A 115,343-nucleotide genomic window follows, 5' to 3' on the forward strand; every position below is an offset into this window, starting at 1 on the left:
TGAGCGCCGCCGCGTCGCACTGTGCAAGCTGCTGCTCAGCAAGCCCGACCTGCTGCTGCTCGACGAACCGACCAACCACCTCGACGCCGAGAGCGTGCTGTGGCTCGAGCAGCACCTGGCCTCCTACCAGGGCGCCGTGCTCGCCGTCACGCACGACCGGTACTTCCTCGACAATGTCGCCGAGTGGATCCTCGAACTCGACCGCGGCCGCGCCTACCCCTACGAGGGCAACTACTCCACCTACCTGGAGAAGAAGGCCCAGCGTCTCGAGGTCCAAGGCAAGAAGGATCAGAAGCTGCAGAAGCGGCTCAAGGAAGAGCTGGCCTGGGTGCGTTCCGGCGCCAAGGCCCGCCAGGCCAAGAACAAGGCCCGCCTCGGCCGGTACGAGGAGATGGCTGCCGAGGCCGAGAAGCACAGGAAGTTGGACTTCGAGGAGATCCAGATCCCGGCAGGTCCGCGCCTGGGCAATGTGGTCGTCGAGGTCGAGCATCTGGACAAGGGCTTCGGCGATCGTCAGCTCATCAAGGATCTGTCGTTCACCTTGCCGCGCAACGGCATTGTCGGTGTCATCGGCCCGAACGGTGTTGGTAAGACCACGCTGTTCAAGACGATCGTCGGGCTCGAGTCGCCCGATAGCGGTGAGGTGAAGGTCGGCGATACGGTCAAGCTGAGCTACGTCGACCAGAACCGCGCGGGCATCGACCCGAAGAAGAATGTCTGGCAGGTCGTTTCCGAGGGGCTGGACTTCATCGAGGTCGGCAACCAGGAGATGCCCTCGCGCGCTTACGTCAGCGCGTTCGGCTTCAAGGGGCCGGACCAGCAGAAGCCGGCCGGGGTGCTCTCCGGTGGTGAGCGCAACCGCCTGAACCTCGCGCTCACCCTCAAGCAGGGCGGCAACCTGATCCTGCTCGACGAGCCGACCAACGACCTCGATGTGGAAACGCTGGGTTCGCTGGAGAACGCGCTCGAGCAGTTCCCGGGCTGCGCCGTGGTCATCTCCCACGACCGGTGGTTCCTCGACCGCACCTGCACCCACATCCTGGCGTGGGAGGGCGATACCGACAACGAGGCCAGGTGGTTCTGGTTCGAGGGCAACTTCGAGGCGTACGAGGCCAATAAGATCGAGCGCCTCGGCCTGGAGGCGGCCCGCCCGCATCGGGTGACGCACCGCAAGCTCACCCGCGACTGAGTCCCGGCGTTCGGCGGGGCGGTTGCCGAGTGCACTGCCCCGTCGGATGGCTTTGCGACAGCCCGACGCCCATCCGCGCTGGGCTTTAGGCACTACCTCCGATGTTCACTGCGGCCCCGTCAAGTCCACCGGCCGCGCTGAATTTGCCACCTCCGCCACTCCCGCAGGTGGGCCGCCACATCATGTTTCGGTCGGGGCGAAGTGGCAGATGCATCCGGTTTGGATGAGGTTGGCGGCGTGCATGCGCCTGCGCAGTCCGAGCAATCCACGATCCCTTTTGCCGAAGACCCTTCGGCGCCGAGCCGCCGCACCGGGTTGCGGACCGGGGTGGAGGCGATCACATCTGTGCATGACCACGTCGAAGGGTCGTTCTGCCGAAGGAATTGCGGTGAACACGCACCGCGCAGTGTCTTCATCGAAGGAAATACGGTCGACACACGCCCCTCCAAAGATCTGACTATGGTGGGGAGCGTGCATGCGCAGGCGCAGTCCGGGCATTGGGTCGCTACCACCGCGATTGCGTCTACCTGACGTCGTCGGTCCGATCGGGTGCTGTGCCGGGACCAACCACCTCGGCAATCAAGCGGCGAACGCTACGGTATCGGTGAACACCCTGCATTTAGAAGGGATTTCACCCACGCGTCAGCATGGTACAGCTACTCTCGGACCGGCGTCACTTTGTTGCGGAACCGAATCCGAGGAGTTGGCGAAAAAATGACGGTCTCGTCCGAATTGTCCAGTGCGGCGTGGGCCGCGAGTTTGCCGCAGTCGCTGCGCGGTGAACTCGCTAGCCTCGAGGAGGCGTATTTCCGCCACGTCGACGCGGGCGATGTGGACTGCGCGATCACCGGGATCACTCAGATCTTCCGGCGGCATATGGAACTCGCGATGACCCGCCCCGTCGGGCGGGCGCTGGTGCGGGTCTATCACCCCGATGATGGCTCCGGCCTCGGCGCCGCGGTGCAGTTGGTCACCGACGATATGTCGCTGCTAGTGGAGTCGATCACCTCGTCGCTGAGCCGGATGGGCGTCAGCGTGAGCGAGGTGATCCACCCGATCTTCGAGGTGACGCGCGATCCGGACGGACGGCTGACCAGCGCCGCACCGCACGAGGTCGACAGCAACAGCACCGATGGCCTGCGCGAATCGTGGATGCATCTGCAACTGCACCCGTCGACCAGTGCGGCCCTGCTGGACCGGATCGAGCAATCCATGCCGGATGTGGTCGCGGACGTGCGTCAGGTCATCGGTGATACCGAGGCCATCAAACAGGTGCAGAGCAATCTGGCCGATGAACTGGAGGTCGCGGCGAAAACCGGCCACGCGCCGTTCCCCGATACCGATCTGGTCGATACCGCGAATCTGTTGCGCTGGTTGGCCAGTGGCAATTTCACCGTGCTCGGCTATGCCCGCTACCAACTCAGCGCAGACCAGGGACAGACGATCTCGAACCCGCTGCCCGGCACCTGCCTCGGCGTGCTGCGCCCCGATGTCGGCACCGACTTCCGGGTGCCGATCAACGCCGGCGACGGCCCGCTGCTCATGCTCACCCAAGGCCTGGTGCCCGCCACCGTGCACCGCTCGGTGTACCCGTACTTCATCGGCGTCGCCGACTTCGACGAGTCCGGCACGATCGTCGGCGAACACCTGTTCATCGGTGTCTTCACGGTGACCGCGGTGCACGAGAACGTCCTGGATATCCCGGTGATCGAGCGCCGGGTGCGTTCGGTGATCGAGGAGAGCGGCTTCGATCTGGATTCGTTCTCCGGACAGGCCATGCTCGAGGTCGTCCAGTCGTTCCCGCGCACCGAGCTGTTCTCCTCCGATGTCGAGACCATGCGCCGCACCGCGACCGCCGTGCTGAATGTCGGTCTGCGCCGACAGGTTCGGCTGTTCCTGCGCGCGGACGGCTACGGCCGGTTCGTCGCGTGCCTGGTTTACCTGCCTCGGGATCGTTACACCACGCGGGTGCGGTTGGAGATGCAGGAAATCCTGGTGCGCGAACTGGGCGGTGTCTCCATCGACTACTCCGCGCGGGTCAGCGAAAGTGAGCTGGCCAGTGTGTATTTCACGGTGCGCATGCCGGAATCCGAGCTCGGGGTGCCGCGCGAATCGGTGGCCCAGGCCGACACCTCCGAGGCCAATCGGCTGCGCATCCAGAACCTGCTCGCCGAGGCGACGCACACCTGGGACGACCGCCTCAACGATGCGGTGAGCACCTCGACCGTGCTGGATCCCGGGGTGGTGCAGCGCTACGCCGAGGCTTTTCCGGAGGCGTACAAACAGGATTTCGCCGCCGAGCGCGCACTGGCCGATGTGGTCCGGCTGGAGGGCCTCGCTTCGGGCTCCATCGACCAACACCTGTATCGCCGTGCGGATTCGGTGCCGGGTTCGTGGCGGTTCACGCTCTACATCGGCGGCAGCGGCATCTCGCTGAGCCAGGTGCTGCCGGTGCTGCAGAGTCTCGGTGTCGAGGTGGTCGACGAGCGGCCGTATCAGATTCTCTTGGATCCGGTGCTCGGCGATGACGGCGGGGAACGCTGGATCTATGACTTCGGCTTGCTGGCCAGGCCGGAATTGCTGCGCAGTTCATTGGACCGGGATCTGGACGCGGAACTGTTGGAGTCTTCGGCGAGAGCCGATGCGCTGGAATCGGAGGAGCGTGGGCTGCACGACCGGTTCACCGAGGCCTTCGAAGCGGTCTGGTTCGGGCGTGGCGAAGCCGACGGGCTCAATGAACTCGTGCTGCGCGCCCGGCTGACGTGGCGGGCCGTATCGATCCTGCGGATGTACGCGAAGTACCTGCAGCAGGCCGACTTCCCGTACAGCCAGGCCAATATCACCAGGGTGCTGCTCGCCTACCCGGATATCGCGCGGCTGTTCGTCGATCTGTTCGCGGCGCGGTTCGATCCCGATACCGAATCGGCCGAGCACGCCGCCGAGTTGGAGACCCGGGTCCGCGGCCGCATCGATGAGGTCGTCAGCTTGGACGCCGACCGGATCCTGCGTGCGATCCTCTCGCTGGTCAAGGCGACGCTGCGGACGAACTATTACGTGACCGATGCCCAGGGCAATTCGCGCGGGTACGTCTCGGTGAAGGTGGAACCGCGCGAGATCGCCGAATTGCCCAAGCCGAGGCCGCAATTCGAGATCTTTGTGTATTCGCCGCGGGTCGAGGGTGTGCATCTGCGCTTCGGTCCGGTGGCGCGTGGTGGGTTGCGCTGGTCGGACCGTTTGGAGGATTTCCGCACCGAGATCCTGGGCCTGGTGAAGGCGCAGGCGGTGAAGAACGCGGTGATCGTACCGGTCGGTGCCAAGGGCGGATTCGTGGTGAAGCAGCCGCCCGCCGCCACCGGTGATCCGACCGCGGATCGGCAGGCACTCGGCGCGGAGGGCGTCGAATGCTATCGGACCTTCATCTCCGGACTGCTCGATGTCACCGACAACGTCGACCGCGTGACCGGTGCGGTACTGCCGCCCGCGCGGGTGATCCGCCGCGACGGCGACGACACCTACCTGGTGGTGGCCGCCGATAAGGGCACCGCGACCTTCTCCGATATCGCCAATGATGTGGCTCAGCGCTACGGCTTCTGGCTCGGTGACGCATTCGCCTCCGGTGGTTCAGCGGGTTACGACCACAAGGCGATGGGCATCACCGCCAAAGGTGCATGGGAGAGCGTGAAGCGCCACTTCCAGGAGATGGATATCGACACGCAGACAACCGATTTCACCGTGGTCGGGGTCGGCGATATGAGCGGCGATGTCTTCGGCAACGGCATGCTGCTGTCCGAGCACATCCGGTTGGTCGCGGCCTTCGACCACCGGCACATCTTCCTGGATCCGAATCCCGAAGCGGCGACGTCGTTCCGGGAGCGGCAGCGGATGTTCGCACTGCCGCGCTCGTCGTGGGCCGATTACGACACCTCGCTGATCAGCACCGGCGGTGGCGTCTGGGATCGCACCGTGAAGTCGGTACCGATCAGCCCGCAGGCGCGAAAGGCATTGGGGCTGGCCGATGATGTGGTCGCGCTGTCACCGCCGGAACTGGTGCGGGCGATCCTGCTCGCGCCGGCACAGTTGCTGTGGAACGGCGGCATCGGCACCTACATCAAGGCGAGTACCGAGACCAATGCCGAGGTCGGTGACAAGTCCAATGACGCGGTGCGCGTCAATGGAAATCAGCTGCGGGTCAAGGTGATCGGCGAGGGCGGCAATCTGGGTGCGACCGCACTCGGCCGAATCGAGTTCTGCCGCAACGGCGGCAAGATGAACACCGACGCACTGGACAACTCCGCCGGTGTCGACTGCTCCGACCACGAGGTCAATATCAAGGTGCTGCTCGACGGCGTGGTCAGCGCGGGCGTGCTGCCCGAGGCCGAACGCAATCCGCTGCTCGCCTCGATGACCGATGAGGTCGCCCAGATGGTGTTGCAGGACAACGTCTCCCAGAATTTCTTGATGGGCATCTCCCGGGCCGAGGCGCCCGGGATGCTGAATGTGCACGAGCGGCTCATCGAAGATCTGGAGGCGCGTCGCGGGGTGGATCGCGAGCTCGAGGCGCTGCCCTCGGAGGTGGAGATCAAGCGCAGGCTCGAGGAGGGCACCGGTCTCGCCTCGCCTGAATTGTCCAATCTCATGGCGCACGTGAAGCTTTCGCTCAAGGCCGACTTGCTGGAAACCGATCTGCCGGAGATCGCGTACTTCGCCACCCGGCTGCCGGAGTATTTCCCGACACCGTTGCGCGAGCGTTTCGGCACCGCCATCAAGCGGCACCGACTGCGTCGCGAGATCACCACCACCATGGTGGTGAACGAGATGGTCGACTACGGCGGCATCTCCTATGCCCATCGGCTGACCGAGGAGATCGGCGCCAGCTCGACCGACGCGGTGCGCGCATTCGCGGCGGCCAGCGAGATCTTCGATCTGCACGATATGTGGGCGCGGATCCGGGATACCGACGCCCCGGTATCGGTGCGCGACGAACTCGAACTGGAGACCAAGCGCACGCTGGATCGCGCCTCGCGCTGGTTGCTGACCAACCGTCCGCAGCCGATCGCGGTCGGCGCGGAGATCAACCGGTACAGCCGGGGCGTGCGGGAACTGGCGCCGCAGGTGCCCGGCTGGTTGCGCGGGCATCACGTCTCGACGCTGACCGATCAGTCCGCCGAAGTGATCGCGCGCGGCGCGCCGACCGACCTCGCCACCGAGGTCTTCGGGCTGCTGAATCTGTTCCCGCTGCTCGATGTGTTGGATATCGCAGATATCACCGATCGCAGCGGCGACGAGGTCGGCTCGCTGTACTACGCGCTCAACGATCACCTCAAGATCGATTGGCTGTTGCAGGCGGTCAGCCACCTGGAACGCGGCGATCGCTGGCATGCGCTGGCCCGGCTCGCACTGCGCGACGATATGTACGGATCGCTGCGCTCGCTGACCCTCGATGTGCTCTCCGGCGGCGACCCGGAGGAGACAGCGGACGAGAAGATTGCATACTGGGAGTCGAAAAACCAGTCCCGGCTCGGGCGCGCTCGGGCCGCGCTGTCGGAGTTGTTCGAGTCCGGAACCCACGATCTCGCCACGCTGTCGGTTGCAGCGCGGCAAGTGCGAAGCATGGTGAGCGGGGTGGGCGCCCAATCGGAGGTACCGCGTTGACCAGTTCGCTCGACGGTAATGGGAGCGCGCTTGGTGGCAGCCTGCTGCTGCCCAAGCGCTTCCACGCCAAGGTAGACGTCAGGTGGTCGGATATGGACGTGTTCCAGCACGTCAACCATGCCCGCATGGTGACGCTGCTGGAGGAGGCGCGGATTCCGTGGCTGTTCGAGGACGGACGCCCGACCGCGCCGTTGCGCGAGGGCTGCGTGCTGGCGGACCTTCGGGTCCGCTACCGCGGCCAGCTGCGTCACGACGACACCCCGCTCGATATCGCCATGTGGATCGAGCAGCTGCGTGCGGTCGACTTCACCATCGGCTACGAGGTCCGGGCCAACGGCGCGGCCCCGGACTCGCCGCCCGCGGTGATCGCCTCCACCCAGATCGCGGCCTTCGATATGCGCACGCAGCGCCTGCGTCGGCTCACCGATACCGAACGTGATTACCTCGCCGAGTGGAAAGAGTGAACGCTTGCCCGGCTCGCTCGGGCGGCGGATTCGGATGGCCGGGTGGTAATGGCTGGCTTCGGTCGTCGAGCAGTGGTCGTCGGCATCGTCGGTCGTGTGGTGATGGCTGAATCCGGTCGTACAGCGGTCGTGAAAGGGCGAGGGCTGACCTCGGTTGTCGTGTGGCGACTGGGTCCGGCTGCGATATGGGAGCACTGATGTCGGGACAACGCGTCCTGGATGTTGCCGATCCGGCTGAGCGGGAGAATCTGGCGACATTCTTGAGCCGAGCTGTTCGGCTGGATCCGGCGGCGGTGGTGCGTCTGCGCCGTCGCGGGGAGCGGTACGTATCTGCTTGGGTGGCAACGGGTTTCGAGGCACTCGCGGTACGTACCGTGGTCGCCGAGCTTGGTGTCGACGATGTCACCGTCGGTGCCGATCTGGTGTTGGCCGGTCTGCCGTCCGGCAGTCCGATCGACCTCGGCTACTCGATGGATTCGGCATGGCGCGGTGCGCTGCCGCCGGATGTCGGCTTCGAACATGTCGACGATGTGCCCGCGCGCACCCTCGTCGAACTCGCCGAACAAGGCGCAGCACTGGCCAAGGAACACGGCAGCAACCATGGCCCGCCCGCCTCCCTGCTCGACCAGACGGTGCTTACGGTATCCGCGGCCGCGGCTCAGGTGCAGGTTCCGATGCGCGTCGTATTTGCCCTCACCGCAATGGATTTCATCCCGCACGCCGGTGACAAGGCCGACTCCCGCCGCATCCTGCCCACCGAAATCGTCCGGGTCCGTGCCACCAAAACCTGGCTGCGCCTCGACGCCCGCTACGGTTCCGTCGCCCGGCGCCGTGGCGGCGGCATCCCTCTGACTCCCAGCTGACCCCGCCCGCAGCCGTCGGTGCCGGTCGTGTGAATTCCCGCGCCCCCTGTCGGGATTCGTACTGTCGGCACCGAAACGGGTTGGATCCCGAGAGAGGGTGCGGCTGATCGCATTCGGCATTGCCGATGGTGGTCTCCGGACCAGGCGGTGCTAGTCCGCTCACCCGCTCGGGATTCGGGATCCTCTTGGATGAGGTGGTCCTGAAAGACGTGTCTGCGCACCCTTTGTCGTAAATGCGCACCCGGTGTACCGGGTGTGCACCCGCGACAAGCAGTGTGGCGGGTCAGGTGACGCCGACCAGGCGCAGCAGGGCGGTCGTACCCGCCGCGGCCAGGATGGCCACCAGCATCGGTTGGTTGCGCCACGCCAGCAGGCCGCCGACCAAAACCCCTGCGGGTAAGGCGAATCCGAGGTGGCCGGTGCCCGTGGGCACAGTGGTGATGGCGACCATCGCCGCGAGCAGGACAACCGCGCCGATCTCCAGCAGTTTGGTTGCTCGCTCTGGGAAGCGGATGCGGTTGCGCAGTGCCGGGCCCGATGAACGGAAGGCATATGTTCCGGCGGAGAGTGCGGACATGGCTACCAACAAGATCGGGGTACTCACGCCTGCGCCTCCACGGTCCTCGGTTCGGCCGGACGTGCTCCGCCGATGAATCGCTTGCTCATGCCGCCTGCGTCTCTCCGGGCTCGGCCTCGCTGTCGCCTTTCCTCGAAATAGCGAAGAACAGCCCCGAAAGCGCAACCAGCACAGGCATTCCCGCGGGTAAAAACGGCGCACTCGCCACGGCCGCACTCGCCCCGATCAGGGCCGCGCGCAGCGTGCCGCGGGCTCGCAAGGCGGGCGTGATCAGCGATAACAGCACCGCGGGGAACACCGCGTCCAACCCGATCGCACCGGTATCGGGCACCACCGTGCCGATCAGCGCACCGATCGCCGCGCCACCCGGCCACGCGATGAGCACACCCAACCCGCTCACCCAATACGCGGCCCGCCGACGCGCCACATCGGGCTGGGCGAGTGCCAGCGCGACGGATTCGTCGTTCATCACGTGTACGCCGATGCGCCGCCGCCATCCGGTGCCAACCACATCGGGCACCGACAGTCCGTACGGCAGATGCCTGGCATTGACCAGCAGTCCGGCCAGCACCGCCGCGATCGGGCTGCCACCGGCGGCCATGATTCCGATGAACAGGAACTCCGCGCCGCCCGCGAGCACCACGATCCCGAGCACGATCGGTACCCAGAGTGGAAAACCGGAGGTGACAGCGGTCGCACCGTAGGAAACGCCGATCAGCCCGACCGCGAGCAGTACCGCCGCGATTCCGGAGAGTGTATCCCGATCAAGTGTTCGCCATGTCGAACGCATGTTGCTTATAGTGAACATGGCGGGACGATTCGTCAATATGGTTCTCTGTTTGGCGGTCAGCTGTACTCACCCCCCCGGCCGGCCTGCTATCCACCTAGTCGACGGGAGCGGAAATGGAGCAGAGTCCGACGACGCCACAGGCGGTGATCGCCGCTGCCCTGCGCCGCGAGCGCACCCGCGCCGGGCTATCGCTCACCGAGGTCGCCAACCGCGCGGGAGTGGCGAAATCCACACTGTCCCAACTGGAATCCGGCACCGGCAATCCGAGCTTGGAGACCTTGTGGGCGCTGTGCGTCGCCCTGGATATGCCCTTCTCCCGGCTGCTCGACCCGCCGCGGCCCACCGTTCACGTCATCCGTGCGGGGGAGGGGCCGGTGGTGGCCGCCGCCGAGTCCGAGTACCGCGCAACGCTGCTGGCGGCCGGTCCGGCCAACTCCCGCCGCGATCTGTTCCGCATTACGTCCGAACCCGGTCATGCGCGCAAATCGGAGCCGCATATCCCGGGCGTGGTCGAGCATGTGCTCCTCGCCAGTGGACGCGCGCTCGTCGGCCCGATCGACGCACCGGTCGAACTGACACCCGGCGACTACATCGCCTACCCGGGTGACGCACCGCACATTTTCGAGGCCCTCGAACGCGACACTTGGGCAACGCTGGTCGTCGAATACACGTGATTCCCGGTCGGCTCGTCCGAATCCTGACGATCAACGGGCTGCCGGAATTCCGGCCCGGCGGCTTAGGCCATGTGAAAGCCACTCGGGCCCGCGCATACCTTGAAGCTTCAGGCCGCGCCTTCACCGAGATACTGCAACCACACCGGATCCAGCTCCGCAGTGGTCGAGAGCAGTCGCCAATGCGGCCCCTTCGGCGAAACCAGCGGCGAACGCAACGTCCACCCCAGCTCGCTGAGCAGCTTGTCGGCCTTGCGGTGGTTACACGGCGCGCAGCTGGCGACGCAGTTCTCCCAGGAATGTTCACCGCCGCGGCTGCGCGGGATGACGTGGTCGATGGTCTCCGCCTTCCCGCCGCAATAGCCGCAGCGGTAGCGGTCGCGATGCATGAGGGCGGCACGGGTCATCGGGACGCGCGCGCGATAAGGGACGTGCACATAGCTGCGTAGCCGGATGACGGACGGAATCGTGACGGCGGATTCGGCGGAATGCACCACCGAACCCTCGGGGTCGTGGTGGACGGTATCGGCTTTATCGCAGATGAGAAGTACGACGGCGCGGCGCGCGGACAGTGCGGTGAGCGGCTCGTAGGTGGCATTCAGAAGCAGCACCCGGCGCTTCAACCAGTTGGCGGCCTCGTTCTGGACGGCCGTGAGGTGTGCGATGTGGTGAGCAGGCTCACCGGTGCGATGGGCACCCGGATAGTGGTCGGACAAGATGTGCAGCGGAGTAGCCCCCGACCCACGATTGTGGACGTCGGCGGGCTGGAGTTGTCGGTGCGTCCTGGCCTCATGTGATCGGCCGTGCCGCTGCTTCATGGTGACCCCGGTTTCGTAGTTTTCAAGATCATGTGGTATCTCGGCAGAGACTGCCACCCAGTTGACCATGGAACGCCTGCTATTGCACGGTGATTTCGCACAATGTCGGATGAACTGTGGTTGAAGGGCCGCCCGTTCGTAACGCGGGCACAATGGACGGCGGCACATTGCCCCGATCGAGAGGACCTGATGAGTTCCGGCGAGCAGACAGCCACGTCGTTCTACGAGGCGATCGGTGGGGCGGAGACGTTCCAGCGGATCGTCGCGGCGTTCTATCGCGAGGTGGCGGCCGATGAGGTGCTGCGCCCGCTGTATCCGGAGCAGGACCTCGGACCGGCCGAGCGGCGCCTGCGCATGTTCCTGGAGCAGTACTGGGGCGGGCCGCGCACCTACTCCGACGAACGCGGGCACCCGCGGCTGCGGATGCGGCATATGCCGTTCAAAATCGGTCCGGTGGAGCGCGACGCGTGGCTGCGCTGCATGCGCATCGGCGTGGCGGAAATCGAACCGGAAATTCTGGACGATGAACATCGCAAGGCATTGCTCGACTATTTGGAGATGGCGGCAAATTCGCTGATGAATGCGGCTTGGTGAGATAATTTCGTCCGGTTCCGGGTCAGCGCTGGGGTCTCGGCTCGGGGTATGCAACGCTGAAAATTTGCCGGGTGTCGCAGAACATAGTTGAGCCTGGGCGAATTTACCGAAAATCTTTGGCACTATTGCGGATGTGACTGATACACCTGCCGTGTCGGCGTCGGTGGATCGCACCGCCCAACCTTGGTGGCGGTCGGCCGTGTTCTACCAGGTCTATCCGCGATCCTTCGCGGACTCCGACGGTGACGGGATCGGCGATCTCGGCGGAGTTCGCGAGAAGCTCGGCTACCTCGAACTACTCGGGGTGGACGCGCTGTGGATCTGTCCGGTGATGCGTTCGCCGATGGCCGACGGCGGCTACGACGTCGCCGACCCACGCGATATCGACGCGCTGTTCGGCGGTATGGCGGCGATGGACGAATTGATCGCCGAAGCGCACGACCGCAATCTCAAGGTCACCATGGACCTGGTGCCGAACCACACCAGTGATCAGCATCCGTGGTTCGCCGCGGCGCTGGCCGCCGCACCCGGCAGCCATGAACGCGAGCGCTACATCTTCCGCGACGGCCGCGGACCCGACGGCGCCACGCCGCCGAACAACTGGCCGAGCATCTTCGGCGGACCGGCCTGGACTCGAATCACCGAGGCCGACGGCACCCCCGGTCAGTGGTACCTGCACATCTTCGCGCGTGAGCAACCCGATCTGAACTGGCAGAATCCCGAGGTCGCCGCCGATTTCGAGCAGACGCTGCGGTTCTGGCTCGACCGCGGCGTCGACGGCTTCCGCCTCGATGTCGCGCACGGCATGGCCAAACCGGACGGCCTGCCCGATATGGTGCGCGTCGAGACCAAGATGCTCGTGCACGACGACAGCGATCCGCGCTTCAACAATCCCAATGTGCACGATATCCACCGCCGCATCCGGAAGGTGCTGGACGAGTATCCGAACGCGGTCTCGATCGGCGAGGTGTGGGTCGACGACAACACCCGATTCGGCGAGTACGTCCGACCGGACGAACTGCACCTGGCCTTCAATTTCCGTCTCGCCGAGACGGAATTCGCCGCCGATCCGGTGCGGGCCGCCATCGACAATTCGCTCGCGGCCGTCGCGCCGGTGGGCGCCTCGCCCACTTGGACCCTGTCCAACCACGACATCGAGCGCGAGGTCACCCGCTACGGCGGCGGTCCGGTCGGGGTCGCGCGGGCTCGCGCGATGATCATGGTGGAGTTGGCGCTGCCCGGTGCGGTCTTCATCTACAACGGCGCCGAACTCGGACTGCCGAATGTGGACGATCTGCCCGAGGCGGTGCTGCAGGATCCGGTCTGGGAACGCTCCGGACATACCGAGCGCGGACGCGACGGCTGCCGGGTGCCGATTCCATGGGAGGGCGCTGCGCCGCCGTTCGGCTTCACCACCGCCGAGCAGTCCTGGCTGCCGATACCGCCGGAATGGGCGTCGTCATCGGTCGAGGCGCAGTTGGAGGCGTTGGGCTCCACGCTGTCGCTGTACCGCTTGGCGATCGAACTACGCAGTGTCCGACCGGAATTCGCGGGTCCGCGGATCGAGTGGTACGGCAGTCCGTCGGGTTGCCTGGCCTTCCGGAGACCGGGTGGACTGGTCTGTGTGCTGAACGCATCCCCCGTGCCGATCTCCCTGCCGCCGGGCGATGTACTGCTCGTCAGCGCCCCACCGGTGAACGGACAGTTGCCCGCGAATGCCGCCGCCTGGATGGTGTGAGGGGACAACACGAATTCGACCAGAGCGCGAACTACTACAGAGGATCGTCTACCTTTGATCCTGTGAGTGAGCGAAGCGAGCGAACCATGTGCCAGCGCGCGATGCGCATGACGGAGCCGAGCGTCAGCGAGGCGCAGTCATGAGCATTCTCGAGACAGTGCTGATCTTCCTCGGCATCCCGCTGGTGATCTACGGCGCGATCGCCGGATTGTCGTTTCTCGGCAAGCCACTGCCCGGCGAGAAGCCGGTCCACTTCGATCTCGGTCAGAAGTGGACCCAGCCTCCCGTGCTGTGGAGTGCTACCGACGAGGTGACCGGATCGGGTCACCACGCTGAGTCGTCGCATGGGCACCATGCGGCAATCGAATCCACCGACGTGGAGCTGATCGGAGGCCGGGCAAGTGGCAAGTTCTAATTGGCCCGCGGTAGTCGAATCCGAACTGCCGCACGGTTCGGTGGTCACCAGCAGCGGCCGCGTCTCGGGTGTGCACGAGGCCGGCGCGGTGTTCAAGGAAGCCCCGTTCAGCGATGACGAGCGGCTCGCCATAGACAACGTGCTCACCGAGGCGACCCGCGCGACAAAGGTGCGCTTCAGCATCTACATCGGCGATCTCGGCGCGGATCCGGCCGCCGGTGCGGACGCGGTCTTCCCCGCGACCCCCGAGGCCGCGCGTTCGGTGCTCATCGCGGTTTCGCCCAATGACAAGGCCATCGAGGTGCGCTCCGGCCACGAGGTCGCTGATCGCGCCAACGACCGCGTCTGCCAGCTCGGCGTCACCGCCGCATTGAGCTCGTTCCGGCAGGGCCAGCTCATCGACGGCCTGATCTCCGCGGTTCGCGTGATGGCCGCCGCTATCGGTCGCTGATCGTTCCACATCCGGCGCGTTCACCTCGGTTGAGGTGAACGCGCCGTTTGTTTTCAGTCCTGGGCGTCGAAGGCGCGTGCGCGCAGTGAGCGTTCGGTGCCCGCCTTGCCCTCGCTCACCAGGCGGCGCAGCGCAGGCGGATGGTCATCGGCGAGGAACTTGTCCGCCGTCGCGACGGCTTCCTCGCTGATCGCCCACGCCGGATAGAGCCCGATGACCACGGTCTGCGCGACCTCGCTGGAGCGGCGCTCCCAGACGCCGGGGACCTCGGCGAAATAGCGCTCCACGTACGGCGTCAGCAGCTCACCCTGGCCATTGGGCGCGAAGCCGCCGACGATCGAACGGGCGGTGATATTCGGGACCGAATCGTCGGACATCACCGTCGTCCAGGCCTGCTCCTTCACCTCGGCGATCGGACGAGCCGTCGCCGCGGCCGCGGCTTGCCGCTTACCCGCCGCGGTCGGATCATTGGACAACTCTGTATCGATCGAGGGGGTCGCGAGCCCTTCGGCGTCGATCTCACCGGCGGCGGCGAGTGCGGTGACCAGCCGCCAGCGCAGATCGGTGTCGACGATCAGACCCGGGAGACCGACCTTCGCCGGGTCGCCGTCGAGCAGTTCACGCAGCACCTCGGTGTGCCAGTCCGACAGCTTGGCGCCGGTGAGTGCGTTGACGAAGGCGAGTTGGTGGTCCGAACCCGCCTCGGCCTCGCGAGCGAGCTCCAGCAGCCGGTTGGCGTATTCGGGCCAGCCGGTGGTGGTGGCCCATTCCGGATCGGCGTAGCTGCCGATCGCGGTGTTGGCCTGCATCAGGAGTCGTTGCACCACCCCGATTTCGGATTCGGCGCCGACGCCGCGCTGGACCAGGGCGACGAAATCGCGGGCCCGGAATTCGGCCTGCCTGGTCATCTCCCAGGCGGCCGACCAGGCCAGCGTGCGGGGGAGCGGTTCGGCGATATCGGCGATGCGGTTGACCAGCACGTCGAGCGAATCGGCATCCAGGCGCACCGAGCAGTAGGTGAGGTCGTCATCGTTGACCAGCACGAACTTGCCGCGTGGCACGCCGATCAACTCGGGGACGTCGGTGCGCTCGGCGGCATCGAGATCGAGCTCGACGCGCTTGGTGCGCACCAGCTTTCCGTCCTGGTCGGCATAGACGCCGACGGCGAGGCGATGGACGCGACGTTCGCCCGCACCGGGTGCCGCACCCTCCTGCACCACGGCGAACGAGGTGAACTTGCCCTCGGCGTCGACCTCGAAATCCGGCCGAACGATATTCAAGCCGGTGGTCTTGAGCCACTGCGCGCCCCAGCCGGACAGATCACGGCCCGAGGACTGCTCCAGCGCCGACAGCAGATCGTCGAAAGTGGCATTGCCGTAGGCGTGTTCGGTGAAGTAGGCGCGCAGACCTGCGAGGAACGGCTCCAGACCGACATACGCGACAAGCTGCTTGAGCACGGAAGCGCCCTTGGCATAGGTGATTCCGTCGAAGTTGACCTCAACCGCATGCAGGTCCGGGATATCCGCGGCAATGGGGTGAGTGGAGGGCAGCTGGTCCTGCCGGTAGGCCCAGGACTTCTCCACATTGGCGAAAGTGGTCCAGGCACTTGTGTATTCGGTCGCCTCGGACTGGCACAGCACCGAGGCGAAGGTCGCGAACGATTCGTTCAACCACAGGTCGTCCCACCACTTCATGGTGACCAGATCGCCGAACCACATATGCGCCATCTCGTGCAGAACTGTCTCGGCGCGCCGCTCGTAGGAGGCGCGGGTCACCTTGGACCGGAAGACGTAGTCCTCCAGGAACGTAACGGCACCGGCGTTCTCCATCGCGCCCGCGTTGAACTCCGGGACGAACAGCTGGTCGTACTTGCCGAAGGCGTACGGCACACCGAAGTTGTTGTGGTAGAAGCCGAATCCCTGCTTCGTCTCGGTGAAGAGGCGCTCGGCGTCCATATGTTCGGCGAGCGAGGAGCGGCAGTAGATGCCGAGCGGGATGGTGCCGTGATCGTCGGTGTAGGCGTCGGTCCATTCCGCGTACGGGCCCGCGATGAGCGCGACCAGATAGGTGCTCATCCGCGGGGTGGTGCGGAACAGGTGCTTGCCGGGATCGGCGATGAGCGTATCGACCGCGGCGGCGTTGGAGATGACCTTCCAGCTCGGCGCGGCGGTGACGCTGATATCGAAGCTGGCCTTGAGATCCGGCTGATCGAAGCAGGCGAACATGCGCTTGGCATCGGCGGTTTCGAATTGCGAGTACAGGTAGACCGCGTCATCGGTGGGGTCGACGAAGCGGTGCAGGCCCTCACCGGTATTGGAGTATTCGCAGTCGGCCTCGACGACGAGTTCGTTGCGCTCGGCCAGACCGGTGAGGGTGATGCCCTTGGCTTCGTCGTAGTCGGCGACGTCGATCGGGGTGCCGTTGAGCACGGCGGAGCGGACCCCGCGGGCGACGATATCGATGAACGTGCTCGCGCCCGCGGTCGCGGTGAAAGTGACCGTGCTGCGGGAGAAGAAGGTCTGCTCGCCCGGCTGCCCCGCCCCGTCGGTCAGGTCGAGCTCGATGCGATAGTTCTCGACCTGCACTGTCGAGGCGCGTTCGATCGCCTGGTCGCGAGTCAGGTTCGGTGCGGACATTGGACTCCTTCGTGGTTCGAAGAACATGCACGGGCGGCCCCCGGCGGGCACAGCACTCACCACAATGCCACCTCGGTAAGGTTGCCCGCGCGGGACTTTTTCCCCTGAACCCTATCGACCAGGATCGGAGCTGCGACGTGAAGCACATCCACGCCGGAAAGGTGCGCGACCTCTACGAGGACGGCGATACCCTGCTGCTGGTGGCGTCGGACCGGGTATCGGTCTACGACGTGGTGCTGCCGACGCCGATCCCGGATAAGGGCGCACTGCTGACCCAGCTGTCCAACTGGTGGTTCGAATACTTCACCGAGGTGCCCAACCATGTGGTCTCCGCGACCGATGTGCCCGCGGAATTCGCCGGTCGCGGCATCCGGGTCAAGCCGCTGAAGATGCTGCAGGTCGAATGCATCGCGCGCGGCTATCTGACCGGGTCGGGGCTGAAGGAATACGAGCACACCGGGACGGTTTCCGGCATCGCGCTGCCGCCCGGTCTGCGTGATGGCGACATACTGCCCGAGCCGATCTTCACCCCGACCAGTAAGGCCTCCGAGGGCCACGACGAGCCCATCACCTTCGCGGATGTGGTGAATCAGGAGGGCCGCGAGGTCGCCGAGCAACTGCGCGACCTGACTCTTCGGATCTATACCCGCGGTGCCGCGCACGCCGCCGTGCGCGGCGTCATCGTCGCCGACACCAAGGTCGAATTCGGTTGGGACAGTGACGTTCTCACCCTCGGCGACGAGGTACTGACCTCCGACTCCTCCCGCTTCTGGCCTGGCGCCGAATGGGAACCCGGCCGCCCCCAACGCTCCTTCGACAAGCAGTTCGTCCGCGACTGGTCCACCTCCACGGGCTGGAACAAGGAATATCCGGGCCCGGAGATCCCCGCCGAAATCGTCGATGCCACTCGGCAGAAGTACATCGAGGCATACGAACTCATCACTGGGCAGAGTTGGGGCGCAGCGTCCCGCTGATCATCAGGGCGACTGGGACGGCTCGCAGTGCCTCGTCCAGATAGGTTGCCTCGGTAACGACATGCGCTCCCGCGCGCCTTTTGTCACGCCGCGCACGAAATCGCGGGAAGAAACCAAGCGCGGCGCGCGAATCGGTGTGCGGGACCATCGACCACGTTGGGCCGCGGTCAAGTCCTGGGCCGCATGCGACCGGACTTCAGGAGTCGAGCGGCGATGAGTTTCGTCGTGGTGTCTCGTCTGTATCCACAGACCCGATCAACCGGACTCGAGGAGAGCATCATGACCGTCACCTACACCTTCGACGTCTTTTCCAGCCTCGACGGCTACGGTGGCGTCAGCGGCGGCGACTGGGGCGGCTACTGGGGCAAGCAAGGCCCCGAACTGCTCGACCACCGCCTCGCCTTGTACGAGGCGGAGCAGCGGATGGTCTTCGGGGCCAACACCTATCGGGCGTTCACGCAGATACTGGACTCGGGCAACGAGGAGTCGGTGCGTGACCCATGGGTCACCCGGATGAGGAACCTGCCGGCGACGGTGGTGTCGACCACCCTGGAAGGACCGCTCGACTGGCCGGACGCCACCGTCGTGAGCGGTGACGCCGTCGACGTCGTCGCACGGCTCAAGAAGGAGTCCGAGGTGCCGTTGCGCTCGCACGGCAGCCTGTCGATGAACCGGGCGCTGATGGCCGCCGGCCTGGTCGACCGCGTCCAGGTGACGCTCTTCCCTGTGATCACCGGTCAGACCGGTGATGACCCGATCTTCCAGGGTGCGGCCGACTTCGACCTCGAGCTGATCGAGAGCCGCACGCTCGACGGCAACATCCAAGAGCTCATATACCGGCCCACCCTGCATGTCTGAGTCCATCTATGCCCCCGTCAAGCAGCCGAACCTGCCCACGATCTCGGTGCACACATTCGCTGACTGTCCGAGGGAAGGGTGCTGCCTGGACGCCACATAGGTCAGCAACGCACGCTCATACCGCATATCGGTCGTGCAGGAACGCAGCGTCTTCGGTCAACGGCGCGTTAGCCTGTTCCACTTCTGTTCGGCTGTCGGTGGTCCCACGACTGGCCATGTGGTGCACCGGTGGCAAACGACACCGAGGCCAGGCACCTCCATGCGGATTGCGCCGCGGTGCCCGGTAGCCGTACGGGGTGCCGGGTGCTCGATGGTGCGGGATGTCCGGTTGTTGTGCGGTGCCTAGTGGGTGCCGGTGTTCGGTGGGCACGGGTCGGTCAGGCGAGGTGCTCGGCTAGCCGGTCGAGGTAGGGCCGCTGGCCTGCGCCCAGTTTGTCGTGCGCGGTGGCGAGGTCGAACCATCCGACGCGGTCGATTTCCGGGAAGGTGGCGAGGCGGCCGGATTTGGGCGGCCATTCCATTTCGAAGGTGCCCGGGACAACTGTGGACGGGTCGAGATCGCCCTCGACGGCCCAAACTGTGAGGTTCTTGGCGGATTTGCCACTGCCGTAGCGAACCTCGCCCAACGGCACCCGATCGCCCTCGGGCACCGGCAGCCCGAGTTCCTCGAGGAACTCACGCGCCGCGGCCACCTCGGCGCCCTCGTATTCCGGCTCGTACTCACCCTTCGGAATCGACCACGCCCCCGCATCCTTCCGCGCCCAGAACGGCCCACCCATATGCCCGATCAGCACCTCGGTATCACCGGCGGTCCGACGGAACAACAGAATCCCAGCACTGAATTTGCCTGCCACACCGAGCAGTCTGCCGCCTAGCGCCGCCCTGGCGCGTACAAGACACGGCGGATCCAGCAGTCCCGGGGAACATCGAGCATGGCCAGACAAGCGATCACATGGAGTCCCTTCGGTGCAGACGGATCTTGTGGTGAGCCCCACCTACCAGGGACTCCACAGCCATATCCAGCATCCAATCGGTGTGTCACCCAAGGACTTTCGTCACGGCATGCGAAATCCGTTGCTACATTGCTGAGATCACCTTAGTGCGAGGGTGAATTCTGTCCCGCTTCGCGATGTCGATGCGGCACCGTCAAATCGCATTCCGATGACCGGGACGACAACGCGGGAATCCTTTCCGGGGATCGGGTTTCGCTCGACTTCTTCCGCCTTTCGGACCACCGCCTTCGCTCGCGATTGTCAGCAGTACATTGCCGCGGCACGCACGCAACGTCACTGGCAATGGCGCTTTAGCCAATGCCTTTGGCGGGGCCGTCGTCGCAAACAACAGGGGTCTTCGCGCCCTGCTGCTAGAAGAGGAGAAGAAATGTCCGTAGAAAATCGCGGCCGGTTCCGGGCCGGAGCGGGTGGGCGGAAGCGGTCCGGAATACTGTGCGCCGCTGTGGCGTTCAGTGCGGCGACAATGCTCGGTACCATCGGTATCCCGACCGCCAACGCAGAGTCATCGGGCCCGCTTCCCTCGTGTTATTCGCAACCTGCCGTCTCGGCGCCCGGCATCGAGGCGGTCGAGCAGCTCAAGCAAGACTATTTCCATGCCATCGATACCAAGAACTGGTCCGACCTGAGCACACACCTCGCGCCTGACGTCATAGTGGACACCACGGGCAGCGCCGGCCCCATATTTCCCAACAGGGATTCGTTCATCGCCTTCCTGCAACTCACGCTGGGTGGCGCTAATACACACCACCAAGGCTACGACCCGCAAATCAAAATGACGTCCGCGACGACTGCCGCGGGTGTGTGGACGATGGATGACGTACTTGTCTGGGGCAATACGTTCGGGGTGCACGGTTACGGCCATTACTGGGAGTGCTATACAAACACCGACGGCCACTGGGTGGAAAAGTACTCCAAGCTCACCCGTACCCGCATAGATCTGATCAATCCCGATGGCACGGTGATCGAGGCCGACGCTCCGCTCGATGAGATCGTTCAGAAATTCCACGAAGCTACCGGGCTCTAGTGAGGTGATTTCACCGACTTTCAGTCGGTTCGGCGGTTTTCGAAATAGGTGAGGTCGAATGCGGCTACCTGGACCAGCCACTGTCAGTCTGCCGTCGTGCCGGTGTCCAGACGGAGGTGGGCGGCGCGGAGGGTCAGGTAGTCGCGTTCGGGGGTACTGGTGGTGTGGTTGGCGGCGGAGGTGTAGCAGGTGATGGCGGAGGCGAAATCGCCTGCCATTTCGTGTAAGTGGCCGCGGACTGCGTCGAGGCGGTGGTTGCCTGCCAACTGGTCTTCGAGGGTGTCGGCGAGTTCGAGACCGGCGGCCGGGCCGTGCACCATGGCGGTGGCGACGGCGCGGTTGAGGGTGACCATCGGGTTCTTCGAGATGCGCTCGATCATGTTGTACAGGGCCAGGATTCGACGCCAGTCGGTGTCCTCGGCACGCAGCGCCTGCGCGTGCAGTACGGCGATCGCGGCCTGGATCTGGTACGGGCCGGTGAGGCCCGAGGTGAGTGTGCTGGTCGTCAAGGTCATGCCCTCGGTGATCAGCTTGCGATCCCACAGTGCGCGGTTCTGTTCGGCGAGCGGAATCAATTCGCCGTGCGCTCCGGTGCGGGCGACGCGCCGGGAGTCGGTGAGCAACATGAGCGCGAGCAGCCCGGTTACTTCGGTGTCGTCTGGGAGCAGTCGATGGATCGACCTGGTCAGGCGGATGGCCTCGTTCGAGAGGTCGGTCCGCTGTAGGTCGGGTCCCGCTGTGGTGGTGTGCCCCTCGTTGAAGATCAGGTACAGCACATGCAGTACCGCACCGAGCCGCTCATGCCATTGCGCATCACCGGGCCGGGCGAACGGGCGGTCGAGGGTGGCCAGTTTCTTCTTCGCACGCGTAATCCGTTGCGCCATGGTCGCTTCCGGCAGCAGGAAGGCATTGGCGATCTCCGCCGTGCCGAGCCCGCCGACCGCACGCAATGTCAGCGCGATGGCACTAGCGGACGACAGCGCAGGATGGCAGCAGAGGAAGAACACGGCGAGCGTATCGTCACGATCGACGGCCTCGGCATCGGGCACATCGCGCTCGAAAACCGTTGTCTCCCTATGTCGCCGGGCCACCTCGGCGCGCACCACATCGGCCATCCGCCGCTGCGCGACCTGGATCAACCACGCTCGCGGATTATCCGGCAGCCCATCGTCGGACCATTGGGTCGCCGCCGCGAGCATCGCCTCCTGTAGCGCGTCCTCGGCGGTGTCGAAATCGCCGAATCGGCGTACCAACGTGCCGAGGACCTGTGGCGCGAGTTCGCGCAACAGGTCCTCGATGGGCGGTGCTCCGTGCATGGACAACTATTACTCGGTCGCCGGGGCGCCCATCACCGCGCGCACCTCGATGTACTCGCCGATCGGCTTACCACCGGGGCCGGGGCCCGCCGAAGCCTGTGCGGCGATCTCCAGCGCACGTTCCGGACTTTCCACATCGACAAGCCAATATCCGGCCAGGAATTCCTTGGTCTCCGGGAACGGTCCATCGGTGACAACCGGCGCCGATCGTCCGTCCGAACTGACCAGTCGTGCCTCGTCCGGCCCGGCCAGGCCCTGCGCATCGACCAGTTCACCGGTCTTGGCCAGCTCCGCGCCGAGCGTCCGCTGGAAATCGATATGCGCCTTGATCTCCTCCGGCGTCCACTCGGTGATCGGGACGTCGCAGCCGGCGGCGGGCCCATAGGTCTTGAGCAGCATGTACTTCATTTCCGGTCTCCTAGCCTGCGGTGCGCCCCAGCGGCGCGCTCGCGATGAGGTCGGAGCTGGGTGCGCCGATTCGACGCATCCTCGATAGTGATCTGCATCACAGCGGTGTGGAGGTATCGGCGAGTCGTTCCGGATCGACCTGCTGGCCGATCAACTCCTTGATCCGGTCGGTCACATCCCAGACGTTCACATTCATCCCCGCCAGCACCCGGTTCTCGGCATCGAGCCAGAACGCGACGAACTCGCGCTTAGCCACATCACCGCGCACGACCACCTGCGCGTACTCACCGGTCGCGGCGTATCCGGTGTACTCCATGCCCAGGTCGTATTGGTCGGTGAAGAAATACGGAAGGCGTTCGTAGGAAGCCGACTTGCCGAGCATGGTCTGCGCCGCGACGGCGGGCTGATTGAGCGCATTCGCCCAGTGCTCCACCCGAATTCGACGCCCGAGCACCGGATGCTGTGCGTCGGCGATATCGCCGACCGCCACGATGTCCGGGTCACTGGTGGCCAGGCTCGCGTCGACGAGTATGCCGCCGTCGGTCGCCAGCCCCGCGTTGGCGGCCAGTTCGATATTCGGCCGCGCGCCGATCGCGACGAGTACCGCATCGCCCTCGATCACGGTGCCGTCGGTGAGTCGGACGCCGCTCGCCAGATCCACCCCGCCCTGACCAGCGGTGATTGCCCCGGCCTGATGAGTGGTGATCGCCTCGACCTGGGCTCCGAATCGCAGGTCGACGCCGTGGTCGCGGTGCAGATCCGCGAAGACCTGACCCATCTCTGGGCCGAGCGCCGCCAGCAGCGGCAGTTCGGCGGATTCGATAATGGTGACCTCGACCTGCGCGGCGCGTGCGGCCGAGGCGACCTCGAGCCCGATCCAGCCCGCCCCGATGATGACCAGCCGCCGGGCCGAGCCGAACAGCTCGATCAGACTGTCGGAGTCGCCGATGGTGCGCAGCGTGTACACCTCGCGCGCATCCATGCCCGGAATCGGCAGGCGGCGCGGTGTCGAGCCGGTCGCGAGTGCGAGCTTGTCGTAGCCGAGTGTCGAACCATCCGGCAGCGTCACGGTTTTCGCGCTCGGATCGATCGCGCCGACTTCGGTGCCGAGCCGGACGTCGATATGGTGATCGCGGTACCACTGGCCCGGATCGACGGTGAATTCCTCGAGCGATTTCTTACCGGCCAGATGCTCCTTGGACAGCGGTGGTCGCTCATAGGGCAGGTAATCCTCGGCGCTGATCAGCGTCACGGTTCCGGCGAAATCGTTGTCGCGCAGTGCTTCCGCCAGTTTGGCCGCGGCCAGCCCGCCGCCGACGATGACGAAATGCTGATCAGAGGTCATAACGGACTCCTTTTCGGGAGGGAACCGGACGCCTGCGTGTCACCCTACTGGGACCCCGGGCCGCCTTTTCGGAAAATCGGGCGTCCGGTGCGGGAACGAATCGTGCACCCGCGTGGTTGGCCACGGATAGTGGCGCGGCGAATCCGCGCGTTACGAGCGTGCGATGGAGAGGAACAGCTCTGTGAGCGAGACGACCACCAAGAACGTTGCCGATTTCTGGTTCGACCCGCTGTGCCCCTGGTGTTGGATCACCTCCCGCTGGATTCTCGAGGTCGAGCAGGTCCGCGATATCGAGGCCCGTTTCCACGTGATGAGCCTGTCGGTGCTGAACGAGGGCAAGGAGGGGCTGCCGCCGCAGTACGAGGAGCTGCTCGCCACCGGCTGGGGTCCGGTCCGGGTCGCCATCGCCGCCGCCCAGGAGCACGGTGACAAGGTGCTCTCCCCGCTCTACACCGCGATGGGTACCCGCATCCACAACCGTCGCGAGGAGTACGTGCGCGACTCTCGCAAGGAATCCCTGGCCGCGGTGATCGCTGATTCGCTCGCCGAGGCGGGCCTGCCCGCCGAGCTTGCCGCGGCCGCCGAGAGCACCGAATTCGACGAGGCACTGCGCAAGAGCCATCACGAGGGCATGGACAAGGTCGGTCCGGATGTCGGCACCCCGACCATCCACATCAACGGCAATGCCTTCTTCGGTCCGGTGCTGTCGCGGATCCCGCGCGGCGAGGAGGCCGGGAAGCTGTGGGATGCGGCGGTCACGCTGGCCGACTACCCGCACTTCTTCGAGCTGAAGCGGACCAGGACCGAGGATCCGTCCTTCGACTGACCGCGGACCTACGGCACGGGTTTCGGCGGCAACGTCGGAACCTCGCCGTAGCTGCTCGGGTACGGACCGGCCGGTGGCGCACCGGCCGGTCGGTTCGGTCGCCAGAACAGCTTGCCGTGCCTGCTGCGGTCGCGCAGGGCCCACATCCGCCAGGTCAGCACCGGATGCGAGGACATGGCATTGCTGATCCAGACGAAGAAGCCCTTCTCGACCGTGGCCCGATCGGCCATCTCATCGAAGCCGACCAACTTGTTCAGGTACTTGCCCGCGGCGAGGGTGCCCATGGCGCCGGGTGCGCCGACGTGCCGGTTGCAGTAGCCGTGGTTGTCGGCGGTGTACTCCTGGGACCGGATCAGCGAGCTGCCGATGATCGGCAGCGACGGTGCCACGAACATGCCGAGCTGACGCCAGTACGAGGTGTGCCCGGCCGCGATATGTCCGACCTCGTGACCGATGATGAAGGCGAGAGCCTCGGGTTCGCGTGCGGCGCCGCCGATTTCGAACAGATCGCTGTAGACCGCGACATAGCGCCGGAAACCGTGACCGGAGGCGAAGGCATTGATCTGGCCGTTGCCGAGCACGACGTATGCGTCCGGCACTTTGGCCAGTCCGAATCGGGCCGCCGCCTCGACCACCAGCTGATAGCCCTCCGGAAACTGGGTCGGCGACATCTTGACGCCGTTGACCCGCATGGACGCGTAGCTCATACCGCGCAGGAACCACACGACGATCGGCGCGAAGACCAGGATGATCAGGTAGATATTCGGCTGCTTCCCATCCAGCACGAGGCCGATGCACGCCGCCAGCGCGATCAGCATCGCGAGCGTGGTGATCACACAGACCACGACCAGCAGCGGAATCTCCCACGGGTGCCGTGCTGGCATGCCATATGGGGACAGGCCGCGCGGCTGCCGCTGCGGGGGCATGCCGGGTGGGACCGGAGCCACACCGTAGGGCCCCTGGGCGTACGGCGCCGGACCGTAGTGGGGTGTCGGGTATGGCGAACCGGGATAAGGCTGGGGTGTCGACGGGTACTGGGGTGTCGATGGGTACTGGGGCGAATCGTGCTGGGCGGAAACGTGCCCGGTCGAGATGGCGGTCGCGTCCTGAGCCTGCGCCCATCCGCCGAGAGCGGGATAGGGATCGGCGGGTCCGCCCGGCTGCTGGGGCTGGGAGTCGTGCGGCTGCATGCGAAGAACTCTATTCATTTGCCGGGGACGAGGTTCGGGCTGTTGCCGTGCGGTCGGCACTGGTGGCCGCGAACACCGCTGACATACCTGTCGATTCGCCGTGGCGGCCAGTGGTGTTAATGCCGGGCCCGATGGTGCGACACCCGCGCGGATGCCGGACCGTTTCGACTCAGTGGTTCGGCGGCAAGATCACCGGGTCGGGCAGGCACAGGCTGGCCGAGCGGGTCGTCGGCACCGGTCCTTTACCGGAGTCGAAGCTCCACTGCGAAATCGAACCTGCCGCCTTCCACCGCAGCGCGCCCGTCGCATCGGATACCACCTCATATATTTGCTCGCTGCCACCGATGAGCTGAGTGCCCACGCAGTAGTCGTTGTACTCGGTGCCCGGTTGCAGCGCTCCGGCGCTGAAGTTGCCCGAGGGATCGGCGGTGGCGCCGGGATTCGCGACGGTGCTCGGTGTGTGGACGGCCGCGCCCCGGAGCCACCGGGCTGCGCCGGGCTGATCTGTCGCGCAGGTGAAAGTCGAGCCACCGGCCACTAGTGTCGCGCCTTGCGCATGGCCGGATCCCGCCCACAGGCAATCGACAGCCGGCGCGGCGCTCGCATGTCCGGTTGTCGCACCGAGCAGGCCGACCGTGGCCGCCGCGGCGATCGAGATGGCCAGTCCGCGACGCAGCCGTGGCGTGGTGCGTCCGGACTTGGTGGAGAACAGCGACTTCATGATATTTCCTTCGGCTGGCAGCGGTGTACTTCTGCCATCAACGATCGCGTTGCGGGCCCGTTGCTACGAGGGAGCGCAATCCCGAATCGATGGTGTCGCCAGATGCACCATGACGGTGGTGCCGCCCACCGCGCGGCACGCGAAACACGCCTGACACAATCGCAGCCATGCGCGTATACCTGGGTGCCGACCATGCCGGTTTCGAACTGAAGAATCACGTCAAGGCCCATCTGGAGCAGGCGGGCCACGAGGTCGTCGACTGCGGCGCCCTCGAATACGACGCACTCGACGACTACCCCGCCTTCTGCATCGAGGCGGCCCGCCGCACCGTCGCCGATCCGGGCAGCCTCGGGCTGGTTTTCGGCGGCAGCGGCAACGGTGAGCAGATCGCCGCGAACAAGGTGCCCGGTGCCCGCTGCGCCCTGGCCTGGAGCGTGGAGACCGCCCAGCTGGCCCGTGAGCACAACAATGCCCAGCTGATCGGCATCGGCGGGCGCATGCACTCCACCGAGGAGGCGCTGGCGATCGTGGACGCGTTCGTCTCGACCAAATGGTCCGACGAGCCGCGCCACCAGCGTCGCATCGACATCCTGGCCGAGTACGAGAAGACCGGTGTGGCCCCGGCCGTTCCGGCCTACTGACGCACAACACCGGCGAAATCCGCCGTCGCGCAAGGTAAGCCGAGCGGCGATGCGAGGCGGCGGACCGGAGAGGATCTCTACCTTCGATGCCTGAGGGCGATACGTGCACCGGCTCGCGCGGCTGCGGCAATGGCGCTTCGCGCGCAGTGGGGTGAGCGTTTCGAGCTCGCCGCAGCGGGTCGTCGCCCTTGCCGCGCGCTTCGGCGGACCGGAAAGGATTGCGAGCTTCGATGCCTGAAGGGCACACACTGCATCGGCTCGCGCGACTACATCAGCGGCGCTTCGCTGGGGGAGTGGTGCGTGTTTCCAGCCCGCAGGGAAAGTTCGCCGCCGGGGCCGCGCGTATCGACGGTCAGGTGCTCGTCAAGGCCGAGGCGTGGGGCAAACACCTTCTGCACCACTACGAGTCGGGTCTGGTCGTGCACGTGCACCTCGGGTTGTACGGGGTGTTCACCGAGGTGCCGCTGCCGATGGGTGAGCCGGTCGGACAGGTGCGGATGCGGATCGTCGGTGACGCGTCGGCCGATGATCGCCTGTACGGCACCGATTTACGCGGCCCGACCGCCTGCGAGGTGTACACCCACGCCGAGGTGACGGCGCTGACCGAGCGGCTCGGCCCGGATCCGCTGCGGCGCGGCGCCGATCCCGAACGGGCCTGGCGGCGAATTCATCGCTCGCGCAGGCCGATCGGCGCACTGCTGATGGATCAGCAGGTGCTCGCAGGTGTCGGCAATGTGTATCGCGCGGAACTGTTATTCCGGCACGGCATTTCGCCACACCGACCGGGCACCGCGCTCACCGCCGACGAGTGGGACGCGATGTGGACCGATCTGGTAGCGCTGATGCGGGTGGGCGTGCGGGTCGGCAAGATGGTCGTCGTTCGCCCTGAACACGACCACGGCGAACCGTCCTACGCGGCCGACCGCCCACGCACCTACGTCTACCGCCGCCCCGGCGCACCATGCCGCCTCTGCGGCACCCCCGTCGCACACACCGTGCTGGAGGGCCGAAACCTCTTCTGGTGCCCCACCTGTCAGGCCACCTGAACCTCAGCTCTACCGGAAGTAGCGGTGCACCATCTGGGCGATGCATACCGGTTTGTCGGCGCCTTCGCGTTCCATGACCGCGTCGACGGTGACTTGGACCGCGCCGTCGCCGAGGTCGGTGGCGTCGGCGAGGGTGGCGGTGAGGCGAACCTTGGAGCCGGCGGGGACGGGGGCTGGGAATCGGACCTTGTTGAGGCCGTAATTGATTGCCATGCCGCGGTTTTCGATGACGAGTATTTCCGACCAGAGCGGTATGAGTAGCGACAGGGTCAGGTAGCCGTGGGCGATGGTGCCGCCGAAGGGGCCGGTCTTCGCGCGTTCGACATCGACGTGGATCCACTGCTCGTCGTGGGTGGCTTCGGCGAACATGTCGATATCGCGCTGCGGGATCTCGTGCCAGTCGCTGGTGCCGAGGTCGGTGCCGATGAGGTCGAGTAGGTCGGTGGGTTTGTCGACGGTGGTCGCCATGTGGCGCGCTCCTTCGGTTGCTGTGGATTTACGGTGTCAGCCCGCGCATTTGGCGAGCGTGGTCGCGGAGCAGCAGGCGCTGGAGCTTGCCGAGGGCATTGCGGGGCAGTTGCTCGCGGAAGACGTAGTACTTCGGGATTTTGTATCGGGCGAGATTTGCTTCGAGATGGGTGCGAATCGCGTCTTCATCGATTTCGTGACCGGCGCGGACGACGATGAACGCCAATCCGACCTCACCCCATCGCTCGTCCGGCACGGCGACCACCGCGCAGTCGCCGACGCCGTCCAGGCGAGAGATGGCCGCCTCGACCTCGACGGGGTAGATGTTCTCGCCGCCGGAAATGATCATGTCTTTGACGCGGTCGACGATGTGCGCCCAGCCGTCATCGTCGATGCGGACGATATCGCCGGTGCGGAACCAGCCGTCGATGAACGCCTGTTCGGTGGCATCGGGTCGATTCCAGTATCCGGCAAAGACGTTGGGGCCCTTGACGAGTAGTTCGCCCTGTCCGGGTCCTTCGATGATCTCGCCGGTCGGGGTGAGCAACGCGACGTCGGTGAAGAAGTGCGGAACACCCGCGGATACCGGATGTGCGTCGGCACCGTGGCGCAGTGCCATGAGCACGCCGGGTGCCGCCTCGGTCATGCCGTAGCCCTGTAGGGCCTGGATGCCGCGGGCCAGCCACGCCTTGGCCACGTGTTCGAGGACGGGGGAGCCGCCGAAGGCGACGCAGCGGACGCTCGACAGATCGGTGGTCTCCCACTCGGGCGCCTCGCACAGCATTTTCAGCATGGTCGGGGCGAGCGGGAAAGCCGTGGCCCGTCGGCGCTCGATGGTGGCCAGGAACTCGGCCGGCTCGAATTTCGGTATGACAACGACGGTTCCGCCGGCGTAGAGGGTCGGCAGCGTTATCTGCCCCAGGCCGAGTACGTGGAACAGCGGCGCGGAACACAAGCTGACATCATCGCGGCCGAGACTGAAGTGGGCGAACTGGTTGAGGGTGTTCCAGACGATATTGCCGTGGGTGAGCACGGCCCCCTTGGGGCGGCCGGTGGTGCCGGAGGTGTAGAGGATCAACGCGGGATCGTCGAGTCCGACCGCGTGGGCGGGCGGTGTTCGGCCAGTGTGGTCGGTGATCGCGTTCTCGTACTCCTTGCCCAGGTGCAGCAGCTGGGGAGTGGCGGAGCTTCGCGCGAGCGCATCGATACCGGTGTCGGCACCGACGACGAACACGGTTGGGTCGGCATCGTCGAGTAGACCGGCGATCTCGGGCGCAGCCAGCCGAGTGTTGAGTGCCACGAAGATGGCACCGAGATGCATTGTGGCGAACAGGGTTTCGAAGGTCGCGATATCGTTGTTCCCGAGATAGGCGACCCGGTCGCCCGGCCCGACGCCGAGATCGGCGAGGGCAGCGGCGAGGGCGTCCACGCGATCGGCGAGGGTGGCGTAGTCGACGCGGCGGTCCTGTTGGATCAAAGCGATGGCATCGGGCTCCATCCGGGCCCGCCGACGCGGCCACGAGCCGATTCCCTGATCCATCATGTCGTCCTCAACCCCAATGCGGTGAAGGCGTTTTCACGCAGGATCAGGGGTCGGACCTCGTCCTTGATATCGAGTTGCTCGAAGTCCTTCATCCACCGATCGGGGGATATGAGCGGAAAGTCCGAGCCGAACAACACCTTTCGTTTGAGCAGGCTGTTGGCGTACTTGACCAGTTGCGGCGGAAAGTATTTCGGCGACCACCCGGACAGATCGATATAGACGCTGGGTTTGTGCGTGGCCACGGCCAGCGCTTCGTCCTGCCAGGGAAACGACGGGTGCGCGATGATGATCGTCAGATCCGGAAAGTCGACGGCCACATCGTCGAGCAGCATGGGGTTGGAGTACTTGAGCCGGATGCCGCCGCCACCGGGGAGTCCCGATCCGATTCCGGTCTGACCGGAGTGGAACAGGGCGGGCACCCCGAGCTCGCTGATGGTCTCGTAGAGCGGGTAGACGGCATGATCGTCGGGCCGGAAAGCCTGCACGCTCGGATGGAATTTGAAGCCGCGGACCCCGTGCTCGACGACCAGTCGCCGGGCTTCGGCCAGTCCCGCCTTTCCTCTGGCCGGATCGATACTGGCGAACGGAATGAGGACGTCGCTGTGCGCGGCGGCCGCGGTGGCGATGTCTTCATTGCTGATCCGCCGGTGGCCGAGCGCGGCTTCGGCGTCGACGGTGAATACGACCGCGGCCATGCGGCGTTCCCGGTAGTAGGCGGCCATCTCGTCGATGGTCGGCGGGCCCGATTCGGCGCCGAAGTAGGCGTCGGCACCTGCCCGGAGCTGGTCCGGTAGCGAATAGTGGCCGCAGCCATCGGTTTCGGCGTGCGTGTGCACGTCGATCGCGACGAGTCGGTCCAGGTCCAGACTCATGACAGCTGCTGCGCGGTGGTCGGAATCTTGGGCAGCGGGATGCCGTAGGTTTCGAGCTGCTCACCGATCGAGGAGTCGAACGCCTCGGCGATCGCGTCGGCGGTCCAGCCGCCGTCGAGGAAGGCGCTGCGGGTTTCGCTCGGATGCGACCAGAGCGACAGCCGGTCGCCGCCGATCCCGATGCATTGGCCCGTGATATCGGCGGACGCGTCGGAGGCCAGGAAGACCACCAGTCCGGCGACATCCTCCGGAGTGCCGAACGACGCCGCGCGGCGCACCACCGAGGGGATCGGCTCACCATTCTTCATTCCCTCGACGTAAGGGGCGAGGAAGGGAATGGTCTCGGTCATCGCGGTCGCAGCATTGGGGATGATCGCGTTGACCGTGACTCCGGCCTTCGCGCATTCCATCGCCCACGTGCGCGCCATAGCCGCGATACCGGCTTTGGCTGCCGCGTAGTTGGTTTGACCGAAATTGCCGCGCTGTCCGGCGGGGGATCCGGCGAGCACGACCCGCCCGCCGTGACCGGCCTGACGGAAGTGTTTGACCGCTTCCCGAACGCAGGTGAAGGTGCCGCGCAGATGTACGTGGATGACGGCGTCGAAGTCGTCGTCGGACATATTCCACAGCACCTTGTCGCGCAGGATGCCCGCATTGGTCACCATCGCATCCAGTCGCCCGAACGCGTCGACGGCCGCCGCGACCAGTGTCTGCGCGGCCTCGGTGGTGCCGACGGCGACCGGTACCGCGAGTGCCCGACCGCCGGCTTCGGCGATTTCGGCGGCGGCCTTCTCGGCGCGGTCGGCGGCCACGTCGTTGACCACGACGGCCGCGCCGGCGGTGGCCAAAGTCTTGGCGTATGCGAGGCCGAGCCCCTGGCCGCTGCCGGTGACGATGGCGACTTTGCCGGTGAGATCCATATGCAATGTTCCTTTCGAAAAGGGGGTCAGAAGATGAGGACGGGTTTGATCGCCTTGCCCGAGGTCATATCCGCAACGGCCTGCCCGATATCGTCGAATGGGTACCGGGTGATCAGCTTGTCGATCGGGAGCCGCCCGTTGCGCACCAGCGACACCAAAGCCGGTATGGCGGTGCGGGTTTCGTTATCGCCCAGGGTGAGTCCGACGATCTTGCGGCCCGGCAGCATGGCGTTGACGTCGAGCGCCACCTCGGCGCCGAACGGTGGTGCGCCGACGATGACCAGCGTGCCGCGCGCGGCGAGGACATCCGCGCCGGTGCGCAGCACGGCGGTGCTGCCGGTGGTTTCCACGACGGCGTCGGCGCCACCGGTGATTTCGGTGATCGCGGCGGCGACATCGGTCGTCGTCGCATCGATGATGTGCGTGGCGCCGAGTTCCCAGGCCAGTTCGAGGCGTTCGGCGATCTTGTCGACGGCGATGATCGTCGTGGCCGGTGACAGAGTGGCCGCCATAATCGCGGACAATCCGACCGCACCGGCGCCGAGTACGACAACGCTCGAGCCCGGGCGGGGCTGTACGACATTCCAGATCGCGCCGACACCGGTCTGGACTCCGCACCCGAGCGGGGCAATCGATTCCAGCGGCACATCGGGGTCGACGACGATCATGCTGCGCTCGTCGACGAGCGCGAGTCGACTGAACGACGACTGCCCGAAGAAGTGCCCGCCCACGGGTGCGTTGTCGCGGGTGATGGTGTGGCTGTCATCGGCTCGCGCACCGCCGATCAGGTTGAGCGGCAACCAGGTTGCGCAATAGGCCGGGTGGCCGTCGCGACAATTCGTGCACGTTCCGCACGAGGTGAACGACAGCAGTACATGATCACCGGGTACGACACCGGTGACTTCGGATCCGACGCGTTCGACGATGCCCGCGCCTTCGTGGCCGAGGACGCCGGGAAGTGGGAACGGCAGTCCGCCACTGGCGACGCCGAGGTCGGTGTGGCAGACGCCCGCCGCGACCATGCGCACGATCGCCTCGTGCGGCCGCGGTTCATCGAGTTCGATCGCGGAGAGGGTGAACGGCGCACCGCCGGATTCGACGACGGCTGCCCAAGTGGTGGTGGTCATGCTGGGTGTCCTTGCGGATTCAATCGAGTGCGATGACAACGGATTTGACCTTGGTGTAGGACGCGAGGGCCTCGGGTCCGTATTCACGTCCGAAGCCGGAGTCCTTGACACCGCCGAACGGCATGGCCGGGTCGAGCATCGCCCAGTCGTTGACCCACACGATTCCGGCCTGCAATTTGTCGGCGACGCGGTGTGCGCGGGCGAGATCGGTGGTGTGCAGGCCGGACGCGAGTCCGTAGCGCGTGCCATTGGCCAGCGCGATCGCTTCGTCCTCGGTGTCGAAGGCCTGCACCGTGAGCACCGGTCCGAAGATCTCCTCCTGCACCACGCGGGAGTCGTCGGCGAGGTCCGCGATCACGGTGGGCTGGTAGTAATAGCCGCCGTCGAGATCCAGGCGTTCACCACCGCACACCACTCGGCCGCCCTCCCGGCGGGCCAGCGCGACATATTCTTCGACCTTCGCGACGTGCCGTTGCGCGGCCATCGGTCCGACCACGGTCGCCGGATCGCGAGGGTCGCCGACGCGTACGCCTGCGACGGCTTCGGCGAGGATGCCGACGACGGTCTCGTAGAGCGGCCGAGCGACAAGCAGCCGGGGACCGCCCATGCAGAACTGCCCGGTATTGAAAACGAAACCCTTGATGATCGCGCCGATGGCCTTCTCGACGTCGGCGTCGGCGAATACGATCTGCGCGGCATTGCCGCCGAGTTCCATGGTCACCGGCTTCAACGCCGCACCTGCCGCACTCGCCGCGCGCCGGCCGATCTCGGTGGATCCGGTGAACGCGATCTTGTCCACGCCCGGATGCTCGAGCAGCGCCGCACCCACCACCGGCCCGGAGCCGGTGACGACGTTGACCACACCCGCTGGCACACCGGCTCGTTCGAACAGCGTCGCCATGAACAGTGCGCTGAGCGGTGTTTCTTCGGCAGGCTTGTGGACGATGACATTGCCCGCGGCGAGCGCGGGCGCGATCTTGGAGGTCGACAGGATCAGCGGAAAGTTGAACGGCGTGATGGCGGCGACCACACCGAGTGGATCGCGGCGGGTGTAGGCGAACGCGGGTAGCGGCGTGCGGCGGGTAGCACCGTCGATGGTCTGCGCGAGCGCGGCACAGTACTCGTACTGTTCGATGGTGGTCGAGACGTCCACCGATCGGCACAGGGTGACCGGCTTGCCGACGTCGAGACTCTCCAGCCGGACGAGCTCATCAGCGTTCTCGCGCACCAGATCTGCGATCCGGAGCAGGATGCGGGCTCGTTCCCGACCGCTGCGGCCGCCCCATTCGGCACCGGTGAATGCCGCGCGTGCGGCGGTGACCGCGTCGTCGACGTCGGTGCGGTCGGCCTCGGCGACAGTGCCGATGACCCGACCGGTCGACGGGTCCACCACATCGCTGCGGCTCCCCGATGCGGAGTTCCGCCATTTGCCGTCGATGTACAGCTGTCCGTCGATGTTGTCGTTCGTGCTCATGCTTCCTCGGTCCCGTCCCGACGATTCCGGCCGCTCGGCCGAGATACGCCTGCTCTCATCAACAGGAAACCTGATGGTTTTAGTGATGTCAGCCACTATTCGCTACTGACAGGATTCCTGTCAATGGTCTATTCTCGATTTCGCCGAACATCCGGTTCGGGACCCGCTGCGACACAGAAGTGAGGAGAGTGCTGCTGGTGACGATCTCGGAGGCGAAGCCGACCGCAAGCCGGCTGCCGGGTAGTCAGACCTCGCTGCTGTACGCGGTGAAAAGAGTCGAGCTGGCGGTTCGGGCGCGCCTGGACGAGCTGCTGCGTCCGGTCGGGATCACCACATTGCAGTACACCGCGCTGACCGTGCTGGAGCGTCACGACGGCTTACCGGCAGCGCAGCTGGCGCGGGATTCGTTCGTCACGGCACAGTCCGTCGCCGATGTGGTCCGCGCTCTGGAGAGTCGCGGACTCATTGCGCGCGAACGCAACTCACGCAACCGGCGCGAGCTGCTGATCCATCTCACCGAGGCGGGGCGGCGGTTGCTTGCCGATGTCGCCGACGAGGTCGACGCGGTGGAACAGCAGATGATCAGCGGTATGACGGCCGAGCAGGCCGATGATTTCCGCTCGGCGCTGGTCCGAGCCTGGCATGCGCTGTCCTGACGGGCTTCGGCGATGACCCAGTCGTCGGTCCTGGCCCGCGCACTGGTTCTGCTGGAGGCGTTCGACAACGCCCACCCGGTGTTGAAGCTGTCGGAGTTGGCCGAGCGCACCGGTCTTCCGCAGACAACGGTCTATCGCCACGTTGTCGATCTCGTGCAATGGGGTGCGCTGGATCGGGCCGTCAGCGGCGGGTATCAGATCGGTTTGCGCATGGTGGAGATCGCCGCCTACTGCCCGCGTGCCAGGCCGATCCGTGATGTCGCGCTGCCGTTCATGGAGGATCTGTACGAGGCGACGCACCAGAACGTTCAGCTGGCGGTCCGCGACGGCACCGAAGTGGTCTATGTCGAATTCCTCGCCGGCCGCGACGCCGTATTCGTGCGCACCCGAGTGGGGGCACGCTGGCCGATGCACGCAACCGGCGTCGGGCTGGCCATCCTGGCCTACGCTCCCGCCGAGATCGTGGACAAGATCGCCGACCGGCCGCTGGCGGTATTCACTACGAAGACGATCAGCACGGCCGAGGTGCTGCGGCGGGCACTGGCCGAGGTGCGGCGCACCGGAGTCGCGATCAGCGACGGACAGGTGACCATCGACGGATATTCCGTCGCCGCACCGATTTTCGGTTCGGACGGTCAGGTCGCGGCTGCGCTGTCGATTGTCGTACCGGCCGGCGACTCCCGCCGGGCCATGTGGGCTCCTGCGGTGCGCACCGCGGCTCATGGCATCACCAGGCAGTTGGGTGCCGGGCGCTGACTTCCGTTCGACGGAAGTGTGTCTTGGCTCACGCATCCGCGGCCCACACGATGGACCGCACAGCCCGCCGGGGGATCACATTCAGGAGCATTCCGATGAGCCCGACAACCGCAATTGTCCGCAACCAGTGGTATGTGGCCGCCTACAGCCAGGAGATCGGCCGCGACCTGTTCGCGCGGACCATCTGCAACGAGCCACTGGTGTTCTACCGGACCGAGGACGGCGCGGTGGCGGCACTGTCGGACCGCTGCATCCACCGCCGCTACCCGCTGTCGGAGTCGCGGCTGGTCGGTGACCGCGTCGTCTGCGGTTATCACGGCTTCACCTACGACCGCACCGGCGCCTGTGTCGCGGTGCCCGCGCAGACCCGTATTCCCCGCAGCGCCCGTGTGGCCTCTTACCCTGTGGTGGAACAGGATTCGTTCGTCTGGGTGTGGATCGGCGACCGCGAATCGGCCGACCCGGCCGCGATCCCGCGCGCACCGTGGCTGGTGCAGCAGGGTTGGACCACTATCCGCGGCCTGGAGACCATCCGAGCCAGGCATGCGCTGCTGATGGACAATCTGATGGATCTGTCCCACGAAACCTATTTGCACGGCGGCTATATCGGCACACCCGAGGTCGCGGAGACGCCGATCACCACCGAGGTCGACCAGGCAGCCGGTGTAGTGCGGGTGAGCAGGCATATGGACGATGCCGAATGCCCGCCGTTCTATGCCAATTCGACCGGTATCACCGGGCGCATCACCCGGTGGCAGGACATCGAGTTCCAGCCGCCGTGCCTGTACCGGCTGCACAGTCGCGTGGCGCCACAGGGCAACTATCCGCCCGAGGGCTACCTGCCCGGACACGGCGCCGACACCGATCCCGGCGCGTTCCACACCGAAATCGTATACGCCCTCACTCCGGAAACCGAGCATTCGGTACACGACTTCTGGATGGTGGCAAGGGATTTCGCGATCGACGACCAGGACGTGACCGACTACCTGCACAAGAGCAATCACACCGTGGTCATGCAGGACGTGGTAGCGCTGAACCTGGTCGAGGAGGTCATCGCCGCGGAGGAACGCGCCGGGGGCACCTACCAGGAGCTGTCGATCAATATCGACACCGGCGCGCTGGCGGCACGTCGGTTGATCGCCGAGCTCACCCGGACCGAAGCGACCCGAGCATGACCGCGGCTGCCTGCCACCTCGTGCAGTGGTTTCCGGGCAGCGATCAGCTGCTCGGCCGATGCCATTGCGGCGCAACCCGGATCGCCGATGACCCGATCGAGATCTGGCAGTGGTTGCTCGCCCACCCCGACGGTCACCACGACCGCGCGCCCGATCCGCGGCCCGCGACCCTGATCGGAGCCGGAGCATGACCGCCGAACCGGAATTCACCGTCACCGTCACCGACCGCCGCACCCTCGCCGACGGCATCGTCGAACTCACCCTCGCCGTGACCGACGGACACACCCCGAAATGGCAGCCGGGCGCCCACATCGACCTGATCCTGCGCCCGGACCTGGTGCGCCAGTACTCGTTGTGCGGCGATCCCGACGACCACGACCGATTGACGGTCGCGGTCCTGCGTGACGCGAGCAGCCGTGGCGGATCGGCCTACGTCCACGACCAGCTGACAGTAGGCGAGCGTCTGCGAATCCGAGGTCCCCGCAACAACTTCCCGCTCCGGGACGCGGAACGCTATCTGTTCATCGCCGGTGGTGTCGGCATTACACCGCTGCTGCCGATGATCCACGCCGTCGCCGGTCGCGGCGGCGAGTGGAGCCTGCACTACGGCGGCCGTACCCGCACGAGCATGGCCTACCTATCCGAACTGTCGGCGCTCGGGCCGATCGAGGTGCGTCCGCAGAGCGAGACCGGTCCGCTCGATCTCGACGCCGTCCTCTCCAGGCCGGAACCGGGCACGCTGGTGTACTGCTGCGGTCCGGAGTCGTTGCTGGCAGCCGTCGAAAGCCGCTGCGCGGCGACCTGGCCCGCCGATGCCCTACACCTCGAGCGGTTCGCACCGAAGCCGACCGAAGTGACTGTCGATTCCGCCTTCGACGTCGAATGCGCGCAATCCGGTGTCACCGTGCACATCCCGGCGAATACCTCCGTCCTCGACGCCATCGAACAGGCCGGTATCGCGGTCTTGTCCTCCTGCCGCGAAGGCACCTGCGGCACCTGCGAAACCGTTGTCCTGGACGGTATCCCCGACCATCGCGACAGCATCCTCACCGCACAGGACACCGACGTGATGATGATCTGCCGCTCACGCGCCCACACACCGCGCCTGGTCCTGGATATCTAACCCCCTTATCGAAAGGTTCCCGCTATGCCCGTCGTCCGTGTCTCAGATACCGATGTTCACTACTCCGTCTCCGGTGCCGGACCAGGATTGGTCCTCGTCCACGGCACCAGCATGAGTGCCGAATCCAATTTCGGGCACCTCACCTCCGAGTTCACCGATCGCCACACCGTTGTCGCACCGAACTATGCGGGCAGCGGCGAAACCACCACACCCGACGACCGACTGACCCTGGACCTGCTGGTCGCGCAGATCATCGCGGCCATCGAGGATGCAGCGACCGGACCGGTCGACCTGATGGGGTTCTCCCTCGGCGCGGTCGTCGCGGCGGCGGTCGCGGGGCGGCGTCCCGACCTCGTGCGCAGGCTCGTCCTGGTGGCGGGTTGGTCGGTGACGGAGGATCCCCGGCAACTGCTCACCCTGCACGGGTGGGCGGCCTCATTGGAGGCCGGTCCCGAAATGGCCTCCGCATTCGGCCCGTTGCTGGCGTTCAGCCCGGCATTCCTGAGCGGACTCGGCCATGCGGGTCTGGCGCAATTGCGCGCCACGAAACCCGAACCCGGAACGCTGCGACAGATCGAGGTGAACCTCGAAGTGGACATCCGGGACGAGCTGAGCCGTATCGCCGCACCGACATTGGTGATCGGCTGCACCCAGGACCAGCTGGTACCGGTCACCCACGCCCGTGACCTGCACGCCGCGATCCCGAACAGCCGATACGCCGAAATCGACAGCGGCCATGTGGTGTTCTTCGAGAAGCCGGCCGAACTCGTGTCACTCGTGCAGGACTTCTTGCACACGGCTGAGATCCCCAGTGGCCAACCGGCATAACGTTCTGGCGGCCCAGCTGACCCTCTGGTCGCCCGCACCGATACGGTGCGAGCGACCAGCAGGCCGGTGCCGGATCAGCCTGCTACGGCCTTGATTTCGGGTTTATCGGAGTCGGCGAGGGCGAAGCGGCGTCCGCCCGCGGTCTTCGCCGAATACATCGCGCGATCGGCGCGACGCAGCAGATCGGTGAAATCACAGGAGTCGCCCGGCGGACAGTATGCGGTGCCGACACTGGCCGAGACCGGTACCGGACCGGCCGTCGACCACACCGGGTCCCGCAGCGCGGCGACGATCCGATGCGCGATTTCGCCGAGCGTGTTGTGCAACGGGTTGGTGGCGAGCACGAATTCGTCACCGCCGTAACGGCAGATGACCGTATCCGGCGGGCAGATCTCACGCAGCCTGCGGGCCAGCTCGACGAGCACCTCGTCGCCGACGGCATGCCCGTAGTTGTCGTTGATCTGCTTGAACCGGTCCAGGTCGATCAGCAGCAGGCCGACGCCGCGGTTCGGGTCGGCCGTCATCAGCCGCACCTTGTCCTGCAGCAGTGTCCGGTTGGCCAGATCGGTCAGCGCGTCGTGGGTGGCTTCGTGCCGCAGCCGATGCTGCAGCGCGGCGATCTCCTGCACCCGTAACGACACCGCGGCCGAAATGTGTTGCTCCTGCTGGGCCAGTGCCCGCTCCTGCAGCGCCTGGGCATAGCTGTCGATGGCCTGACTGGCCACCAGCGGCCAGCGCGTGGCGACCAGCGACCCCGGCGCCCCCGCCGGGAAGCCGAGCAGCCAGCGGGTGGCCTGGGCCAGCATTCTGGTCCGTTCGAACGGCGCCTCGACCAGTCGCGCTCCCAGGTTCCGCGCCTCGGGCACCGGAAAGGGCTCGGACCTGGCCAGCGAAAGCAGCCGCTCGATGATCTCGACCAATACCGGCTGCAACTGTTGTGGTGACGCGTGTGATCCCGGTTCCGCGCAGACCGCACGCGCCCACGCGCCTGCCATCTGCGCTACGGGTGGCTCGATATCCGCAGACATCGCACTCACCCGCCACGGGTGATGTCGGTACCCGGGTGCCCTGTTCCCACGCAGGTGCCGGCGTCACCCCGATCGTTCCCACTGCTACGCGGTTGTGTCCACCTCGCTTGGTGCACGCTCACCGCCCCCTTTCCAGATACCCCCGTCCGGCAAAAAGGATCCTAGCAAGCCACTCGGCACTGAAAAACGCTGTTTTATAACGAGTTATCGGTCCCTCGCGAATGGCGATCGGGTATGTCATCGCTGTCGGGCCGCCGGCGTTACACATCAATTTTGTTCGCCGGAAAGTCGCGGACCGACACGCCGACAGCACGCCGAAAAGGGAGGTTTCCGGCTCACTCGCCGGCTCGACGCTATCGGTGATAGCGATTGGCTACTGCTAGCGGTCCGGATCGTGGGCGCGTCGGCCCCGCTGAGCGCTTTGGTGGGGGCTGATTGGCGCATCCGAGGCCCGATTCGGTACAGTCTGTTCGCACACGACATCGTGGCGATCCCATCAGATGTCGTATGCCTGCGGGTGTAGTTCAATGGTAGAACCTCAGCCTTCCAAGCTGATGGTGCGGGTTCGATTCCCGTCACCCGCTCCACGCAGGATTCATCCTCGTCGGCACCGTCTTTCGCCGCGAGGCCACGGGGTGTAGCGCAGCTTGGTAGCGCATCCGCTTTGGGAGCGGAGGGTCGCAGGTTCAAATCCTGTCACCCCGACAGCGTCAGCAGGTCGGAGGACCTTTTCGGGCCTCGCCGGCCTGCCGGGGTTCGACTTCGCCGATATGGTTTCATGCGTCGGCTTGTGCAGGTTCAGCACGTCGGTGCAGTCGGTTGCCTGCTTCGGTGCGTCGATGTAATGGCGGTCGGCGGCGTGGGTGCACTTGTGTCCCAGTTGGTTTCACTGCCTCGGCGCCGTGCTTCTCGGCTACCGCGGTGTCCACCTCGTGCCGGAAGCTGCAGAACGTGACCCAGGCGAGGGTCGGCGGTGAAGCCGGAGCGGTTTGCTGTTAGTCGCACTCGTGGATAGCCAGCGCTTCGCTCGGTGTGTTCCGGTGCCGAGAAACTTCGGTGATGAGGAGACGCGCTGGTTCGGATGTAGCAGTTCGCCTTCCCACAGGTGCGAATACAGGTCGAGCATTCGGGCGCCTGTCTTCGGCAGAATAGCGATCGTGGTCGAGGTTCTGCGGTGCTGCGCCCGTCCGCTTCGGGACCCGAGGCCCTCGAGGATCGGATCCTCCGGCGATCCTGCGGCCGATGCCCTTCCACATCTGCGGCGCGCCCGCACACCTAGGTAATCAACTCGGCTGCTTACCTGGCAGCACCCGATGTCGACACCTCCCCTATCTGGGAATACTGAACCGACGTGCAGACAAGTCGCATGGGAACGGTTGGGGCGGAGGGAGTGTGATGATTCTGTGGGTGACGGTGGAGACGTTGGCCCCGGGGGTCGCTTCGGTGGCTTCGATGGGGGACGCGCCGCGTAATTTCGCCAGTTGCGACCGTGTTGTGCAGCGATTGCTGGCGAAGAGTCCGGCGCTCTATGACACTCTCACGACCCGCGATATCACCGGGATGATCCGCTTGGTGAACCTTCGGGGCGAGGACATGGATCTGACCATCCCGACCGGGGCTGGACCGCACAAACTGATGCTACGGCCGGTGCTCGGTCCGGCCGGCGATGTGCACGCGGTGCGGTTGTGGCTCGGTCCCGCCGCGGCGCCGATCCCCCTATTGCGCCCGGCGGTCGGTCTGATCTGGGAACTCGATACGCAGCAGATCCACCAGCCCATCGGCCTTCGGCGGTTGTGCGGTGTCGAGGCCCAAGAGTATGTGCCGCGACGTTCCATTGCCGAACTGTTCCATCGGATTTCGAGATTCGATCGGCATGTGGAGGTGCTCGATCTGCTCTACGGTCCGGTGCCGGGCGACAAGCTCCAGTTCGACGTGATCGTGACCAGTGGGTCCGCACGACGAGGGCAATGGCGGATCACCATGCGGGCTCGCGATGACGAACGTACCCGCGGCGCCTGGTGGTTGATCGAAGACATGACCTCGGACACCATGCCCTCGCCGGCGCCGACTCTCGATCACGTCGGGCTGCGGGAAGCCCACCGCCGTGCCGGGACTCATCTGGCAATCGTGCAACTCGAGCACGCCACCATCTCCCATTGGCTCACCGAGCCTGCCCCGTGGGTCCGGTGGGATTACCTGTTCCGGCCGGTCGATGTGTTCCATCCCGGTGATCGTGCTCGATTGGTCGACCTCGGCGGCAGGCTCGCATCCGGCGGTGCGGCGGAAGTTACCGTACGCACGTTGAACTACGGCGGCGAATACACACCGACATCATTGTTGCTCTATCCGTATCCCGGATATTCGGTACGCCAGCTCACCATCGCCCAACTCGTCAACATCGGCGACGACCTCCCGATCGCGCAACCGAGTGAACCCGTCGGCTACGACGAACAACTGTGGCGCTGTCGGTCCAACCGAATGGCACATATCCCGGCTCTCTGAGTGATGATTCACCGTTGGGTAGGGGCTGGGCATCGGTAGCGACCGACCGGTGCTCGCTGGGCCGCGGTGCCGAGATGCCAGTGGATCTACCGATGTTCGGGACCTACCTATTGCGCGATCGTTACCGCGACCCACCACTTGCCTGCGCGACATGGCCAGCGTTTGGAGTTTCGCTTTTGACCACGCAACATCCCCCACCCGAGACCGATACTTGTCCGGTTCCGCACCACGTATCGCCCGCCGGGGGCGATGGCGACTTCGTTCCGATGCATTCCCCGGAATTCGCCGCCGATCCACACACCGCTTATCGGGAGATGCGTAGCCGCTACGGCGCGATGGCGCCGGTGGAACTCGCGCCGGGAGTGCCCGCGACCCTGGTACTCGATTACTACACCGCAGTGCGCATCTTGAACGACCCGGACCGTTTCCCCGCTGATCCACGCGGCTGGGAGCAGACGATCCCCGTTGAATGTCCGGTACGGCCGATACTCGAGTGGCGTCCGAACGCAATGCGCAGTGCCGGACACGAACACACTCGCTATCGGCAGGCCATCGCCGCGGCCATCGATGGGACCGATCTCCATGCCCTACACGCCACCGTGGAGTCCATTGCCGTGCCGCTGATCGAGGCCTTCAGCGCGTCCGGTACGGCGGACCTGATCAGCCAATACGCTCTACCGCTCGCATTCGGCGCGATCAACGCGATGCTGGGCTGTCCACCGGAGATCGGGCAGCAGGTCGCGCAAGCGACTGCCGCGATCTTCGAGGGGGTCGACGCAGAACAAGGCAACAAAATGCTCAGCGAGGCTTTGCTGGGCCTGATCGCCTTGAAACGGGCCGAACCCGGCGATGACATCACAACGCGACTACTCGAACATCCCACCCGGCTCGACGATTCGGAGCTGATTCATCAGCTCGCCGTCTTGTATGGCGGCGGAATCGAACCGCAACAGAATCTGATTGTCAATACGCTGCTGCTGATGCTCACCGACGAACGGTTCGCGGGAAATGTGTTGGGCGGTAGCCTATCGACCCGGGACGCACTCGACGAGGTCTTGTTCGCCGACCCGCCGATGGCCAATTTTTGCGTCACCTATCCACGACAACCGATTCTGGTCGGCAATATCTGGTTGCCGGCCAACGAACCGGTCGTCATCAGCATGGCCGCCTGCAATACCGATCCAACGATCAGCGGCGGTGCGCAGCTCGGCAATCGTTCGCACTTGGCTTGGGGCGCTGGACCGCACGCCTGCCCGGCGCGAACGGCGGCCTACCTGATCGCCCAGGATGCCATCGATCAGCTCCTCGACGCCCTTCCCGATCTAACGCTGGCCGTGCCGGTCGATGAACTGAACTGGCGGCCTGGACCGTTCCACCGCGCTCTTGTTTCCCTACCTGCGGAATTCCCGGCGTCGATGACGCGCTGACCGCCATGGTGGGCTCGGCGATCCGCACCGCGCTCAGTGGGGTGCGGTATCGACATAGGCATCGGCGTCCGGGGATTCGGCCGGCGCGGCAGCGGCGAATTTCACCATATTTGCTGGGCGGACGAAGGTTTCGGCGAAGGCGTCGGCCAGCGCGGTGTCATGCTGTGCGGCCTGCATGAGTTCCCGCACGGCTGGCGGCGGGTCGAGTATGGCCATTGTCCAGCGTGCCGCGGGATGGGCGATCGCGGTCAGCCATGGCTGTGCTGCCGAGGTCATCCAGGCCCGGTCGAACGGGCCGGTGGGATTGACCAGAATCGCTGCGCTGTACTGGGCGGCGCAGTGCGCGGCGCTGTTGGCGCCCTGCGCACCGCCGGGATCCATCCGGCACACAACATCGCCGCCGCCCAGGACGAGGGCGCCGGAGGGCAGTGTGCCGATCGGCTCGCGCATGGTCGGCGGGACGGCGCCGACCAGGGTCGCACCACCGTCGGTCAATTCGGCGTTGCGATACCGATCGGCAAGTGCCGCAGGCAGATACTGTCGCAAGAGGTGTTCGGCCCGAGGCAGTCGTTCGGCCGGCACAGTGTGCGCGAAAACATCCAGTCCGCTGCCGGGCAATCCCTCGAAAAGCAGCATTTCGCAACGTCTTTCCTGTCCGGGAGGGCCGGTCAGTCCCGGATAGGAGATGATTTCGCCGTGGCCGGGAAGGGCTGTGTAGTTTCCGAGGCCATCCGGATCGGGCTCGACCCCGTCGAGGTACAGCACCGCCAGTCGACGCATCGGCGCGGTCGGAACCGACCAGCTCGGGTCGGCGGGGAAGCATGCGGCGAGGTCACGCGATGCTCGAGTGACGACGGTCAGATCGTATTCGGCGGTCCGCCGATCCAACTGCGGCACAGACAGTTCGGCGACCTCCAGATCGCCGCCCGTAGCCGCGAAGTCGGCCAGCCAGTGCGCGAAAACCGTCCGCTGGTCGACACTTTGCGCTGGTTCGCTGAGGCGTCCGGCCCACCCGGACACCAAGTTACCGTCGACGACCAAGCTGAACCGGATGCCTTGGACCCGGGGCGCAATCGAGCGCCAGATACCTAGCCCCGCTCGAGATTCGAGGTCCAATGTCGGCTGGAATTTCAGCTGTGTGCTGGTCACCGAGCCGGACAGCACCGCTGCCGCGTCGCGATCGGTCACCAGGGTGACCGGGATGCCGCTGTGCCGCAGTCGTAGTGCCAGCGGTAGGCCACACTCGCCCGCGCCGAGTATCTGAATTCCGCGCACGTGAAATCCTTCCGATGGTGAATTCGCTGGTCTCAGCTTCGCGACATAGGTAGGTCACGTACATCGGGTGCAACCACGAATGTTTCAGATATCGCGTGGCGACGGTCGGACTCTGGCTGCTGGGCGACGACCGGCTGACTACTGTGCTCACCATGACCGGGCGATATTCATCGAGCCTCGGATCACTGCCGACGGCCGTCAGTGATTTCGTCGGACGCGAACGGGAGCTGGACAAGATCGCGAAGCTGCTGCTGGATTCGACGCGCCTGATCACCTTGATCGGTTCGGGTGGTATCGGCAAGACTCGCCTTGCCACCGAGGCGGTGCACCGCTATCACAAGGCTCGTCGGGTTCCCGTCCATTGGGTTCGGCTGGCCCGGCTGGCCGGCGGGGCCGATAAATCGGCGGTCGAGGACGAGGTCGCGCAGGCGATCGTCGATGCCGACTTCTCTGATCGCTCGGTATGGGCCGCTCTGGTCGACACCCTCACTCGTTCCGACGCCGTGGGCCATCGGCTGCAGACGATCCTGGTGATGGACAATTGCGAGCACGTTTTGGACGGGGCCGGGCGATTGATCGCCGAACTACTCGACGCGGTGCCGGGGTTGACGGTGCTGGCCACCAGCCGCGAGGCGGTCAGCTGGGTCGATGAGCAATTGGTGCCGATCGGTCCCTTGTCTCGGGAACAGGCGCTCGGACTGTTCCGCAAGCGAGCGGAGCTCACCGGGCGTGCCATCGCCGATGATCAACTCGCGCTGGCCGATTCGATCTGCCGGCATGTGGACAACCATCCGCTCTACATCCGGCTGGCCGCCGCCCGCCTGCGGCACCAACCGTTGCCGATGATTCTGCGCGATCTCAGCGGCGAGCACAGCGATCGGCGGCTGCGGTGGTCGCGCGGTCCGCGCGTCGGCACCGAGGAACGGCATCAGGGCATCCGGGATGTCATCGCATGGTCCTACGACCTGTGCACGGACCAGGAACGCCTGCTCTTCGATCGGATGTCGGTCTTCGCCGCGGGCTACGACGTGGATCCGGACGATGAATCCGATACGTCCGTTCACGATGTCGGTGCGGAGTTGGACGCGATCGAGGGTGTCTGCGCCGATCTCGACATCGCTGGCGGCGACCCGCGAGTCAGCATCGCGACCGACGAGATCGAGGGTCTCTTGGAGCGTTTGGCGGATCAGTCTCTGGTCTCGGTCCACCTGACTTCCGATACCGTCCGTTACTCGCTGTTGGAGAGCTTCCGGGTATTCGCTCAGCAGCGATTGCGCGAGCGCTCGGCTGGCGCTGAATGGGAGCGACTGACCGCTCGGCATCGACGCTACTACCGCGACAAAGTCATGCGGGCCTGCGCCGAATGGTTCAGCCCGGCGGAGCAGGATCTGCTCGATTGGGCGCGGGCGGCCTGGGACAACTTGCTCTGCGCGATCGATGGCAGTCTCACCACCCCGGGGGAATCGGTGATCGGACTGGAAATCGCCGTCGGCTTGATCTCGTTGCGTGTTCCCTTCATCAAGGGGTCGCTGCGCGAGTCTCGGCGTTGGGCCGAGCGAACTCTGGCGGCGACGCGCGAACTCGACCCACAACCCGTCGAACTCCAGATATCGGCAATTGCCCTGATCGGCTGGATCAGTATGTGCCAGGGTTTGCACGACGACGCAGAGCGGATGCTCGAGGAGTGCGTCGCCGCATGCGTGACAGATCCAACGGCACAGGCGAACTGGCGTCATGCCCCCGAGCGTGATCGCGGTCTGCCCGCACCCGTCGAGTTCACGCGCGGTAGCGAACTGATGCTGGTGCAGAGTGACGCGCGTGCGGTAGCGGTGCTGGGGTGCGCTCGCGAGAAGTTCACCGCTCGTGGCGATCTCGGTGGTGCGGCCATGAGCGAGCTGTTCGAGGCACTGGCCGCCGGTTTTTGTGGCACCGCGGCGCAGGCCATCGACATTGCCCGGCGCCATCTCGACAACGCCACCGCGGCGGGGGCAGGCTGGGCGAAATCCTGGGCTGAATTGGCGTGGGCGATTGCCCTGACGAAATATGGCGATCCTGAGGAAGCGCTCGCGGTTGGGCGCTCCGCGTTGGCGGATCAGGTCGCGATGCGCGACCAATGGGGTGCCCTCTGGGCGGTGCACGTCCGGATGTGGACGCTTGCGCGCATGTCGGCCGATGCGCGGCCGATGGACGGCGCTGCCTCGGAGCAGGTGATTGCGCGGGCCGCCGAAATCGCCCTGCTGGGCGGTGGAGTCGCTACCTGGCGGCAGCGCTTGGGCGTGAACATGGCGAACCTGGGGCCATTCGAAACCGAAACCGACAACGCTATCGATATCGCACGGGAGGTGCTCGGACACAAGCTGTTCGAAGCCACTCAGCGCGAGGGGGCCATGCTGCGGCCGGAGCAGGGTGAGGTGGCGCGGCTGGCGTTGGGCACGTTGTCGATGGACAAGCTGGAGGTGGACCATCCCATCCGGCGCGACCGCCCGTCACCCTGGCAGGAATTGTCGACCGCTGAACAGGAGGTGGCCACGCTCGCGGCGGCGGGCTGGACCAATACGGCGATCGCGGCCAGTCGCGGCAGTTCGTTCAAAACCATAGACGCACAGATGGTCTCGATCTTCCAGAAGCTGACGATCACATCGCGAGCCGACATCATCACGTTCGTGCCTGCCGATCGGCAAAGCGACGTCACGAATGCGGCCGCGCGTCGACCGAAACGTGCGCAACGCGGCCGCTAACCGGCGAAAGCGGTATGGGCGATGCCCGGTGGACGGTGCGGCATAGGGTGTAGACGTGCCCGACCGTGACACGTCACCGGCCGCGACCGTTCTCGTGGTCGACGATGAGCCCAACATTCTGGACCTGCTCTCCGCCGCGCTGCGGATGAGCGGATTCGACGTGCATACCGCCGCGAGTGGGTACGCGGCGCTGGCCGAGGCGGCGGCGCATCCGCCGGACATTGTGGTGCTCGACGTGATGCTGCCGGATCTCGACGGCTATGCGGTGGCGCGGCGGCTGCGGGAGTCCGACAGTCAGGTGCCGGTGTTGTTCCTGACGTCCCGGGACGCGGTCGAGGATCGGATCGCGGGGCTGGCCGCCGGTGGCGACGACTATGTGACCAAGCCGTTCAGCATCGAGGAGGTCCTGCTGCGGCTGCGCGCGATTCTGCGGCGCACCCTCGGACCGGAGTCCGGCGACGATCGGGTGCTCGAGTACGCGGATCTGAAACTGGATGTCGACGCGCATGCGGCATACCGGGCGGGCGCCGAGATCTGGCTGTCGGCCACCGAATTCAGCCTGCTGCAGTATCTGGTGGTCAACGCCGAGAAGGTGGTCAGCAAGCAACAGATCATCGATCGGGTGTGGAGTGTGGAGACCGGGCGCGACGGGCGGGTCGTGGAGACCTTCATCAGCCAGCTCCGGCGCAAGGTCGATGCCCGGAATCCGCCGCTGATCCACACGATTCGCGGTGTCGGCTACACCCTGCGGCTCGGCGGCGGGCGTTCGTGAGCGAGCGCGGCGAGCGAACAATCAACACAACCGGGCATCGCTCGGTCATGGCGGAGCCGAGCGCCGGCGAGGCGGAGTCATGAACGGGCGCCGGGTGTGGAATCGGGCTCGCCGGTTGACCTTACGCACCCGGCTGCTGCTGGCCCTCGTCGCGATTGCCGGTATCGGAATGGCCGCCTTCGGGCTGCTCAGCGTGAGCATGTTGGATCGTGCGCTGCTCGATCGGGTGGACGACCAGTTGAATCACGTTGCCAGCGATATGACTTCGACCAAGCGGCCGCCGCCGCCCCCGCCCTCCGGCCCGCCGGAGTACGAGCAGTTGCCTTCGGATTTCCGGCTCATGTTCTTCGATGTCGACGGGCATCAGATCGGCAAGCTCGGCGCACCTGCCCAGGTGAGCACCGTGCCCGCGTTGCCCGCGATGGACGCGGCATCGGTGCGCGCCCGCGCGAATACCGCGTTCACGGTCGGCGACCAGAAGAGTGATATCAGTTGGCGGGTGCGCACTGTCGTGCAGCCGGCGACCGAATGGCAGCCCGATGGCGGTACCGTCGCGATCGCGATGTCGCTGGCGACCACCGAGGCGACGACCGGCAACCTTCGTACGATCGAGTTGGTGGCGGGTGCGACGCTGCTGCTCGCCATCTGCGTGATCGCGGCGGTCCTGGTGCGAATCGGCCTGCGACCGCTGACCCGAATCGAGCACACGGCCGAGGCGATCGCCGCCGGGGATCTGGATCGCCGTGTCGCACAGACGGATCCGCATACCGAGGCCGGTCGGCTCGGCACCGCGTTCAATGTGATGGTCACCCGGCTGTCCACGGCACTGCGCCAGCTCGCCGATTCCGAGCAGCGGATGCGGGCGTTCATCGCCGACGCCTCCCATGAACTGCGCACCCCGCTGACCTCCGTGCGCGGCTACGCCGAGCTGTATCGGCGCGGTGGTGCGTCCGACGAGGTGGGCGTGCGCGAGATGATGAGCCGGATCGAGGGCGAGGCGATCCGGATGGGGGTGCTCGTCGACGACCTGTTGCTGTTGGCCAAATCCGATCAGGAACGGGCGCTGGATCTGGCGGAGGTCGATCTGGTGGTGCTCGCGATGGACGTGGTGCGCGACGCCGCCACCCGAGCTCCGGATCGTGACATCGGTCTGGAGAGTTCGGATGATCCGGTTCGGGTGGTCGGTGACAAAAATCGATTGCGGCAGGTCGTGACCAATCTGGTCAATAACGCGCTGGTGCATACGCCATCCGAGGCGTCGATCACCGTCACCGTCGGGATCAGAGCCGCGGCCGCGTTGACCGATCCGGTCGCCGCCGAAGCGGGTGCGGTACTGCCCGACGTGTCCGAATTCGCCGTACTCGATGTGCACGACGACGGACCCGGCATCGCGCCGGAGAACGCCCCGCGCATCTTCGATCGCTTCTACCGGGCCGCGGAATCGCGGTCCCGCACCGGCGGTTCGGGACTCGGACTCGCCATTGCCGATGCGATCTTGGGCGCGCACGGTGCCCGGATCCAGCTGTTGCGCACGCCCGGTGCGGGTGCGACCTTCCGGATCCTTTTCGCCGTCTCCTGATCATCGGCGGATTGGGCACGCAAGTGGCGCGAGTGAGTTGAGTTAATGACCGTTCTGGTTCTGCGGTAGGAGACCGATGTCGTTGCCACTCGCCGAGCGCACGACACTCGGCCTCATCAGATGGCTGTAGCGCGAAGGCAACCCTGCTCGAGCTGTAGGAGTTGGCGCGTCTGGTTCATGCCCGTCATGGCCGGTGCCGAATATGATTCTGACGCAGATTGTTTCACTGTTCACGACCTGACTTGTTAATGTGTGAGGCATGGGGGAGAGCTTGGTGAAGCGGGCGTACAAGTACCGCTTCTATCCGACTGAGCAGCAGGAGCGGGAGCTTGTGCGCACGTTCGGATGTGTCCGCCTGGTCTACAACAAGGCGCTGGAAGCCAGGACCGTCGCGTGGTTCGCCGAGCAGCGGCGGGTGAACTACAACGAGACCTCCGCGATGCTGACTGCGTGGAAGAAAACCGATGATCTGAAGTTCTTGGGTGAGGTGTCGTCGGTGCCGTTGCAGCAGGCATTGCGGCATCTGCAGGGCGCGTTCGCGAGTTTCTTCGACAAGCGGGCGCGCTATCCGCGTTTCAAGTCGAGGAAGAAGTCTCGCTCCTCGGCGGAATACACGCGGTCGGCATTCACATTCCGTGACGGGCAACTCACCCTCGCGAAGATGGTCGACCCATTGAATATCGTGTGGTCTCGGCCGTTGCTGGAGGGCGCGGAACCGTCCACGGTCACGGTGTCTCGTGACAGTGCGGGCCGCTGGTTCGTGTCGGTGCTCACCGAGACCGCGGTAACTCACCACCCGCGCACCGATAGCGTCGTCGGCGTCGATGCCGGGATCACCTCGCTGCTGGCGTTGTCGACCGGTGAGAAGATCACCAATCCCAGACATCAGCGGCGAGAACACGCGCGGCTGGTGAAAGCTCAACGCGCCCTTGCCCGCAAGACCAAGGGATCGGTCAACCGGGATAAAGCTCGCCGGAAGGTTGCGCGTATCCACGCCCGCATCACCGACCGCCGCACAGACCATCTGCACAAACTCAGTACTCGCCTCGTTCGTGAGAACCAAACGATCGTGATCGAGGATCTGAACGTGGCCGGGATGCTGCGCAATCACAGTCTGGCGCGCGCGATCTCCGATGCCTCGTGGTCGCAGTTGCGTTCGATGCTGGAATACAAAGCCGCCTGGTACGGGCGTGAGCTGATCGCGGTGGACCGATGGTTCCCGTCGAGCAAAACCTGCTCGGTGTGTGGGTCGGTGCACGATGGTATGGCGTTGCATGTGCGGGAATGGGTGTGCCGGTGCTGCAGTGTGACCCATGATCGCGATATCAATGCCGCGCGGAATATTTTGGCCGCCGGGCTGGCGGTCGCTGCCTGTGGAGGCGGTGTAAGACCAACCCGGCAGTCGTCGGCGCGGCAGTCGCCGGTGAAGCAGGAAACCCGACCTGCGAAGGTCGGAATCCCCCACCTGTAGATGCGGGAAGAAGTCAAATGAACGCGTCACGTCTGCGGCGGCTGTCGGTCAGTCGGCGATGAGGTGGTTCAGCGAGCGGCCGAGGCGTTGGGTGCCGCGTTCGCGTTGGCGGCGAATCACATAGCGCCCCGGGGCGATTGCGCTGGCACCGTGTTCGGGATGGATGAGGTAGGCGACCACGCGGGTGTCGAGCATGCCGAGGGCGAGATCGGTGGTGTCGCGGATGCCGGTGGTCCAGGTGCAGATGCCCGGGTCGGCGACCAGGCTGTGCGGATTGCCGCCCGCACCGCTGCGCAGCAATTCCATGCCGGTGGTCGGAATGTCGCGCCATCGGGCGAAAGGCCCTTCGGTGATGGCATTTCGGACGAGCGCGTGTGGAATCACGATCAGATCGCCCTGGGCTTGGATGCCGTCGGTGATCGGGATGGTCATTTCGAGTTCGAGATGGTCGAGCACCTCGAATCCGGTGCGGGCAGTGAGGTCGGCGAGTGTCATGGTCATAGGAATCACCTTGGGGGAGAGTTAGGTTCGGCGGACGAGTTGGGCGTATTGGTCGCCACTGAGTCCGTAGGTCCAACCGGCGGCGGCCACCGGGTCATCGATCCACTCCGGCACATTGAGTCCGTAGCGGCGGCGGTGTCCGTCACGTTCGAGTGAGCCGTTCACCGCGAGCAGCACGCGCAGCCGTCTGCCCCATTCGGAGGGAGCATCGTAGAGCCGCAGTTTTGATCCTGGATTGCCCGGATCATCTTGTTCCGCAATGAGTTCCAGTTGCGCACGTGCTACGTACACATCCCAGCCGATCCGCTCGATCGCGCAGCGGCGCACCTCGATATTGCGTTCGTCGCGAATGCGTTCGGGTGTCGGATCGAGCACCACCCAGTCCGGGACGACGGCGCCGTGCTGGACGTAGACGTGGTTGCCATCGGCGAAGCTGATCGCGGGCAGGTCCCGATGGTGCAGTCTGCGTTCGTTGTGGTCGGCGTTTGGTGTCGGCTCGGAGTGAATGGCGGTCGGTCGCTCGGCCATGACACACACCGGACCCAATGACCACCACCAGCCGGTGGACCGGGCCAACGCCACCTGAATATCGAGTAATGCCAGGTCATCACCACGAAAGACAGTCAACTCGGCCTGCCGGATCGCATCGTAGTAACCGACCCGATAGGCATCCTGCTGGCCGTACCAGGCGAGACCGAGCACCTCGCGCGCATTGTCGGGTATCAGTGTGCGAATCGCGGCCGCCACCCCGTCGGATAGTGAGGTGCGCAACGAATCCTGTACGGCCAGTGTGAGAATCAGCTCGACCGGCACACCTGCCTGCGCGGCCTCGTCCGGCGGCAAAGTCCAGATAGCTTCCCGCTGTGCCGGATTCAGCCACGGTCGCTGCCGCCCGTTGCGCAGCCGCCCGTCCATGCGATGCCGGGATGCCGACAGCAGGGTCGCAATCCGCCCCGTCGGCGGTAGTTTCTCGTTTTGCCGAGGCTGCCATGCCCCGGGATCGAGCCCGCTCGCCGCGGCTACCTCGACTGCCGCGACCGGTGAGTGGACCCACACGAATTCCGGTTCCGGTTCGCCGATGAGCCGATACAGCTCAGTGACGGCCGCCTGCGCGGTGGGTCGATCGGAGGGTTCGGCGCGCAATCCGTGCTCCAGCCACTCGTCGCGCAGCAGACATGCCGACGCAACGCGTTCCGGGACAGGGATTTTGGGACCGAGAAAGGAAGTGCGGCGACGAGCCGCTGGTGAATTTGCCACGGCGCTCACCCGATGGTGGCGACGTCGGCCTTTCCGCTAGTCATGGTCACCGATGTTGGCAGGTGTGCGGCGTTCCCGCAAGGCCTTCTCACAATATTCGAGCAGATCATCGCCAACAATCGCGCGGGCGGCTGGCGCAAGCTGAAACGCGAAAGCTGAACTCCCGCACCGGACATCGGTGCGGGAGCATCCGGTCAATATCCGATTGTGAAGCGGCGCTGGATGAATTGCGGCAGTTCGGCCTCGTCGAGTAGCGCGACCGCGGCGTCCTCGATGGAGATGCGGCTGTGGCCGTCGGTATCGCGGACCGGCTGGTCGCCGCCGACGCGGTAGCGGCCGGTGCGTTCGCCGGGGGCGATCAGTTCAGCTGGGCTGAGGTAGGTCCAGAGCCGATTCGAGGTGCGCAGGATATCGAGGGCGGCGCGGTGACCGCGTACCGCGGCGGCGTACTCGCGGGGGAGGCCGAGTTCTTCGAGGGTATCGGCGAGGCGTTGGTCGTCATCGGCGGTGACTCGGCCGGGCTCGTACTCCAGACTTCCCGCGCCGCCGACGACGATCAGCCGCGTGCGCGGGTGCGTGTGGAGTGCATCGAGCATAGAGCGAGCGGCACTCGCGTAGACCGTCGGATCGGCGATGGAGCGCGCGACGGTGTCATTGAAATCCGCTGCCGCATTTCCCGGTTGGTAACAGCTGATCAGGACGTCCATGCCGGGGAGGGCCGCGGCAATGGCCGCGCTGTCGAAGATATCGAGGCTGCGCCAGGTGACGTTCGGCTGGCTGGTGGTGATCTGGCCGGCGTCCCTGGTGAACGCCGTGACGTGGTGGCCGCGGGTGACGGCCTCGGTGAGTACCCGCTGGCCGATATTGCCGGTCGCGCCGACGATTCCGATGAACATGGTTCTCCTCGAACTGGTTGATACGGCGTGTAGAAACTATACGCTGTGAAGTATTTGAGCAATGTCAGGTTTTCTCACACCGCTGTAGAGTTGCCGCCGTGGGCACTGCGACGCCGAGCCGGCGGGAGTTACGACGCTCCGAGACGACAGCGGAGATCAAGCAGGTCGCGCTCCGGTTGATGGCCGAGGGCGGACCGGGCGCCATCACGCTGCGCGCGATCGCGCGCGAAATGGGCATGACCGCGAACGCCGTCTACAGCTACTTCCCGACCCGAGACGATCTGGTCACCGCGCTGATCAACGATGTGTATTCCGAACTCGCCGATGCGGTCGAGGCTGCCCGCGATGCCCGTCCCGCAACAGATGCCTCCGGTCGAATCCTCGCGTGGTCCTGCGCATTTCGTGATTGGGCGGTGGCGAATCCGGCCGGGTTCCGCCTCATCTACGGCGATCCGGTGCCCAACTACCAGCCTCCCGAAGGCGGCGCGGCCCCGGACGCGGAGCACCGAGTGTGCGCCGGTCTGACCGGTTTGGCCGCAGGCGCGTGGCCGCATGCCGAAAACCTCTACGCAGACAACGGGTTCGAGTGGTCGGACTTCGAGCCGAAACTCGTCGAGGAGGTCAAGGCGGAGTTCCCCGGCCTACCGCCCGCCGCGGTCGCGATCGCCCTGCGCATCTGGGGTCACCTGCACGGCCTGGTCTCCCTGGAAATCCTCGGCCACCTGCGCTCCCAGACCACAGATCCGGAAAAGCTGTACCGCAACGAAATCCGCCACCTCATCCGTTCGCTGGGGTTGGAGCCGCCAGAGCGCTGAGTCCGCGGGCTGATCCCCTCGCCCGACGGTGCAATATCAGCTGGCAGCGCGGGTGCTTTCCAGTGTGTCGGCGGACTGACCGCCGATGGCCGTGCGGGCGGCGCGTTCGGTGAGGGCGGCGAGGAAGGGAAGGCGGGCGTCGCCGAGGGACATGGCGTGGTTGCCGAGATGGTTGGTGACGAAGCCGATGCCGAGACCGAGTCCGGGATTGGCGATACCGCCGGAACCGCCGATGCCGAAGTGACCGAGGGCCTGGCGGGTGAGGCGGGTGCCGACGATGGCGCGGTGGTAGCCGAGTGCGAAATGCGGTGGGGCGCCGAGGACGTAGTCGTAGCGGCTGTTCGGCGGCATCTCCGCGATCCGCCGCGTGGTTTCGGGACGGAGCAGGCGGCGGTGGCCGACCAAGCCGTCGTTGCCGATTGCGCCGTACATCTTGGCGATGGCACGGGCAGTGAAAACGCCGTTCCATCCGGGCATCATCGCATCGTAGGGGCGCATGCCGAGGGTCATATCGGCCCAACCGTCGTAGACCGCGCTGCGGGCGGAGTTCATCACCTTCACCGAGGCGAACGGTGCGATGAGCGCGTCGAACGGGACCTTGGCTATGCCGAGGCGAGGCGCGAGCCGAGCCAGCCGCTGCCGCTGGTTTTCGGGTACGCCGAACCAGAAATCGTTGTCGCCCAGTGGCTCTCGGAGTTCACTGCGAACGAGGTCGGTGAAGTCGCGGCCGGTGGCGCGCTGTGCGATCTCCGCGACCAGAGTGCCGAAGGTCAGGCCGTGATATCCGGAAGCCCGCAGCCGCAATGGATCCGGCGCGGATGCGGCCATCGCCGCCGCCACGGCATCGTGGTCGAGCAGATCGTCCGAATCGGCGACCAGATCGCGGGTGCGCTGCAATCCGGCGCGGTGATTCAGTACCTCGCGAATCGTGATGCCGCCCTTGCCCTGCGCGGCGAATTCCGGCCAGTAGTCCGCCACCGGCGCGTCCAACTCGAGTACGCCGCGCTCGATCAGTCGATGCGCGACCGTCGCCGTGACGCCCTTACCGGTCGAATAGGACAGTGCCATGGAATCGGCTCGCCACCGCCGGTCACTATCTACCCACCCTGCCCAGATATCGAGCACCGGCTCTCCGTCGAGGTACACCGCCAGCGCGCCACCGCCCTGGCTCTTACGCCGGAACATCGAAAAGAACTTGGCCGCGACGGCGGTGAATCGATCGTCGACCAGCATGTGGCCGGGCATGCCCGCGCCATCGGTGCTCGCAGCTGGCATGGTCAGACTCCTTTGTCTGTCAGATAACGCCGCACAGGCTGCTGCTAACAGTTGCAAGCAGTCTGCTAACTTACTGTAACCAGCGTTACGCGATAGACGCAATGGCACGTACCGGTGGGCGGAATAGCGCGCGGCCCGACGAGGTTGGGCTGACCCGTGAAGATTGTTGTGATCGGTGCTACCGGAACCATCGGCTCGGCCCTCGTCGACGCACTCGAGGCGAACCCGGATCATCAGGTTGTTCGCGCTTCGCGGCGCGGACCGGTCCAGGTCGACCTGGCCGATCCCGGGTCGATCGCCGCGTTGTTCGATGCGGTGGACAATATCGACGCGGTCGTCGCCGTAGCCGCCAGCGGTCAACTCGCAGAACTCGCCGACTCGACCGACAACGAGTACTTCCTCGGTCTGGAAGGCAAATTCCTAGGCCAAATTCACCTGGTCCGCCAGGCTATCCGGCACCTCAATGACGCCGGATCCATCACGCTCACCAATGGCATCTCGACCTTCTCCGAGCCGGGCCTGTCCTTCGCGGCCGCGGTCAATGCGGGGCTCGGCGGCTTCGTGCCCGCGGCGGCGCTCGAGCTGCCGCGCGGAATCCGCTTGAATTCGGTGAGTCCGGGCTGGATCTCGGAGACTCTCACCGCGCTCGGGCGTGACGGTTCTGCGGGCACTCCGGTGGCCGATGTTGTCCGGACCTATGTAGAGCTGATCGAGGGATCTGCCCACGGCCGGGTGGTCGAGCCATGACCAGGTACCGGCCGCGGGGGTGATCCTTCACAGGCGTGGGTCGACCGGCTCCGATTCGAGGGCGAGGACCGCGAACACCGCTTCGTGCACGCGCCACAGCGGTTCGCCTGCGACGAAACGGTCCAGCGCTTCCAGGCCCAGTGCGTACTCGCGCAGCGCCATCGAGCGCTTGCGGCCCAGACCGCGCGTGCGCAACCTGTGTAGGTTGTTGTCGCGCAGGTACTCCGGGCCATAAATGATCCGGAGGTATTCGGGGCCGCGGCATTTCACGCCCGGCTGTACCAGATGGTCGCCTTCGTTGCGGACCATCGCGTAGTACGGCTTCACCACCATGCCCTCGCCGCCCGCCGTGGTCAGCTCGGTCCACCAGCTGGTGGCGGCGGCTTCGCTGTCCGGATCGGTCAAATCGACGATTGTTCGGCCGGTCGGGGTGAACAGGTCGGCATCGGCGGCGACCAGCCGGTCGACCGTCGACAGATGCCAATCATGGTCGCGCACTGCGTAATTGATGCCCGCACCGGCCAGGATCTGGAACGGTGCGATGCGCAGACCAGCCAAGCCGTCGACCGGCCAGCAGTAACGGCCGTAGGCGGTGGTGAAGGCTGCCGCGTCGGTCTTGCGCGCGGCGGTGCGGTTCGCGAGATCGGCTACATCCAAGCCGCGGGCCGCGACCTCGGCAAGCAGATCGGTCGCGATGCCGAGTGCGGCACGGGCGGCCGCACCGACGGCGGCATACTGATTGCGCAGCAGGCCAACGGCTTTGGCCGACCACGGCATCAGCTCGGCATCGAGCAGCAGCCATTCGGTGTTCAATTCCTCGAACAGGCCCGCTGTTTCGGCAGCGGTACGCACCCGGGCGAGTATCTCCTCGGTCTGCGCGGTGTCGTCGAAGAACGGACGCCCGGTGCGGGTGTAGAGCGCACCGGTACTGCCGTCGTCGGCGCCGAACCGATCGGCCGCGACCTGCGCCGATCGCGTCACGAGCACGATTGCGCGCGACCCCATGTGCTTCTCCTCGCACACCACGCGTCGCACACCCTCGGACCGGTAGTAGTCGAAGGCCTCGGCGGGATGTTCGAGGTAGCCGTCCAGATGGGTGGTCGCACACGGCGCCATGGTCGGCGGCAGGTACACCAGCCAGCGCGGATCGATGGCGAAGCGGCTCATCACTTCCAATGCGGCCCCGGCGTTTTCCTCCTGCACGCCGACGCGGCCGTGCTGACGGGTCTCCACTACACGGCGGCCCATCACATCGTCCAGATCGAGCACACCGGGATCGCGGTGCGTTACACCGCTGGGCGTCGCCATGGTGGTGGCCTGCAGCGGACGCACCGGCTCGTACCAAACCCGTTCGGCCGGAACTGAAAGCGGTACGCGCTCCGGATAGCGCAGGGCTGAGAGCTTGCCGCCGAAGACGACGCCGGTGTCCAGGCAGAGTGTGTTGTTCACCCAGCGCAGATCGGTCACCGGCGTGTGGCCGTACAGTACGGTGGCGCGCCCGCGGTAATCCTCGGCCCACGGATAACGCACCGGCAGACCGTATTCGTCTGTCTCCCCGGTCGATTCGCCGTACATCGCGAATGCGCGCACCCGGCCCGACGCACGCCCGTGGTACTCCTCCTTGAGCCCGGCGTGCGCGACTACGAGACGGCCGCCGTCGAGCAAGTAGTGGCTGATCAGGCCGCGGCAGAAGTCCAGCGCCGACTTGCGGAAATCCTCGTCCTCGGTCTCCAACTGGGCCAGCGATTCCGCAAGGCCGTGCGCGATACGCACCTTCTGGCCGTCGAGTGCGCGCACCAGCTTGTTCTCGTGATTTCCGGTGACGCACAATGCCGTTCCCGCGCGCGTCATCCCCATGACGAGTCGGAGCACACCCGGGGTATCCGGTCCGCGATCGACCAGATCGCCGACGAATACCGCGGTGCGCCCGGCGGGGTGACTCGCGCCGACAGCCCGGCCCGCATCGTCACGGGCGAGGTCGTAGCCGAGTTCGCCGAGCAGCGTCTCCAATTCGGTGCGGCAGCCGTGCACATCGCCGATCACATCGAAAGGTCCGGTGAGTTCACGCTTATCGTTCCAGGCCCTTTCGTCGACAATGGTCGCCGACTCGATCTCCTCGACACCGCGCAGGATGTACACCTTCCGGAAGCCCTCGCGTTCCAGACCGCGCAGGCCCCGGCGCAGTTCACGCTGCTGCCGGGACACCACGTGCCTGGCCAGGTGCGCCCGGTCGGGGCGTTGCTTATTGCGTTCGAAGCACACGTCATCGGACACGTCGAGCACGATTGCCACCGGCAGCACGTCGTGTGCCCGCGCCACCGCGATCAGCTCCTGACGCGCCTTGGGCTGCACATTGGTGGCGTCGATGATGGTGCGCAGGCCGCGCCGCAGCCGGATACCGGCGATGTGGTGCAGCAGTGCGAAAGCGTCCGGCGTCGACGACTGATCGTTCTCGTCATCGCTGACAATGCCGCGACAGGCATCCGAGGAAACGATCGCGGTCTGCGGAAAGTGCTTGCGCGCGAACGTCGATTTGCCGGAACCGGTACTGCCGATCAGCACGACGAGGGAGAGCTCCGGGACGGATAGCTCGGTCATCACGACGCTCCTCTCGTACTGCTGTCGGTTGTGGCCTTGGTGAACATGGCTAGTTGCGTTGGTGGGCCGAATTCGGGATGTTCGACACCGACGGGCACGAAGCGCACCGCGTAGCCATACTGTTCGGCTACGCGAGAGGCCCAATCCGCGAATTCCGCGCGGGTCCATTCGAAGCGGTGATCGGAATGCCGGAACTTGCCCGCCGGAAGTGTCTCGTACACCACGTTGTGCTCGGCGTTCGGCGTCGTCACTACCACGGAATCCGGTGCGGCCGAGCCGAATACGGAATATTCGAGCGCTCCCAACCGCGGCTCGTCGATATGTTCGACGACCTCCATCAGCACGGCGGCGTCGTATCCGCGCAACCGTGCATCGGTGTACGTCAAGGCTCCCTGCAGCAACGTCAATCGCCGCGCCACCCGTTCCGGCATCCGATCGAGTCGCAACCGCCGCTTGGTGATGTTCAACGCTCGCATCGATACGTCGATACCGACTACCTCGGTAAAAACCTTGTCCGCCAGCAATTCCCGCAACAACGCCCCCTCCCCGCAGCCGAGGTCGAGCACCCGATGTGCCCCGACCCCCCCGCAGCGCGGCCAAGACCGCAGCCCGTCGCATAACCGCCAACGACGGCGCGCGCTCATCACCGTCGGTCGCCGTTACCTCCACCTCCGCTGCCTGCGCAGCTGTGGCCTCTGCGGTCGCGGCCTGTGCAACCGGGACCTCGGTCGACGCGGCCGCGGCCGGTACCCCGGGCCCGGCATTATCGATCACGACCTCGGGTCCGCTGCTCGACTGATCGGCCGCTACCGCGAAAACTCCAGGCGCGGTATCGGTTTCAGCATATTCGCCGGGCTGTTCGGGCGAGGCGGCGTCATTGTTCGCAGGGTCGGACAAGGCCACGTCGCCAGCCGCTTCCAACGCCTCGTCGCCCCCTTCCTCGACCGCATCGAGCTCCTCGGCCTCCACATCGTCCACCTCGGCCAGTCGGGCCAGCGCGGTCCGCACCAGCGACTGACGTCGCGCGAGATATCGCCGCGTGATCCAGCCTCGTTCCGGATGCTCGGCCAGCCACCCGGCCCCCGCGCGGATGAGCTTGTCGACCTCGTCGGCGGCCAACCAGTAGTGCTTGGCACCGTCGAGCACCGGCAGCAGGACGTACAGGTGCGCGAGCGCGTCGGCAAGGCGGATGGTTCCGGCGAGTTCCAGTCGCACATAATGCGAATCGCCCCACTCCGGAAAGGCCGGATCGAGGGGTAGTGGTTCGGCGATCACGGTCCAGCCCAGCGGCGCGAAGACCCGCTCGGCCGCCTCCGGACCGCCCTTGCACGGCACGGCAGGCAACGCGATCCGCAAAGGCAGCGCCGTCTGCGCCAACTCGGGCCGCTGATCGCAGCGTCCGTGCAGTGCCGTGCGGAATACCGCGCCGAGTGCCACCGACAGCAGCGATGACGCCGCATACGGCCGATCGTTGACATACTGCCCGAGACTGAAATCCGGTGTGCTGCGCGATCGCCCGCGCACCAACCGGATCGGATCCACCTCCAATAGCAGCGCCGCCGTACACCGCGCCGCGGCCGCCTCCGGGTACACCACATGCGCGGTGCCGTAGGACTGCTCGAACGCCTGCACCCGGTCGGGGTTCTTGTGCAGCAAGAAGCCCAGATCGGTCGCGGGCCAGGCCGCGCCCTCCGGCGGTGTGCAGGTGATCGTCAACAGCATCTTGCGATCGTCGCCGAGCCGCACACCGCACGCAAGGAAGTTTCGTGGGGGCTTGTCAGAGACTGAGGTTCGGCCAGGTCCAGTTGGCGACCGCCGGAAGGTCCTCGCCGTGTTCGCGAGTCCAGGCGCGGGCGTTCCACCGGGCGTCGACCATCTCCTGTCGCAGTCCCGCCGCCTTCTCCCGCAAGGTCGGAACCCGGTCGATCACATCCATAACCAGGTGGTATCGATCCAGATCGTTGAGCATCACCATATCGAAAGGTGTTGTCGTGGTGCCCTTTTCCTTGTATCCGCGCACGTGCAGCTCGCTGTGGTTGGTGCGCTGGTAGGTGAGTCGGTGGATCAGCCACGGGTACCCGTGGAATGCGAAGATCACCGGACGGTCCCGGGTGAACAGCGTGTCGAACTCGCTATCGGACAGGCCATGTGGATGTTCGTCCGATGGTTGCAGCCGCATCAGATCGACCACATTCACCACCCGCAGACGCAGTTCCGGCAGGCGCGCACGCAGAATCGCCGCTGCCGCAAGCGTTTCCAGCGTCGGTACGTCCCCTGCGCACGCGAGTACAACGTCCGGCGCGGTACCCGGATCGTCGTTCTGCCCGGCCCAGCCCCAGATTCCGGCACCGCGCGCGCAGTGCACCGCGGCATCGGAAACCGAAAGCCAGTCCGCCTGCGGCTGTTTCCCGGCGACCACCACATTGACGTAATGCCGTGAACGCAGACAGTGATCGTAGGTCGACAGCAGTGTATTAGCGTCCGGTGGCAGATACACCCGCACGATCGATGGCTTCTTGTTCAGCACCACATCGAGGAATCCGGGATCCTGATGGGTGAAGCCATTGTGGTCCTGTCGCCAAACATGTGATGACAGAAGATAATTCAGGCTCGCAATGGGTCGCCGCCACGGCACCGCCGCGCTCGCATCCAGCCATTTGGCGTGCTGATTGAACATCGCGTCGATGATGTGGATGAATGCCTCGTAGCAGGTGAACACCCCGTGCCTGCCGGTCAGCAGATAACCTTCGAGCAGCCCCTGGCACATATGCTCGGACAGCACCTCGATCACCCGTCCGGTGCGGTCGAGATCCACATCGAATTCGCCGATTTCGGCCTGCCAGTCACGACCGGTGACCTGCAGAATGTCCTGCAGTCGATTGCTCGCCAACTCGTCGGGGGCGAAGGTCAGGAAGTTGTCCGCATTGCGCGCGGTGACATCGCGCAGCCAAGCGCCGAGCACCCGGGTCGCCTCGTGCTGTGTCGCGCCCGGCTCACGCACCTCGACGCCGTAGGACCGCCAATCGGGCAGCCGCAGATCCCGAACGAGCATGCCCCCGTTGGCAATTGGATTCGCGCTCATCCGCCGATCGCCGTCGGGCACCAGGTCGAGCAGTGCCGCTGACGGCCTGCCCGACTCGTCGAAGAGCTCCTCCGGCCGATAGGACCGCAACCACTGTTCGAGCACCGCCCGATGCTCGCCGTCGGTACGCGCGGCCGGCAATGGCACCTGATGCGCTCGGAAGGTGCCTTCAACAGGATCACCGTCCACTACCGGCGGGCAGGTCCATCCCTTCGGCGTGCGCAGCACGATCATCGGCCAACTCGGGCGCACCCCATCGGTCCCCGCGCGTGCGGTCGACTGAATCTCCGCGATGCGATCCAGGGCGGTGTCGACCGCAATGGCCATTTCCTGGTGCACGTTCGCGGGATCGCTGCCCGCGACGACGATCGGCTCATAGCCGTATCCGCGCATCAGCGTCAGCAATTCGGATTCCGGAATGCGCGCCAGGATGGTCGGATTGGCGATCTTGTACTGATTCAACGCGAGAATCGGCAGCACCGCACCGTCGCGCACCGGGCTGAGGAATTTATTGGCATGCCAGCTGGTGGCCAGCGGCCCGGTCTCCGCCTCACCGTCGCCGACCACGCAGAACACCGTCAGATCCGGATTATCCAGCGCCGCCCCGAACGCGTGCAGCAGCGAATAGCCCAGCTCACCGCCCTCATGGAAGGAACCAGGCGTCTCCGGCGCACAATGACTCGGCACACCACCGGGAAAGGAGAATTGCGCGAACAGCGCACCCATCCCGTCGGCGTCCCGCGGAATATGGCTGTAGAGCTCGGAATACGTGCCCTCGAGCCAGGCGCAGGCGTTCGGGCCCGGTCCGCCGTGCCCGGGTCCGGCGACGAAGACCGCATTCAAGTCGCGCTGCCGGATCGCCCGATTGGCATGCGCCCATACCAGATTCAGGCCGGGTACGGTCCCGAAATGTCCGAGCAGCCGCGGTTTGATGTGCTCGGGCTCCAGCGGTTCACGCAGCAGCGGATTGCTCATGAGATAGATCTGGCCGACCGCGAGATAGTTCGCGGCGCGCCACCACGCGTCGATTGCTTCCAGTTCCGCGCGCTCGAGCGGGCCGGGGGCCTCCGCGAGCCGATACGCGCGCGGCGCGATGGTCGCACCGCCACCGCTCTCGACGTTGTCGGCCGAGGTATCGCCACCCAGACTGGCCATCTGCGTCATACGCCGACTCTCCTCACACTCGGGCATCGGAAGCGGCACCTGGCGGGACCGCTGTCGGGTCTGCACGGTTGTCGATAGCAATCGACAACGCCGGTTGGAGAATTCATCGTCAGCCTACCCACCGCTCGCGCCGGTAAATCGGTCTTCACGATCTCGCGGCCACCGTCGGTCCGTCTGGTGCCGAATGTCACCGCGCTGAGGTCATCGGTCCTCGCTCGACCGCACGACGGTCTCCGGGGCCCAGCCGCAGGGTGGCTGGGACGACCGCGGCGCGGTGTATTACGGTCCGCCGCATGCAAACACTGCGCAGGATCATCGGTATCGGCACCATCGCCGCCGCGACATTCGCGCTGGCCGCCTGTGGCTCGGACGATGACAAGGGCTCGTCCGCCACCACGTCCGCCACCACGTCATCGGCCGCCGCGGCATCGGCGCAGCCCACCTTCGGTCAGCTGCCCGCGCAGAACACCGGCGCCGAATGCACCGCCGACGACATCGTGGTGGTCGGCGGCTTCGGCGCGACGCCGAAGATCACCATCCCGGACACCTGCACCCCGCCGACCCAGCTCCTCGTCAAGGATCTCGTTCCGGGCAGCGGTCCCGGTGCGGTCGCCGGTCAGCCGCTCACCATGAACTACACGCTGATCACCTGGTCGGATAAGAAGAAGCTGGACAGCTCGTTCGACCGAGGCAAGCCCTTCCAGCTGACGCTCGGTGCCGGACAGGTCATTCCGGGTTGGGAGCAGGGTCTGGTCGGCGTGCAGGCGGGTGCGCGGCGGCTGCTGATCATCCCGCCGAACCTCGGGTACGGCGCGGGTGGCAACGGCATCAAGCCCAACGAAACGCTGGTCTTCGTCACCGACGCGGTCGCCGTCGGCAAGTAATCGCAACGCGTAGTCCGCGGCGGTGGTGCTGCCTGCAGCCCGCCGCGACGGGTCAACTAACCTGGTCGAGATACGCACGTTGAGCCGTGCGGCGATTTCGCTCGTGATTACCCCAGCAAGTCGGCCACAAGCAAGTCGACCAGAACCAACGAACAAGGAGCATGTCCGTGAAGAGCACCGTCGAGCAGCTGAGCCCGACCCGGGTCCGGATCAACGTCGAGGTGCCTTTCGAGGAGCTGAAGCCGGACTTCGACAAGGCCTACAAGGCGCTGGCCAACCAGGTCCGCATCCCCGGCTTCCGTCCGGGCAAGGCCCCGGCCAAGCTGATCGAGGCCCGCCTGGGCCGCGGCGCGATCCTCGAGCAGGTCGTCAACGACGTGCTGCCCGGCCGCTACAGCGAGGCCGTCACCACCTCCGAGGTCAAGGTCATCGGCCAGCCCGAGATCGAGATCACCAAGATCGAGGACGGCCAGGAGCTGGCGTTCACGGCCGAGGTCGACGTGCGCCCGGAGATCGCCCTGCCCGCCTACGACGGCATCGAGGTGACCGTCGACTCGTTCAGCATCGGTGACGAGGACATCGAGGAGCAGCTGCAGTCCCTGCGCCAGCGCTTCGGCACCCTGACCGGTGTCGAGCGTCCGGTCCAGGACGGCGACTTCGTCTCCATCGATCTCTCGGCCACCGTCGACGGCGAGGACGTGCCGGAGGCGGCCACCACCGGCCTGTCCCACGAGGTCGGCTCCGGCCAGCTGATCGAGGGCCTGGACGAGGCGCTCATCGGCCTTTCGGTCGACGAGTCCAAGGAGTTCACCTCGACCCTGGTCGCCGGTGAGCACGCGGGCAAGGAAGCGGTCATCACCGCCACCGTGCGCTCGGTCAAGGAGCGCGAGCTGCCCGAGGCCGATGACGACTTCGCCCAGCTGGCCAGCGAATTCGACACCCTCGACGAGCTGAAGGAAGACCTGCGCAACCGGGTCGAGCGCGTCAAGAAGGTCGAGCAGGCCGGTCAGATCCGCGACAAGGTGCTCGAGACCCTGCTCGAGCAGGTCGAGGTGCCGCTGCCGGAGGCGGTCGTGCAGGCCGAGATCGACGCCGTGGTGCACGATGCGGTGCACGGCTTCGACCACGACGAGGCCAAGCTCGCCGAGGCGCTCGAGGCCCAGGGCTCCAGCCGCGAGGAATTCGACAAGGACACCAAGGAGTCCGCCGAGAAGTCGGTGAAGACCCAGCTGCTGCTGGATGCCATCGCCGAGGCGGACAACACCCAGGTCGGCCAGGAGGAGCTCACCGAGCGGATCCTGTTCCAGGCGCAGCGCTACGGCCTCTCGCCCGAGCAGTTCATCCAGCAGGTGCAGCAGGCGGGCCAGCTCGGCGCGGTCTTCGCGGACGTGCGTCGCGGTAAGGCGCTGGCCGGTGTGGTCGGCAAGGTGAAGGTCACCGACTCCGACGGCAACAGCGTGGACACCGCCGAAATGTTCGGTGCCCCTGAGGGTTCCGAGCCGGACGGCACCGACGAGACCGCCGCCGCGAGCGCCGAATAATTCCATGGAGGAGCAGCGTGATCTGGACACATGTGGTTTGGTGATTGCGCTGTGAGCGAGCGTAGCGAGTGAACCAAAAGCACAGTGCGCTCTCGCGCACAGTGCGATCGAGCGTCAGCGAGATTGCGCTGTGAGCGAAGACGGGCGGTACCGGGAGTTCGGTGCCGCCCGGCTTCGTTAATGTTTGTGACAAGCGAACCAGAGATGGCTGTTCGGTATCAGCAACGAGCCGGTAAGAGAAGGCAGGTATCCGTGACAATGAACAAGGCAGGGGTCGTCATGACATCCGCGACTGCTGGTCTGAACCTCAGTGATTCGGTGTACGAGCGCCTGCTGCGTGAGCGCATCATCTTCCTCGGCACTCAGGTCGACGACGACATCGCCAACAAACTGTGCGCGCAGATCCTGTTGCTCTCGGCGGAGGACCCCACCCGCGACATCTCGCTCTACATCAACTCGCCCGGTGGTTCGGTGACCGCGGGTATGGCCATCTACGACACCATGCAGTTCGCCGAGTGCGATATCGCCACCTTCGGGATGGGTCTGGCCGCGTCGATGGGCCAGTTCCTGCTCACCGCGGGCACCAAGGGCAAGCGCAGCGCGCTGCCGCACGCGCGGATCATGATGCACCAGCCCTCGGCCGGCATCGGAGGTTCCGCGGCCGATATCGCGATCATGGCCGAGCAGTTCGCGCACACCAAGCGCGAGCTCAACGAGCTGCAGGCGCTGCACACCGGCAAGTCGATCGAGCAGGTCACCGTCGACGCCGACCGTGACCGCTGGTTCACCGCGACGCAGGCCCTCGAGTACGGCTTCATCGACCGTGTGATCACCCACGCGGCGCAGGCGAACGGCGCGGGCGATTAGTTACGGGCGCTGACCCGCGTTCCCCCTCAACGACTTTGGAGACGAAGATGGCCAATCTGTTCGACCCGCGCGCCGGCCTCGGCGGAACCGCCCCGGCTAGCCCGCAGTCGCGCTACATCCTGCCCTCGTTCATCGAGCACTCGAGCTTCGGTGTCAAGGAGTCCAACCCGTACAACAAGCTGTTCGAGGAGCGCATCATCTTCCTCGGCGTGCAGGTCGACGACGCCTCGGCCAACGACATCATGGCGCAGCTGCTGGTGCTGGAGTCGCTGGATCCCGATCGTGACATCACCATGTACATCAACTCGCCCGGTGGTTCGTTCACCTCGCTGATGGCGATCTACGACACCATGCAGTACGTGCGTGCCGATGTGGCCACCGTCTGCCTGGGTCAGGCCGCTTCCGCCGCGGCCGTGCTGCTCGCCGCCGGTACCCCCGGCAAGCGCGCCTGCCTGCCCAACGCCCGCGTGCTGATCCACCAGCCGTCGCTGGAGGGTGGCATCCAGGGGCAGGTTTCGGACCTGGAGATCCAGGCCGCCGAGATCGAGCGCATGCGTCGCCTGATGGAGACCACGCTGGCGCGCCACACCGGTAAGGATGCGGACACCATCCGCAAGGACACCGACCGCGACAAGATCCTGACGGCCGAGGCCGCCAAGGAATACGGGATCATCGACACGGTCTTCGATTACCGCAAGCTCAGCGCCCAGAAGTAGGGCGGACGCGCCGGACGTGGCGCGCCGATCGCTCGTAAGTTGCTCTATGTCAGGAAATTCCGGCCGGGCCACATGCCGCTCGGCATGTGCCCCGGCCGGACTGCTTCAGGGAAGCCGACCGGCCGGAAGGGTGTCGGGCGGAAGGGTTTCCGAGGCGGGCGGCCAGGAGTGTCGGATGGCCGTCGATCGGGGTGAACGTGTTCCATAGTGGTAAGAACTCGGACGACCCCCGTGAGAAACATGCTCGAGTTGTCGACCTCCGTCGCGCACACCGGGTACGGTCGACCTAGGGACCTTTGCTCCCGGTTGACGGCAGTGCTCGAACCGTCGGAATCGCTCGAGGTGTTCGTGATTACACCCGAGGGTGGCGGATTGCTGGCAACCTGGATAGACGGTTGCACGCGGACAAGGAAGTAGGGACCCACGAGATGGCGCGCATCGGAGATGGCGGCGATCTGCTGAAGTGCTCGTTCTGCGGAAAGAGCCAGAAGCAGGTCAAGAAGCTCATTGCGGGACCAGGGGTGTACATCTGCGACGAGTGCATCGATCTATGCAACGAGATCATCGAGGAAGAGCTGGCCGAGTCCAGCGAGGTCAAACTCGATGAGCTGCCCAAGCCCGCCGAGATCCGGGACTTCCTGGAGAACTACGTGATCGGGCAGGATACCGCCAAGCGCACCCTCGCGGTGGCCGTCTACAACCACTACAAGCGCATCCAGGCGGGCGATAAGGGTCGCGACAGCCGCGGCGAGACCGTCGAACTGGCCAAGTCCAATATCCTCATGCTCGGTCCCACCGGCTGCGGTAAGACCTACCTGGCGCAGACGCTGGCAAAGATGCTCAACGTGCCGTTCGCCATCGCCGACGCGACGGCGCTGACCGAGGCCGGATACGTCGGTGAGGATGTGGAGAACATCCTGCTGAAGCTGATTCAGGCTGCGGACTACGACGTCAAGCGAGCCGAGACCGGGATCATCTACATCGATGAGGTCGACAAGATCGCCCGCAAGAGCGAGAACCCGTCGATCACCCGCGATGTCTCCGGTGAGGGTGTGCAGCAGGCGCTGCTGAAGATCCTGGAGGGTACGCAGGCGAGTGTGCCGCCGCAGGGCGGGCGTAAGCATCCGCACCAGGAATTCATCCAGATCGACACCACCAACGTGCTTTTCATCGTTGCGGGTGCGTTCGCGGGGCTGGAGAAGATCATCTCCGATCGCACCGGACACCGCGGCATCGGCTTCGGCGCCGAGGTGCGGTCCAAGGCCGAGATCGATACCGATGACCACTTCGCCGAGGTGATGCCGGAAGATCTGATCAAATTCGGTCTGATCCCGGAATTCATCGGCCGCCTCCCGGTCGTCGCCTCGGTGACGAACCTGGACAAGGAATCGTTGGTCAAGATCCTCTCCGAGCCGAAGAACGCACTGGTGAAGCAGTACGTGCGGCTGTTCGAGATGGACGGCGTTGACCTGGAGTTCACCGATGACGCGCTGGAGGCGATCGCCGATCAGGCGATCCTGCGCGGCACCGGCGCCCGCGGTCTGCGCGCCATCATGGAGGAGGTCCTGCAGCTGGCGATGTTCGACATCCCCAGCCGCGACGACGTCGCCAAGGTGGTCGTGAACGCCGACACCGTCAACGACAATGTGCTGCCGACCATCGTGCCGCGCAAGGCACAGCGCGCCGAGCGCCGGGAGAAGTCGGCGTAAGCAATTCGCGGACCGGGTCAGACGAATGCAACCGCCACCTCCGTTGCTTCCGGCTGGCCCGGGCGCGCTGCTGGATGCTGCCGCGATTCTCAACGGCACCGTCGATATGCGCACGTACCAGCGCAAGTATCTAGTGGTTTATGTTGCCGCGCCGCCGCCCAGGGGATTCGGAACGGTCTCAGAACTGGTGAACCCCGATTACCGGGGGGCACTCTCGCTGGTGACGACCTGTGTCGAGTGGCTGGATGAGCATTTCGGGTGGGACCTTGTGAATGTTTTCACGCGGGAGTACCAGGAGTGGCACTGCTACTACGCGATGCTGCGGCGATCGCGCTCGGACTAGTTCGATGTGTACCGGCCTGCCGTTCGGGGTACTCCATCGTCACGGTTGAGTAACCAGCCCAGTCCTGGTCCCTAGGTGATCGGGGCGAAAAGTTCCCGCCGACAAGGTTTCTCCGGCGGATGCGACGGACCGAGGTCCTCATGTCGACAGTTCTAATTTCCTCAGATCAACGTATCGCTGCCGCGGACCGATCCGGACCTGAGCGGTCCGCCGATCGTCTGTGCGTAGTCATATCGCCGCCGGTGGATTCGGTCACCTTGTGTGCCGTCGGCGGCGAGATGGACTACCTGACGGCCGACGCCTTTCGGCAGTCCCTGCTAGAGGCACTGCCGACGGCGGGCGCGGTGGTGGTTGTCGACCTATCGCAGGTGACGTTCTTCGGCGTCGCCGGGCTGCGGGCGTTGATGGAGGCCCGATCCTGGTTCGGCCACAGCGGCCGTCGACTCCAGTTGATCACGGGCCCGCGTTGCGTGGATCGGCTACTCGAGGTCGCGGGTCATGCCGCGGTCTTCGATGTCATCCCGAGCCTCGCCGCGGTCGCGCGGCCGAAACCGCTCGACTTGGCTCGCGCGAGCGCCTGAAAATCGAAAACGCAGGTGCGGCAGTCGAACTCGGCTGCCGCACCCGCGGTCTGGGTGGACTCAGGACGCTTCGTTGCGCATATCGTCCTGGCTCCAGTAGGCGCGCATGGCAACGATCTTGCCCTCGTCGTCGAAGTCCATCGCATCGATGGGCGAGAGGGTGAAGCGCTGATCGCCGAACTTGGTGACGAGCGTGAACATAAAGGCGGCGTGGTTGCCTGCGATTCGAACCGCGTCCGCGTGCAGCTCGGTTTCCCGATCGAGGTTTCCGAGTACCTCGTAAAACTCGCGAATCGCGTCGTGGCCGCGCTTGGGTTCGGTGCCGATCGGATCCTCCACCACCGCATCGGGTGCGTAGAGGTCGACGATCGCCTCGGTCGGGCCGGAACCGACCAACTTCACGTACTGCTCGATCACATCGCGGATCTTGGCTGCCATGGAAACCTCTCACGAATTGAAACGTGTTCTAATTCGGAGCGTAGCAGTGTCCGGTGATCGCGTGCTATGGAATCCCGTTGGCCGGGGCAGACGTACTGGCGCAGATGCCCCCCGCGCCAGTACTCGTCGAACTGTATTGCGCACCGAACGGGCGATCGTCGCCCCCTCGGGTATCTTGTTGGCGCGCTAGTGCTTCTGGATACGGTGACGACCGCTTGTCACATCACTGTGCCGCCCGATCGCGCCCGGACTCGGAATCGCCATTGACTCCCTGGTTCGCCGTTGAACCTTCTGTCCCGCACTTGTGCGTCTGCTTTTGGTGTCGCCTTAAACCCTCCATGTGTTACCGACCCCGCAGCTTTTCCATGGCTCGGCGGGTTCGGCTGCCGTGTGTGAAGCCGTCGCCGAGGCCGCCGTCGCCCTGGTACGCCATCGAGAGGGATGGCCTGGGGCGTGACAGGTTCAGGGCGGAATTCCTTTTGTCCTTTTCGCCTGATCCGCACGGGTCTCCAGCCCGGTGGGACGAGGGTGGTTCAGAAAACTTGTCGCTATTTCTCGCTATTCGAATCCGGTGTGTCGAGCTTGTGTGGTGCTCATCGTGCTGTTTACTCGGTCCGGTCAACCAGATGTTCGAGTGACGAGTGAAAGCGGAGGAGACATGGCACTGCCTACCATGACCGCGGAACAGCGCACTGAGGCGTTGGCCAAGGCGGCTGCGGTCCGCAAGGCGCGCTCCGAACTGATCGGCAAGGTGAAGGCCGGCAAGGTTTCGGTCGCCGACCTGTTGAAGAAGGCGGACAGCGATGACCTGGTCAAGAAGACCAAGGTCGCTGCCGTGATCAAGGCGCTGCCCGGTGTCGGACCGGTCAAGGCGGCCAAGCTGATGGACCAGGCGGAGATTCCCGAGGACCGCCGCATCGGTGGACTCGGCGCCCGCCAGCGTGCGGCGTTGCTCGATGCACTGAAGGACTGACAGGTCGGCCGTAGCGATTGCTTGCAGGTCGCTCGAAAGGGTCAGCAGCGATTGCTTGCAGGTCGCTCGAAAGGGTCGGCAGCGATTGCTTGCAGGTCGCTCGAAAGGGTCAGCTCGGACCATGATCGGGGAACAAACGCTCACGTCGGTGGCGTGGCTGTGCGTCGAGAACGGCCGCTTACTCGCGGTCCGGACCGAGGGACGTGACGCCTTCTATCTGCCGGGCGGCAAGCCCGAACCCGGAGAAACCCTGGCGGGAGCGCTCGTTCGGGAGGTTCGCGAGGAAGTCGGCGTCGAATTGGAGGCGCACCGGATCACGCCCGTGGTGACCATCACTGCCCCCGCCCACGGGCGTCCCGGAACGTTGGTCGAGATGCACTGCTTCCGCGCACCCGGTCACGGCACGCCGGCTCCGGCGGCGGAGATCGCCGAGATGGCGTGGCTCGGGCCGGACGACGGACACCTGTGTGCGCCGGCCGTTGTGCAGGCTCTCGACCATTTGACCGAGGTCGGAGGTTGGCACGCGTCCTGAACACGCTCACTTCGCACGGAGAACGCCCCACAGCATGCGCGGCTGTGGGGCGTTACTGTTTCGGCGGTCTAGCGGTTCGTACGGCGGCGTGGGCGTTGGAAGGTGATCGGGGCGGGATCGCGCAGCTGCGGCCCACGCGGGGTGACCAGGATCAGGGCCAAGCCGAGGGCGACGATCAATGCCGCACCGATGACGCTGAGGGTGAAGCTGGCCCCGCCCATATCTGCGGGTTTGTGGAAGGCGTGATAGATCAGGTGCGGGAGGCCGAAGACCAGCCAGCCGAGGCCCGCGACTTGGGCGAGTGCGCTGCCGCCGAGGAATAGCGCGGCCAGTGTCACCGCGGTCAGCGCCAGGAAGAACGAGCCGACATCGGAGGCCAGATGGTGGTTGTACGGACCGTCCGCGGAGATCCACTGCATGCCCAAGCCCGGAAAGCTGGTGTACCAGGAGTGCGGCGCGAAGACCGCCCACAGTCCGACGACTGCGCCCTGGAATGCCAATACCCCCAACATGATTCGCACCGCGAGCCAGCGATTGCGCTGCTGTTCGAACCGCATCCGCACGCGTAGCCCGCCGGATTTGCCATCTACCGTGATCCGCATCGGTCTCTCCGTTCATCGCCGAACCAGGGATCTGGTGCTGCAACCGTAAGTCGGACCTCGGTCACGATCAATAGGCGGCGACCTCGGCGGTGACGGTCAGCCGGTCCGAGCGGGAGTAGATGTTCATGGTGTCCCCGCGCAGGAAGCCGACCAGGGTGAGGCCGGATTCGGCGGCCAGATCGATGGCCAACGAGCTGGGGGCCGAGACGGCGCCGAGCATCGGGATGCCCGCCATGACGGCCTTCTGGACCAGTTCGAAGGAGGCCCGGCCGCTGACGATGAGCACGAGATCGTTTGCGGGGATACGGTTTTCGAGCACGGCCCAGCCGAGCACCTTGTCGACGGCGTTGTGTCTGCCGATATCTTCGCGCACGGCGAGGGCGGTGCCGTCGGCGGTGAACAGTCCTGCGGCGTGCAGGCCACCGGTGGCCTCGAAAACTGTTTGGTGGGTGCGCAATTGGTCCGGCATGTCGGCGAGGGTTTCGGTGTGGACGGTGATCGAGGTGGTCGGCAGCGGGAATCTGGTGCGGGTGCGGACCTCCTCGAGTGCGGTTTTCCCGCAGAGACCGCATGCGCCGGTGGTGAGGAAGTTGCGGCCGTGCACCGGGATCGGGGTGCGCAGGTGGACATCGAGGACGTTGTAGGTGTTCTGCCCGTTCGCGTCGGTGCCCGCGCAGTAGCGGGCGCTCACCACATCCTCGGCGGTTTGAATGATGCCTTCGCCCAAGAGGAATCCGTGTACCAGTTCGATATCGCTGCCCGGGGTGCGCATGGTGACGGTGAGCGATTGGCCGTCGAGGCGCAGCTCCAGCGGTTCCTCTACCGCGACGGAATCCGGGCGTTCGATCACGCCGTTGGGTGAGATGCGGCGCGTCTTGCGGCGCGCGGTCACTCTACTCACGATGGCTGCTCCACATGTACGTGCGGCTCCACCCGGATGGTCACGGCCTTGGATACCGGCGTATTCGACCGTGCCGCAACATGGTCCAGCGGAACCAGAGGATTGGTCTCGGGATAGTAGGCGGCGGCATTGCCGCGCGGGGTCGAGTATTCGACGATGCGGAAGCCGGTCACCTTGCGCTCGGTGCCGTCGGTCCATTCGGAGACCAGATCCACCAGATCACCGTCCACGAAACCGAATTCGGTGATGTCGTCGATATTCATCAGGACCACCTTTCGGCCACCGTGCACACCGCGATATCGGTCGTCCAGGCCGTAGATGGTGGTGTTGTACTGGTCGTGGCTGCGCAAGGTCTGCAGGATCAACCGGCCTTCGGGGACCGGGACCCAGGTCAATTCGTTCACCGCGAAATTGGCTTTGCCGGTGGTGGTGCGGAATTCGCGGGAGTCGCGCGGCGGATGCGGCAGCACGAAGCCGTCGCGGTCGCGCACCCGCTTGTTGTAGTCGTCGCAGCCGGGCACGACACGGGCGATCGCATCGCGGATCTTGTCGTAGTCCTGCTGATACTGCGCCCATGGCACCGGGTGATCGGCCCCGAACAGTGTCTGTGCGAGTTCGCACACGATGGCGACCTCACTGCGCAGGTGCTCGCTGACCGGCTTCAGCCGACCGGTGGACAGATGCACCATCGACATCGAATCCTCCACCGACACTTGCTGTTTCGTGCCGTTCTGCAGGTCGAGATCGGTGCGGCCGAGGGTGGGCAGGATGAGTGCGGTCGCGCCGTGCACGACGTGGCTGCGGTTGAGTTTGGTGGAGACGTGCACGGTCAGCGCGCAACTGCGCAGCGCCGCCTCGGTCACCCCGGTATCCGGGGTGGCGGACACGAAATTGCCGCCCATGCCGAAGAACACCTGCGCCGTACCCGCGCGCATGGCGCGGATGGCATCGACGGTGTCGTAGCCGTGTTTGCGCGGGCTGGTGATGCCGAATTCGCGGTCGAGTGCGTCGAGGAAGTCCTCGGGCATCTTCTCCCAGATGCCCATGGTGCGGTCGCCCTGCACGTTGGAGTGGCCGCGCACCGGGCAGACGCCCGCGCCGGGCTTGCCGATCATGCCGCGCAGCAACAGCAGATTGGTCGCCTCCTCGATGGTGGCGACGCCGTGCTTCTGTTGGGTCAGGCCCATTGCCCAGCAGATGATGATGTTCTTCGATTCGGCCAAAAGTGTTGCGGTGCGGTGCAAATCGTCGTCGGTGAGTCCGGTTGCCGCCCGCACCGTGCCGAGATCGACTGCGCGCATACTCTTTTCGTATTCGGCGAAGCCCGCACAATGCGCATCGACGAACGCGCGGTCGACCACCGTGCCCGGTGTGCGGTCCTCGGCCTCGAACAGCAGTTTGCCCAGGCCCTGGAACAGCGCCATATCGCCGCCGAGCCGGATCTGCAGGAAGTCGTCGGCAATGGCGACGCCGCTGGTGAAACCCTTGACCGTCTGTGGGTCGCGGAAGCCGAGCAGTCCGGTCTCCGGCAGCGGATTGACCGCGATGACCTTGGCGCCATTGGCCTTCGCGCCCGCCAGCGCGCTGAGCATGCGCGGATGATTGGTACCCGGATTCTGGCCCGCGACGATGATCAGATCGGCCTTGCCGAAGTCGTCGATCGAGACCGAACCCTTGCCGATGCCGATCGAACTGGTCAGCGCGGCGCCGGAGGATTCGTGGCACATATTCGAACAGTCCGGCAGGTTGTTCGTGCCGAAGCTGCGGACCAGCAGTTGGTAGAGGAATGCGGTCTCGTTGGCGGTGCGGCCGGAGGTATAGAAGAGGGCCTCGTCGGGGGAGCTCAGCGCGCGCAGGTGCTCGACTATGAGTTGGTAGGCGTCGTCCCACTCGATGGGCGTGTAATGGGTCGCGCCGGGGCGTAGCACCATCGGATGGGTGAGGCGGCCCTGCTGGCCGAGCCAGTAACCGGATTTGCTCGCCAGTTCCTCGATCGAATGCTGAGCGAAGAATTCGGGGGTGACGGTGCGCAGCGTCGCCTCCTCGGCGACGGCCTTGGCGCCGTTCTCACAGAACTCCGCCGGGCGGCGATGACCGGTCGGCTCCGGCCAGGCGCAGCCGGGGCAGTCGAAGCCGTGCACCTGGTTGAGGCGGGCCAACGTGCGCGCGGTGCGGAGCACCCCCATCTCCTCGACCCCGCGTTTGAGCGCAACAGCCACAGCCGTCACACCCGCCGCCTGCTCCTTCGGCTGGGTGACGGTCAATTCGGACTCGTCGATGTCCTGTTTCGGCCCATTGCGGTGCATGCCCGATATTGTCCTCTCCCCGCGAAGTTTGTCGCGGACCCACCCTTTGTCCTGATCCCGGGTGCTCGCGTTGCGGTTGTCGGCTCCTGCCCGACGGGTACCACCTGGTTCGGATCGTATGCATTCATGGCTGGTTCGGCAGGTCGGTTACTTCGGTGACGCTACCTGGTAGCCAGCGGTTTTCGCCTGGTTGAGCTCGGCGAGAAGTCTCCGCGTCGGCGAATGCGGGCTTACCATTGCTACTGATCAAATCGCTGATCTGAGGCATGGGCGATGGGGACGCTGGCGGCAATTCCGACGCGTGCCGGCGGGGAGCGTCGGCACGCGGCGTCTCGGCGCGCGAAATTCGGTGTTCGGTGGGGGGTCCTCTGTTCTGCCGCACTGTTGGTCGCACTGGCGCCGGTCGGGTTCGCCGGGGTACCGGCCTTCGGTGTTCCGGCATCGGAAGAGCCGACTTCGCCGGTGGTTTCGCCATCGCCGACGCCCGGACACCACGGGGAGACGCGGGATGGGTCGGCGGCACAGTCCAGCACGGCGGTGCCGGATGACAATTCGGACGGCGGCGGAACCCGCGACGGTACCGGGACACGCGACGGAACCGGGACGCAGACGACGACCAGTCGGGTGCCCACTGATCCGTGCGCCGGACAGACGTCGGATGGGTGCTCCGGACCGACTTCCAATCCCGAACAACCGCGGCTGCCCGATACTGTGCTGCCCCCGATCACCATCACTCTCCCGCCGCCTCCGCAGCCACCGACTACGCCGGATCCGCCCGTGAATTCGTCCACTACGGTGCCGCCGCAGCAGCAGATCCCGGAGAATCCACGGCCGCCGGAATATCCGTCGAACAGGCAGCCCGAGGTGGTTGTGCCAACCGCTCGCCCTGCGGATCCGTGGCTGCCGACGACTGTGGCACCGCGGCCTCCGATTGCGCCCCCACCCGCCGCGCTCGAGCTCACCCCCACGGCCATCGGGCTCGGTGGCGATGTCACCGCGGCCGGATCTGGGTGCGATCCGCAGTCGCAGGTCAGCTTGCTGGTCGGGGAGACGCCGGTGGGTAATGCCGTCGCGGGGGTGGACGGTGGATTCCGGGCACCGCTGGCGCTGACGTCGATCGAAGTCGGGCGATACGAGGTGACGGCGCGCTGCGGTCGCACGCTCACCGCGCCGCTGGATGTGGTGCTGGTCAGCCGGGTCAGCTCCGCCACTTCGACATTGACGGTGATTCTGTTCTTCTTGTTGATCGGTGCCTGGTTCTACGGGCATCGGCTCGTCTCGCACCTACCCGCGCGGAGGGAACCATGATGCGAGCCCGCATCTCGGCGGCGACCCGAACTATCCTGCTGCCCAGTGTGTTCGCCCTCGTGCTCGTCGGGTTGTTCGCGGCGCCGGTCGCGGCCAAGCCGCAGGGCGTCGACATGTCGGCGACCATCGACGATCGCGATATCGCCGAAACCTCCGCCACCGAACCGCTACGGCTGCAACCGAACAGCACCATCCGGGTGGCTATCGCGTTGACCAACAACAGCGATGGAGCGTTGCATATTCGGCGGGTCGATCTGGCCGGTCATGTGCTCGGGCTGACGTTCTTCTCGTACTCGACTGCCGTCGAATTGACCATCGCACCGGGAAGATCCGAGGCGCTGAAGTATCGGCTCGATCTGACCGGACTCGAGGGGCAGGCGACCGGACTGATCGTCGCGGATTTGGCGGTGATCGGCGAGGACGGCGCACCGATCGCCTCGATACCGCTGGACACTGATGTGCGCGGCTCGCTGTATTCGGTATACGGGCTGTTCGGAATCGCGCTGGCGGTGCTGACCGCGCTCGCCATTGCCGATGCGGCGCTGGCGATTGCCCGGCACCGGCTGTCCACCAACCGGTGGCAGCGCGGGTTGCGGTTACTCGCGCCGGGTATCGGCATCGGATTGATATTCGGGTTCACCGCGTCGGTGTTGCGGTGGTGGGTTCCGGATACCGGATTGTGGCTCGCGGTTGCCGGTGTGGCGGCTTCGGTCGGCTTCCTGCTCGGATACTGTTCGCCGACACCGGAAGTCGAGGATCTCGCGCCGACCGAGGAGAGCGACGAAACCGCCGATGTGGAAACCGCGCGCTTGCCGGATGGGGCGACATCTTGACATCTGATACCGACCGATTGCGGGCCGTGCTGCCCGCATATGACATCGGTGCGCAGGTCGGCAGGGGCGGATGCGGTGTGGTGCTCGCTGGTACGCATCGTCGGTTGGGGCGACCGGTTGCCATCAAGCAGATTCCACCGCAGTTCGCGCACGACGAGCAGGTACGGCGCCGGTTCGTCGCCGAGGCGCGCTTGCTTGCGGCCGTCGATCATCCGCATGTGGTGCGGGTTTTCGACTACATCGAGGCCGATGAGCTGTGCCTGTTGGTTATGGAGTATCTGCCCGGCGGGACCGTCGGCAGTCGGTTCGCGACCGAGGGATTCGACGCGGCTACCGCGGTCGCGGTCGGGCTGGCCTGTGCCGCGGGGTTGGAAGCGGCACACCGCCACAAGATTCTGCACCGCGACGTCAAGCCGTCGAATCTCATGTTCGGTACCGGCGGTGCGATAAAGCTGACCGATTTCGGGATCGCCAAGATCGTCGGTGGCGATGAGACATTGGTGACCAGGACCGGTGAGATCGTCGGGACCCCGGCCTATATCGCACCGGAACAGGCACGCGGCCAGCCGCTTTCGCCCGCCACCGATGTCTACGCGCTGGCGACGATGCTGTATCAGCTGCTGTCCGGAGTGCTGCCGTTTCCGCCGAACGAAGACCATCTGGCAACGCTTTTCGCACACGCCTTCGGGCACCCGATACCGCTCATCGAGGTCGCCCCGGGCGTGCCGGAGCCGATCGCCGATGTGGTGATGCGCGGCCTCGCAACCGATCCCGCCGATCGTTTCGACACCGCCGAACTCTTCGGGATCGCTCTCGCCGAACTTGCCGCCGTGTGCTGGGGTGACGATTGGCTTACGCCCGTGGGCATTCCGGTCATCGGTGCGGACACCATTGTCGCCGCCGCGACCGGGAGTGGTCGCGCCGCCGGGCGATCCGGTATTCAGACGCCGAGAGCGCAAGGCGGGCTTGGGCAGGCCGCAGTCACGCAGCGGACAGGCGTGCCGTCTGCGGGTTTCGAACCCCATGCGCCGGTAACCGCCGACCCCGCCCTGCCTCCGACCGGCGCCGCGCCGCCACGGCCTGGGCTGTCCGCCGCGGTGCCACCGGCTTCGTCGGCTCCGACCGAAATCTCGCCGACGCCGCGACCGCGGCCAGATGGTTCGGATTCCGGTCCAGGTGGGCCGATATCGCCGGTGCCACCAGCGCACGGTGACGTCACGGGTGGTTTCGAGCAGTTCGGGGCGACACCGTCCATGCCGGGAGATGCGCCACCAGGACCACCTTCGTATGGAGTTGGTCCGGGGTCGCAGGAGCATGGCAAGTCGGCGCGAGCGGTGCCGCCGTCGTTCGGAAGTCCGGAGACTGGTGGGATCGGGCAGTCGGGGTCGACGCCCTTCCGGCCGCCGATGGTTCGGGTGCGCCCGGTGCAAGGGTTGCAGGACAAGGGTGTTCGGTTGGCTGATGTCGATCGTCGGGATCTGGTGCCGATCCGCGATGTCGTCAGCTTTGCCTCGCCGTGGCCGTTGTTCTTGGTGGGCGCGTTGCTTGCGGTGGCTGCTTGTACGGCTGCGGTGATGGGGGTGGGTGCGCCGACCGCCGGAGGGGATCTGGTAGCGGGCAATGTCACCATCGCCGGCGTCGATCCGACGGGGCCGAATCCGATCGAAGTCGATCTGTCGGAACCGATTCCATTGCGAGTCAACGGAATTGATGTCGACTCTGCTGTGCTCACGGTCGAGGTATTCGGCGTGCGGTTGGGTGGGGATCCGGTGCGGCTGCAGCCTGGCGGCGTGGCCGACCTGCCCGATCCGGTCAACTCACATGTGCTTGCCGGAAACCTCGACGGCGAGCTCACGCTCCTGCGCAGTGGAAATGAAATCGCCACGCAGCGAATCGAATTCCGCACCGACCAGAGTCCGACACGCACCGCTGCGGCGGCGGCAATCGTCGTCCTCGCCCTGTTCGCCGTCGCCTACCTGGAGTCCAACACCCGCACCTTACGCCGCGGCCACGGCGGCCTCGCCAACATCATCGGGCTGTCCGTGAGTTCGGCCATCCTGTCCGCCGCCGTTGCCGGTGGCGCCTGGATTCTCCGCGACACCCCGCCCACCAGCACCACCCTCGCCGTCGCCGCCGCACTCGCCGCCGGAGCTGGGGTAGCCGCCGCACTAGGAGCACGACGAATCGGCAAGCGCCACCGCCTCCTTCGCCGCGCACGACGCGACAACCGTTGAGGGCGGTAGCCCTGGAACGCACTGCTTTTCCGCGAAACTCGGTCGCCGGTGACCTTTGGATTCTCCGCGATACCCGCGTTCGCACGACCCGGGCCGTGGGCGGTGCTCGCCGCTGTTCGCCTCGCAGTCGCAGTCGGCGTGCGACGGATCCGCAGCTTCCTTCGCCGCGCGGCGCTATCACCGCTGACTGCGCCAGTTCCCGAATAGGCCTGCGCAGACTTGTGTGCGGTGAGTTATGTGAACATCGGCAGCTCGACGAAGCGGCCGCTCACCACTCAGGAGCGGCGGCGTTTGCTCGTAGCCTCGGTTGGGTGTTTCGGGTGGGCCTCGGTGCGGTAGGTGAGGATGCGCTGGCCTATGCGGAGGCTCCAACCGGGGTGTAGTTCGGTGGGGGTGGTGCCGATGCGGGTCCATTCGTCGGCGCCGGGGGCGGCGATGAAAGTGCCTGCGGGGGTTGCGGCGTCGCGGACGTAGACCTTGCCGCGGTCGACCGAGACGTAGGCGTGCACCCGCGAGACGTGGCGGTCGCGCGGGACCGCAAGGGGCGTCGCAGTGGCGGCACGCACCGTCTCGTCGATCATCGGGCTGCGGCCGACGACGTACGGCCGGTCCAGCGGAAACGCCGAGCCATCCGCGAGAACCAGCGCGCCGACGAGCTGCCCCGCCCCCGAATTGTCCGGGTTTTTCGCGCTGCCAACCGGTCGCAATGGCCGCGGTCGTAACCCCTGCAACGCCGGAATCTTGTGCAGTGCAATCGGTTCCGGCCGCGCTGCCACTCCCGACCGCGTTCCGGCGGCCTCCTCGCGTTCCCCGGCGGACATGGCCTGAGTACTGATCTCCTCCGGCGCGCCTACCTGCCCGGATCCACCGGACGGTGCCGAACCACTCGGCCGCGCTTCCGATGATGCTGAGCCCGGCCGGGCATCGGCCGTCGATCCGGCGGGCCCGGCTTTATCGCTCGCCTCACCGAATCCCACGGCCTGCCCGGCCGATCGTTGCGTGGACCGGCCAGAGTCCGTCGATCCGGTGGGGCCTGCCTTTTCGGTTGGTTCGTCGTCGGCGGAGTCGGCATCGGATTGTTGCGCGGGCCGGCCGGAGTGTATCGATCCGGTGGGGTGTGCCTTTTCGGTTGGTTCGTCGTCGGCGGAGTCGGCATCGGATTGCTGCGCGGGCCAGCCGGAGTGCGTCGATTCGGTGGGGCCTGCTTTTTCGGTCGGCCCGTCGTAATCGGCGGCGGATCGTTGCGGAGATCGGGGAGAGTGCGCCGATCTTGCGGGGCGCGCCTTCCCGGCGGACGGATCGGCTTCGGCTGACCGCGCCGCGGGCTTCTGTAGTGATCCAGTTGGGTGGGCGGATCCAGTGGCTTGCGCTGTGCCGGTGGGCTGGTCAGTTGTGTTGGGTCGGGCGGAATTTCCGGCCGACGCCGAATCTGGTCGCTGCCCCTGCGGGGCGGACCGTGCGGCGGAGCGTCGCATTGATTCGGATGAGCGCACGGACTCGGCGGTTTGCGATGAGGCACGGGGCTGAGCCGATGTGGCCGGTTGTGGCGACCCTGCCAGCTGTCCCCGCGCGGCGGAATGCTGCATTGATTCGGATGAGCGCACGGACTCGGCGGCTTGCGCTGAGGCGCTGAGCTGGGCAGATCTGGCGGGTCGGGGTGTGCCGACGCGTTGGCCGGTCGGGGTGGGCTCGGATTTCGCGGTCGGCTCGCGCAGGGCTTCCAATCCGGCCGGAGCGGTGGACGGAGGCTCGGCGGTGGGAGTGCCGCTGATGCGGGCTCGGGTGGCTGCGGATGTTCCGGTTCGGCGGGCGGCTATGCGCAGGACGAAGCCGCTGCCGGGGACAATGCCGGCGCGCAGGTCGGTGCGTGGGAGTTCGTGTATCGGGAAGGCGGCATCGGCGCCAACCGTGATCCGGCGCACCGGCTCTCGCACGATTTCGTCTACCCAGGTGAACGCGCGGGCTCCGGACAGTCGCCGGGTTCCCTCCGCGCCTTGGATCTCCGCGCTGACCTGCCCGCGCAGCAGAATGACGGTGCCGTCGGCCGTCGGTGCGATGACGCCGAACGGTGGCGGTTCGGAATTGCCGGCGAAAATAACCGAGGCCAGCCGCTGCGCGATCGCTGCCCCGGGATGGCGTGTATCGGCCACGGCCTCGATCGCACCGAGTATCCGGTCCGTGGAAGGGGTTTCGCCCGCGAGATACACGACAACCGCACCGAAGCGTGCGATCAGACCATCGCCCGGCGCAATCCCCACCGTCGACGCGTCATTCCGCACTCGCGCCTCCTTCCCGGACCACTACCGGCGTCCAGCATAGAACGTGCCCAGCACCCGACACCGGCCCTCGACGAACGGCAAGCGCGCACCCGCAGTGATCCTTACCCGCCTTGATCGCTGGCGTGTCGTGCATCACTCGATGCCGAGAAGTCGAGTTCCCTCGGTGCTGCCCGCTGCGAGCCGGCAAACCGTTGCGTGTGAGCTCGTGCGCCAGCAGGTGAACTTCGGTGTGCTGAGCGATCGGCGGGGGAATCCCGTTGAGCTGCATCCTGGCGGTGCGTGAGCCCGCACGAACAGCGAGGTCAACTCGCAGGGTCAGCCGGTGAACTCGGACGCGTGGTCTGTGAGCCAGGTGGTGAAGGGCCTGGCCTGGCCGGTGGTGAGGGTGGTGACGGTATCGGTGATCGGGGTGGGGACACCGTCGCAACGGCGCCAGTAGTCGAGGAGGCCGTCGACGTAGTGGGCGGGGATGAATTCGGCCATCTCCTGTTTCCACGCGTCGGGGGTGACGTGGGCGATGGTTGCGGTGCGGCCGGTGATCTTGCCGATCAGATCGATCTGGGCGGTGAACGTCAAGGTCTGCGGACCGGTGAGGGTGTATACACCACCACGGTGGTCCGGTTTCGTGAGTAGCGCATGGGCGCACTCGGCGACGTCGAGTTCGTGGATCGGATCGGTGTAGGCATTCGGGTAAGGGAGGCTGACCGGGCGGTCGGCCTTGATCGCGAACGACCAGCCGCGGGCATTGCCCGCGAAGGCGCCGGGGCGCAGCACGGAGACGGTCATCGGTGCGTCGGCGAGCCCGAGTTCGGCGTCGAGATGGGATTTCGCGACCGGATTGGTGGCGGCATCGGGATCGAGCACCGCGGACGAGGACAGCAGCACGATGTGATCGACTCCGGCTTCGGTTGCGGCGGAGACGAATTCGGTGATGCACTGGGGTTCGGCATACAAGAATACCGAAGTGACGCCGTCGAGTGCGGCGGCGAAGGTGGCCGGGTTGCGGAGGTCGCAGCCGACGGCGGGCACTCCCGCGGGAAGCTGCTCGGGTCGACCGGAACCAACGCGGACGGCGTGGCCGTCGGCGCGTAGCAGGGACAGGAGATTGGTGGCGACCGCGCCGCGGCCTCCGGTAATGAGAATCATGAGAAGTCCTCGGGTCGAAGGTGATTCAGTGCTGCGGGTCGGCCTGGGCATGTCGCGGTAGCAGTCGCACCAGACCGAGGCTGATCAGCGTGATGGCGGTGACGAATACGAGACTGGCCGTGAGCGCGTGCGCCGCACCGGAGCCGACCGTGTGGAAGTACACCGTGGTGATGGTGGCGGCGCCGATCGCATTGGCGAGCTGCTGTACGGCGGAAAGGGATCCGCTACCACTGCCGGTCTCGGACGGTTCGATATCGCCGATGGTGACAACGAAGATGCTGCCGAAGCAAGTGCCCATACCGAGGCCGAGCACGAGGATCGCTACGGCGAGAGCCCAAGGTGCAATACCGATTCCGGTGGTGAGTGCGAGAATCAGTAGCAGGCCGGTGCCGAAAAGGGTGATCAATAGGCCGATCAGGATGAGATTGCGACCGAGTTCGGCCAATAATCGGTGCGCGGCTATCGACGCGATGATGATGCCGACGGCCAGCGGCGCCAGGCCGAGCGCGGCTTCGGTCGGGCGATAACCGAGGCCGTTCTGCATGAACAGCGACAGCACGTACAACAGCCCGGAGACCGCGGCGAAGAAGACGAGTCCGAGGATCAGACCCGAGGTGAAGCCCCGGTTCCGCAGCAACGTCGGCTCGATCAGCGGAGCGACCGCGGTGACCTGCCGACGGGCGAACAGCGCGAAGGCCGCGGCTCCCGCCGCTATGGACGCGAACGATGAAGCGGTCCAGCTGTGGGCCGAGCCGTCGATCAGACCGAATAGTGTGCCGAGCATCGCCGCGGCGAGCAGAACAGCGCCGAGTACATCGATGGTGACGGTGCGATCGCCCTGTTCGGTTGGCAGCAGGCGATAGGCGGCGGCGAATGCGAGCCCGCCGAGCCCGATATTGATCAGGAACATGGTGCGCCAGCCGAGACCGAATAGATCGGCATCGACGAGAAATCCGGCCAGGATCGGTCCGCATACTCCGGACAGGCCGAGGGCCGGGCCGAAAACGCTGAATGCCTTGCCGAGCTGTTCACGGGGAAAGACACTGGTCAGGATGCCGAAACCCTGCGGGATCAGCATCGCGCCGAAGGCACCCTGTACGAGCCGCGCGGAGATCAGCGTGGTCGGATCGACGGCGAGGCCGCAGGCGATCGAGGCGAGGGTGAAACCGGCCAAGCCGATCAGGAACAACCGGCGTTTGCCGAAGCGGTCGCCGAGTCTGCCGCCGACGACGAGCAGAACGCCGAGGGAGAGGGCGTATCCGGCGCCGAGCCACTGGATCAGCGCTGGTCCGCCGTGTAGTTCCCGTGCGATGGTCGGCGCGGCGATATTGGTGATGGTCGAGTCGAGTAGGTCGAGGATGTCGGCCGCCAGAATTACGGACAATATCGCCCATGTCCGGGCGCTGACCTTGGTATCTGGTGGTGCTGCTTGCTGTGTTGGGGTGGTCATGTCCAGCTCTCGAGGAAGAAGTATCGGAAGCGAACATCGATCGTTACGAACCCTGTTCGATCCAATCGAACCATATGGGCCGAACAACGTTCGTGTCAAACGCTGTTCGTCGAGGCGTATGCTCCGGGATATGAGCGCCACACCCGTCAGCCGCCGGGCCCGTCCCGCGAAGGCACCCCTCAGTCGTGACGTCATCATCGAAACCGGTCTGCGCATCCTCGACCGCGACGGCTTGGCCGCCCTCACCATGCGACGCGTCGCACAGGACCTCGATACCGGTGCGGCCTCGCTCTACGTCTACGTCGCCAACCGCGACGACCTGATGGCCGCCATGCTCGACCAAGTGCTCGGCACGGTGCCCGAGCCGACCGGCGACACCTGGCGCGACCGCCTCACGACACTGGTCGAGACGACCGTGGAGGCGATGTCCAAACACGAGGGGCTCGCACTGGTCGCGCTCGGCTCGATACCGACGAGCCCGAACGCCCTGCTGATCGTGGAGCGGCTACTTGCCCTGCTCGCCGAGGGGGGAGTGGACCCGCAGACCAATTCCTGGGCCGTCGACCTGATCTACCTGCACATATCCGCGCAGGCCGTGGAGCAGAGCGCGTACAACACCAAGGACACCAACGAGCAGGACTACATCGCCGAGGTCGCCCAGCACTTCGCCGAATTACCCGCCGACCGATATCCGACGCTCGTGGCCATGCGCGAACAGATGCTGGCGGGCGGCGGCGACGATCGATCCCGCTGGGCGCTGCGTGCGCTGGTCAATGGCATCCTGGCGACTCCGGTCGAATGAATGCCGTGGGAGAATCACCCATGCGGATGATTCGACCGGCGGTCGAGGACGACCTGCCGACACTGCAAGATATCGAGCGTGTGGCGGGCAAACCATTCGCCGACATCGGCATGATGGCCGTTGCCGATGACGACCCGCCGTCACTGGATACGCTCCGGGAATTCCAGCGGGCGGGCCGCGCCTGGATCTATCCCGATGACGCGGGCCGCCCGATCGGCTATCTGATCCTCGGAATCGTCGACGGTAACGCCCACATCGACCAGGTCTCGGTGGATCCGGATCATGCGGGCAAGCGGATCGGCAAACGGCTTATCGACTATGCCGTGCGCTGGGCGAAAGCCCAGGGGATGCAGGCGATCACGCTGACCACCTTCATCGATGTGGCCTGGAACGGACCGTACTACGAACGCCTCGGCTTCCGCTTCCTGGCCCCCGCCGAGGAGACCGCGGAACTACGCGAAATTCGAGCCGCCGAGGCCGCGCACGGCCTCGACCTCTGGCCGCGCGCCTCCATGCGAGCCGAACTCGACGCCTGGCAACTGGACTGACGGAGCTAATGCTGCCGCGCGAAGGCGGCCTCCGCTGCGGGCAGTGCCGCCGCGCGGTCCTCGGGGACGAGTCCGATCCGGGTGCGACGGTCCAACAGATCGTCGGTGTCGAGGGCGCCTTCGTGGGTGATCGCGAAGGCGAATTCGGCTGCTGTGACGTCGATTCCTGGTGCGACCTGGTCGGCGAGAACAGGGTTGCGGTCGACTAGTCGGAGTACGGACGCGGATTCGCTGCCGTAGCGCTCGACCAGCACGGTCGGCGCGGTGATGCGGTCGCGAGCGGCGCCGGAGACCGCGCCCACCAACGGAAGTCGCCTGGTAAGGCACGGCCCAGCGGTGAGGTTGGCGTGCGCGACCGCCGCATCGACGGCGTCCTCGGCCATCTGGCGGTAGGTGGTGAGTTTGCCGCCGACAATGGTGATGACGCCGGTGGGTGAGCGCAGGACCGCATGTCGACGGGAGATGTCGGCGGTGCTGTTATCGGCCGTCCTCAGCAGCGGGCGCAGTCCGGCGTAGGTGCCGCGAATATCGCTGCGGGTCAATGGCTCCCGGAGTGCGGTGTTGATGGTGTCGAGCAGGAAATCGATTTCGGCTTCGGTGGGCTGCGGTTCGTCGGGGACCGGGCCGGGGGCATCCTCATCGGTGAGGCCGACGTAGACCCGGCCGTGCGCGGCGGGAAAGGCAAAGACGAAACGGCTGGTGCTTCCGGGTACCGGCACGGTCAGCGAGGCGGTCAGACCGCCGAATGATTCGGCATCGAAGACCAGGTGGGTGCCGCGACTCGGACGGAGTTCGATGCTCGGGTCGACTTGGTCGGCCCAGACGCCGGTGGCATTGATGACGGTGCGCGTCCGGATGGACATCGTGTCGCCGGTCAGGGTGTCACGTAGGGAGGCCGAATCTCCGGTCACGTCAAGGGCTTCCACGCGGGTAAGGACTGTCGCGCCCTGTGCGGCCGCAGTACGAGCCAGCGCCACTACCAGCCGCGCGTCGTCCACCAGCTGTCCATCCCAGGCCTGCAGTCCGCCACGCAACCCGTCGCGACGCACGGTCGGCGCCAACCGCAGCGCTTCGGCGGTGGCGACTTGACGCGAACGCGGCAGTGTCGCAGGCGAAGTGCCCGCACTGCGGCGCAGCACGTCTCCGGCGACGAAGCCCGCACGGATCAAAGTCTGTTGTGCGATACCGATTTCCGGAAGCAGCGGCACCAGCTGCGGCAGGGGGCGAACGAGATGCGGTGCGGTGGTGGTGATCAGAATTCCACGTTCGACCGCACTTTCGTGTGCGATGCCGACCTGCCCGCTGGCCAGATACCGGAGTCCGCCGTGCACCAGCTTCGAACTCCACCGGCTCGTGCCGAACGCCAGATCGTGCCGCTCCACCAGCACGGTTCGCAGCCCGCGCGCGGCGGCGTCGAGCGCCGCACCGGCACCGGTCACGCCGCCGCCGATCACCAGCACATCGATTTCTCCGCCGTCGCCGAGCAACTGCAGCTCACGGTTGCGGCGTCCGGCATTCAGCGCAGAATTGCCGTGGGTATCAGCCGAATTCGCAGTCATTACAATCCTTTTCGATGGCGTACCGATGGCCGAAGCATTCGGTCATTGCAATGGGCTTCGTCATTGCGCCTTCTCGACGGGAGCCAGGTAACCGTCGATCGCACGGGCCAACTCGGTATCCAGCGCCGGCCCGGCCAGCAGCGGCGCGACGGTACCGGCCGACTGCACCGCCGACTGCGCGATGAGCAGCAGCATCGTCGCCATCTCTTCCGGATCACCCGCGCGAATCGTGCCGTCCCGGTGGCCTTCCCGGATACCCGCGCTGAACAGCTCGATCAGCGCGCGCTGGTTGCGTCCGAGGCGGCCGAAGACATAGGTCAGCATCAGATCGGTATCGGTGCGAAAGATCTTGCCGAACAACGGATTCGAGCGAATCGTCGCCGCACCCGCGACCACGCCCTCGACCAGCCGGGTGCGCGCATCGCCCGCGGCCGGCATGGTATCGGCGACGATCGCGCGCAGTTCGCGCACCAGCAGTTCGGCCACCAGCGATCCGGTATCGGGCCAGCGCCGGTAGACGGTCGGCCTGCTGACACCGGCGCGGCGGGCCACCTCGGTGAGAGTGGTGCGGCGCACCCCGAACTCCTCCACGCAGGCCCTGGCCGCGTCGAGGATCGCGAGATCGGTCGCCGAAAGCGCGTCATCGGGGGTGGACGCTGCGGAGGTCATCGGGTATCACCACCGGGTGTCGGCGGCACCGAAGTGCCGGGAAAACGAGTGCCTATGCGTTACTGCTTGACAGTATATGTCAAACTGTAACGCATGGTCGAGACGCAACAGCACACCGACGAAATCGGATCGTCCGCGACCGGGGCGCCCGCCGCAAACCCGGGCGCGTCGACGTACGCGGCGAGTATGGTTTGGGACGCCTGGGGCATCCCCGCCGGACACAAGCCGCTTTCGGCTTCGATTCGGAACCTGTTGACGCAAGTATTCGGAGTGTCCGGTGACCCGGTGGCGCGCCGCGATGAGGGCGATGTGCCGCTACGCGAGTCGACGCTGACGCCGACTCAATGGGACGGGTTGGTCGCGGTGGTCGGCGTGGGCAGCATTTCGGTCGACCACCACGATCGTCTGCTGCATGCGGGCGGTAAGAGCACCCCCGACCTGCTGCGCCGTCGCGCCGCTGATCCGCAGGACGCCCCCGATGCCGTCGTCTTCCCCGCCGATCACGAGCAGGTGCTCGCGGTGCTCGGTTACTGCGCCGACAATGCCATCGCGGTCGTTCCCTTCGGTGGCGGTACCAGCGTGGTGGGCGGCGTCGATCCGGTCCGCGGTCGCTTCGACACCGTCATCGCGCTGGATCTGCGCCGCCTGGACGGTATCTCGGAGATCGACCCGGTCAGCGGCACCGCCACCCTCGGCGCGGGACTCACCGGTCCCAAGGCCGAGGAACTGCTTGCCGCCCATGGACTTTCGCTCGGTCATTTCCCGCAGAGCTTCGAATTCGCCAGCATCGGCGGATTCGCCGCAACCCGGTCCTCCGGTCAGGCATCGGCGGGCTACGGCCGCTTCGACGACATGGTCCAGCGCCTCGAGATCGCAACACCCAGCGGCACCATCGAACTCGGCCGCGCACCCGCCTCCGCCGCGGGGCCGGACCTACGTGAACTGTTCGTCGGGTCCGAGGGGGCGCTCGGCGTGATCACCGGGGTCACGCTGCGGGTGCATCCGGCGCCGGAGACCATCGGCTACCAGGCCTGGTCGTTTCCGGACTTCGAAACCGGCGCCGCCGCACTGCGTTCGGTGGTGCAGGCAGGTGCCGCGCCCACGGTGTTGCGGTTGTCCGATGAGGTCGAAACCGGCGTCAACCTGGCGCGCTCCGCCGATATCGGCGGCGAGGCGGTGGCCGGTTGTCTGGCCATCACCACCTTCGAAGGCACCGAGGCGCATGTAGCGGCCCGCAGCGCGGAGGCGGGCGCATTGCTCGCGGCGGCCGGCGGGAATGCGCTGGGACAGACCCCGGCCGAGGAATGGGAGCACGGGCGTTTCGCCGCGCCCTATATGCGCGATGCGCTGCTCGATCTCGGCGTGTTGTGCGAAACCCTGGAAACCGCGACCACTTGGTCGAATCTGACCGAGCTAAAGGCGAAGGTGACTGCGGCACTGACGGATTCGCTTGCCGAGCAGGGCACCCCGCCGCTGGTGATGTGCCACATCTCGCACACCTATCCGACCGGAGCGTCGCTGTATTTCACCGTCATCGCCAAGCAGTTGGACGATCCGATCGCCCAATGGCACATCGCGAAACGTGCGGTCGGTGACGCGATCGTAGCCGCGGGCGGCACCATCACCCACCATCACGCGGTCGGCACCGACCACCGCCCCTGGATTCCGGGGGAGATCGGCGATCTGGGCGTGCGCGTACTGCGCGCGGTGAAGCGGGAATTGGACCCCGCGGGCATCCTCAACCCTGGAAAGCTGATCCCGTGATACAGGATTCGCGCCTGGTGCGTGCGGTCACCGTGGTGACCAACCCACAGTCCGGTGTCGGCAGAGGGCACGAGGTGGCCGCGGCCGCGCTTGCGCGCTTCGTCGCACAGGGCGTCGAGGTCACCGAGGTGCGGGCACCTTCGCCCGCCGAATCCGTACGTCAGGTGCGGGATTCGATCACCGGCAGCACCAAGCCGGACGCGGTGGTCTGCATCGGCGGCGACGGGTTGATGAATGTCGTACTGGAAGCCATCGCGCAGACCGGCGTGCCGCTCGGTCTGATTCCCGCTGGCACCGGCAACGATCTCGCGCGCGAAATCGGCGTGCCCACCGACGACCCCGTCGCGGCCGCGGACCTGATCCTGGGCGGTCGCACCCGCACCATCGACCTCGGCCGCATCGAATCGCCCGCGCCCGGATTCACCCCCAAGTGGTTCGCCACCGTGACCGGCACCGGCTTCGATGCGCGAGTCACCCTGCGCGCCAACGATATGCGCTGGCCCAAGGGTCCGCTACGCTACACCTTCGCCGCACTGGCCGAGATATCCGGCCGCTTCACCGTGCCGTACCGAATCGAGCTGTCCGGTGTCGTGCCCGGCGCACTCGACAATCCCGACGCCGACAACGTCATCGAGACCGATGCCGTCATGGTGGCCATCGGCAATACCCGCACCTACGGGGGCGGCATGCTGGTCTGCCCGGACGCGGTAATGGACGACGGGCTACTGGATCTGACTGTCGTAGGAGCGGTTTCGCGTCTGGACATGCTCCGCCTGCTGCCCGCACTGTCGTCGGGTAAACGAATCGATCACCCGAAATCCAAGCAGTATCGCGTCGCCCAGGTGACCCTCACCGCGCCCGGCGCGCCCGCCACCGCCGACGGCGAACCGGCAGGCACCCTCCCCGTCTCCCTCCGCGCGGTCCCCGGCGCGCTTACCGTGCTGGTTCCATGATTGCTACTGGTCAAGATGCGAAACTGACCCGGCTCATGCGGTCGATGGTGGTCCGGTCGAGGACGACCGTCGACACGGGCTCGGGCGGTGGTGGACGGCCGGAGTCCACGGCGCGGATGAGGCGATCCCAGCGTCGGCAATGCAGGGTGAAGAAGACCGGATTGATCCGGCGTCCGCGGGCGTGCTGACCGGCGCGCGCGACACCGGCGGGCACATCGAGCAGGATCAGGTGTAACTCCCGGCCGTAGCGCGTCGCCCAGCGGCCGATCATTCGTCTGGCCCACCCGAAGGTGGCGCAATCATGGATAACCACCGGTCCGGTACCGTCCCGCAGCGCGGCCCGGATTCCGGCGTAATGCGCCACATGCACCACCGGCCGCCACAGCGGATACGGGAGCCGACCGAGCTTGTGCCGCCATCGATTTCGGGAATGGTGCGAATCCAGCACCACCGAGCCCCCGGGACCCCGATGCGGCCCCTCGGCATCGGCCTGCGCGCCGAAGAACAATCGCAACGCCGTACTCTTGCCCGCCCCCGGAATACCGGCCACGAGCAGTGCAGACCTCGCTGGATACCGCAGTTCCTCGATCGTGCGGCCGCGCAGATCGTGCACGGAATCCGGTGTTACGACGCGGATATCGGGGAGCCGCGGTTGCGAACCGGGATAAGGCGAATCAAGCGGAGGGTTCACCTCTTCCAGGCTCCCTAGCCAGATTGGATTCGGCAACAGGGAAAGCCCTGATTCTTGCTGGGTATTTCTCCGGGCATCGGACGCGCCGTCAGGGCGGGAGAAAGTGCCGTTCCGGTGACCGCGTAGTGAACGCGCCACGAAGCTGAGAATTAGTTGTGGATTCGGGGCTCGGGCTGGTTTCGGCGGTAGGCTCTCGAGGTGTAGGCGGAGTCTTCGGTGTCCCTCATCCACCGAAGACCCCGCCGCTTTTATGCCCCGGCCCTTTTATGAGCTCAGCGGGTATCCCACTAGAATGCCGGGGTGACCAGCGCAGCCCCTGACAACCCGCGTAATCGTGCCGATGCCCTCCCCAAGAGCTGGGTTCCCAGCGAGGTGGAGGCCGAGATGTACGAGCGCTGGGTAGCGGCTGGCTACTTCGCCGCCGATCCTGCCAGCGACAAGCCCGGTTACTCGATCGTGCTGCCCCCGCCGAACGTCACCGGCAGCCTGCACATGGGCCACGCGCTCGACCACACCCTGATGGACACCCTCTCGCGCCGCAAGCGCATGCAGGGTTACCAGGTGCTGTGGCTGCCGGGCATGGACCACGCGGGCATCGCCACCCAGACCATCGTGGAGAAGCAGCTCGCGGTCGACGGCAAGACCAAGGAAGACTTCGGCCGCGAACTGTTCATCGACAAGGTCTGGGACTGGAAGCGCGAATCCGGCGGACAGATCCAGTGGCAGATGCGCGCGCTCGGCGACGGCGTCGACTGGAGCCGCGACCGCTTCACCATGGACGACGGGCTCTCGCGGGCCGTGCAGACCATCTTCAAGCGCCTATACGACGCGGGTCTGATCTACCGGGCCGAGCGTCTGGTCAACTGGTCGCCGGAACTGCGCACCGCCATCTCCGATATCGAGGTCAAATTCGAGGATGTCGAGGGCGAGCTGGTTTCGCTGCGCTACGGCTCGCTGAAAGACGATGAGCCGCATGTGATCGTGGCCACGACCCGGGTGGAGACCATGCTCGGCGATACCGCGGTGGCGGTGCATCCGGAGGATCCGCGTTATAAGGATCTGATCGGCAGCACCCTCGAGCATCCGATCACCGGACGTCAGATCCCGATCATCGCCGATGACTACGTCGATCCCGAATTCGGAACCGGCGCAGTGAAAATCACGCCCGCGCACGACCCCAACGACTTCGAGATGGGCCTGCGGCACAATCTGCCCATGCCGAACATCATGGACGAGCGTGCCCGGATTATCGGCACCGGAACCGAATTCGACGGTATGGACCGGTTCGAGGCGCGGGTCAAGGTGCGCGAGCGGCTCGCGGCCGAGGGCCGGATCGTCGCCGAGAAGCGGCCGTACCTGCACAGCGTCGGACATTCCGAGCGCAGCGGCGAGGCGATCGAACCGCGGCTCTCGATGCAGTGGTGGGTCAAGGTGGAGTCGCTGGCCAAGGCCGCCGGTGACGCGGTTCGCAACGGCGACACCGTGATTCACCCGGCCAGCCAGGAGCCGCGCTGGTTCGAATGGGTCGACAACATGCACGACTGGTGCATCTCGCGGCAGCTGTGGTGGGGCCACCGCATCCCGATCTGGTACGGCCCCGATGGCGAGGTGGTCTGCGTCGGTCCGGACGAGACCGCCCCCGAGGGCTGGGTGCAGGACCCGGATGTGCTCGACACCTGGTTCTCCTCCGGCCTGTGGCCCTTCTCCACCATGGGCTGGCCCGATTCCACCGAGGAGCTCCAGAAGTTCTATCCGACAAGCGTTCTCGTCACCGGCTACGACATCCTGTTCTTCTGGGTGGCCCGGATGATGATGTTCGGCACCTTCGTCTCCGACGATCACGTGCTCACCGCGGGCAAGGGCGGCGCGAAGCAGGTGCCGTTCAAGGATGTGTTCCTGCACGGCCTGATTCGCGATCAGTACGGCAAGAAGATGTCCAAATCGCGTGGCAACGGCATCGACCCGCTGGACTGGATCAACTCCTACGGCGCGGACGCGCTGCGCTTCACGCTGGCGCGCGGTGCACAGCCCGGCGGTGACCTCTCGGTCGGCGAATCGCACGCCCTCGCCTCGCGCAGCTTCGTGACCAAGCTGTTCAACGCCACCAAGTTCGCGCTCATGAACGGCGCGCAACCGGGCACGCTGCTCGATCGCGCCGAACTCACCGACGCCGACCGCTGGATCATCGATCGGCTCGAACAGGTTCGCGCCGAGGTGGATTCGGCTTTCGACGTCTACGAATTCGGCAAGGCGTGCGAGGCGCTGTACCACTTCGCCTGGGACGAGCTGTGCGACTGGTATCTGGAACTGTCCAAGGTGCAGTTCGCCGCCGGTGGTTCGCGCGCCGAGTCGACCAGCATTGTGCTCGGCAATGTGCTCGATGCGGTGCTGCGGCTGCTGCATCCGGTCATCCCGTTCGTCACCGAATCGCTGTGGCGGGCGCTGACCGGCGGCGAATCCGTCGTCGTCGCCACCTGGCCGGAGGCCACCGGTGTGGCCACGGATGTGACCGCCGCACAACGGATTTCGGATGCACAGCGCTTGATCACCGAGATCCGTCGCTTCCGCAGCGATCAGGGGCTGGCCGATAAGCAGAAGGTGGCGGCCAAGCTGATCGGCCTGGATAACGCCGGCCTCACCGAACTGCACGATTCGGTGACCAACCTGGCCCGGCTCACCCAGCCCGGTACCGAATTCGCGGCGACCGCCTCGGTTGAGGTGCGCCTGAGCGGGTCCACCGTGACGGTCGAGCTCGACACCTCCGGCGCGGTCGACCTCGATGCCGAACGCCGCCGCCTGGAGAAGGATCTCGCCGCGGCCGAGAAGGAATTGGCGACCACCACAGCCAAACTCGGTAACGAGGCGTTCCTGGCCAAGGCGCCCGATCAGGTGGTCGACAAGATCAAGGGACGTCGCGATGTCGCCGAGGGCGAAGTCGCGCGCATCGGTGCCCGGCTCGCGGAACTGAGCGGCAAATGAACGACGAACCAGAACCGCAGTACGCCGACGACGAGCATCGCAAGCGGCGGCTGGGATCCGGGCCGTCCCCGGTGGACCTGGCCGAAATGGCGTTGGTCGAGGCGGAATTGGACCGGCGCTGGCCGGAGACCAAGATCGAGCCCTCGCTCACCCGCATCACGACGCTGATGGACCTGCTCGGCTCGCCCCAGCAGAACTATCCGGCCATCCACATCGCGGGCACCAATGGTAAGACCTCGGTGACCAGGATGATCGATGCGCTGCTGACCGCGCTGCATCGGCGCACCGGCCGGATCACCAGCCCGCATCTGCAGCTGGCCACGGAGCGGATCAGCATCGACAACGCGCCGATCACCCCGGCCGAGTACGTGGCGACCTATCGCGAACTGCTGCCCTATATCGAGATGATCGACAAGCAGTCCGCCGCCGCGGACGGTCCGGCCATGAGCAAGTTCGAGGTGCTCACCGGCATGGCCTATGCCGCCTTCGCGGAGGCGCCGGTGGATGTCGCGGTCGTCGAGACCGGTATGGGCGGCCGTTGGGACGCGACCAATGTCATCGACGGACAGGTCGCGGTGATCACCCCGATCGGCCTGGACCACACCGATTTCCTCGGCGACGATCTCGCATCCATCGCGGGGGAGAAGGCCGGGATCATCAAACGTGCCCCGGAGAGCCTGGTGCCGCGCGATACCGTCGCCGTCATCGCCGAACAGGAACCCGAGGCCATGGATGTGCTGCTGCGCCGGGCCGTCGAGGTCGATGCCGCAGTGGCGCGCGAGGGTTCGGAGTTCCGGGTACTGGCCCGCCAGATCGCGGTCGGCGGCCAGCAGCTCGAATTACAGGGTCTCGGAGGGGTTTACGACGAGATCTTCCTGCCGCTGCACGGTGAGCACCAGGCCCGCAATGCGGTGCTCGCGCTGGCCGCGGTCGAGGCGTTCTTCGGCGCGGGTGCGGATCGGCAGCTCGATATCGAGGCGGTGCGGGCGGGGTTCGCGAGTGTCACCAGCCCTGGCCGGATGGAGCGGATGCGCAATGCCCCGACCATCTTCATCGACGCCGCGCACAATCCGGCGGGTGCGCAGGCCCTGGCCGCGGCGCTGACCGCCGAATTCGACTTCCGCAAGCTGGTCGGCGTCGTCGCGGTGCTCGGCGACAAGGACGTGGCGGGCATGTTGGACGCGCTGGAGCCGGTACTCGACGAGATCGTCGTCACCAACAATGGTTCGCCGCGCGCCATGGATGTCGAACGCCTCGCCGACCTCGCGGTGCAGCGCTTCGGTGACGAAAGAGTGGTCACCGCCGAGACCCTGCCCGATGCCCTGGAAACGGCCATTGCCATTGCCGAGGAGGTCGGCGATTCGGGCGAGATGGTTTCCGGCGCGGGCGTCGTGGTAACCGGATCTGTGGTCACTGCCGGTGCTGCGCGCGCCCTGTTCGGGAAGGACCCGGCATGAGCGAACGCAGTGAGCGAATCATGTGCCAGCGCGCATCGGCGCATGCCGGAGCCGAGCGCCAGCGAGGCGCAGGCATGAGCTGCGCGGTTCGGATGCGGCAGCATGCGTAAGCACGTGGGGCCCGCGAATGCCGAGAAGGAGACAGCGTGACCGAATCGACCGGCGACGCCGCCGAGCCCGAGCGGGCCGACGGCGAGCCGCAGGCCCCCCCGCCCGCCGCAGACCCGTGGAAGGGTCTGCGCGGCGTCATGGCGGGCACGCTGATCCTCGAGGCGATCACGGTGCTGCTCGCATTGCCCGTGGTCGGGTCGGTCGGCGGCGGTATCGGCTGGTTCTCCGGCAGCTACCTTGTCGTCCTCGCGCTGGTGATGATCCTCGGCGCCGGACTACAACGCCGCCCATGGGCCATCCCGTTCAATCTAGGACTGCAGGTCCTGCTGATCCTCGGTGTCTTCGTGCACATCTCCATCGGCGTCATGGGTGTCTTCTTCGCCGTCGTCTGGGGCTTCATCCTGGTGCTGCGCGCCGACGTCAAGCGCCGGATGGAACTCGGTCTGCTGCCCAGTCAACGCTAGCGACTGCTTGCAGGTCGCTCGAAAAGGTCAGCATCCAGGGCTCTTCATAGCCGCCGGTTCGGTAACCGGGGGCAGTGCCGATTAGGCTGTGCGCCGTGACTGAGCAGACGTTGGTACTCATCAAGCCGGACGGTGTGGCCCGTGGCCTCGTCGGTGAGGTGCTGGCCCGGATCGAGCGCAAGGGGCTGAAGATCGCCGCCCTGGAGCTGAAGCAGGTATCCGACGAGTTGGCGCGCGGCCACTACGCCGAACATGCCGAGAAGCCGTTCTTCGGTTCCTTGATCGAGTTCATCACCTCCGGCCCGGTCGTCGCGGCCATCTTGGAGGGCCCGCGCGCCATTGCGGCGTTCCGTCAGATCGCCGGCGGCACCGATCCGGTCGAGAAGGCCGTCCCCGGCAGCATTCGCGGCGACCTCGCGCTGGAGACCCAGGAGAACCTGGTGCACGGCTCCGATTCGCCGGAATCGGCCAAGCGGGAAATCGCTCTCTGGTTTCCCGAGTTCCCGGCCTGATAGAGCCCTGAGGCGTGAGCTGCGCGAACGGGCAATACGGCCGGCGTCGCCGCGGGACGGTGCCGAGCGCCAGCGAGGCCAAGTCGTGCGGCGATGGCGAGACGTCGCCGCACTATGTGGGATACTGACAGTGGTTGCTGACGATACCGACTGTTCGCGCAGGTACGCGGACGATCGGTGCCGGCCGGTAACCGGATGACACTGCGGTTCGATGCCGATCATCGCTGCTACGAACAGCTGGCCCGTTGCTGGGGCCGGGGGTTCGCGCCGGCACGCTGGATGAGCGCTCGCGCCGTGGAGTTCAGCCAACAGCCAGGCGCCGCGTGACCAGTTAGCCCGACCGACGTAAACCATGGGTGTTAACCGGACACGCGGGGCGAGACCACTTGACCTTGCGCCAACCGCGTGAGGTGAACGGACAGTGCCCCCGCGTCGGCCGCGTCACTCCTGCCAGGAGGGACGCGCCCGGGGACCCGAGGAGACTTCGTGGCCGATCAAGAGCCGCTGACAACAACATCACAGGATGCCGAACAATTGCCGGAGCGAATCCGAGTTCACGCGCTTGCCAAGCGGCTGGGGGTAACCAGCAAACGCATCTTGGCCAAGCTCGCCGAGTTGGGTGCCGACGCACGTAGTGCGCAATCGAATGTCGATCGCGCGGTAGCGGAATCTGTCCGCGAAGCGCTCGGCACGGTGGAATCGGAGGTCGTCGAACCCGTGGCGCCCGAGACCGCCGCGCGAGAGCCGGTTGCGGCCGAGCCCGAGCCGGTAGCGCCGGAGCCGATTGCGACCAAGCCCGAGCGGGGGCCCATTTTTTCCGCACCGGACCAGGCGATCGACCAGTCCGAATCGCTGCCGTCGGGGGAGCAGCCTGCGGCGCATCAGCCGTCGGTGCAGCTGTTCACCCATTTGGTTCCGCAAGAGTCGCACGTAGCGACGCCGGTCGTCTTCGAGGCCGCAGCCTCGGTCGCCGCACCGCTGTTCCTACCGCCGGACGCCACGGCCGCCGAGGCAGCGCGTCGGCAGCGTCGGGCCGAGCGCGACAGCCGTCGCGCCGAGGAAGCCGCGGTCGAAACCGTCGAGGAAGAGCCCGAAACCACCGAGGACGAGTCGGCCGAACAGCAGGGCGAGGCGGACCAGCCGCGTCGTCGTCGGCGGGGCCGTCGTGGTCGGGGTCGGGGCCGGGGTGAACAGCACGCCGACGCCGAATCCGAGGGCGACGACACCGAAGCCACAGACGAGAGTGCCGAGGACGAGCAGGCGGCGGTCAAGAGCGAGACCGAAGCCGAGCCCGGCGACGACACCGAGACCGAGGACGACGAATCCGGTGTGCCGGAGGGTTCGAGCCGCCGTCGCCGTCGCCGTCGTCGCCGCAAGGTGGCGGGGGACGGTGCCGACAGCGAGGGCGTCTCCGAGGACGATCCGCCGAATACCGTCGTGCACGAGCGTGAGCCGCGCAATAAGAGCCGCAGCCGCGCCACCGTCGACGAGGTGCAGGGCATCACCGGTTCGACCCGGCTCGAGGCCAAGCGGCAGCGTCGGCGTGACGGTCGCGAGGCCGGTCGCCGTCGCCCGCCGATCCTGACCGAGTCGGAGTTCCTGGCCCGCCGCGAGGCGGTGGACCGGGTCATGGTCGTGCGCGAGAAGACCTTCTCGGAGCACCCGACCGCGACCCAGGTCGCGGTGCTCGAGGACAATACCCTGGTCGAGCACTTCGTCACCAATACCGGCTCGGCGTCGATGGTCGGCAATGTCTACCTCGGCAAGGTGCAGAATGTGTTGCCCTCGATGGAGGCGGCATTCGTCGATATCGGCCGCGGCCGCAACGGTGTGCTCTACGCCGGTGAGGTGAACTGGGAGGCCGCCGGTCTCGGCGGTAAGGAGCGCAAGATCGAACAGGCGCTCAAGCCCGGCGATCAGGTGCTGGTCCAGGTCTCCAAGGATCCGGTCGGGCACAAGGGCGCCCGGCTGACCACCCAGATCAGCCTGGCCGGACGCTTCCTGGTGTACGTGCCCGGCGGTTCGTCCACCGGTATCAGCCGCAAGCTGCCCGATACCGAGCGCAAACGGCTCAAGGAGATCCTGCGCGATATCGTGCCCGCCGACGCCGGAGTGATCATCCGCACCGCGTCGGAGGGTGTCAGCGAGGCCGAACTGGCCCGCGACGTCGAGCGGCTGCAGGCGACCTGGCGCACCATCGAGAAGGCCGCCGAGGCCAAGGACAACGGCGCGCCCAAGACGCTGTACGAAGAGCCGGACCTGTTGGTCAAGGTCATCCGTGATCTGTTCAACGAGGACTTCTCCAAGCTGGTCATCGAGGGCGAGCGGTCCTGGAGCACCGTCGAGAACTACATCCGCACGGTCGCGCCGGATATGCTCGCCCGGGTCTCCCGGCACGAGAACAACGGTGTCGACGTCTTCGAGACCTATCGGATCGATGAACAGCTCGCCAAGGCGCTCGATCGCAAGGTGTGGCTGCCCTCGGGCGGCACCCTGGTAATCGACCGGACCGAGGCGATGACCGTCATCGACGTCAATACCGGCAAGTTCACCGGTGCGGGCGGCAGCAATCTGGAAGAGACGGTCACCAGGAACAACCTGGAGGCGGCCGAGGAGATCGTGCGCCAGATGCGGCTGCGCGATATCGGCGGCATGATCGTCGTCGACTTCATCGATATGGTGCTGGAGTCGAACCGGGATCTGGTGCTGCGCAGGCTGACCGAGGCATTGGGCCGCGACCGCACCCGCCACCAGGTCTCCGAGGTGACCTCGCTCGGCCTGGTGCAGATGACCCGCAAGAAGCTCGGCACCGGTCTGGTCGAGGCGTTCTCTACGACCTGTGAGCACTGCCATGGTCGGGGCCTCGTCGTGCACACCTACCCGGTGGAGCTCACCGGTGCCGAGGACAGCACGCGCGGTGGCCGGGAGACCGGGTCGCGGCGGCGGCGTGGCCGGGACAAGGGTGCGGCGGCGAGTGCGCCCGCCGCGGCCAGCAATGGCACCGCGCATGCTGCCGAAGACGAGGTGGAGATCGCGGTCAAGCGAGCGCATCCGGTGGCGTTGGCGATGGCGGCGCATCAGTCGGAGGATGAGCAGCCAGAGGATGTTGCGGACCTCGGGGACGTCGCGGTGGCAGAAGCCGTTGCGGATGTCGTCGCCGCAAGCGATGAGGCTCGGGTCGAGGAGGTCGTTGTCTCCGAGTCCGTTGCGGCCGTCGCTGAGGAAGCCGCGGAGGCGGTAGCCGAGGAAGTCGCGGAGGCGGAAGTGGTGGCCGAGGAGGCCGTCGAGCCCGCATCCGAGGAAGTCGTCGCGCCGGTCGCTGCCGCGGCTTCGACGTCCGTGGCGGATGAACCCGCTGAGTCTGCGGCAGAGCCGGTTGCGGCCTCGTCCAACGGTGTCCCCGAATCCGCGGCACCCCGTTCTACCGGCCGCAGACGTCGCGTCGCGCGTTCGGCCTCCGCACCGGCCGCCGACAGCGCCGGGGCCGTCTTCGTGCTGCCGACGGCGGATCAGGGGTCGGCAGGGCCTGTCGTGGACTACACGGCGGATGTGCCGGTCGTGGTGCCGACGCGCAAGCCGCGCCGCCGGGCCGTCGGTCGCCCCGCCGGACCGCCGGTGGACGACGCGAACTGATTGCCACGATCGGACCGAAAACCTGGGACCCCCGCCGCATTCCGCGGCGGGGGTCCTGCCTTTCGCGGGCACCGGTTTGGTCGGGGTGGTACCCGTCCTGTAATCTTGGACAGTCGCTGCCCGGCGACAGCGCTTTTCTGCGCTGTGTTTGTGACTCGGCTCGAAGCCGAGAGCCATCAGGTTGCTGAGGCGGCGGTGACTACCAGACCAGAGTGCTGTGGTTTCCAGCCGGAGTCATCCGGGCGGGAACACGCAGCCGCGCGAGCACGAGCCGCGCGCTTTACAGGAAGAAGGGCAGCCGACCGATGGCAACGTACGCGATCGTCAAGACCGGCGGAAAGCAGTACAAGGTCGCGGTCGGTGACCTGGTGAAGGTCGAGAAGATCGAGGGTGCGCCGGGTTCGTCCGTGGCGCTGGCCCCGGTTCTCGTGGTGAACGGCGCCGAGCTGACCACCGATGCGGACAAGCTGGCGAAGGTTTCTGTGGCCGCCGAGGTCGTCGAGCACACCAAGGGCCCGAAGATCCGCATCCACAAGTTCAAGAACAAGACCGGCTACCACAAGCGTCAGGGTCACCGTCAGCCGCTGACGGTCCTCAAGGTCACCGGCATCAAGTAAGCCTCCGCGCTTTCTCGAATTACTTCACAGGAGTTCAGAAATGGCACATAAGAAGGGTGCATCCAGCTCCCGCAACGGTCGCGACTCGAACGCCCAGCGACTCGGCGTCAAGCGTTTCGGTGGCCAGACCGTTTCGGCGGGCGAGATCCTGGTTCGCCAGCGTGGCACGCACTTCCACCCCGGTGTGCTCGTCGGCCGTGGCGGCGACGACACTCTGTTCGCCCTGGCGGCGGGCAAGGTCGAGTTCGGTACCAAGCGTGGCCGCAAGACCGTCAACATCGTCGTTCCGGAGCCGGCCGAGGCCTGACCGCCTCTCGATCGGGCGCCGCCGGACGAACGTCCGTCCTTAGTCCCTTGCGCTTGCACGAGCGAATGCGAGGGCACCGCCCATTCCGGAAAAGCTGAGCGGGTCAGGGTGCATTCCCTGGCCCGCTTTTCGCGTTCTCGAAAGATCGCGTTCCCACAGAGCAGGTCCTTTCGAGCGACCTGCAAGCAGTCGCTACGGCTACCACCGAGGAGGATGATTCGGACATGTCCAAATTCATCGACCGTGTCGTATTGCACGTACGTGCGGGCAAGGGTGGTCACGGCTGCGCCTCCGTGCGCCGCGAGAAGTTCATGCCGCTCGGCGGACCGGACGGCGGCAATGGCGGACGCGGCGGGGATGTGATCCTCGAGGTCGACCCGAATGTGCACACCCTGCTGGACTTCCACTTCCATCCGCATGCCAAGGCGAGCAACGGCAAGCCCGGCGAGGGCAGCAACCGCGACGGTAAGCAGGGCACCGATCTGGTGCTGAAGGTCCCCGACGGCACCGTGGTGCTCGACGACGACGGCAAGGTGGTCGTCGATCTGGTCGGTTCGGGCAATAAGTTCATCGTGGCCCGTGGCGGACGCGGCGGCCTCGGCAATGCCGCGCTGGCCTCCAAGGCGCGCAAGGCGCCCGGTTTCGCGCTGCTCGGCGAGGACGGCGATGAAGGCGAACTCGTCCTCGAGTTGAAGTCCGTCGCTGATGTGGGGCTGGTCGGGTTCCCGTCGGCGGGTAAGTCCTCGCTGGTGTCGGTGCTCTCGGCCGCCAAGCCGAAGATCGCGGACTACCCGTTCACCACGCTGGTGCCCAATCTCGGTGTGGTCTCCAGCGGAGACACCACCTTCACCATCGCCGATGTGCCCGGTCTGATTCCGGGCGCGAGCGAGGGACGTGGGCTCGGGCTGGATTTTCTGCGGCATCTGGAGCGCTGCGCGGTGCTCGCGCACGTCGTCGACTGTGCGACCCTCGAGCCGGGACGCGATCCGGTCTCCGATGTCGATGCGCTCGAGGCCGAACTCGCCGCCTACCAACCGGCTCTGGATGCCGATACCGGACTCGGTGAACTGGCCGATCGGCCGCGTGTGGTGATCCTGAACAAGGTCGATGTGCCCGATGCCGCCGAGTTGGCGGAGATGGTCACGCCCGAATTCACCGCACGTGGCTGGCCGGTCTTCGAGATCTCGGCGGTGAGCCGGGCGGGCCTGCGTCCCTTGACCTTTGCGCTCGCCGAGATGGTCGAGCAGTATCGGACCGCGCATCCGAAGGCCGCGCCGAAGCGTCCGGTGATCCGCCCGATCGCGGTGAACGAGTCCGGCTTCAGCGTGATCGCCGACCCCGAGGAGCCGGGCGGCTTCATCGTGCGCGGGCCGCAGCCGGAGCGCTGGGTGCGCCAGACCCAGTTCGACAACGACGAAGCCGTCGGCTACCTCGCCGACCGCCTGGCCCGCCTCGGTGTCGAAGACGAACTTGTGAAGCAGGGCGCCGAGCCCGGTGCACCGGTCACCATCGGCGATGTCACGTTCGAGTGGGAGCCGCAGATCTCCGCAGGTGTGGATATGGTGCCCACCGGCCGCGGCACCGACATCCGCCTGGAGCAGAACGACCGGATCAGCGCCGCCGAACGCAAACACGCGTCCCGAGTACGCCGTGGTCTGGTCAAGGACGACGAGGAATAACGTGACCGCCGTGGGCTTGTGGTGTGCGCCGGGGTCTGGCACGGCGTTTCGGCGAGTGATGTGGTTCGGATCGCCCATCCGGCGAGTGTCGGAATTCGGTGGCGGCCAGCGCGTTCGGGGCGCAGTGTTGCGCCCGGCGGGTTCGGCTGGACTGGCGGGTACGACGAGTTCTGTTGTGGTACAGGGAGTTCGGTTGCGATGCAGGTGAGTTCGGGGATGGCCGAGGTGATGTCGCAGTCCGGGCTGAGTGAGGCCAGGACGGCGATTGCTTCGGCGCGCAGTGTGGTGGTGAAGATCGGTTCTTCGGCGCTGACCAGCCTAAAGGGCGGTCTCGATATGGCGCGACTGGATCGGCTGGCCGATGCGGTGGAGGCGCGGATGCGGGCCGGGTCCGATGTGGTCGTGGTTTCGTCCGGTGCGATCGGTGCGGGTCTCGCTCCGCTTGGGTTGACAAGTCGCCCAAGGGATCTGGCTACCAAGCAGGCTGCGGCCAGCGTCGGGCAGTTGGCGTTGGCGCATGCGTGGGGGACCTCGTTCGCGCGGTTCGGGCGGACGGTCGGGCAGGTGCTCTTGAGCGCCGACGACTTCTCGCGCCGTGAGCATCACCGCAATGCCCAGCGCACCCTGGACCGGTTGCGCTCCCTCGGCGCGGTCGCTGTCGTGAACGAAAACGACACCGTCGCAACGGAAGAGATCCGCTTCGGCGATAACGACCGCCTCGCCGCACTGGTTGCCCATCTGGTCGGCGCGGACGCGCTGGTGCTGCTCTCCGATGTCGAGGGCCTCTATGACGGCGATCCGCGCAAGGGCGCCGCCAACTTCATACCCGAGGTCCGCAGCAGCGCCGACCTCGACGGCGTCATCGCGGGCAGCGGCGGCGCACTCGGCACCGGCGGCATGGCCTCCAAACTCTCCGCGGCCCGGCTGGCAGCCGACGCGGGCGTCCCCGTTCTGCTGGCCGCCGCCACCGAGGCCGATATCGCGCTCAGCGCGGGCACGGTCGGTACCGCCTTCGCCGCCCGCCCGGTCCGCCTCTCCGCCCGCAAATTCTGGGTCCGTCACGCCGCCGACAGCCGCGGCGCCATCCTCATCGATGAGGGCGCCGTCCAAGCCGTCGCCCAACGCCGTCGCTCCCTGCTCGCCGCAGGCATCATCGGCGTCCGCGGCCGCTTCCACGGCGGCGACGTCGTCGACCTCATCGCTCCCGACAACCGCATAGTCGCTCGCGGCGTGGTCGAATACGACAGCGCCGAACTATCCGGCATGCTCGGCCGCTCCACTACCGAACTCCCGGACACCATGCAACGCCCGGTAATCCACGCCGACGACCTGGTCAAGATTTAGCGGCTGGCCTCCGAACTTGCCCCCGGCGATTCGCCTCCCGCGTCGTCCTGCGGCAACTGAACCGCAGTGATGCCGGTGCGTGGGAAGTCGTTGCCTCTGAAAAGCAGAGGTTCGCCACTCACCTTCGACAACGCATAGGAGAAGCAGTCGCCGTAGTTCAGGGCGGCCGGATGCCGCCCGTTGCCGTATTCTCGCCAGGCCAGTCGCGCCAGATGCGCGTGTTCGGGATGTACCGCAACAAGATCGACTGCGGCCCATGTAGCCACAGGTCCAGTTCACGTCCACCGGCATCGCCGAATCGGCCCTCGATAACGATCGAGATCTCCAGATACTTTGCCGTGGACATCAAACGGACGGGGTCTGCTTCGATTTAGCTACTTATCGCTGAACACTGTCCGGGGTTGGGATGACGCCGGGTTGGTTGGTGGTCGGCGGGGGTTGGGAGGGACCGGTTTGGTCGGGAATGGGGCCGGTGATGCCGGGCTGGCCGCCGGGATCGGGGAGGGGAGGGGTTGGTTCCGACGGGACGGGGGGCGCGGGTGGGGGTGCCTGTTGGGTTGGGGGTGCTGGCGCGGGGGCCGGAGGTTGGGTCTCCTGCGTTGGGGGTGGGGTCGGAGGGGGTGCTTGTTGGGTTGATGGTTCCGGCGTTGGGGCGGGCACCGGCTGTGGGGCCGGGGTGGGCTGTGGCGCCTGGGATTCCGGTGTCGGGGGAGCTGGAATTGGTTGCGGCGCTGGAGATTCCGGTGTGGCCGGCGCAGGGGAGGGCCGTGGATCTGGAGCAGGCTGAGGGTACGGAGCCGGGGTGGGCTGTGGCGCCTGGGGTTCCGGGGTGGGTTGCGGCGCCTGGGAATCCGGGGATCCAGGGGGCGGAGTTGCGGGTGCTGGTGTTGTTGAGTCCGGAGTTGGTTGTGGTGCTTGGGATTCCGGTGTGGAGGGGGTTGGTGCCGGTTCCGGTGGGCCGGGTGCCGGGGTGGGCTGCGGTGCCTGGGAATCCGGGGTGCTGGGTGCCGGGGTGGGTTGCGGTGGCTGGGAATCCGGGGTTCCGGGCGCCGGAGTTGTAGGTGCTGGTGCTGTCGGGTCTGGAGTTGGTTGTGGTGCTTGGGATTCCGGTGTGGAGGGGGTTGGTGCCGGTTCCGGTGGGCCGGGTGCCGGGGTGGGCTGCGGTGCCTGGGAATCCGGGGTGCTGGGTGCCGGGGTGGGTTGCGGTGGCTGGGAATCCGGGGTTCCGGGCGCCGGAGTTGTAGGTGCTGGTGTCGTCGGGTCTGGAGTTGGTTGTGGTGCTTGGGATTCCGGTGTGGAGGGGGTTGGTGACGGTTCGGGTGTGGCCGGAGCCGGGGCGGGTTGTGGCGCTTCGGACTCCGGTGTGGGGGTCGGCTGGGGCGCTCGGGATTCCGGGGTGGAGGGTGAGGTTTGGGGGGCATGCGCACCGGGTTGAGTGGGTGCCGATGGTGTCGCGCCTGGTGTGCCGGGTAAGGCGGGGGGTGCAGGGAGGGCGGGGACGGCGGTGCCTGCCATTTGGTAGGCGGGTTTGTAGATCATGTTCATGGCGAGGACGGCTTCTTGGCGCAGCGCCTCTTCCGCCATTCGCGCATTGATCACATGGGCGGCTTCGAGCAGTCGGGCTATGGTGCCGATCGGGCCCGAATTGCCCGGTGGGACAACGGCGATCTTCACGGCTTCGGCGGCCGCGGCCACCGCGCCGAGGCGGGTGCCGACCTGTCCCATGATCGCGGCGAGTTCATCGACGGAGTCGGCGTAGCTGCGGGCACTCGCATAGGCGGCTTCGGCGGCAGCACCCTCCCAGGCCATCGAATTCATTGCCCGATCCGAGCCGGCTCGAGTCAATGGAAACGAACTGGCCAGTGTCCCTGCGACTTCCAGCCACGTGACCGATGCGTTGAGGATCTGCGCGGCGTCGATCTGCTGGGCCTCGGCGTAGATCTCCTCATGCTTCATCGACTCGAAATGCTCCATCGAGCTGATGTAATCGGGATCATTACCGCTCATCGTCGCGCCTCGCTGACGCTCGCCCACGGCATCTCGTGGCGCGCCATGTCCTGACCCGCCCGGCAGCCACCCTGCGCGGATACCTCGCTGATGCTCGGCCCCGCCATCCGCATAGCGCGCGGTGTCCTGCCTTGCCAACCGGGCGCCTGATAGCGCCCCTGCGTGTATGCCTCGCCGACGCTCGACCACGCTTTCCGCGCAACGCGGTGTGTCCGGATTCGCCCACCGGGCATCCTGATTCGCCCATCCGGCGCCTGAGAGCCGTCCTGTCTGGATGCCTCGCCGACGCTCGACCACGCCATCTGAACAGCGCGCTGTGTCCTACCTCGCCCACCGGGCGCGCGACAGCCGCATTGCGCGGCATCACCACTCATCGCGGCACCCGCGTTTCGATCGCACGCAACGCCGCGGCGTTCGCGGCATCGGCCTCCTCGAACAGCCCGCCGCTGATCAGGAACGCCTCCTTCATGCGGTAGGCGGCTTCGATGTAGTGGTCGAGCAGGTTGGCGGCGTCACGGGCCTTGTGCGCGAATCCGGCCTCTAACTGCTGTGCGGAGATGAATCCGCCGAAGCCGTCGAGCTCGCCCGCCGATTCGAGGCGTTGGCGTAGATAGATGAGTCGGTCGGCTTGGTTGTCGTACATTTCGGCGCAACGTCGCGCCGCGTCCGGATCGAACTTGACGGTGCCCGACTGTGCCTCCTGTTTGAAGCGGGCAATATCGGCTCGGCTGCTCTCGATCGTCATGCACCACACCCCCGGGGATCGGTCGGTCCGCCTCAGACTAACCGTTAGCCATGCCTCCGGATGAAATAGTTCCGGCCGGTGACGACTTATCGGGCCTGCGCGGGAATGCGTTTCTGCAGCTGCGTAGCGAGTTGTTCGGCCGAGGCGGGCACGATGTGCACGGTATCGCCGGCCTTGATCAGATAGCGCCCGTCGCCCTTGACATCGATCCAGGTGTAGTGGATCGGCGGCTGCGGCGATGGGTGGTCCAGCCGCCCCTCGATCCGGATATGCCCCTCGGCGGTATGCGGCTTGAGCAGCAGACGCCGGATCGACGGCACCGCTCGCTGGGCTACGACCACTGTCTCGTTGTCGCGGATCGCATCGGCGGATGCCGCCCGCGCCGGTTCGTGTCCGGCCGGGACCACGGGCAGCAATGCGGCGATCCGCGCGCCGAGCTTGGCACTGAGCCCGATCGAAAGTCGCACGCGCCCACCGAAGTCCGGTCCGGAACCAGGTTCCTGGATGGCGAGGACGGCGCGGTCGTAGATCGCACAGGCCAGTAGCCGGATCTCGGTGCCGGGACCATGTCCGCCGCCGATCGCTACGATCCTGGTGTGTGGTGCGGCCATGATTCGCAGGCACGCCGATAGGTCCGGATCGCTGCGCGGCGGTAGTCGCTCCTCCAACTGTGCGCGCAATTTATCGGCTTCGGCCTCGGTTCTCGGGGTCTCGAGAATGCGCAGCGGATACGGGTGACGGTCCACTTCGGTCTCGCGCCAGACATGGGCGAACTCGTCCGGGGTGAAGGTCCAACCCACGCCGATTCACTCCTTACAACCCACGAACATCATCGCGCCGCTAGCGACTGCTTGCAGGTCGCTCGAGATGGTCAGCTTACTGGTGCCTCTGGGCGTTCGAACCAAGTCTTTGCCAAGCAGTACCCAAGGTTTGCGGGCTAACGTCGAAAGCAAATCTCGGATATATCCAGACAGCCCCTTCGGTTTGCGCTGCCTTGTTGTGCCGGAGCGCCTGCTCCGGTGCGGTGAACGGGGGTGATGGGAGAAAAGTCTTGCAGGTACTCGGACCGTGGACCGACTCGGCGACATTTGCCGCGCTGGGTGGGGGTAAAGCACGTGGGTTGTACACCTTGCACAATGGTGGCTTCCGGGTCCCTGACTGGGCGGTGCTCGGTACCGACGTCTTCAACCGATTCCTTATCGAGACCGCCGCGGACGCCGATTTGGCGGCTATTGTGTTAAATGTCACATCATCGGACGATCTGGATTCGGCGCTGGCCGCCGGGGCGGAACTACGCGCCGCGATCGTCGATGCGCCACTGCCGCAGCCGGTCCTCGAACTGATCGCCGATGCTTACGACCGCCTGGGGGCGGGCGCGATCGCGGTTCGATCGTCGGCCGTCGTCGAGGACGGTCCCGGCCAGTCCTATGCGGGCCAGTTCGATTCGTTCCTCAATGTCAACGGTGTCGACGCGGTCGCGGCGCGCGTGCGTGACTGCTGGGCGTCGGCATTCTCGGAACGGTCCATCCGCTATGCCTTCGCGCACGGACAGTCGCGCGCCGACGCCATAGCCGTTGTGCTGCAACGCCTTATCGATGCGCGGTCCAGCGGAGTGATGTTCACCGCGAACCCGATCAGCGGCGCCGCAGACGAATTGGTCGTCAGTGCGGTGTACGGGCTCGGTGAGGGGTTGGTGTCGGGTGCGGTGGACGCCGATTCGGTTGTGGTCGACAAATCCTCCGGCATGGTGCTGGAAACGACTGTGGGAGATAAGGATCGGAGCTATGCACCCGCCGGGGAGCAGGGCTGCGCGGTGCTCGAGGTCGAGCAGCAGCGCCGCGAGAGCGCTGTGCTGGCCGATGCCGAACTGGCCGAATTGGTGGAGTGGGGGCGCAAGCTGGAGGTCGATTTCGGTGCGCCGCAGGACATCGAGTGGGCCATCGATGCCGACGGCCTCTGGTTCCTGCAGTCGCGGCCGATCACCACGACGGTCACCGACGGCCCGGTGCGCGGTGCGGTACTGCGCGGCGCCGGTGAGGAGCTCGCCGACCGCGATGAGCGAATCTGGGACAACTCCAACATCATCGAGAGTTTCAGCGGCATCACCTCTCCGCTGACCTACACGACCGCCGCCGACATCTACGGCCGCGTGTACCACGGTTACGCGAAATCGCTGCGGGTGCCCGACGCGCAACTGCGCCAGACCGATCGCTGGACTCCGGTGCTACTCGGCTACTTTCACGGCCGGGTCTACTACAACCTGCTGCACTGGTACCGGATGGTGGGTATCGCACCTGGGTATCCGTTGAACCGGAAGGTGTTGGAGGCCGCGCTCGGCGTCGACGAACCGCTGCCCGACGAGATCGCGAAGACCTTGCGCCCGTTCACCTTCCGCACGCCACTGACCCGGCTGCGGTCGCGGGCGATCACCACGGTGACCTATGTGCGGCGGCTGTTCGGTATCGACGATATGGTCGAGCGCTTCATGACCGACTTCTACCGCGTCTACGACGAATACGATGCGCTCGACTATTCGACGCTGACCGGCGAACAGGCCTACGCGGCTTATCGCAAGGTCGACCGGGACCTGGTCGAGCGCTGGGGTCCGCTGATGGTCCTGGACGCAATCCTGTTGACCTGCACCGGTCTGATGTATCTGCTGACCAAACTGCTGCTGCCGAAGGCGCCGGAGTGGTTCTTGTACGCCGTTGTCGGCCCTGGCGCGGATGTCGAATCCGCCGAACCGGCCCGTGCCATGACCGAGCTCGCGCAGTTCGTACGCCAAGATCCCGAACTGGTGTCGTTGATCAATTCGACCGTGCCGGAACAGATTTACGACGCCGTGCGTGACCGCACCGAGTTCTGCGACCGGATCGAAAGTTACATCGATCGCTACGGCTACCGCAGCCTGGACGAGCTGAAGCTGGAAACCGCGGATCTGCGCGAAAATCCCGCGAGCCTGTTCATCATGCTGCGCAGCGCGATCGGCCGTGTCGGAGAGGCGGCACAGCACAGCCGCAGTGCGGAGGCCGACGAGTATCTCGACGCCAATCTGCGCGGCTTCCGGCGGCGGATCTATGAACGCCTGCGCGGCAAGGTGAATCGGTGCGCGGCGCATCGGGAGCGGCTGCGGTTCTGCCGCACCAGGGCCTTCGGCATGGTCAAGCGGATGATCCGGGTAATGGGCCGAGATCTGGTCGCGCGCGGTGTCATCGACGAATTCGACGATGTCTTCGCGCTGACCGTCCAGGAGTTGCGCGGCTGCTACGACAGCGGTGCCGCTTCGAGCGACCTGCAAGCAGTCGCTAGCGGTGCCGTTTCGAGCGACCTGCAAGCAGTCGCTAGCGGTGCCGTTCCGAGCGACCCGCACGCAGCCGCTGGCGGCGGCCTGCGCGATCTGGTCGCCGCACGGAAAGCCCAGCGCGCCAGGGACGCCGAGCTGGTCGCCCCGGCCCGCTTCGTCACCTCGGGGCCGACCTTCGGGCGCGCGGAGCTCGCGCGCCAGGGCTGGGTGCCGGTCACCGACACCCCGGCCGCGACCGTCGGCACCGTCCTGCCCGGCACGCCCTCGGCGTCCGGAATCGTCGAGGGCGCTGCGGTGGTCGTCGACGAGCCACGCGACGTGGCGGGCGGCATTCTGGTGGCATACCGCACCGATCCCGGTTGGGTGGCCGCGCTGCCCTCGGCGCCGGCGTTGGTGATCGAGCGCGGCAGTCCCCTCACCCATGTCGCGATCGTGGCACGGGAGTTGGGAGTTCCGACGGTGGTCCAAGTCAAAGACCTGACCAAGAAGATACGTTCTGGTATGGGAATACGGGTCGACGGCACGAACGGTACCGTTACCGTGCTGTCGGGAGGAGAGCTGCGGGATGAAGCCGGATAAAGACGTTGCCGCAGTCCGCAATTGGCTGGCCGATCCGGCGCGGGACGCCGGCATCCATCTGGCCGACGAGGCCGACGGCTGGGAGTACCGCAGCTATCACGATCTCGCGGAGCTGAGCTGGTCGATCGCGGCACGCATGCGCGAACACGGTATGGGCAGCGGCGATGGCGCATGTGTGATCATGCCGACCGGATTCCCCTGTGCCGCCGCATTTTACGCGGTATGGGCCTGCGGCGGGGTCTTCACCCCGGTCGCGCCGCCGATGTTCGGCGACCTCGACCAGATCATCGCCCATATCGCGACCATTCTGGAGCAGGCTCGGCCGCGATTGGTGGTGACCTCGACCGAGTTCGAGCAGTTGGTGCGCAAAGCGGCGGAGGCGGCGGGCCGCACGGACGAGCCGCTGGTGATCGATGCCGCGAATCTGGGTCCCGCGCCGACGGAGCGCGAATTCGGCGAGCCCGATGAATGCGCGCTGCTGCAATTCACCTCCGGGTCCACCGGAACGCCGCGCGGGGTACGAGTCAGCTGGCACAACCTGGCCAACAACATCGCGATGATCTCGACGCTGATCGACTGGCGGCACGGCGAAACGATGGTTTCTTGGCTGCCGCTCTATCACGATATGGGCCTGGTCGGCGCATTCCTCACCACCGTGACCAATCAGGGCGAGCTGTATCTGATGCGCCCGGACCAGTTCGTCCGCGATCCGGCGCGCTGGCTGCGCGCCATGTCGCACGCACAGCACACGCCGTCGCCGTCGTTCGCGCTCGGTTATGTGGCGCATCGCGTCGCGCCGGAGGAGATCGCGGATATGGATCTGTCCGGCTGGCGCACGCTGGCCGTCGGTTCCGAGCCGGTCGAGGTGGCCGATCTGCAGTCCTTTGCGGGACTCGCTGGCAGACAAGGCTTTTCGACCAACGCGTACACCCTCGCCTATGGTCTGGCCGAGGCCACGCTGATGGTGACCTCTTCCGCGCGCAACCGGCCCATCACCGCACTGCGGCTCGACAATCCGAATCTTCGCTTCGGCCAGCCCATTACGATCTTGGCCGAAGAATTGATCGACGACACCCACCGTGTCGAGGGCTCCGGGTGGATCACCGGACTCGGCTACTCGACGCCCGAATCGACCGTGCGGGTGGTCGACGAAGACGGTCGGGAACTGCCCGACGGCACCCTCGGCGAGATGATCGTCGTCGGGGATTCGGTCGCGCTGGGTTACTCCGGCGAACCGAGCGCCGGTTCGTCGACGCGGATCGTCGAGCGGGTGCTGTTCACCGGCGATGCCGGATTCCTGCACAATGGTGAGGTTTTCGTTCTCGGCCGCATGGGGTCGAGTCTGAAGGTCCGCGGCCGGTCGGTGTTCATGGAGGACATCGAATCCCGGGTGGCCCAGGAAACCGGAATCACCAAGGGGAAACTCGCCGCCGTCGCGATCACCGAGGCCGGCGCCCAGGGCATCGCGCTGTTCGCCGAATCGGCACCGGGAGACTGGATTGCCGAGGCGCGCAAGATCATTCGCGGTGAACTCGGGCCCGCACAGACGGTGAACATTGTGACCGGCCCGCGCGGCATCATTCGCCGCACCTCGAGCGGTAAACCGCGGCGTCGGCATATGTGGCAGCTGTTCGCGGAGGGCGCGTTGGCGGGTGCGGCGGTGCACACGGCCGACGGCACCACCGAATCGGAACCGCGTACGGACAGCCCGGCTACCGACGATGCCGTGCCCGAGCCTGCACTGCCTGCCGAACGAGTGCGTCAGTTGCTCGATCGTGCGCTGGAAAGTGTTGCGGTACCGCGTGATTCGACTGTGCTGTTCGAGGGTTCGCTGGCGGAGGGCTTCGGCAATGCCGGATCCGATGTCGACTTCCTGGTTGTCGCCCCCGGTGACGAGGAGTTGCCGACCCTGCCGACGGTGTTGTTCATCGATGGTCGGCGCGTGGAGGTGCGGACACGGTCCGAGGCGCAGCTGCGCAATCAGCTGGAGCTGGCGGCGAGTGGTTCGGACAAGATCGACGAGGATCTGCTCAATCGGTGTCAGCGATTCCTGCGCGCGACCGTCGTCCGGCCCGGGGAACCGAATGTCGCGGAATTACGTGCACTGCTGCCGCATTCGAGGTTCACGGCGCTGGTGGCTGACTGGTGGACTCGGCGCGCGACGCAGGCGCTGCGATACGTAGTCGCGCTGCGGGCCCTGGGCGCCGAGGCCGAGGCCGCTGACTGGGCGCGCGATGGACTGCTCCAGGCGATGAAGGGCTGGGCTGCCCGCAAGGGCGAAAGCTATCTGGAAACCAAGTGGCTGCCGCACCAACTCGACCGCATCGGAACCGATGCGCTCATCGATCGCTACAACGACCTCACCGAGCCGACCGAACAGGTCGCGTGGCAACAGGTTTGGGAGCTGGTGGCGGCGCTCGGCGTGCCCGAGATCGCCGATGATCCGCACCAGATCCTGTTCGCACGCCGACCAGGAGTCACCACCTGGACAATCGGCGGGCGCATCCATGTAATCCGCGACGACCGTGACGTCTTCGCACTCTCGGACGACGCGGCCCGTGCCTGGCGTTCGGTGGTATTCCGGCATTCATTGCGCGATGTCCTCGGCCGCGCCGAACACGACATCGCCGCGGATCTGCTCGAGTTCCTCGGCCTAGGTCTGGTCGGATTGCACTGGCGCGGTGGGG

Annotated in this window: 95 protein-coding genes, 2 tRNA genes and 2 pseudogenes (2 of these 99 only partly in view); 60 read left to right on the plus strand and 39 right to left on the minus strand. The window is 66.1% G+C overall.

Going from position 1 to position 115,343, the window contains the following annotated elements:
- The 4 genes from ettA to OIE68_RS40515 all read left to right on the plus strand — a co-directional run.
- Positions 1-1,189, plus strand: the 3' portion of a protein-coding gene (ettA, locus tag OIE68_RS40500; protein WP_327096174.1) for an energy-dependent translational throttle protein EttA. 488 nt of this gene lie to the left of the window's left edge; only the last 1,189 of its 1,677 coding nucleotides appear in the window; its start codon lies beyond the left edge, outside the window; it ends in the stop codon at positions 1,187-1,189.
- A 714-nt stretch (positions 1,190-1,903) separates the two neighbouring features.
- Positions 1,904-6,841, plus strand: coding sequence for an NAD-glutamate dehydrogenase (locus tag OIE68_RS40505; protein WP_327101987.1), 4,938 nt, complete (start codon positions 1,904-1,906; stop codon positions 6,839-6,841).
- Positions 6,838-7,305 carry an acyl-CoA thioesterase gene (locus tag OIE68_RS40510; RefSeq protein ID WP_419150635.1) on the plus strand — a complete coding sequence of 156 codons (468 nt, stop codon included), beginning with the start codon at positions 6,838-6,840 and terminating at the stop codon, positions 7,303-7,305. The genes OIE68_RS40505 and OIE68_RS40510 overlap by 4 nt, the downstream gene beginning before the upstream one ends.
- A gap of 197 nt (positions 7,306-7,502) precedes the next feature.
- On the plus strand, positions 7,503-8,168 hold the full coding sequence (locus OIE68_RS40515) for a hypothetical protein (RefSeq protein ID WP_327096175.1): 666 nt from the start codon (positions 7,503-7,505) through the stop codon (positions 8,166-8,168).
- 283 nt (positions 8,169-8,451) lie between these two features.
- Here the strand turns inward: OIE68_RS40515 and OIE68_RS40520 are convergent, their stop codons facing one another.
- Both OIE68_RS40520 and OIE68_RS40525 read right to left on the minus strand, forming a co-directional pair.
- The gene (locus tag OIE68_RS40520; protein WP_327096176.1) at positions 8,452-8,772 is read right to left on the minus strand and encodes an AzlD domain-containing protein; all 321 of its coding nucleotides are present in this window, start codon (positions 8,770-8,772) and stop codon (positions 8,452-8,454) included.
- Between the two features lie 58 nt (positions 8,773-8,830).
- Positions 8,831-9,535, minus strand: a complete 705-nt coding sequence (locus OIE68_RS40525) for an AzlC family ABC transporter permease (protein ID WP_327096177.1) — start codon at positions 9,533-9,535, stop codon at positions 8,831-8,833.
- Between the two features lie 113 nt (positions 9,536-9,648).
- Here OIE68_RS40525 and OIE68_RS40530 point away from each other — a divergent pair, with 113 nt between their 5' ends.
- Positions 9,649-10,209: a helix-turn-helix domain-containing protein gene (locus tag OIE68_RS40530; protein WP_040687593.1), complete on the plus strand. Its 561-nt coding sequence runs from the start codon at positions 9,649-9,651 to the stop codon at positions 10,207-10,209.
- 107 nt (positions 10,210-10,316) lie between these two features.
- Here the strand turns inward: OIE68_RS40530 and OIE68_RS40535 are convergent, their stop codons facing one another.
- A complete protein-coding gene (locus OIE68_RS40535) occupies positions 10,317-11,024 on the minus strand; it encodes an HNH endonuclease (protein ID WP_327101989.1) in 708 nt (235 codons plus the stop codon).
- Between the two features lie 189 nt (positions 11,025-11,213).
- Between OIE68_RS40535 and OIE68_RS40540 the strand changes: the two genes are divergently transcribed.
- The 4 genes from OIE68_RS40540 to OIE68_RS40555 all read left to right on the plus strand — a co-directional run bounded on the left by OIE68_RS40540 (position 11,214) and on the right by OIE68_RS40555 (position 14,222).
- Positions 11,214-11,618, plus strand: a complete 405-nt coding sequence (locus OIE68_RS40540) for a globin (RefSeq protein WP_327101990.1) — start codon at positions 11,214-11,216, stop codon at positions 11,616-11,618.
- A gap of 133 nt (positions 11,619-11,751) precedes the next feature.
- Positions 11,752-13,356: a glycoside hydrolase family 13 protein gene (locus OIE68_RS40545; RefSeq protein WP_327096178.1), complete on the plus strand. Its 1,605-nt coding sequence runs from the start codon at positions 11,752-11,754 to the stop codon at positions 13,354-13,356.
- Positions 13,357-13,495: 139 nt separating this feature from the next.
- Positions 13,496-13,771: a hypothetical protein gene (locus tag OIE68_RS40550; RefSeq protein WP_063044630.1), complete on the plus strand. Its 276-nt coding sequence runs from the start codon at positions 13,496-13,498 to the stop codon at positions 13,769-13,771.
- On the plus strand, positions 13,758-14,222 hold the full coding sequence (locus OIE68_RS40555) for a DUF5130 domain-containing protein (protein WP_327096179.1): 465 nt from the start codon (positions 13,758-13,760) through the stop codon (positions 14,220-14,222). The genes OIE68_RS40550 and OIE68_RS40555 overlap by 14 nt, the downstream gene beginning before the upstream one ends.
- Positions 14,223-14,275: 53 nt before the next feature.
- On the opposite strand, the gene pepN is transcribed toward OIE68_RS40555, so the two are convergent.
- On the minus strand, positions 14,276-16,858 hold the full coding sequence (gene pepN, locus OIE68_RS40560; protein WP_327096180.1) for an aminopeptidase N: 2,583 nt from the start codon (positions 16,856-16,858) through the stop codon (positions 14,276-14,278).
- A 137-nt stretch (positions 16,859-16,995) separates the two neighbouring features.
- Here pepN and OIE68_RS40565 point away from each other — a divergent pair, with 137 nt between their 5' ends.
- Positions 16,996-17,832, plus strand: a complete 837-nt coding sequence (locus OIE68_RS40565; RefSeq protein WP_327096181.1) for a phosphoribosylaminoimidazolesuccinocarboxamide synthase — start codon at positions 16,996-16,998, stop codon at positions 17,830-17,832.
- Between the two features lie 279 nt (positions 17,833-18,111).
- A complete protein-coding gene (locus tag OIE68_RS40570) occupies positions 18,112-18,690 on the plus strand; it encodes a dihydrofolate reductase family protein (protein ID WP_327101991.1) in 579 nt (192 codons plus the stop codon).
- Between the two features lie 377 nt (positions 18,691-19,067).
- Here the strand turns inward: OIE68_RS40570 and OIE68_RS40575 are convergent, their stop codons facing one another.
- Positions 19,068-19,544, minus strand: a complete 477-nt coding sequence (locus OIE68_RS40575; RefSeq protein WP_327096182.1) for an NUDIX domain-containing protein — start codon at positions 19,542-19,544, stop codon at positions 19,068-19,070.
- A gap of 601 nt (positions 19,545-20,145) precedes the next feature.
- Here OIE68_RS40575 and OIE68_RS40580 point away from each other — a divergent pair.
- Positions 20,146-20,727 (plus strand): nuclear transport factor 2 family protein, encoded by a 582-nt coding sequence (locus OIE68_RS40580; RefSeq protein WP_327096183.1) that lies wholly within the window; start codon positions 20,146-20,148, stop codon positions 20,725-20,727.
- A gap of 83 nt (positions 20,728-20,810) precedes the next feature.
- On the opposite strand, the gene OIE68_RS40585 is transcribed toward OIE68_RS40580, so the two are convergent.
- From OIE68_RS40585 to OIE68_RS40595, 3 genes are all read right to left on the minus strand, one after another.
- Positions 20,811-22,043, minus strand: a complete 1,233-nt coding sequence (locus OIE68_RS40585) for an RNA polymerase sigma factor (protein WP_327096184.1) — start codon at positions 22,041-22,043, stop codon at positions 20,811-20,813.
- Positions 22,044-22,052: 9 nt separating this feature from the next.
- Entirely contained in the window at positions 22,053-22,451 is a 399-nt protein-coding gene (locus OIE68_RS40590) for a YciI family protein (protein ID WP_327096185.1), read from the minus strand.
- Between the two features lie 97 nt (positions 22,452-22,548).
- Positions 22,549-23,796, minus strand: coding sequence for an NAD(P)/FAD-dependent oxidoreductase (locus OIE68_RS40595; RefSeq protein WP_327096186.1), 1,248 nt, complete (start codon positions 23,794-23,796; stop codon positions 22,549-22,551).
- 163 nt (positions 23,797-23,959) lie between these two features.
- Between OIE68_RS40595 and OIE68_RS40600 the strand changes: the two genes are divergently transcribed.
- Positions 23,960-24,622 (plus strand): DsbA family protein, encoded by a 663-nt coding sequence (locus tag OIE68_RS40600; protein WP_327096187.1) that lies wholly within the window; start codon positions 23,960-23,962, stop codon positions 24,620-24,622.
- A gap of 8 nt (positions 24,623-24,630) precedes the next feature.
- On the opposite strand, the gene OIE68_RS40605 is transcribed toward OIE68_RS40600, so the two are convergent.
- On the minus strand, positions 24,631-25,812 hold the full coding sequence (locus tag OIE68_RS40605; protein ID WP_419150636.1) for a M48 family metalloprotease: 1,182 nt from the start codon (positions 25,810-25,812) through the stop codon (positions 24,631-24,633).
- A 169-nt stretch (positions 25,813-25,981) separates the two neighbouring features.
- Positions 25,982-26,533: a hypothetical protein gene (locus OIE68_RS40610; RefSeq protein WP_327096188.1), complete on the minus strand. Its 552-nt coding sequence runs from the start codon at positions 26,531-26,533 to the stop codon at positions 25,982-25,984.
- A 167-nt stretch (positions 26,534-26,700) separates the two neighbouring features.
- On the opposite strand from OIE68_RS40610, the gene OIE68_RS40615 reads away from it, so the two are divergent.
- Both OIE68_RS40615 and OIE68_RS40620 read left to right on the plus strand, forming a co-directional pair.
- Positions 26,701-27,174: a ribose-5-phosphate isomerase gene (locus OIE68_RS40615; RefSeq protein WP_327096189.1), complete on the plus strand. Its 474-nt coding sequence runs from the start codon at positions 26,701-26,703 to the stop codon at positions 27,172-27,174.
- A gap of 230 nt (positions 27,175-27,404) precedes the next feature.
- Positions 27,405-28,220: an Fpg/Nei family DNA glycosylase gene (locus OIE68_RS40620; RefSeq protein WP_327096190.1), complete on the plus strand. Its 816-nt coding sequence runs from the start codon at positions 27,405-27,407 to the stop codon at positions 28,218-28,220.
- A 9-nt stretch (positions 28,221-28,229) separates the two neighbouring features.
- On the opposite strand, the gene OIE68_RS40625 is transcribed toward OIE68_RS40620, so the two are convergent.
- The 6 genes from OIE68_RS40625 to OIE68_RS40650 are packed head-to-tail and all read right to left on the minus strand — an operon-like array spanning position 28,230 to position 34,624.
- Positions 28,230-28,688, minus strand: a complete 459-nt coding sequence (locus OIE68_RS40625; protein WP_327096191.1) for a MaoC family dehydratase — start codon at positions 28,686-28,688, stop codon at positions 28,230-28,232.
- Positions 28,689-28,716: 28 nt separating this feature from the next.
- Positions 28,717-30,228, minus strand: coding sequence for a long-chain fatty acid--CoA ligase (locus OIE68_RS40630; RefSeq protein ID WP_327096192.1), 1,512 nt, complete (start codon positions 30,226-30,228; stop codon positions 28,717-28,719).
- On the minus strand, positions 30,228-31,103 hold the full coding sequence (locus OIE68_RS40635) for an amidohydrolase family protein (protein ID WP_327096193.1): 876 nt from the start codon (positions 31,101-31,103) through the stop codon (positions 30,228-30,230). The genes OIE68_RS40630 and OIE68_RS40635 overlap by 1 nt, the downstream gene beginning before the upstream one ends.
- The gene (locus OIE68_RS40640) at positions 31,100-32,023 is read right to left on the minus strand and encodes an SDR family NAD(P)-dependent oxidoreductase (RefSeq protein WP_327096194.1); all 924 of its coding nucleotides are present in this window, start codon (positions 32,021-32,023) and stop codon (positions 31,100-31,102) included. Before OIE68_RS40640 ends, OIE68_RS40635 begins: the two co-directional genes overlap by 4 nt.
- Before the next feature lie 26 nt (positions 32,024-32,049).
- Entirely contained in the window at positions 32,050-33,150 is a 1,101-nt protein-coding gene (locus OIE68_RS40645) for an NAD(P)-dependent alcohol dehydrogenase (RefSeq protein ID WP_327096195.1), read from the minus strand.
- Between the two features lie 19 nt (positions 33,151-33,169).
- Positions 33,170-34,624, minus strand: a complete 1,455-nt coding sequence (locus tag OIE68_RS40650; protein WP_327096196.1) for an aldehyde dehydrogenase family protein — start codon at positions 34,622-34,624, stop codon at positions 33,170-33,172.
- 197 nt (positions 34,625-34,821) lie between these two features.
- Between OIE68_RS40650 and OIE68_RS40655 the strand changes: the two genes are divergently transcribed.
- The 6 genes from OIE68_RS40655 to OIE68_RS40680 all read left to right on the plus strand — a co-directional run bounded on the left by OIE68_RS40655 (position 34,822) and on the right by OIE68_RS40680 (position 39,162).
- Positions 34,822-35,280 carry a MarR family winged helix-turn-helix transcriptional regulator gene (locus tag OIE68_RS40655; RefSeq protein WP_327096197.1) on the plus strand — a complete coding sequence of 153 codons (459 nt, stop codon included), beginning with the start codon at positions 34,822-34,824 and terminating at the stop codon, positions 35,278-35,280.
- Positions 35,281-35,292: 12 nt separating this feature from the next.
- Positions 35,293-36,036, plus strand: a complete 744-nt coding sequence (locus tag OIE68_RS40660) for an IclR family transcriptional regulator (RefSeq protein ID WP_327096198.1) — start codon at positions 35,293-35,295, stop codon at positions 36,034-36,036.
- Between the two features lie 95 nt (positions 36,037-36,131).
- Positions 36,132-37,211, plus strand: a complete 1,080-nt coding sequence (locus tag OIE68_RS40665; protein ID WP_327096199.1) for an aromatic ring-hydroxylating dioxygenase subunit alpha — start codon at positions 36,132-36,134, stop codon at positions 37,209-37,211.
- Positions 37,208-37,402, plus strand: a complete 195-nt coding sequence (locus OIE68_RS40670) for a hypothetical protein (RefSeq protein WP_327096200.1) — start codon at positions 37,208-37,210, stop codon at positions 37,400-37,402. The genes OIE68_RS40665 and OIE68_RS40670 overlap by 4 nt, the downstream gene beginning before the upstream one ends.
- Complete coding sequence (locus OIE68_RS40675; RefSeq protein ID WP_327096201.1) at positions 37,399-38,334, plus strand: PDR/VanB family oxidoreductase; 936 nt, start codon at positions 37,399-37,401, stop codon at positions 38,332-38,334. Before OIE68_RS40670 ends, OIE68_RS40675 begins: the two co-directional genes overlap by 4 nt.
- A gap of 24 nt (positions 38,335-38,358) precedes the next feature.
- Complete coding sequence (locus OIE68_RS40680; RefSeq protein ID WP_327096202.1) at positions 38,359-39,162, plus strand: alpha/beta hydrolase; 804 nt, start codon at positions 38,359-38,361, stop codon at positions 39,160-39,162.
- 74 nt (positions 39,163-39,236) lie between these two features.
- Here the strand turns inward: OIE68_RS40680 and OIE68_RS40685 are convergent, their stop codons facing one another.
- On the minus strand, positions 39,237-40,190 hold the full coding sequence (locus tag OIE68_RS40685; protein WP_327096203.1) for a GGDEF domain-containing protein: 954 nt from the start codon (positions 40,188-40,190) through the stop codon (positions 39,237-39,239).
- Between the two features lie 513 nt (positions 40,191-40,703).
- Between OIE68_RS40685 and OIE68_RS40690 the strand changes: the two genes are divergently transcribed.
- From OIE68_RS40690 to OIE68_RS40705, 4 genes are all read left to right on the plus strand, one after another.
- Positions 40,704-40,777 (plus strand) — tRNA-Gly (locus tag OIE68_RS40690).
- A gap of 44 nt (positions 40,778-40,821) precedes the next feature.
- A tRNA-Pro gene (locus OIE68_RS40695) sits at positions 40,822-40,895 on the plus strand.
- 690 nt (positions 40,896-41,585) lie between these two features.
- Positions 41,586-42,692: a GAF domain-containing protein gene (locus OIE68_RS40700; protein ID WP_327101993.1), complete on the plus strand. Its 1,107-nt coding sequence runs from the start codon at positions 41,586-41,588 to the stop codon at positions 42,690-42,692.
- Positions 42,693-42,958: 266 nt separating this feature from the next.
- Positions 42,959-44,119: a cytochrome P450 gene (locus OIE68_RS40705; protein ID WP_327096204.1), complete on the plus strand. Its 1,161-nt coding sequence runs from the start codon at positions 42,959-42,961 to the stop codon at positions 44,117-44,119.
- Between the two features lie 33 nt (positions 44,120-44,152).
- On the opposite strand, the gene OIE68_RS40710 is transcribed toward OIE68_RS40705, so the two are convergent.
- Positions 44,153-45,394, minus strand: coding sequence for a styrene monooxygenase/indole monooxygenase family protein (locus tag OIE68_RS40710; protein WP_327096205.1), 1,242 nt, complete (start codon positions 45,392-45,394; stop codon positions 44,153-44,155).
- A 95-nt stretch (positions 45,395-45,489) separates the two neighbouring features.
- Between OIE68_RS40710 and OIE68_RS40715 the strand changes: the two genes are divergently transcribed.
- The 4 genes from OIE68_RS40715 to OIE68_RS40730 all read left to right on the plus strand — a co-directional run bounded on the left by OIE68_RS40715 (position 45,490) and on the right by OIE68_RS40730 (position 51,954).
- The gene (locus OIE68_RS40715; RefSeq protein WP_327096206.1) at positions 45,490-48,132 is read left to right on the plus strand and encodes an AAA family ATPase; all 2,643 of its coding nucleotides are present in this window, start codon (positions 45,490-45,492) and stop codon (positions 48,130-48,132) included.
- Between the two features lie 55 nt (positions 48,133-48,187).
- A complete protein-coding gene (locus tag OIE68_RS40720; protein WP_327096207.1) occupies positions 48,188-48,904 on the plus strand; it encodes a response regulator transcription factor in 717 nt (238 codons plus the stop codon).
- A gap of 79 nt (positions 48,905-48,983) precedes the next feature.
- Positions 48,984-50,483, plus strand: coding sequence for a HAMP domain-containing sensor histidine kinase (locus OIE68_RS40725; protein ID WP_327096208.1), 1,500 nt, complete (start codon positions 48,984-48,986; stop codon positions 50,481-50,483).
- 259 nt (positions 50,484-50,742) lie between these two features.
- Entirely contained in the window at positions 50,743-51,954 is a 1,212-nt protein-coding gene (locus OIE68_RS40730) for an RNA-guided endonuclease TnpB family protein (protein ID WP_327096209.1), read from the plus strand.
- A gap of 48 nt (positions 51,955-52,002) precedes the next feature.
- Here OIE68_RS40730 and OIE68_RS40735 read toward each other — a convergent pair whose 3' ends face one another.
- The 3 genes from OIE68_RS40735 to OIE68_RS40745 all read right to left on the minus strand — a co-directional run bounded on the left by OIE68_RS40735 (position 52,003) and on the right by OIE68_RS40745 (position 54,608).
- The gene (locus OIE68_RS40735; protein WP_327101994.1) at positions 52,003-52,461 is read right to left on the minus strand and encodes a hypothetical protein; all 459 of its coding nucleotides are present in this window, start codon (positions 52,459-52,461) and stop codon (positions 52,003-52,005) included.
- A gap of 15 nt (positions 52,462-52,476) precedes the next feature.
- Positions 52,477-53,712, minus strand: a complete 1,236-nt coding sequence (locus OIE68_RS40740) for a DUF6745 domain-containing protein (protein ID WP_327096210.1) — start codon at positions 53,710-53,712, stop codon at positions 52,477-52,479.
- Between the two features lie 194 nt (positions 53,713-53,906).
- Positions 53,907-54,608 carry an NAD(P)-dependent oxidoreductase gene (locus OIE68_RS40745; RefSeq protein ID WP_327096211.1) on the minus strand — a complete coding sequence of 234 codons (702 nt, stop codon included), beginning with the start codon at positions 54,606-54,608 and terminating at the stop codon, positions 53,907-53,909.
- A 98-nt stretch (positions 54,609-54,706) separates the two neighbouring features.
- Between OIE68_RS40745 and OIE68_RS40750 the strand changes: the two genes are divergently transcribed.
- Positions 54,707-55,423, plus strand: a complete 717-nt coding sequence (locus OIE68_RS40750) for a TetR/AcrR family transcriptional regulator (protein WP_327096212.1) — start codon at positions 54,707-54,709, stop codon at positions 55,421-55,423.
- 36 nt (positions 55,424-55,459) lie between these two features.
- On the opposite strand, the gene OIE68_RS40755 is transcribed toward OIE68_RS40750, so the two are convergent.
- The gene (locus OIE68_RS40755; protein ID WP_327096213.1) at positions 55,460-56,698 is read right to left on the minus strand and encodes a serine hydrolase domain-containing protein; all 1,239 of its coding nucleotides are present in this window, start codon (positions 56,696-56,698) and stop codon (positions 55,460-55,462) included.
- A 156-nt stretch (positions 56,699-56,854) separates the two neighbouring features.
- On the opposite strand from OIE68_RS40755, the gene OIE68_RS40760 reads away from it, so the two are divergent.
- Positions 56,855-57,445, plus strand: a complete 591-nt coding sequence (locus tag OIE68_RS40760) for a short chain dehydrogenase (RefSeq protein WP_327096214.1) — start codon at positions 56,855-56,857, stop codon at positions 57,443-57,445.
- Positions 57,446-57,472: 27 nt separating this feature from the next.
- Here OIE68_RS40760 and OIE68_RS40765 read toward each other — a convergent pair whose 3' ends face one another.
- The 4 genes and pseudogenes from OIE68_RS40765 to OIE68_RS40780 all read right to left on the minus strand — a co-directional run bounded on the left by OIE68_RS40765 (position 57,473) and on the right by OIE68_RS40780 (position 64,289).
- Complete coding sequence (locus tag OIE68_RS40765; RefSeq protein WP_327101995.1) at positions 57,473-60,043, minus strand: polynucleotide kinase-phosphatase; 2,571 nt, start codon at positions 60,041-60,043, stop codon at positions 57,473-57,475.
- Positions 60,043-60,687 (minus strand): methyltransferase, encoded by a 645-nt coding sequence (locus OIE68_RS40770; RefSeq protein WP_327101996.1) that lies wholly within the window; start codon positions 60,685-60,687, stop codon positions 60,043-60,045. Before OIE68_RS40770 ends, OIE68_RS40765 begins: the two co-directional genes overlap by 1 nt.
- Positions 60,688-61,039: 352 nt before the next feature.
- Positions 61,040-61,765: pseudogene (locus OIE68_RS40775) on the minus strand (3' terminal RNA ribose 2'-O-methyltransferase Hen1); the annotation flags it as partial.
- Between the two features lie 55 nt (positions 61,766-61,820).
- On the minus strand, positions 61,821-64,289 hold the full coding sequence (locus tag OIE68_RS40780; protein ID WP_327096215.1) for a phosphoketolase family protein: 2,469 nt from the start codon (positions 64,287-64,289) through the stop codon (positions 61,821-61,823).
- A gap of 293 nt (positions 64,290-64,582) precedes the next feature.
- Between OIE68_RS40780 and OIE68_RS40785 the strand changes: the two genes are divergently transcribed.
- The 7 genes from OIE68_RS40785 (at position 64,583) to OIE68_RS40815 (ending at position 70,930) form a co-directional block, all read left to right on the plus strand.
- On the plus strand, positions 64,583-65,173 hold the full coding sequence (locus tag OIE68_RS40785; RefSeq protein WP_327096216.1) for an FKBP-type peptidyl-prolyl cis-trans isomerase: 591 nt from the start codon (positions 64,583-64,585) through the stop codon (positions 65,171-65,173).
- 167 nt (positions 65,174-65,340) lie between these two features.
- Positions 65,341-66,714 carry a trigger factor gene (tig, locus tag OIE68_RS40790; RefSeq protein ID WP_419150637.1) on the plus strand — a complete coding sequence of 458 codons (1,374 nt, stop codon included), beginning with the start codon at positions 65,341-65,343 and terminating at the stop codon, positions 66,712-66,714.
- Positions 66,715-66,972: 258 nt separating this feature from the next.
- Positions 66,973-67,581, plus strand: a complete 609-nt coding sequence (locus tag OIE68_RS40795) for an ATP-dependent Clp protease proteolytic subunit (protein ID WP_327101997.1) — start codon at positions 66,973-66,975, stop codon at positions 67,579-67,581.
- Positions 67,582-67,628: 47 nt separating this feature from the next.
- Entirely contained in the window at positions 67,629-68,297 is a 669-nt protein-coding gene (locus tag OIE68_RS40800; protein WP_327096218.1) for an ATP-dependent Clp protease proteolytic subunit, read from the plus strand.
- 428 nt (positions 68,298-68,725) lie between these two features.
- On the plus strand, positions 68,726-70,006 hold the full coding sequence (gene clpX / locus OIE68_RS40805; RefSeq protein ID WP_040687684.1) for an ATP-dependent Clp protease ATP-binding subunit ClpX: 1,281 nt from the start codon (positions 68,726-68,728) through the stop codon (positions 70,004-70,006).
- Positions 70,007-70,031: 25 nt separating this feature from the next.
- Positions 70,032-70,349: a hypothetical protein gene (locus OIE68_RS40810; protein ID WP_327096219.1), complete on the plus strand. Its 318-nt coding sequence runs from the start codon at positions 70,032-70,034 to the stop codon at positions 70,347-70,349.
- 242 nt (positions 70,350-70,591) lie between these two features.
- Positions 70,592-70,930 carry an STAS domain-containing protein gene (locus tag OIE68_RS40815; RefSeq protein WP_327096220.1) on the plus strand — a complete coding sequence of 113 codons (339 nt, stop codon included), beginning with the start codon at positions 70,592-70,594 and terminating at the stop codon, positions 70,928-70,930.
- A 60-nt stretch (positions 70,931-70,990) separates the two neighbouring features.
- Here the strand turns inward: OIE68_RS40815 and OIE68_RS40820 are convergent, their stop codons facing one another.
- Positions 70,991-71,368, minus strand: a complete 378-nt coding sequence (locus OIE68_RS40820; protein ID WP_327096221.1) for a nuclear transport factor 2 family protein — start codon at positions 71,366-71,368, stop codon at positions 70,991-70,993.
- Between the two features lie 658 nt (positions 71,369-72,026).
- On the opposite strand from OIE68_RS40820, the gene mihF reads away from it, so the two are divergent.
- Together mihF and OIE68_RS40830 are read left to right on the plus strand one after the other, a co-directional pair.
- A complete protein-coding gene (gene mihF, locus OIE68_RS40825; RefSeq protein WP_327096222.1) occupies positions 72,027-72,341 on the plus strand; it encodes an integration host factor, actinobacterial type in 315 nt (104 codons plus the stop codon).
- A gap of 121 nt (positions 72,342-72,462) precedes the next feature.
- A complete protein-coding gene (locus tag OIE68_RS40830) occupies positions 72,463-72,873 on the plus strand; it encodes an NUDIX domain-containing protein (protein WP_327096223.1) in 411 nt (136 codons plus the stop codon).
- 68 nt (positions 72,874-72,941) lie between these two features.
- Here OIE68_RS40830 and OIE68_RS40835 read toward each other — a convergent pair whose 3' ends face one another.
- The 3 genes from OIE68_RS40835 to OIE68_RS40845 form a co-directional block, all read right to left on the minus strand.
- The gene (locus tag OIE68_RS40835; protein WP_327096224.1) at positions 72,942-73,475 is read right to left on the minus strand and encodes a hypothetical protein; all 534 of its coding nucleotides are present in this window, start codon (positions 73,473-73,475) and stop codon (positions 72,942-72,944) included.
- Positions 73,476-73,542: 67 nt separating this feature from the next.
- Positions 73,543-74,376 carry a formate dehydrogenase accessory sulfurtransferase FdhD gene (gene fdhD / locus OIE68_RS40840; protein ID WP_327096225.1) on the minus strand — a complete coding sequence of 278 codons (834 nt, stop codon included), beginning with the start codon at positions 74,374-74,376 and terminating at the stop codon, positions 73,543-73,545.
- Positions 74,373-76,682 carry an FdhF/YdeP family oxidoreductase gene (locus OIE68_RS40845; RefSeq protein WP_327096226.1) on the minus strand — a complete coding sequence of 770 codons (2,310 nt, stop codon included), beginning with the start codon at positions 76,680-76,682 and terminating at the stop codon, positions 74,373-74,375. Before OIE68_RS40845 ends, fdhD begins: the two co-directional genes overlap by 4 nt.
- A 777-nt stretch (positions 76,683-77,459) precedes the next feature.
- On the opposite strand from OIE68_RS40845, the gene OIE68_RS40850 reads away from it, so the two are divergent.
- From OIE68_RS40850 to OIE68_RS40860, 3 genes are read left to right on the plus strand one after another with little or no spacing between them, the layout of a single operon-like run.
- Entirely contained in the window at positions 77,460-77,990 is a 531-nt protein-coding gene (locus OIE68_RS40850; protein ID WP_327096227.1) for a hypothetical protein, read from the plus strand.
- Positions 77,987-78,823: a hypothetical protein gene (locus tag OIE68_RS40855; RefSeq protein ID WP_327096228.1), complete on the plus strand. Its 837-nt coding sequence runs from the start codon at positions 77,987-77,989 to the stop codon at positions 78,821-78,823. Before OIE68_RS40850 ends, OIE68_RS40855 begins: the two co-directional genes overlap by 4 nt.
- Entirely contained in the window at positions 78,820-81,057 is a 2,238-nt protein-coding gene (locus tag OIE68_RS40860; RefSeq protein ID WP_327096229.1) for a serine/threonine-protein kinase, read from the plus strand. Before OIE68_RS40855 ends, OIE68_RS40860 begins: the two co-directional genes overlap by 4 nt.
- A gap of 275 nt (positions 81,058-81,332) precedes the next feature.
- Here the strand turns inward: OIE68_RS40860 and OIE68_RS40865 are convergent, their stop codons facing one another.
- From OIE68_RS40865 to OIE68_RS40875, 3 genes are all read right to left on the minus strand, one after another.
- Positions 81,333-83,336 carry an FHA domain-containing protein gene (locus OIE68_RS40865; RefSeq protein ID WP_327096230.1) on the minus strand — a complete coding sequence of 668 codons (2,004 nt, stop codon included), beginning with the start codon at positions 83,334-83,336 and terminating at the stop codon, positions 81,333-81,335.
- 315 nt (positions 83,337-83,651) lie between these two features.
- Entirely contained in the window at positions 83,652-84,482 is an 831-nt protein-coding gene (locus OIE68_RS40870; protein ID WP_327096231.1) for an SDR family oxidoreductase, read from the minus strand.
- A 25-nt stretch (positions 84,483-84,507) separates the two neighbouring features.
- Positions 84,508-85,932: an MFS transporter gene (locus OIE68_RS40875; RefSeq protein WP_327096232.1), complete on the minus strand. Its 1,425-nt coding sequence runs from the start codon at positions 85,930-85,932 to the stop codon at positions 84,508-84,510.
- Between the two features lie 130 nt (positions 85,933-86,062).
- Between OIE68_RS40875 and OIE68_RS40880 the strand changes: the two genes are divergently transcribed.
- Complete coding sequence (locus OIE68_RS40880) at positions 86,063-86,734, plus strand: TetR/AcrR family transcriptional regulator (RefSeq protein ID WP_327096233.1); 672 nt, start codon at positions 86,063-86,065, stop codon at positions 86,732-86,734.
- Between the two features lie 20 nt (positions 86,735-86,754).
- Positions 86,755-87,282, plus strand: a complete 528-nt coding sequence (locus tag OIE68_RS40885) for a GNAT family N-acetyltransferase (protein ID WP_327096234.1) — start codon at positions 86,755-86,757, stop codon at positions 87,280-87,282.
- 5 nt (positions 87,283-87,287) lie between these two features.
- Here the strand turns inward: OIE68_RS40885 and OIE68_RS40890 are convergent, their stop codons facing one another.
- Entirely contained in the window at positions 87,288-88,841 is a 1,554-nt protein-coding gene (locus OIE68_RS40890; protein WP_327096235.1) for a glycerol-3-phosphate dehydrogenase/oxidase, read from the minus strand.
- Between the two features lie 60 nt (positions 88,842-88,901).
- On the minus strand, positions 88,902-89,510 hold the full coding sequence (locus OIE68_RS40895) for a helix-turn-helix domain-containing protein (protein WP_327096236.1): 609 nt from the start codon (positions 89,508-89,510) through the stop codon (positions 88,902-88,904).
- Positions 89,511-89,696: 186 nt separating this feature from the next.
- On the opposite strand from OIE68_RS40895, the gene OIE68_RS40900 reads away from it, so the two are divergent.
- Together OIE68_RS40900 and OIE68_RS40905 are read left to right on the plus strand one after the other, a co-directional pair.
- Positions 89,697-91,274, plus strand: coding sequence for an FAD-binding oxidoreductase (locus OIE68_RS40900; protein WP_327101998.1), 1,578 nt, complete (start codon positions 89,697-89,699; stop codon positions 91,272-91,274).
- Positions 91,271-92,227, plus strand: coding sequence for a YegS/Rv2252/BmrU family lipid kinase (locus OIE68_RS40905; RefSeq protein WP_327096237.1), 957 nt, complete (start codon positions 91,271-91,273; stop codon positions 92,225-92,227). The genes OIE68_RS40900 and OIE68_RS40905 overlap by 4 nt, the downstream gene beginning before the upstream one ends.
- A gap of 10 nt (positions 92,228-92,237) precedes the next feature.
- On the opposite strand, the gene OIE68_RS40910 is transcribed toward OIE68_RS40905, so the two are convergent.
- Positions 92,238-92,918 carry an AAA family ATPase gene (locus tag OIE68_RS40910; RefSeq protein WP_327096238.1) on the minus strand — a complete coding sequence of 227 codons (681 nt, stop codon included), beginning with the start codon at positions 92,916-92,918 and terminating at the stop codon, positions 92,238-92,240.
- Positions 92,919-93,218: 300 nt separating this feature from the next.
- On the opposite strand from OIE68_RS40910, the gene OIE68_RS40915 reads away from it, so the two are divergent.
- The 9 genes from OIE68_RS40915 to proB all read left to right on the plus strand — a co-directional run bounded on the left by OIE68_RS40915 (position 93,219) and on the right by proB (position 106,021).
- A complete protein-coding gene (locus tag OIE68_RS40915) occupies positions 93,219-95,897 on the plus strand; it encodes a valine--tRNA ligase (RefSeq protein WP_327096239.1) in 2,679 nt (892 codons plus the stop codon).
- Positions 95,894-97,354 (plus strand): bifunctional tetrahydrofolate synthase/dihydrofolate synthase, encoded by a 1,461-nt coding sequence (folC, locus tag OIE68_RS40920; protein WP_419150638.1) that lies wholly within the window; start codon positions 95,894-95,896, stop codon positions 97,352-97,354. Before OIE68_RS40915 ends, folC begins: the two co-directional genes overlap by 4 nt.
- A 248-nt stretch (positions 97,355-97,602) precedes the next feature.
- Positions 97,603-97,929 (plus strand): DUF4233 domain-containing protein, encoded by a 327-nt coding sequence (locus tag OIE68_RS40925; protein ID WP_357474232.1) that lies wholly within the window; start codon positions 97,603-97,605, stop codon positions 97,927-97,929.
- Between the two features lie 95 nt (positions 97,930-98,024).
- Positions 98,025-98,441, plus strand: a complete 417-nt coding sequence (gene ndk, locus OIE68_RS40930) for a nucleoside-diphosphate kinase (protein ID WP_327096241.1) — start codon at positions 98,025-98,027, stop codon at positions 98,439-98,441.
- 486 nt (positions 98,442-98,927) lie between these two features.
- The gene (locus tag OIE68_RS40935) at positions 98,928-102,074 is read left to right on the plus strand and encodes a translation initiation factor IF-2 N-terminal domain-containing protein (protein WP_327096242.1); all 3,147 of its coding nucleotides are present in this window, start codon (positions 98,928-98,930) and stop codon (positions 102,072-102,074) included.
- Positions 102,075-102,379: 305 nt separating this feature from the next.
- Positions 102,380-102,691 carry a 50S ribosomal protein L21 gene (gene rplU / locus OIE68_RS40940; protein ID WP_040687720.1) on the plus strand — a complete coding sequence of 104 codons (312 nt, stop codon included), beginning with the start codon at positions 102,380-102,382 and terminating at the stop codon, positions 102,689-102,691.
- Between the two features lie 40 nt (positions 102,692-102,731).
- Positions 102,732-102,998: a 50S ribosomal protein L27 gene (gene rpmA / locus OIE68_RS40945; protein WP_063047669.1), complete on the plus strand. Its 267-nt coding sequence runs from the start codon at positions 102,732-102,734 to the stop codon at positions 102,996-102,998.
- 224 nt (positions 102,999-103,222) lie between these two features.
- On the plus strand, positions 103,223-104,677 hold the full coding sequence (gene obgE, locus OIE68_RS40950) for a GTPase ObgE (RefSeq protein WP_327096243.1): 1,455 nt from the start codon (positions 103,223-103,225) through the stop codon (positions 104,675-104,677).
- A 228-nt stretch (positions 104,678-104,905) separates the two neighbouring features.
- Positions 104,906-106,021, plus strand: a complete 1,116-nt coding sequence (proB, locus tag OIE68_RS40955) for a glutamate 5-kinase (RefSeq protein ID WP_327102000.1) — start codon at positions 104,906-104,908, stop codon at positions 106,019-106,021.
- Here proB and OIE68_RS40960 read toward each other — a convergent pair.
- Positions 106,018-106,382: pseudogene (locus OIE68_RS40960) on the minus strand (type II toxin-antitoxin system VapC family toxin); the annotation flags it as partial. The gene proB and the pseudogene OIE68_RS40960 overlap by 4 nt on opposite strands.
- A gap of 340 nt (positions 106,383-106,722) precedes the next feature.
- Between OIE68_RS40960 and OIE68_RS40965 the strand changes: the two are divergent.
- Both OIE68_RS40965 and OIE68_RS40970 read left to right on the plus strand, forming a co-directional pair.
- Positions 106,723-107,082: a hypothetical protein gene (locus OIE68_RS40965; RefSeq protein ID WP_327096244.1), complete on the plus strand. Its 360-nt coding sequence runs from the start codon at positions 106,723-106,725 to the stop codon at positions 107,080-107,082.
- 499 nt (positions 107,083-107,581) lie between these two features.
- Positions 107,582-108,082 (plus strand): hypothetical protein, encoded by a 501-nt coding sequence (locus OIE68_RS40970; RefSeq protein WP_327096245.1) that lies wholly within the window; start codon positions 107,582-107,584, stop codon positions 108,080-108,082.
- Between the two features lie 316 nt (positions 108,083-108,398).
- Here the strand turns inward: OIE68_RS40970 and OIE68_RS40975 are convergent, their stop codons facing one another.
- Entirely contained in the window at positions 108,399-108,773 is a 375-nt protein-coding gene (locus OIE68_RS40975; protein WP_327096246.1) for a hypothetical protein, read from the minus strand.
- Positions 108,774-108,859: 86 nt separating this feature from the next.
- Entirely contained in the window at positions 108,860-109,573 is a 714-nt protein-coding gene (locus tag OIE68_RS40980) for an ESX secretion-associated protein EspG (protein WP_327096247.1), read from the minus strand.
- Positions 109,574-109,824: 251 nt separating this feature from the next.
- On the opposite strand from OIE68_RS40980, the gene OIE68_RS40985 reads away from it, so the two are divergent.
- Together OIE68_RS40985 and OIE68_RS40990 are read left to right on the plus strand one after the other, a co-directional pair.
- Positions 109,825-112,656, plus strand: a complete 2,832-nt coding sequence (locus tag OIE68_RS40985) for a PEP/pyruvate-binding domain-containing protein (protein WP_327096248.1) — start codon at positions 109,825-109,827, stop codon at positions 112,654-112,656.
- Positions 112,643-115,343, plus strand: partial view of an AMP-binding protein gene (locus OIE68_RS40990; protein ID WP_327096249.1) — the 5' portion only. Its footprint extends 704 nt past the window's final position; only the first 2,701 of its 3,405 coding nucleotides appear in the window; it begins with the start codon at positions 112,643-112,645; the stop codon falls past the right edge of the window. The genes OIE68_RS40985 and OIE68_RS40990 overlap by 14 nt, the downstream gene beginning before the upstream one ends.

This window comes from Nocardia vinacea, from assembly GCF_035920345.1.
Classification (GTDB): Bacteria; Actinomycetota; Actinomycetes; order Mycobacteriales; family Mycobacteriaceae; genus Nocardia; species Nocardia vinacea_A.

Bases quoted from the DNA above. Each gene is read 5' to 3' on its own strand.
- OIE68_RS40505 (WP_327101987.1), top strand. From the start codon at position 1,904: ATGACGGTCTCGTCCGAATTGTCCAGTGCGGCGTGGGCCGCGAGTTTG.
- OIE68_RS40515 (WP_327096175.1), top strand. From the start codon at position 7,503: ATGTCGGGACAACGCGTCCTGGATGTTGCCGATCCGGCTGAGCGGGAG.
- OIE68_RS40525 (WP_327096177.1), bottom strand. From the start codon at position 9,535: ATGCGTTCGACATGGCGAACACTTGATCGGGATACACTCTCCGGAATC.
- OIE68_RS40530 (WP_040687593.1), top strand. From the start codon at position 9,649: ATGGAGCAGAGTCCGACGACGCCACAGGCGGTGATCGCCGCTGCCCTG.
- OIE68_RS40535 (WP_327101989.1), bottom strand. From the start codon at position 11,024: ATGAAGCAGCGGCACGGCCGATCACATGAGGCCAGGACGCACCGACAA.
- OIE68_RS40540 (WP_327101990.1), top strand. From the start codon at position 11,214: ATGAGTTCCGGCGAGCAGACAGCCACGTCGTTCTACGAGGCGATCGGT.
- OIE68_RS40550 (WP_063044630.1), top strand. From the start codon at position 13,496: ATGAGCATTCTCGAGACAGTGCTGATCTTCCTCGGCATCCCGCTGGTG.
- pepN (WP_327096180.1), bottom strand. From the start codon at position 16,858: ATGTCCGCACCGAACCTGACTCGCGACCAGGCGATCGAACGCGCCTCG.
- OIE68_RS40570 (WP_327101991.1), top strand. From the start codon at position 18,112: ATGACCGTCACCTACACCTTCGACGTCTTTTCCAGCCTCGACGGCTAC.
- OIE68_RS40585 (WP_327096184.1), bottom strand. From the start codon at position 22,043: ATGCACGGAGCACCGCCCATCGAGGACCTGTTGCGCGAACTCGCGCCA.
- OIE68_RS40590 (WP_327096185.1), bottom strand. From the start codon at position 22,451: ATGAAGTACATGCTGCTCAAGACCTATGGGCCCGCCGCCGGCTGCGAC.
- OIE68_RS40595 (WP_327096186.1), bottom strand. From the start codon at position 23,796: ATGACCTCTGATCAGCATTTCGTCATCGTCGGCGGCGGGCTGGCCGCG.
- OIE68_RS40600 (WP_327096187.1), top strand. From the start codon at position 23,960: ATGGAGAGGAACAGCTCTGTGAGCGAGACGACCACCAAGAACGTTGCC.
- OIE68_RS40605 (WP_419150636.1), bottom strand. From the start codon at position 25,812: ATGCAGCCGCACGACTCCCAGCCCCAGCAGCCGGGCGGACCCGCCGAT.
- OIE68_RS40610 (WP_327096188.1), bottom strand. From the start codon at position 26,533: ATGAAGTCGCTGTTCTCCACCAAGTCCGGACGCACCACGCCACGGCTG.
- OIE68_RS40615 (WP_327096189.1), top strand. From the start codon at position 26,701: ATGCGCGTATACCTGGGTGCCGACCATGCCGGTTTCGAACTGAAGAAT.
- OIE68_RS40620 (WP_327096190.1), top strand. From the start codon at position 27,405: ATGCCTGAAGGGCACACACTGCATCGGCTCGCGCGACTACATCAGCGG.
- OIE68_RS40625 (WP_327096191.1), bottom strand. From the start codon at position 28,688: ATGGCGACCACCGTCGACAAACCCACCGACCTACTCGACCTCATCGGC.
- OIE68_RS40630 (WP_327096192.1), bottom strand. From the start codon at position 30,228: ATGGATCAGGGAATCGGCTCGTGGCCGCGTCGGCGGGCCCGGATGGAG.
- OIE68_RS40635 (WP_327096193.1), bottom strand. From the start codon at position 31,103: ATGAGTCTGGACCTGGACCGACTCGTCGCGATCGACGTGCACACGCAC.
- OIE68_RS40640 (WP_327096194.1), bottom strand. From the start codon at position 32,023: ATGGATCTCACCGGCAAAGTCGCCATCGTCACCGGCAGCGGCCAGGGG.
- OIE68_RS40645 (WP_327096195.1), bottom strand. From the start codon at position 33,150: ATGACCACCACCACTTGGGCAGCCGTCGTCGAATCCGGCGGTGCGCCG.
- OIE68_RS40650 (WP_327096196.1), bottom strand. From the start codon at position 34,624: ATGAGCACGAACGACAACATCGACGGACAGCTGTACATCGACGGCAAA.
- OIE68_RS40660 (WP_327096198.1), top strand. From the start codon at position 35,293: ATGACCCAGTCGTCGGTCCTGGCCCGCGCACTGGTTCTGCTGGAGGCG.
- OIE68_RS40665 (WP_327096199.1), top strand. From the start codon at position 36,132: ATGAGCCCGACAACCGCAATTGTCCGCAACCAGTGGTATGTGGCCGCC.
- OIE68_RS40670 (WP_327096200.1), top strand. From the start codon at position 37,208: ATGACCGCGGCTGCCTGCCACCTCGTGCAGTGGTTTCCGGGCAGCGAT.
- OIE68_RS40675 (WP_327096201.1), top strand. From the start codon at position 37,399: ATGACCGCCGAACCGGAATTCACCGTCACCGTCACCGACCGCCGCACC.
- OIE68_RS40680 (WP_327096202.1), top strand. From the start codon at position 38,359: ATGCCCGTCGTCCGTGTCTCAGATACCGATGTTCACTACTCCGTCTCC.
- OIE68_RS40685 (WP_327096203.1), bottom strand. From the start codon at position 40,190: ATGTCTGCGGATATCGAGCCACCCGTAGCGCAGATGGCAGGCGCGTGG.
- OIE68_RS40700 (WP_327101993.1), top strand. From the start codon at position 41,586: ATGATTCTGTGGGTGACGGTGGAGACGTTGGCCCCGGGGGTCGCTTCG.
- OIE68_RS40705 (WP_327096204.1), top strand. From the start codon at position 42,959: ATGCATTCCCCGGAATTCGCCGCCGATCCACACACCGCTTATCGGGAG.
- OIE68_RS40725 (WP_327096208.1), top strand. From the start codon at position 48,984: ATGAACGGGCGCCGGGTGTGGAATCGGGCTCGCCGGTTGACCTTACGC.
- OIE68_RS40730 (WP_327096209.1), top strand. From the start codon at position 50,743: ATGGGGGAGAGCTTGGTGAAGCGGGCGTACAAGTACCGCTTCTATCCG.
- OIE68_RS40745 (WP_327096211.1), bottom strand. From the start codon at position 54,608: ATGTTCATCGGAATCGTCGGCGCGACCGGCAATATCGGCCAGCGGGTA.
- OIE68_RS40755 (WP_327096213.1), bottom strand. From the start codon at position 56,698: ATGCCAGCTGCGAGCACCGATGGCGCGGGCATGCCCGGCCACATGCTG.
- OIE68_RS40765 (WP_327101995.1), bottom strand. From the start codon at position 60,043: ATGACCGAGCTATCCGTCCCGGAGCTCTCCCTCGTCGTGCTGATCGGC.
- OIE68_RS40770 (WP_327101996.1), bottom strand. From the start codon at position 60,687: ATGAGCGCGCGCCGTCGTTGGCGGTTATGCGACGGGCTGCGGTCTTGG.
- OIE68_RS40780 (WP_327096215.1), bottom strand. From the start codon at position 64,289: ATGACGCAGATGGCCAGTCTGGGTGGCGATACCTCGGCCGACAACGTC.
- OIE68_RS40785 (WP_327096216.1), top strand. From the start codon at position 64,583: ATGCAAACACTGCGCAGGATCATCGGTATCGGCACCATCGCCGCCGCG.
- OIE68_RS40795 (WP_327101997.1), top strand. From the start codon at position 66,973: ATGAACAAGGCAGGGGTCGTCATGACATCCGCGACTGCTGGTCTGAAC.
- OIE68_RS40800 (WP_327096218.1), top strand. From the start codon at position 67,629: ATGGCCAATCTGTTCGACCCGCGCGCCGGCCTCGGCGGAACCGCCCCG.
- clpX (WP_040687684.1), top strand. From the start codon at position 68,726: ATGGCGCGCATCGGAGATGGCGGCGATCTGCTGAAGTGCTCGTTCTGC.
- OIE68_RS40810 (WP_327096219.1), top strand. From the start codon at position 70,032: ATGCAACCGCCACCTCCGTTGCTTCCGGCTGGCCCGGGCGCGCTGCTG.
- OIE68_RS40820 (WP_327096221.1), bottom strand. From the start codon at position 71,368: ATGGCAGCCAAGATCCGCGATGTGATCGAGCAGTACGTGAAGTTGGTC.
- mihF (WP_327096222.1), top strand. From the start codon at position 72,027: ATGGCACTGCCTACCATGACCGCGGAACAGCGCACTGAGGCGTTGGCC.
- OIE68_RS40830 (WP_327096223.1), top strand. From the start codon at position 72,463: ATGATCGGGGAACAAACGCTCACGTCGGTGGCGTGGCTGTGCGTCGAG.
- OIE68_RS40835 (WP_327096224.1), bottom strand. From the start codon at position 73,475: ATGCGGATCACGGTAGATGGCAAATCCGGCGGGCTACGCGTGCGGATG.
- OIE68_RS40845 (WP_327096226.1), bottom strand. From the start codon at position 76,682: ATGCACCGCAATGGGCCGAAACAGGACATCGACGAGTCCGAATTGACC.
- OIE68_RS40855 (WP_327096228.1), top strand. From the start codon at position 77,987: ATGATGCGAGCCCGCATCTCGGCGGCGACCCGAACTATCCTGCTGCCC.
- OIE68_RS40870 (WP_327096231.1), bottom strand. From the start codon at position 84,482: ATGATTCTCATTACCGGAGGCCGCGGCGCGGTCGCCACCAATCTCCTG.
- OIE68_RS40875 (WP_327096232.1), bottom strand. From the start codon at position 85,932: ATGACCACCCCAACACAGCAAGCAGCACCACCAGATACCAAGGTCAGC.
- OIE68_RS40880 (WP_327096233.1), top strand. From the start codon at position 86,063: ATGAGCGCCACACCCGTCAGCCGCCGGGCCCGTCCCGCGAAGGCACCC.
- OIE68_RS40885 (WP_327096234.1), top strand. From the start codon at position 86,755: ATGCGGATGATTCGACCGGCGGTCGAGGACGACCTGCCGACACTGCAA.
- OIE68_RS40890 (WP_327096235.1), bottom strand. From the start codon at position 88,841: ATGACTGCGAATTCGGCTGATACCCACGGCAATTCTGCGCTGAATGCC.
- OIE68_RS40895 (WP_327096236.1), bottom strand. From the start codon at position 89,510: ATGACCTCCGCAGCGTCCACCCCCGATGACGCGCTTTCGGCGACCGAT.
- OIE68_RS40900 (WP_327101998.1), top strand. From the start codon at position 89,697: ATGGTTTGGGACGCCTGGGGCATCCCCGCCGGACACAAGCCGCTTTCG.
- folC (WP_419150638.1), top strand. From the start codon at position 95,894: ATGAACGACGAACCAGAACCGCAGTACGCCGACGACGAGCATCGCAAG.
- OIE68_RS40925 (WP_357474232.1), top strand. From the start codon at position 97,603: ATGGCGGGCACGCTGATCCTCGAGGCGATCACGGTGCTGCTCGCATTG.
- rplU (WP_040687720.1), top strand. From the start codon at position 102,380: ATGGCAACGTACGCGATCGTCAAGACCGGCGGAAAGCAGTACAAGGTC.
- rpmA (WP_063047669.1), top strand. From the start codon at position 102,732: ATGGCACATAAGAAGGGTGCATCCAGCTCCCGCAACGGTCGCGACTCG.
- obgE (WP_327096243.1), top strand. From the start codon at position 103,223: ATGTCCAAATTCATCGACCGTGTCGTATTGCACGTACGTGCGGGCAAG.
- proB (WP_327102000.1), top strand. From the start codon at position 104,906: ATGTCGCAGTCCGGGCTGAGTGAGGCCAGGACGGCGATTGCTTCGGCG.
- OIE68_RS40975 (WP_327096246.1), bottom strand. From the start codon at position 108,773: ATGACGATCGAGAGCAGCCGAGCCGATATTGCCCGCTTCAAACAGGAG.